The sequence below is a fragment of the Lentzea jiangxiensis genome, from assembly GCF_900104175.1.
GTDB lineage: Bacteria > Actinomycetota > Actinomycetes > Mycobacteriales > Pseudonocardiaceae > Lentzea > Lentzea jiangxiensis.
On the sequence record NZ_FNIX01000011.1, the window covers coordinates 54737 to 164591 of the forward strand.

The window sequence follows — 109855 nt, forward strand, 5'->3', positions numbered from 1 at the left end:
GGCCCGGCAGCGCGACCTGATCGCCGACCTCGTCACCCGCCTGCTGGAACGCCCGACGCTGCTCGACCCGGCGTTCCGCCCGCTGTTCGCGGCGGCGTCCTCCCCCGCGGCGAGGCTGCGCGTCGTGGTCGACCAGGTCGCGCTGCTCACCGACGCCCAGGCCGTGGCCTGGCACCGCGCATCGGCGTAGGTTCGAGGAGGTCGCCGACGACAGGAGCCCCCGTGACCGATCAGGCCGAGTTCGCCCTGGACCTGCACCGCGTCGCCGTCCCCGACCCGTCCTCGAACGCCTGCTGGTCACCGTTCTCCGTGGCCAGCGCGCTCGCCCTCGCGCAGGAGGCGGCCCGCGGCGAGACGCGCGCCGAACTCGACGGGCTGCTGCGCGGTTTCGACGCCTCGGACGCGCTCGACGTGCCGGAGCTGGCGGTCGCGAACACGCTGTGGGCCGACGACGACCTGACCCTCGATCCGGGTTTCCCGCTCGCCGGCTCGGTGCGGCGCACGGCGTTCTCCGATCCCTCGACCGTCCGCAAGCTCGTCAACACCGACGTCGCCGAGACCACCCGCGGCCTGATCCCCGAGCTGCTGGACAGCCCGCCGCCCGCGGACGCCGCGGCGATCATCGTCAACGCCCTGTACCTCAAGGTCGGGTGGCTGAACGCGTTCTCCGCGGGGGAGACGGCGCCGAAGCCGTTCCACGCGCCCGGTGGTGACGTGGACGTGCCGACGATGAAGGTCACCGAGAAGTTCCGCTACGCCCGGCACGACGGCTGGCAGACGATCGTGCTGCCCGCCGACTCCGGCGTCGAGGCCGTGGTCCTGCTGCCGGACGAGTCGCTGGAGCAGCCGCTGACCCCGGCCGTGTTCGAGGCGCGGGAGTTCACCCGGCTCGAGCTGTCACTGCCCAAAGTGGACGTGCGCGAGAAGCTCACGCTGAAAAGCGTGGTGGAGCGGCTCGGGATCCGGCGTATGTTCACGCGGAACGCGGACTTCAGCGGGCTCTCGCCGGACGAACGGCTGTTCGTCGACGACGTGGTCCACGAGGCGGTGCTGCGCCTGGACGAGGAGGGCCTCGAGGGCGCCGCGGCCACCGCCGTCACGTTCCGGACGGTGTCCTTCGAGATCCCGGCGGACCCGGTCGTGGTGGACGTCGACCGGCCGTTCCTGCTGGCGGTCCGGCACGCCCGCTCCGGCGCGATCTACTTCCTCGCGCAGGTCGCCCGTCCCTAGCCAGCTGGAGGTTCTTTGACCGATCAGGCCGACTTCGCCCTGGACCTGCACCGCGTCGCCGTCCCTGATCCGTCGCAGAACGCGTGCTGGTCACCGTTCTCGGTGGCCTGCGCGCTCGCCCTCGCGCGGGAGGGTGCCCGCGGCCGGACCCGTGCCGAGCTGGACGTCCTGCTCTCCGGCTTCGAACTCGGCGCCGCGCTGGAGGTGCCGGAACTCGCCCTCGCGGCCATGCTGTGGGCCGACGACGGCCTGGCCCTGAACCCCGGCTTCCCGCTCGCGTCGTCGGTCCGGCGCACGGCGTTCTCCGACCACCGGACCGCGCGCGAGCTGATCAACGCGGCCGTCGGGGAGGCGACGCGCGGCCTGGTCCCCGAGCTGCTCGGGCATGTCTCGCCGGCTACCGTCGCCGTCCTCGTCAACGCCCTGTACCTCAAGGTCTCCTGGCAGCGCCCGTTCAAGGCCAACGCCACGAAGCCACGGCTGTTCCACGCTCCCGGTGGTGACGTGGAGGTGCCGACGATGGAGGTCGCGGCCCGGCTCGGCCACGCCCACCGCAACGGCTGGCGGACGGTCGTGCTGCCCGCGAGGTCCGGTGTGGAGGTGCTCGTGCTGCTGCCCGACGAGTCGCTGGACCAGCCGCTCGGCGCGTCGGCGTTCGACGTCGACGACAGCGCCGGCATCACGCTGCTGCTGCCCAAAGTGGACGTCCGCGAGAAGTTCGAGCTCAGCGACGTGCTCGAACGGGTCGGCGTGGGCACGATGTTCTCGGCCGGCGCGGACTTCACCGGGCTCTCACCGGACCACCTGGTCGTGAGCGAGGTGGTCCACGAGGCCGTGCTGCGCGTGGACGAGCGAGGCTTGGAGGGCGCCGCCGCGACCGCGGTCGTGATGACCCGGGGCGCGCGTTCGCGGCCACCCGTCGACCCGGTGCTCGTGCACGTCGACCGGCCGTTCCTGCTCGTGGTCCGGCACGCCGAGTCGAAGGCCGTCTACTTCCTCGCGCAGGTCGCCCATCCGTGACGGCGTGCCGCTCTGATGGGCGAGCGTTTCGCACGGCGCGATCATGATCATGGGCTTACCGTTCTGCGCATGACCCAGCACGGTGCCGGCGAGCAGCTCGTCGTGCTCGCCGCGGCGGGCGCCACGAGTATCACCTGCTTCAGCGGCGTCACCATCCCCGTCCTGCTCAGGACCGAGTGCTACGCGAAGGCGCTGACCAGGGCGCTGGGCTTCGCGCCGACACCCGACCTGCGGCAGGACGGGGTGCTGCCCCGGTGCGTGTTCTTCATCCACGAGTACGCGCTGCAGACCGTGGTCGGCGGCAACCGGCTGATGGAGGACCAGGTTCTGCACCTGCTGTTCCACGCGTCGTCGATCCGGGTGGTGCCGGCCAGCGCGGGCGGGGCGGCGGCGGTCGGGCTCGACTACGCGCTCATCCAGTACGAGCACGAGCCGCCGCTGGTCTACCTCGCCAACTGGACGCTCGCCAGCGACGCGCCGACCGTGGAACGCGCCGTGCACATCTTCCAGCGCATGCACGCCGTGGCTCTCGACAACGAACGGTCGCGCGACGTGCTCATGGAATATGTGGCCGTGTACGACCGCTAAGGCGTGTTCCGCCGCAGGAACAGGCGCATCCCTTCCTCGCCCGGCAGCGCGCACAGCAGCAGTTTGACGTTCTGGTGTCGCACCGGCACCGCGCACGAATCGCCCGCCAGCAGTGTTCCCGCGAGGAGGCCGGCCGACTCGTGATCGATGTCCAGCACGAAGTCGTTGCTCATGCGTGGACCCTATGAGCAGACCGCCTCCCGACCCAGTCACCCAAAGGTGTCACGTTCCGGCGGGCTGCCCCGTCCACTGGTCATGACGAGGATCAACGGGGTCACCAAGAAGGACGCGGGCCTGCTCACGAAGGCCCTGTACTGGTTCGCGCGGCGCGAGTTCGGGGCGGTGCCGGAGCCCGTCACGGTCATGGCGCACCACCCGCGGCTGCTGATCGCGAGCGGGCGGCACGAGCTGGCGGTCAAGAAGGCCGTGCACGGGCCGTTGTTCGAGCTCTGCGTCTACCGCACGGCGGTGCGGCTCGGCTGCTCGTGGTGCGTCGACTTCGGCGCCATGCTGATGAAGCACGGCGGTCTGGACGTCGAGCGGCTCGAGCACATCGACGACTACGCCACCTCGCCGCTGTTCACCGACGTCGAGCGCAAGGCGCTCGCCTACGCCGACGCGATGACCGGCACGCCCGTCACCGTCACCGACGAGCAGGTCGCCGAGCTGGAGCGGCTGTTGGGGCGCAGGGAACTCGTCGCGCTGACCTACCAGATCGCCCTGGAGAACCAGCGCGCCCGGTTCAACAGCGCGTTCGACATCAGGGACCAGGGATTCACCAGTGGTGACGCCTGCCGCGTCCCGACACACTAGGAAGGTGGAGAAGATCACCCTGACGGGTGCGCAGGAGACCATGCTCGCCACGCTGTACGGACGGGCGCTCGACAGCGAGCGCCCCGCGTCCGTGCTGCACGACGACGAGGCGAAGCGCGCCGCGGACCGAATCGACTACGACTTCACGAAGACCGGGATGACCACGACGAGCGCCGTCGGCGTCGCCATCCGCGGGAGGGTGCTCGACGACTGGACGCGCGAGTTCCTCCGCCGCACCCCTTCCTGCACGGTGCTGCACCTGGCCTGCGGCCTCGACACCCGCGCGCACCGGATCGAGCGGCCCGCCACCGCGCGGTGGGTCGACGTCGACATGCCGGACGTCGTCGCGTTGCGGCACAAGCTGTTGCCGGCGCCGCCGGGCGACTACCGGCTGGTGGCGTCGTCGGTCACCGAGGACGCGTGGCTCGCCGAGGTGCCCGCCGACCGTCCGGTCGCCGGGGTGTTCGAGGGCCTGACGATGTACCTGACGCGGGAGGACGGCCACGCGCTGATCCGCCGGATCACCGAGCGGTTCCCCAGCGGTGAGCTGCTGTTCGACGTCTACGGGTCGTGGGGGATCAAGCTGCAGAAGCTCGTGCCGGCCGTGCGCAACGCGGGCGCGACCCTGCACTGGGGCGTCGACGACCCGCGCGAGATCGAGGCGCTGCACCCCGGACTGACCACAGTGGACGCCTGGCGCAGCGTGGACCTGCCGCACCTGGACGCGTTGCCCAGGTCCGGCAGGATCCAGATGAAGGTCGTCAGCGCGATCCCGAAGCTCCGCGACGTCGGGAAGCTGCTGCGCCTGCGGTGGTGATCACGTGTCGATGACGAAGTCGAACCTGGCGGTGTAGCGGTTGCCGACGAGCGGCCCGAGCGCGACCTCGCACTCGCGGTCGAGGTAGGCGTCGCGCCGGTTCAGCCAGGCCACGTTCATCCCGTACGCCCGCAGGGTGTCCGGGAAGAACAGCTGCGTGGTGAGGACGGGACCGCCCCGCGCCTGCACCTTGACGTGGATGTGCGGGGTCCGGCCGGGGTAGTCCTTCGGGATGATCGTCTCCAGCACGTACGCGCCGGAGGCGTTGGTGAACTGGTGCCCGCGCATCTTGTACGTCCGGTTGTCGTACACGCCGCGGTCGTCGGCCTGCCAGAAGTCCAGCAGGACGTTCGGGATCGGCTCGCACTTCATCGTGTACACGAACCCGGTCAGGCTGAGCACGACGCCGGTCACGCCGGGCGTGCGCAGGTTCGTGCGCTGCGGGGAGTCCCGCTTGAAGTAGGGACCCTCGATGTTCGACGGGGTGTCGTCGTCATCGACGCAGGTCGGGGTCAGGGGTAGGGGCGCACTGCGCGCCGTGGTGGTGCCGGCGGCGGTCAGCGCGACGACGGCGGCCGCGCCGGTCGCGAGGAACGCCCGGCGTGAGGGGACGTCTTGTTCGGGCATGGTCGAACTCCGGTGGTTGCAACCCGCGGCAGGGGGCTTGGGCTGGACCGACGGGCCGAACGTTAGTGCCGGAACGATTCGCGGCTCCAGTTACGGTCCAGACCAAAAGCCCGTCAGAACTCGACGTGGGTGAGCTTGTCCGGGTTCGCGATGTCGTAGACCGCGGCGACCTTGCCGTCGTGCACCGTGAACGCCGTCACACGGGCCGTCACCTCGCCATAGGCCGGCATGAGCACGCCCAAGTCGCCGTTGACCAGCACCGGCCGGTGCGCCTGCGGGTGGCCGTACTTGCGCACCAGGCCGAGGAAGAAGCGGGCGACCTTGTCCGCGCCCGAGACCGTGTGGACCGCCGTGCGCACCTTGCCGCCCCCGTCGCCGATCATGACGGCGTCCGGGTGGAGCAGCTCGAGCACGGCGTCGATGTCCCCGCTCGACATGGCCCGCAGGAACTTCTCCAGCACCTCCTGCTGCTCCGCCAGCGCCGCGCGGGGCGGTGGCTCGGCGTCCGCGACGGCCTTGCGGGCGCGGGACGCGTGCTGGCGGGCGGAGGCCTCCGAGACCTGCAGCACGCCGGCGATCTCGTTGAACGGCAAGGAGAACGCGTCGTGCAGCACGAACGCCACGCGCTGGTCGGGGGTGAGCCGGTCGAGCACCACCAGCGCCGCCATCCGCACGCCGTCCGAGCGGACCACGCTCGCCAGCGGGTCCTCGTCCTCGCCGGTGGTGAGCAACGGCTCCGGCAGCCACGAGCCAACGTACGTCTCGCGGCGCACGGCGGCGGAGCGCAGCCGGTCCAGGCAGATGCGGCTCACCACCGTCGTGAGCCAGGCGCGGGGGTCCTGCACGTGCTCCGCCTTCGCGAACCGCGGCCACGCCTCCTGCACCGCGTCCTCCGCGTCGGCGACGCTGCCGGTCAGGCGGTAGGCGACACCGATCAGGTGCGCTCGGTGGAGTCCGAAGACGTCAGCGGCGGTCACGGTTGGCAGTTTGCCAAAGGATTAGACTCGGACGCGTGGCAGGACGCATCAGGGAGAGCGACATCGCGTTGGTGCGTGAGCGCAGCCGGATCGACGAGGTCGTCGGTGACCACGTTTCGCTGAAGCGAGCCGGCGGAGGCGCGCTCAAGGGGTTGTGCCCCTTCCACGACGAGAAGACGCCGTCGTTCAACGTGCGCCCGTCGCACGGCACGTTCCACTGCTTCGGCTGCGGCGAGGGCGGCGACGTGATCGCCTTCGTGATGAAGGTCGAGCACCTGTCGTTCGTCGAGGCCGTCGAACGGCTCGCGGACCGCGCGGGCATCCAGCTCGTCTACGAGGGCGGCGGCGCGACGGTCCAGCGCGACCGGGGCACGCGCAGCAGGCTCATCGAGGCGCACAAGGCCGCCGCCGAGTACTACGCGGAGCAGCTCGCGACGCCGGACGCGCAGCCCGCGCGGGAGTTCCTGGCCGAGCGCGGGTTCGACGAGGCCGCGGCGCGCCAGTTCGGGTGCGGCTTCGCGCCGGGCGGCTGGGACAAGCTCACCAAGTACCTGCTCGGGCGGGGTTTCGAGCTGCAGGAGCTGATCAAGGCGCAGCTCACCAAGGAGGGCCGCCAGGGTCCGATCGACCGGTTCCACCGGCGGCTGCTGTGGCCGATCAAGGACATCGGCGGCGAAGTGGTCGGGTTCGGCGCGCGCCGGATCTTCGACGACGACCCGATCCAGGCCAAGTACCTGAACACCAGCGAGTCGATGATCTACAAGAAGTCGCACGTGCTGTTCGGGCTCGACCAGGCCAAGCGCGAGATCGCCAAGCGCAAGCAGGCGGTCATCGTCGAGGGCTACACCGACGTGATGGCGATGCACCTGGCGGGCGTGCCGACGGCGGTCGCGTCCTGCGGCACGGCGTTCGGCACGGACCACATGAACGTGCTGCGCAGGCTGCTGATCGACGACGACGTCAACGGCGAGGTCATCTTCACCTTCGACGGCGATGAGGCGGGGCAGAAGGCCGCGCTGAAGGCGTTCGAGGGCGAGCAGCAGTTCAGCGCGCAGACCTACATCGCGGTGGCGCCCGACGGCATGGACCCGTGCGAGCTGCGGCAGGCCAAGGGCGACGTGGCGGTGCGCGACCTGGTGGCGCGGCGCACGCCGTTGATCGAGTTCGCCATCAAGGCGCAGCTCAAGGCGTACGACCTCGACTCAGTGGACGGGCGCGTCGAGGCGCTCAAGAAGATGGTGCCGTTCGTCGCGCAGATCAAGGACCGCGCCAAGCGCGACGGCTACGCGACGCGGCTCGCGTGGTGGGTCGGCTGGGACGACGAGGCGATGGTCGTGCGCCGGGTGCGCCAGACCGCCGGCGGCAAGGCCCCGGTCGCGCCCGCGCAGCGCACCGACCCGAACCAGATGGCGCTCGGCGTCGAGGTCGACGGCCCGCCGCGGCCGAACCCGCGCGACCCGCGGCTGGTGCCCGAGCGCGAGGTCCTCAAGATCGCGCTGCGGCTGCCGGAGTACGCCGGGCCGCTGTACGACTCGCTGCCGGACGAGGCCTTCACCGACCCCGCGTACGTGGCGCTGCACCGCGCGATCCGCGACGCCGGTGGCGCGTCCAGCGGCCTCGCGGGCACGGCGTATCTGGACGCGATCTCGCAGGCGTGCCGGTACGCGTCGGTGCGGTCGGTGCTGACCGAGCTCGCCGTGGAACCGTTGACCGTCAAGCAGAACGACGAGTTCCGCTACGTGTCGATGGTGATCGCGCGCCTGCAGGAGGTGCAGGTCGGCAAGCAGGTCGAGGACGTGAAGTCGCGGCTGCGGCGGCTGTCGCCGATCAAGGACGCCGACGAGTACCGGGCGCTGTGGGGCGACCTGGTGGCGCTGGAGGAGTACCGCAAGGCGCTCCTGCAGCAGAGCGCTGGAGTGCTGTAGTGGGCTTGTTCAAGCGGTTGTTCGGCAACGGCGCGCCGGACGGGTTCACCGGCGCGCTGGACGAGGACGAGACCGTCATCGCGTCCGCGCCCGTGCAGGGCGGCGGCCACCTAGTCGTGACGTCGCTCGGCCTGTGGCTGCCGGGCGAGGAGCCACGCCGGATCGGCTGGCACCTCGTCAGCAAGGTGAAGTGGGAGGGCGCGCTGCGGGTCGTGGAGGCCACCGAGGCCTCCGTCGAAGGGCCTGTCGTGCTGCTGGAGGACCTTCCCGCACAACGGTTCGGCCTGGACGACCCCGGTCGCGTGCTGCGCGCGATCAGCCAGCGCGTCGAGGGGTCGATCCGGCACCGCGAACGCGTCGAGTCGCCGGGCGTGTGGATCCTGCAGCGCAAGATCCCCGGCCAGGACGGCGTGGTGTGGCAGGCGCGCGGCGACGCGGGTGTCGCCCTCGCCGACGTGCGCGAGGCCGTTTCGGCGTTCGCCGCGAAGCTCGCGGGATAGCAGTACGCGTGTACTGTTAGTCGTATGTGGGATCCGGCGCAGTACCTGGCCTTCGCCGATCACCGGGCGCGGCCGTTCTACGAACTCATGGCGCGCGTGCGGGCCTCGGAGCCTCGACGCGTGGTGGACGTGGGTTGCGGACCGGGCAACCTGACTGTCTCGCTGTCCGCGCGCTGGCCCGCGGCCGTGGTCGAGGCGTTCGACTCGTCGCCGGAGATGGTCGAGGCGGCCCGTGCCGCCGGCGTCGACGCGCGCGTGGACGACGTGACGACCTGGCGCCCGGCGCCCGACACCGACGTCCTGGTGTCCAACGCGGTGCTGCAGTGGATCCCCGAGCATCCCTCGATCGTGTCCGGGTGGGCTTCCTCGCTGCCTTCGGGCGCGTGGCTCGCGTTCCAGGTGCCGGGCAACTTCACGAGCCCGTCGCACAGGCTGGTCCGCGAGGTGGCGGGCGAGGCGCTGGCACACGTCTTCCGTGGCGAGAAGCCGGTTCTGAGCCCGGTGGAGTACGCCGGACTGCTGGGCGACTGCTCCACTGTGGACGTCTGGGAGACGACGTACGTGCAGCGGCTCTCCGGTCCCGACCCGGTGCTCGAATGGGTGACCGGAACGGCACTGCGACCCGTCCGGGCCGCACTGTCCTCAGCGGACTGGGGGGCTTACCTGGCGGAACTGGCGCCGCGGCTGCGCGAGGCGTACCCCGCGCGCGCCGACGGCACCACTTGGTTCCCTTTCAGGCGGATCTTCGCGGTGGCGCGAGTGTGAAGCTCGTCACGCCCGCGGCGTCGCCGGAGGCGTGAAGGCCTTGCCGTTCGACTCCGCCTGGTGCTTCCACGGAGCCTTCTCCGCGGCCTTCTCGGCGGCGTCGGCGGCGAGGTCCTTGGCCTGAACTGCGGCTTCGAACGCCTTGTCCTTCGCCTGGGTCGCCGTCTTGCGCACCGTCGGGTTCTCGGCGAAGCGGTGCCAAAGGCGCACGATCTGGTCGTAGCGCTCCCGTCCGGCCTTCGCGCCGAGCACGTAGCCGATGGCCGCACCGACCAAGATGCTCTTCATGTGGCGTCTCCTCTCGCATCGTGCCTGGTCAGGCCGTTTTTTGCCGCAAAGCGGGGGGGGGCTTGCAAAACCCCTTTCGGGGCTCATGTAGAGTTACCCACTGTCAGGAGGAACCAAGCCTGGCAGTGCAGAACAACAGAACATTCCCCCATAGCTCAATTGGCAGAGCATGCGACTGTTAATCGCAGGGTTACTGGTTCGAGTCCAGTTGGGGGAGCGTAGCAATGACGTGAGGCCCCGTCCGGTCGAGGACGGGGCCTCACGTCGTTCACGGCCTCTTCGTGAACTCAGCGGCGACCCTGCTCATCCGAGTGGGGTCTTCCGGTTTCGGCTTCCGTGCATGACGTTGGGGGCATGGCCCGCTTCGCGAACCTCCGCCACATCTCCGCCCTGGACCCCGTGACCGACCACCAGGAGATCATGCGGATCTCCGCCGGCCTCGAGTTCCCGTGGGACTACCAGAAGGCGCTGGAGATGGCGCTGTTCCGCACGTACTGCGTCCCGACGATCTCGGGGCTGCTGGAACGCACCGGCGAGTTCGAACGGCGGCCGCAGAAGCGCTACGACGACACCGCTGTCCTGATGGCCGAACTCGTGGAGCACGGCTACGACTCGCCGCGCGGTCGTGAGGCGCTGCGCGTGGTCAACCGGCAGCACGGCCGTTACGACATCTCGAACGCCGACATGCTCTACGTGCTGTCGACGTTCATCTACGACCCCATCGACTGGCTGCAGCGCTACGGCTGGCGGCCGTTGACGCACAACGAGCGGCTGGCCGCGTTCCACTTCTACCGCGCGGTCGGGGCCCGCATGGGGATCCGCGAGATCCCGGCCGCCTACGACGAGTTCCTGGCGTTCAAGGCGGCCTACGAGCAGGAACACTTCGTGTTCGCGCCGTCGAACCGCCGCATCGGCCAGTACACGCTCGACCTGTTCTGCTCGTGGTACCCGTCCGTCGCGCGCCCGGCGGTGTCACGTGCCGTGGTCGCGATGCTGGACGAGCAGATGGTGCGCGCGTTCGGCTTCACGGCGCCCCCGGCGTGGGTCGGCGCCGCGGGCCGACTGGCGCTGCGCCTGCGCGCCGCCGTGGTCCGCCGGATGCCGGTGCGCCGCGAACTGAAGCTGACCTCCACCCGCAACCGCACCTACCCCGGCTACCCGCGCGGCTACCGGCCGTCCGACCTCGGCGCCAGCTCCAGTACCGCCCCCTGACCGTTGGGCGTGAACCCCAGCGCCCTGAGGAACTCGGTGCCGGGCTCGAAGTCGTCCAGCTGGACGTGCGCGCGCGTGACGCCTGGGAACCGCTCGGCCAGCGCCCGCGCCATCTCCCGCCCGATGCCCCACCTCCGCAGGTCTTTGGGCACCAGGAAGAACCGGATGCTCGCGTGCCCCGGCGCCGGGTGGTCCAGCACGAGGTCGACGAACCCGATCAAACCTTCGGCCTGCGCGAGCAGCAGGTGCTTCTGCTCGAACGCCGTCCCCTCCGGCAAGGCGTAGAACAGGCTCTGCACGTCACCGGGCCCGGACGGATGACCCGTCGCGGCCTGGAACCAGTCGTCGCAGTCGGCGAACAACCGCAGCACCTCGGGCTCGTCCGCCGGGGTGAAGTCGCGGAGGGTCAAGCGCACGCGTGCAGCCTATGTGTCGCTCGCCACGGGGGCGCGCAAGGCCCGTCCGGCGTGATCGGTATCCTCCACCACGCAGCGTTAGCGGGGGAGCTTGTCGCTGCAGGGGGCAGTAGCTCAACCGGTCAGAGCAGCAGACTCATAATCTGTCAGGTTGTCGGTTCGAATCCGACCTGCCCCACGAACTAGCTGCTCAATGGGGGTGACCTCGTCGTCAACCAAGATCACCCCCACACTTTTCCCGCACTTTACGAGGTCGACCACTTAACCTCGTCCAGTGCGTCAGCCGCCCTGCGACTCGTCACCCGGCGCCCCATGTAGACGTCCTGGGTAGTCGACACCTTCGAGTGCCCGAGCTGCTCCGCGATCTGCCGAGCCGACAGACCCGCGTCGTCCAGGAGCGTGGCGACCGACCTCCTGAAGGTCCGGAACGTCACCCACGGGTATCCAGCGCGCTGCCGGAACTCTCGCCACCTGGCCAGCGTGTTGTTCTTGTCGCGGAGCGTGCCGAGCGAGTTCGGGAAGACCGGCCCCTGCAACTCGTCCTCCGCGACGTTGAACCGCTTAGCGAGCCGTGTACGCCGCTCTCGCAGCATCGTCACTAGCCACGACGGATTGCCAAAGCGCGCTTGGACACCTCGGTCTTGCCGTCGTTGATCCGCTGCCCCTGCCCCTTGACTCGGATGACGCTGCCTGCCCAGTCCACGGTCCCCGCGTCGAGGTCGAGGTGCGACCAGTGAACCGCGAGACCTTCACCGGTCCGTTCACCTGTGCCCGCGTACCACCGAGCAAGGTCAGGTAGATCGTGACGAACCGCGGCTTCGTCGGCGTCGAGCTTCGCCAGGAGGTCCGCCATCTCGTCCTCAGCCAGCGCTCGTGACGGCATCTTGCGCCCTTCCAACCGAGCAACGTCCCGCACCGGGTTGGCTCTCAGCGCACCATGCCGCACAGCCACCGCGCACACCCCGGATACGACAGTGCGCACGGTTTTGGCGGTCGCGGTGCTCTGTCGAGCCTGCACGGTCGTCATGAGCCTTCCGAGCCGTGCCACGGTCAACTCGCGCATCCGCAGTTCGCCGATGGCCGGCAGGACGATCCCGTTCAAGCGGCCTTCGTAGGTCTCCAGGGACGTGGGGGAACGAGTGCCGACCGCAACAGCCGTGCGGAACTCGGTAAGCCACACCTCAGCCGCATCACGAAACCGGCTCTCCGCAGTGATCATTCCTTCCTCTCCGGGTGCCATGCGGTCACGGAGTGCTTCCTTGAGCGCTCTCTCAGCGGCCGTCTTCGTCTTCCCTGAGCGTTCGACCGGGCGCGTGATCCCGTCGTAGTCGCGGAACTTCGTGGTGGCGCGCCAACCTGTCGAGGTCGAGTAGAAGCGGATCTTGCCGTAGGTACCGACATCCAGCGGCCTCCGTCCCATCAGCTGACCCCGTTCGGCTGGGCGTCGAACCAGGCCACGACCTCATCAGGGATGTACCGGACGTACTTTCCGATACGACGACCCGGAGGCCCGTACTTCCTTGTGCGCCACTGGTAAAGCGTTTGGACGGGGACGCCGAGGAAGTCAGCAACGTCCTTAATAGACCACAGCTTGCTCATTGATGTGTCTCCTGTTCGTACTTGCGTCGTCGGTTGTCGCGGATGCGGCCGGCCAATGCGGCGGCGAGTTCTCGTTCCGCGTCCGTGTCATAGCCGTTGCCCTGGTAGGCCCAGTCGTTGATCACGACGATCGAGTCGGCTTCGAGGCCGAGGCGTTCGAGGACTTCGGCCTGCCGGAAGGCACGGCGTTCGTCGCGAATGGACTTGAACGTCGTGGAGTAGTGCTTGGACTTTGTGAGGAAGTGGCCTCGGAAGCCGAGCATGTGCGCCCAACGGCGCAGCTTGAGATCCTCGTACTGCGGGAGGCCGCCGAGGTCCCATGCGGTTTGGATGATGCGTCGGTGGTGGTCGCTGACCTTGGCGTGATCGATGCAGAGCTGGGAGCGGATCGGCCGGTCGGTGCCGTCGGTCTTGCCGGTGGTCTTCGTCGCGTACTTGGCGACGTAGGCGGCCAGGCGGGTCTCGCTGATCGAGCCATCCGCGTTCTCGACCTCGTGGGCCTGGTTGGCGCGGATCGGGCGGACGTCGACCTGTGAGCCCCACCGCAGGTCGAGGGCGACGCCGTCCGGTCGGGGAACGGTGAGCCTCACCGAGGCCGCAGCAGCTTTCACGCAGGCGTCCAGCAGTTCGCTGGTGACCCATGATGGAGTGCGGTCGTGAGGACCGTCAGGGCCGTCCACGCGCACGACGGCGTGGAAGTGCACGAGCCCGCGTCGCTGGTACTCGGCAACCTTGGCGTAGGACAGCCGGGCGTGGTCGGTGAACTCGCGGACCTTGAGCCCTGCGGCGTTGGCCAGCTCGCGGTTGAGCGCGATACGGAAGCGGTGCCACAGAGCACCGGCGTTGGCCTGCCAGAGCACCGAGCCCTCGTAGTCGTAGCCGCCAGGGTCGACGGCGGTACCGATGCGCGGGTCGGCCTGGTGGTGGTATTCGCCGCAGCCCGTGCACGGCCTGGTCTTGCCGTTGCCTGCGGTGAAGCGGTTGTGCACCGCGCCGAACGAGGGGGCGGTGAGGGTGGCGAACGCCCGCGGCTTGTCGGTCACGGTGGTCGGGACGCCCTTGGAGCCACCGGCGAGTCCGGCGTGCATGAGGTGGTAGGCGTCGGCGGCGTAGCGGTCGGAGCAGGTCGGGCAGACGGCGGAGCGGCGGTTGCCGCAGGGTACGAAGATCTCGCCGCCGTGGTGCGCGAGCACCTTGCGGGTGGTGGCGTCGTGGAGTTGCCACGCGCCGAACAGGCGGACGGGGACGGCACAGCCGTTGGTGGCTGTGACCTTGGCTCGCCATTCGCGGTAGCCGGGCGAGGCGACCTTGCGGGCGATGCGGTCTTCCAGGGTGGTGTAAGGGTCTCCAGGCAGCATCAATAGGCCTCCTTTCGTGCGGACAGACGAAAGGGCGGGACACGATGAGGTCTGTCGTGCCCCGCCCTCATGAGGAGCAGGCGAGGGGTCCTGCTCGTGGCTCAGGCGGCGAGCTGGTCAGCGACGCGAGCGGCGAAGTCCGCAGGCAGCCGCAGTAGCTCGGAGACCTCGGGAGCGGTGAGAGGCCGGCCGAGTTCGTCCATGCGAGCGGTGAGCGTGGCGCGCATCGGCGGAGGAAGCCGCAGGCCCGCGAGCGGATCAGGGCTGACGCTGCTCACGGTCGGAGCGGGGGCTGTGGTTACAGGCGGTGAGTCAGGAGCATCGTCGCGGCGGACCGGGTCACGTCGAGCGGCCTCGCGCAGGGCTGCGTCCCGGACGGCGACGCAGCGTTGCTGAACGATCGGCATGACCTCAGCGAGGAGGAACACCACGACGGGGATGACGACGTGGAGGAACACGTTGCCCGCGCTCACCGGGCCTTTCGACGGTGAGACGGCGGACCAGACGTTGGTGATCAGCGTCGCGGCGAGGAGCAGCCGCTTGAGCTTGACCACCGGATCGTCGTCAACGCGCTGGCCGCGTGCGAGCATCTCGGACTCCCACCGCAGCACGGTGATGAGGATTCCGGCCAGCGCGGGTTCGACCAGCCAAGCACCCCACCACAGTGGATCGGTGGGAGTGAGGTGCCCGGCGAGGAAGTCGTGCACGCCGGTGGTGGTGAACCCGAGACCGATCGCGAGGAACCACCACAGCGAACGGCTGATCGAGACACGCAGCCGGTCGGCGTTGACCACGGCCAGCAGCGGATCGTCGGCCAGCGCATGCACGTCGTGTGCTTCATCGAGCTGATGCCGCAGACGGCGCACGGCGCGGGTGGGTTCCGGCCGATCACCGGTCATGTTCTTGTTGCGCTGGAACAACTTCACGGGTTCACCTCCCTTGGCGGATCCGGTGCGGACACGGCTAACGACCGTGCGCGGCGTTCAGGAGCAGCCTGCCGAGCAAGAACAGCTCGACAGCCAAGACCACGGTTCCGAGCCAGCCGACGAGCAACCACATGACGACGAGGCCGGCCAGGACGGTCAGGCCAAGACCGATCGCGCGGGCGGGGGTCTTGCGGGTGACGGGGATGACGAGTTGGACGTTCATGATCAGGCGACTTCCTTCCGGGTGGTGGTGCGCGGGTAGTAGGTCTGGTTGCGTTCGGATCCGGTGGTGCCGGCGACGACGCCAGAGGCGTAGAAGCGGCGCGAGCGGGTGCGGCTCTCCCACTCCAAGTGGTCGGCGCGGCACTGGTCGATGACCGGACAACCGGCGCACACGTCCAGGGCCTGTGCCGTGGTGTCGGTGGTGAAGAACAGTTCGGCGTCCTCTCCCGTGCACGCGGCGTCAGCGCGCCAGGCGGGCGGAGTACCGGACGGGCCGAACAGCGCGAGCATCAGAGCGCGGATCCCGACGTAGCCGGGGTGGTCGTAGGGGTTCACGCCGCCACTCCCGCGACAGCCGGAGTAACGGTGCGGGCCGACGCCACCAAGCGGGCGAGTTCGTCGTACGAGGCGAAGTTGGTACGGGCTTCGGCGAGGGTGGGCAGGCCGGGCAGGGTGGCGAACCGGTGAGTCCAGCCGTTGAGGCCGTCGTGTTCCTCGACGGTGCCGCCCAGCTCGAACACCGAGCCTGAGCACGTCAGGCCAAGCCCGATGCCCGTGCTGGTCTGGCCGGTGGCGGCGAGGCGGATCTCGTCACGAGCGCCATAGGTCAGGCCGAACTCGGTGCCGTGCAGGGTGGCCGTCCACAGCAGCACAGCGGCGAACCGGTCAACCGCCGTGCCCGCAGTGAACTCTGCGTGCACCGAGCGGGATGGGGTGGAGATGACCAGGCGGTCCGGCCGGGGCAAGTTGTAGGTGCGGATGTGTCCGCGCACCGTCCGCAAGATGCGATCCAGTGAGCGGTTGTCGTTGGCGGGCATGGCAAACAGACCTCCTGTGAGGTTCGAAGTAGGCAGAGGAGCGGAGCAGATCAGGAGACGGCGCGGAGCGTGGTCGGCTCTCGCAGGTACGACACCAGCTCGGAGCACTGGGCGTCGTTGGTGTAGGCGACGCGGATGCGGCGAGGCTGACGAGTCCGCGGTGCGCGGGCGAACCCGATGCCGGCGAACTCCTCACCCTGCGGCAGTTCGTCGGCGATCGCACCGCGTGCCCGCATCTCGTCACCGAGGACCATGTCCGGGTGGCCGGAGCTGGAGACCCGCAGGCAGACGCGGTGCGGCAGTAGCTCACGAACCGGCACAGTGTCCTTCGTGGGCTCCTGCACCAACGCCTCGATCACGTCATGCGTGGTACGGCCGGTGGAAGCGACGATCGCGGTCTGACCGCAGATGGAGTGCGCGTAGTCGGACTGGTAGGCCATCGCGTAGCCGATCTCATCGAAGATCAGCCAGTCGATCGGGAACTCTTCGGAGACCGGGGCTTTGCGGAGCTTGGCGCGTTGCATGCGCTTCTGCTTGCGCTCCATGTTCGACACGAAGTCGTTGAGCAGCTCCAGGCCGTCACCGGGGTTGTCGGCGTAGCGGCCGGCCAAGACGGGCTTGAGCCAACCCCACTCCATCATCTTCGGGTCGATCACCCACGGCCGGACCAAGCCAGCGCGGATCAGCGGAGCAGCGGCCCGCAGACGTTGCGCCGGGAGCGAGTTCTTACCCGAACCGGTCTCACCAGCGCGCAGGAAGTGCGTGCCGTACAGCGGTTCGCGGTACTCGCGCCCGAACTCGTCCTCACCCATGTACAGCGACATCGGATCGACGTCGGCCACGTCCTCCGCCAGGTCCGGCGAGGGAATGATGTGCGCGAACGGCTCATCACGCTGGACGATCAGCACCACCTCACCAGGAGCCGACCGCTCGACCGCGACCCGTTCGGCCTTGAGCGTGTCCGCCAGATCGTCAGTCGCGTCCACGAACGCCTTGAACGACATCCCGTGCACCAGTCGCACCCGCACCGTGTCCACCGAGGCCGACCACGACCGCACCCGGACTACCCGAGGAACCAGGACCTGCCCGGTACGCGGATGTGTTCGCGTCAGCCCGCACGAGCCCATCAGGTCCGACCAGCGGCGACCGGTATACGCACCCGCCCAGCGACGACGCCACGCCCGCAGCCTCGGAGCCGCGTAGGTGTCAAAGGTGTCCGGGTGAGCCCGGTACCAGGCACTCATACCCGCAGCCGTGCCACCGAGCACCATGCCGGTCGTGGTGGGGCCGAGGTGGGACAGCGAGGCCACCAGCGCCGAAGGACCGACGATCGAGCCGGGGTGGCGTACTGCCCACACCACCGCCGCGAACTCGACACCCTGCGAACGAGCAGACTTACCGCGGGAGCGCTTGGACATTGCAACCTCCGAAAGTGTTGGGAGAGAACAACAACGGCCGACCACGGGTGAGTGATCGGCCGTTGCCGGAGAACAGGTGACGGACTGAACTTCACTTGCGACGCCGGCGCTTGCGGCGTTCCGCGGCTTCCTCATCGAGCAGTACGCGGGCGTAGGACATGTGCGTGGTCAACGTGGCCACCGACCGCGCGAACTGGTCGTGCAGGCCCTTGAACCCCTCCCGGCGGATCGGAATCCCCTTGATCGAGATCCGGAGCTGGGACATGGCCTTGCCCACGTCCTCCAGGGCGTTGTTGAGCTGCTGGGACATCAGACCCTCCACTCGCGAGACTTCAGCTCGATCTCGTACTTGACCGCGTGCGCCTTGAGGTCCTCCAAGTCCTTGCGGGCCTTGGCCAACTCCTTGCGCAAGTCGTCGGGCTTGGGCACCCGCCAGTCACCAGGCAGCGCGTTACCGGGCTTCATCCGGTTGATCAGCGCCTCCAACGGGGCGAGCTGCTCCGTCGCGAAGTTGATTGCGCCCACGAACTCGGCGTACTTCTTGATCGCGAGGTCGTTCAACACCTGAACCACCATGTGTCATGCCCCCTTCTTCTCGGACGACTTCGAATTACCGAGCGGCTTGAGCGCGTTCCACCGCGACAACATCAACCGCGTGGACTTCGGCACGAGCACTGACCGAACCGACTGACGCACCGCGCCACAGCGCAGCAGGTGAGTACCGCCGATCACGAGCTTGCCGTTGTCGACCAACTGCACAACCGCGCTTGCTTCCCAAGCGGGAATCCGAGAGATCTTTTCTTTGTCGACACGACGAAAAACGGTGCGTGCCGTACTGGCGACCACGTAGCCGCAGTCGCTCACGGCGCGATTGAGCACCTCGGTAACCACCCGGAGGTCATTGGTCACAGACCGGGCAGCAGCCGCCGGTGCGGTCGTGGGCTCGACCTCGTTGCCGAACAGATCAGCGGACATACTTCTGCGGCCCCTTCTCGTGAGTCTGCGTACCGGGCTTCACCTGCACGTCCGCGCGGCTGGGGGCCTCGATCCGTACGACCTTGCGCGTGTGCTCACCGCATCGCAGGTTCTGGACTTGAGAACCCCGCTGAAGCTCGCCACTGCTGAGAAGGTCGAAGACCATCTGCTGCTCCCAGTACGGCAACCCTTCCATTTCCGCAGTAGAGATCTGTCGGTAGGCGCGAGGGAGATCGACCGTGATTACGTACGGTTGACCGCCGCGCGCACGATCGATCACCAACACAACTCCATCGATCTTTGCCACTATCCAATCCTTTCGCTCGCGGAATGCACGGCAGGCGCCAGGAACGTTCTGCACGGGCCTGACACCGCCGAACAAACCGGCGCGTTTTTGGCATGGCTCAACACACTGTGGAATTCTCAAAGGACGCAATCACGCGTTTCCATGCCCGACTCGAACGGGCAGCAGGCCAATCCCCTGGCAAAACGTGGATCTCCGAACCCTGGCCCGACTCGAAACGGGCGACCGGCCTAACCGGGCAGGGCAACCGAGCACAGTGGACGATCAGGCAGCCACACTGACCTGACCCTGCGGAGCGAGACCCGCAGCCTTGAACGACAGACCCGAACCGGCGTCGTTGGACCAGAACGACACCGTCGGCGAGACCAGCGACACGTACATGCCCTCCTCGAACCCGTCACCGGGGTCCGCCGACAGCGTCACGCGGATCTCTTCACCCTTGCCCTGGTAACCGTCAGCGTTCGGCCGCGGCTTCGCGAACAGCGCCACCACGAACTGCTGCACGCCCTGGTAGTCGGTCGCGGGCACCATCTCGCCGGACTTGTCGTCCTTGCGCATCTTCATCACCGGGGCCTCGGTGATCATCAGGCGGTACGACTCCAGAACGACGGGGATGTTGCGCAGTGCCATCGGAAGCTCCTTGTGTAGGGGGTCTAAACCCTCTGCTTGTTCGCAGACCTGGAGTTGAGGGGGTCTAAACACAAGCTACGCCTAACGACGGGAGGCGTCAAGGGGGTCTAAACTACGGTCATGACGACGTCGGATGCCGATGAGTTCGACGCTGTACGCGCAGACCCTGATCCCATCAGGCGAGGTCAGCGCGCAGGCGAGCTGATCACGCTCTACCAGCAGCGAGCCACCGAACTCGCGCGTCTGCGTCGAGCCGCCATCGAGGAGGCTCACCGACGTCTGGACATGAGCTACACGGACATCGCGGCCAGGCTGGGCATCACCAAGGGGCGCGTCACTCAGATCCGCAGCTCTGCACCTGGGCCGGAACGCGCGTTCTTCGGAGTCGGTCCGATCTCCATCGCCCTACCTGGACGAATCATCCGCGAGCGCGACGATCTTGTGATCGCTGGACCGGATGACGCAACAGGCGCGCACTTCAGCAGTGAGCTGGAGAAGCTTTCATTCGTGATCAACGAGCGCCTAGTGATCGATCCGCGCGAGGAGTGGGAGCCTGCGGGCGATGCGGTCGTCATCTGCGGACCCGCGTCCGCTCACATCGGCCACAAGCTCATGGCAGCCGACCCCGTTCTGCGCATGACGATCGGCGACAACGTCCAGTGGTACATCTCGGACGAGGTGACGGGGGAGAGGTTCCTGTCGCCTATGGACGAGGCCAATCCTCGCAAGGCCGATCACGCATACATAGCCCGACGTAAGCTGGGTAGCCACGTCATCGTGCATATCGCTGGCCTTCACGCTGCTGGCTCGGTTGGAGCGGCGCACTACGTGACCAGGAACCTTGCTGACCTGTTCGCCCAGTTCGGGGACAGCGAGTTCAGCATGGCTGTCACCACTGAGTTCGACGGACTCAAGCCGACGAACATCAACATCCTTGTGCCGCCAAGGAAGTGGAGCTGATGCCGTTCCATGGAGCGATGCTTCCAGGAGGGGCCGGCCGAGGACAGGATCGTTGGACCACGACGAGAACCGCGGCAATCGTCCTGGACGGCGCTTCGAGCTTCGCACCGGACACAGCTGACGCGTCGGAGTACGTCGACCTCCTGTTGAGCGAGACAGCCTCTCGAATCGATGAGGACGAAGAGCTTCAGGCCGTTCTCGAGACAGCGATCCGAGCGACCTCAGAGGCGCTCAAGCTCCAGGCCGGGGTCGGACCATCGTCCACTGTGTTGCTTGCGCGCTTGAAAGCGGAACGACTGGAGGTTCTTGCACTTGGCGACAGCACCGCAGTCGTGAAGACGAGCGATGGCACGGTGCATCGCATCTCGGACGATAGGCTCTCACGTACGGCCGCAGAGCTTCGTCACCGCTATCGGCAGCGGTTGATGAACGGCTCCGGGTATGACGACGAGCATCGTTCATTGCTTGGACAGCTACAGCAGCACGAGCGGCGCGAGCGGAACGTTCCTTACGGGTACTGGATCGCGGAGGCGGACCCGCAGGCAGCGAAAGAAGCCGTCTGCCGTCAGTTCGACATGGGCAACGTCGAGTGGTGCGTTCTCGCAACAGACGGAGCCCAGCGAGTCGTCGACCATCTAGGCGTGCACTGGGAATCCGTTGCCCTCATGGCGAATCACGAGCTTGTGGCGCTCCTCCGACGGCTTCATGACTGGGAACAGTTCGAGGACCCTACGGCCAAGTTCCTGCCCCGCGCCAAGCAGCATGACGACAAGGTTCTTGTGACCTGGACCCAGTAGCAGGCTCATGACCGGCGTGTTCAGAGTTTCTTTTCTTCATCAAGGCGGCCCCCTGTGGGGGCCGCTGGCCGTTGGTGCCTATCCGACAACGGCAGACCTACGCGCCTCTCTTTCCGCCGCGCCCAAGGCCGCCTCCGGCGTCCGAGCGCGGCGGGCGAGGCATGCGCGCAGGTCGACCGTTGTCGGACCGGAACGGCCAGCGGCCCCCACAGGGAACCGCGGAGGCTTCAAGACATGTCCTCGCCGGACGGGCAGGTCTCCAAAATGGTGCGGGGGAGTGCCGGCACATTGCGTTCCAGCGGGGGCCGGGGCACGCACCATCCCGTATGACCTCCCCGAGGGCAACCACACGCGTCAAGGGGGCCGTTCCAGCGCATGATCACGTTAGGACGGCATGTGCCCCCTTGGCACGTGCGGTTGGGACGAGCCAGGTCATACGGGATGGTGCGAGGTCCCTCAGTTGAGTGAACGCGAGCAAGTGACGATCTTGCTGTGTGCGGCGATAGAGATTGGAGATCGTGGTCACAACTGGACGTAGGCGCAGCGAAGGGGTCAAGATGAATAACGATCGACTTCTCTTGCTCATGCAGGCCATGAGCACCGGGTTCGAGAGGCCGGAGCCTGACGTGGTCAGACGCGTTGAGATCCTTCTCGGCTCAGAGGAATTTGTTTACGTAGACGTTCGACACACGAACAGTAACAACATGCTCTCAGGAGAGGCTGTAATCCTCACTCCGAGTCGCGTCGTAAAAGCTGAATGGTCTACGCCAAGAGTAGAACGTGACAATCAGAAGGCTACGGCCTCAGTCGAAACGTGGCCTCGTAGATCCCTGACTTCCGCAGCCATCGAGTCGAATATCGCTGACGACATGAACTCGGACGCCTGTTGGATGGGGGACTGGGGCGCAGAGTGGCCTCGCTACTGTGTACTCACTCTTTGGTTCGAAGGACGTCCGCAATCGCTCATGCTTCCCTTGAGTCAGGCGTCGGAGTCGCGGAAACAGCTGCGTGCGGCCCTGCCTGAGCTTTTGGCGGATCTCGATCGGTAGTCCGCGCTGCAAAACCCGTTGGCAACCAGACGCTGCTGGGACGAGCGCCGAGGGGTAACTTCTGCACGTGGGCGGGGCGCTCGGCTGCCGCACCTGTGGACAGCTCGATGCCTTGGAGGCATCGACCAGCCCACAGGCTTGCCCTCGATGTACGTGGTTGCGAGGGCACGATCATCTCCACACTTTTCCCTCACATAATGACGGAAAACGTCCACTGCCAGCGGTTTGGAACGGCAACCATGACACGGGATCGCCGCAGGTAAACCTAGGTATGAGCAGGGGATGGCAGGCGTAGACAGAGGCTGCGTCTTACCTGTCAGGTTGTCGGTTCGAATCCGACCTGCCCCACCACAACGCCAGGTAGAAGCCTGTTCACTTGATCTCGCAACCGGCCTGACATGATCGAAGTCGACGTTTTGCCGACGGCATGCGCCGACATGGGGTTCAGCGGCAGGAGTGGACCGAGGTGCAGGCTGTGGCTCGCTGCCGACGGCAACGATCGTGAGCAGAAGTCCGAGAACGGTCAGCGGCACGATGATCAACGTCCAGATCAGCGTGCGGCGGATGGAGCGCAGCAGGATCACGGCTTCGGTCGTCGCCTGAACGCCGGCTTCCTCCACTGTCGCGGACGCGCGGACCCGCCATAGTGACGCCTCTGGCAGGCCGTTGTTCCACATCGGCCCGGCTCGGGACGTCCACCGGGCGGCGCCGGAGAAGTTCGGCGAGGTGCGGACGCTGGATCCCGACGCCATCGCGGACGTCGCGTGGCAGATGTTCGTGTAGCGGGACCGCGCGGAGGAGGTGTTCTCGGTCTTCTAGAGGTACGAACCGGGGGTGTGGCCGAGCGAGCGCCGGAAGACGTCGATGAACGCGCTGGCGGTGGCGAAACCGCACCGCAGGGCCACGGCGGTGACGGGCTGGCCTTCGGCGAGCAGGCGCAGGGCGTGGTAGAGCCGCAGCTGCGTGCGCCACTGGGGGAACGTCATGCCCATCTCGTCGCGGAACAGCCGGGTCAGCGTTCTGCCGCTCACGCCGGCCGAACGGCCCAGGGCGTCGAGACCGCGGTTGTCCGAGGGGTCGGTCTCGAGCGCGGCGCAGACCGCCGCGAGCCTGGGGTCGCGGGCGGCGGGAACGCGCACCGGTCGTTCGGACGCGGCGGCGAGCTGGTCGAGCAGGACCATGTGCATTCGTTTGCCCGCAGGGGTTTCTCGGTCTTCGAGCTCCGTATAAGCGATCAGCAGTTCGCGGAGCAGAGGGGAGACGGCGAGCGCTGTCGGTTCGTGGAGTTGCAACGGGTTCTGGGTCAGCCCGAGCAGATGCAGCCGTGTGACGCCGTACGCGCGGTGTGAATGCACTGCGCCAGAAGGAATCCACAACGCACGATGTGCGGGCGCGATCCACCTCGACGTCTCGGTGTGCACGGCCACGACGCCGCGGCTGGCGTAGACGATCTGGTTCTCGTCGTGCCAGTGCGCCGTGATGCCACTGGTGGCCGCCAGGTCGCGGCTCGTGGTCGGCGCCGCCGGCAGATGGCGAGAATGCGACATGCACCGGCAGAATATCGGAATCGCGAACGCTGTCGCGGGGCCAGGATCGGTGCGTGAGCAACTCCCGCCGGCGGATGTCGGTCCTGGTCGCCGGGCACGCGGTGAACGACCTCTACCAGGGCGCGGTTCCCGCCGTGGTGCCGTTCCTCGTCGCCGAACGCCACTACAGCTACGTCGCGGCGGCCGGGATCACGGTCGCCGCGACGCTGCTGTCGTCGGTCGTGCAGCCGCTGTTCGGCCACCTGACCGACCGGCGCGCGATGCCGTGGCTGGTCCCTGTCGGCATGGCGGTGGCCGGCGCGGGCATCGGGCTGTCGGGGTTGAGCGAGTCGTACCTGTTCACCTGGCTGGCGATCGCGCTGTCGGGTCTGGGGGTCGCCGCGTACCACCCGGAGGCGGCCCGCCTGGCGCGCCGGGTCGCGCAGGACAACCACGTCGGCATGAGCTGGTTCTCGGTCGGCGGCAACGCCGGGTTCGCGCTCGGGCCGGTGCTCGTCACGCCGGTCCTGGCGTTCGGCGGGCTGGCCTGGACCCCGTTGCTGGCCGTTCCGGCGGTGGTGGGAGGCACGCTCACGGCGTTGGCGCTGCGCGGCGTGCACGGTGCGGCGGCCTCGGTGGCGGACCGCCCCGGCCGGGACGACTGGGGCCAGTTCAGCAGGCTGACCGTGGTGATCGTCGCGAGGTCGATGGTGACGTTCGGGCTGGGCACGTTCCTCGCGATCTGGGTGACCCACCGCGTTGGAGGTGGTCCTGTAGCGGGAGCCGCGGCGTTGGTGGTGTTGTTCGGTGCGGGCGCGGCGAGCACCTTGCTCGGTGGCGTGCTCGCCGGTCGGTGGGGACGCGTGCGCGTATTGCAGGTGTCCTATGCCGTGGCGGTGCCTGCCGTCGCGGGGATCGCGTTGGTGCCGGGGCCTCTCGTGTACCTGATGGTGGCATTGACGGCCGTGGCGCTGTATGTGCCGTTCTCGCTGCACGTCACCCTCGGCCAGGACTACCTGCCGAACCGCGTCGGCACCGCCAGCGGCGTCACGCTGGGCCTTGCGGTGAGCGTCGGAGGTCTGGGTTCACCGGTGGTCGGCGCGATCGCGGGTAAGTGGGACCTGCAGTGGGGACTGCTGTCGCTCGTGGTGCTGCCGGTGGTCGCGTGGGCGGCGGCACGCGGCCTGAGGTCGCCTCGTTCGATGCGGGTTTGAGCGAGGATGGTTACGGTTGCAGGTGTGCGAGTGGCGACCTGGAACGTGAACTCCGTCAAGCAACGCGTGCCCCGCCTGCTGCCGTGGCTCGACCAGCGGCAGCCCGACGTCGTGTGCCTGCAGGAGACGAAGCTGGCCGACGACGCCTTCACGGCGCTGCTCGGTGACTCCTTGAAGGAACGCGGCTACGAGTTCGCGCTGTTCGGCGAAACACAGTGGAACGGCGTCGCGCTGCTCTCGCGCGTCGGTCTGGACGACGTGGCCGTGGGTGTGGCCGGCGCACCGGGCTTCCCGCACGTCGAGGCCCGTGCCGTGGCGGCGACGTGCGGCGGCGTGCGCGTGCACTCGCTGTACGTGCCGAACGGCCGTGAGCCCGAATCGGACCACTACAAGTACAAGCTCGAATGGCTCGCCGCCCTGCGCGACGTGCTGGAGGCGGGTCCCGCCGACGCGCTGGTGTGCGGCGACATCAACATCGCCCCCGCCGACGCCGACGTGTTCGACCCCGACGCCTTCGCGAGCTCGACCCACGTCACCGAACCCGAACGCGCCGCCTTGGAAGCCATCAAGGCGTTGGGGTTCCACGACGTCGTGCGCGACCGCTGGCCCACCGAGCGGGTCTTCAGCTACTGGGACTACCGGGCCGGGATGTTCCACCGCGACCTGGGCATGCGGATCGACCTGATCCTCGCGTCCGACTCGGTGGCGCCGCGGGCCAAGGCGGCGTGGATCGACCGGCATGCGCGCAAGGGCACCGGACCGAGCGACCACGCACCGGTGATCGTCGATCTGGACGAGGCCCCGGACGGGGACATCGGGCCGGTGGTGCCACCGCCGTCGGCGCCGGGAGCGAAGAAGAAGGTCAAGCTCCCGCAGTCGAAGTGACCGGCCGCCGAGGTCCGGGCGGCGGCAGCGCCACGGTGAAGGCCGCCCCGCCCTCCGCTGCCGGTCCGGCCACGATCGTCCCGCCCATCCGCGTCACCAGCCCGTGCGCCAGCGCGAGCCCCACGCCGGTCCCGACCGGCCGCGACCCCTGGTACCGCGCGTGCAGCACACCGCGGTCGAACGCCACGGGGTAGTCCTCGGCGGCCAGTCCCGGTCCGCCGTCGCGCACCTGGAGCACCGACGACAGCGCGAGCACCACCGGGCGGCCGGCGGGGGTGACGCGCAGGGCGTTCTCCAGCAGGCCGTCGATGACCTGGCGGAGGCGGCGCGCGTCCGCCCGCACCACCGGCGAGGCCGTGACCTGCAGGGAGAACTCCACCCCGCGGGCGTGGCAGCGGGCGTGCCACACCTCGGCGGCCGAGCGGACGACCGGGTCCAGGTCCACGGCGGCCAGGTCCAGGCGGAAGTCGTCGGCGCCCAGGCGGGCCAGGTCGAGCAGGTCGGTCACCAGGCGGTCGAGGCGGCGGGCCTCGTCCAGGATCACGGTGCCGACAGGGGCCACCCGGTCACCGGAGACGACGCCGTCGGCCAGGGACTCGGCGAAGCCCGTCACGGCGGTCAGCGGGGTGCGGAGCTCGTGGGAGACGGAGAGCAGGAAGTCGCGCTGGCGGGACTCGCTGCGCTGCAACGCCTCCGCGAGCGAGTTCACGGACGCGGCGACCTCGGCCACCTCGGCGGCGCCCGCCACCGGGGCGCGGAGGTCGCGCCGGCCCGCGCTCATCGCGTGGGCCACGCCGGCCACCCGGCGCAGCGGCCGGGCCAGGTACGCGCCCAGGGCGAGGCCCGCCAGGGCCGCCACCAGCAGGCCGACGCCCAGGGCGAACACGACGTTGCGCACCAGTTTGCGGTAGGTGCCGCCGGTCTCGGTCTCCTGGACCAGGGCGAAGCCGCCCGCCCCCGACGGACGGGCCTCCACGTTCAGGCGGCCGCTCACCCCCGACACCGGAGAACCCGACAGCACCTCGCGCACGCCGACGTCCCGGGCCGCGCGGACGGCGGCGCGGTCGGACCCCGTCACCTCGCCGGTGGCGGAGATCCGGACGATCGCGATGCCCTGGCCCTCCAGAACCCGCTCGACGCGGTCGTTCGAGATCTGGCCGGCCACCACGTCGGCCTGCGAGCGCAGGATCTCGCGGCTCACCTGCTGCGACGTCGACAGGACGAGACGGGCCGAGACGAAGCCCGCGACGACGACGGCCACGACCACGACTCCCAGGCACACCAACGCGATCCGGGTTGCCAGGGTCATGACGCGTCCGCCGAGTAGCCGACGCCGCGCACCGTCCGGATCGGACTGGAGGCACCGAACTTGGCGCGCAACTGGGCGATGTGCACGTCTACGGTTCGTGTGCCGGCCACGGACGAATAACCCCACACGGCGCTGAGGAGCTGCTCGCGCGAGAACACCTGACGTGGGTTCTTCATCAAGTGGGCGAGCAGCCCGAACTCCGTGGAGGTCAACGACACCTCGTCATCACCGGCGAACGCACGCCGTTCGCCGACATCGAGCCGTACTGCACCCACCTGCAGAACGTCGGAAACAGGCCCGGAAGCGCGACGGAGGACCGTCCGGACGCGCAGGGCCAGCTCGCGCGGGCTGAACGGCTTGGTGATGTAGTCGTCCGCACCCAGCTCCAGGCCGAGCAGGCGGTCCACCTCGTCGTCGCGCGCCGTCACGAACAGCACCGGCGTCCAGTCACCGGCCGCGCGCATCGCCCGGCAGACCTCGATGCCGTTCAGCACGGGCAGGCCGATGTCCAGCACCACCGCCACCGGCGACAGCGACCGGACCGCGGCCAGTGCCGCGTCCCCGGAGGACTCCAGGTGCACGCCGAACCCGTCGCGCCGCAGGTACAGCGCGACCAGCTCCGCGATCGCCGGTTCGTCCTCCACGACGAGCACCAGGCCACGATCCACGCGTTCACCCCGGCTGGTTGATGTCCGACTCGATGCTGTTCAGCGTTGATTCCACATCATCGAGGTCCGGGGGCGGCTCCTCGGCCCGGCACGCCGTCAGCGAGACCAGCAGCGCCAGGGCGGCGACCCACCTCACTTCGCCCCGCAGTGCCGGGACTTGAACCCGGCGACCCGCTCGGCGGCCTTGCCCAGCTTCACGAGTTGCGCGTCGCGCAGCTTGAGCCGTGCGTCCAGCACGTCCGCGCGGGCGGTGTTGCCGGCCTTGCGGGCGTCGGCGGCCTTCTGCTCGATCCACTTCTTCGAGCCGAGCGTCTCCGGGCCGCCGTTGATCCTGTCCGTCAGCGCCTTCACGCGGGACTCCACCCGCGGCACCCGCTCGGAACAGATCTTCTGCACCTTCTCCGGGCTGATCGTGATCGCTTCCCGCGCCGACGCGGTGCCCGCGCCCAGCAGCAGCAGTCCCAGCACGAGCCCGCCGATTCGTGAAGTGTTCATGGCGCACAACGATGGCCGCCCACGATCAGAGCCGGGTGCGCCGAATGTTCGGGTTCTGCAAAGATCAGCGCAGCGCCACCCCGCGCACCGCCGCGGCCTGCTCCAGCGGGCGCATCCGGTCCCACACCCGCTCCGACCGCAGCTCCTGCGCCGCGCTCACCGCCCGCACGGCCACGGCCTGGCCCTGGTCGAGGTCGCCGTCGAGGAAGTGGCAGCAGGCCAGCGCGATCAGGCAGAACGTCCGGCTGCGCGTCATCGCCGGCCCGAACCGCTCGATCGCCTCGGACAGCGCCGGGATCGCGAGCCGGGTGTCGCCGAGCTCGGCGTGGATCACGCCTGCCATCGCGGTCAGGTCGGTCTCGTCGTGGAACCGCGCCCAGTCCGGCACGTGCGCCGAGTCGGCGGCCGCGAACGAGTCCTGCGCCTTGCCCAACGCCCGCAAGGCCTCCGCGGAACGGCCTTGGCGTGCGTACGCCCACGCCTCGTTCACGTACATGATGCTCGCCGCCAACGGTGCGGTAGCGCCCCTCTGGAAATACGCCAGCGCGTCACCTGTTGCGCCGTGGTGCAGATGCACGCGCCCACGCCGATAAACGATGTTGGTCGTCAGCTCTTCGTCATGGCGCGCGTAGTCCAGCGCGCGGTCGAAATGGTGATAGGCCGCCCCGACCTGGCCGCTGTCGAACGACGTCCACCCGGCGAGGTTGTGCAGGTCCGCGACGGCGGACAGCAGGCGTGCCCGCACCGCGTCCGACGCTTCGGCCGCGAGCAGTTGCTGGGCCCAGTAGATGCGGACGACGACGGCGTCCCGGCACGCCCCTCCTCCGTACCGGTAGTCCACGGAACGCAGTGAGCGCGTCTGCGACTCCAGCTGCTCGACGTCACTCGCGCCGATCCGGCTGGAGTGCGGGGGAGGGAAGTACGCAGGATTCGCCATGTAGTACACCTCTGCGCCGCCGTTGCACCCGAGAGTAGGACGCCTGCCTGCCGCTGGAAAGAGGGTGCCGTGCGAAGTGGAATTCGGCGCCGGTGAGGTTGAACAGGTATAAATCCGGGTGCAACGGCGCTCTTGAACAAGGGCATTGTTCTCGTCATGAGGCGACGCGGGCACCTGCGACAGGTGACCTCCTCCGAGACCGGCCACGCGACTCTCACAGCGGTGCTGAGCGCGGAAGACCTGGCGCAGGAGCTCGGCCTCGACCCCCACGCCCGGGTGACGTGCGGGCGGCACCGCTGCTGGCTGCACCAGTGCGTTGCCCTCCCCGAGCACGTCGTGCCCTTCACCGGGCAGCGCTGGTGCCGTCCGTGCCGCCGTGCGCTCGACGTGCACGTCGACGGGACGACCGCGGTCCTGTTCTGCCCGAGGTGCGGCTACGGCACTCCCGACACGGCGGCGAACCGCCAGGTCGTCCAGGCCTGCCGCACCAGCATCGCGGCGATGCACGCCCGGTAGGAACGCACGCCGGTGAAACGGCCCCGCCGGAATGACCCGGAAGCGTTAACCCTGGTGGGTGAAGGCGGCGATCTCCAGGAGGTAGCTCGGGGGCCGCCGGCTGTCCTCCGGCACGTCGAGCATCGCCCAGACGATGTGCCGGCCACCTCCGGCGGGCGTCTCGCCCATGGTGAAGTTGCAGACGGCGATGGATGCGATGTTGCGCCGCATGATGTGCCACTGCCTGAGGTCGAACCGCGCGGTCGTGCGCACGGCAACGGACAACTTGTCACCACGCATGCGCAGCAGCAGCGCCAGCGGGCTGTCGTCCTCGATGTGCGACACGAGCTCGACGGCGATCTGCGGGGCGACGTCGAGCAGCGACTGGACGCCCCACCGCTCGCAGGCGCGTTCGGTGATCCGCTCGGCCACGTGCGGCAGGCAGCGGCACGTCGGCAGCGCCGCGTCCACCCTGTCCTCGTGCTTGAGCCGCACGACCGCGGCCACCGCGGCCGCCGTCGACGAGTGCAGCGGGATGTGCCGGGGGAGCCCGCGGGACTCGAGCGTCGACCGCAGTTCGTGGTCGCTCACCACGAGGCTCAGCGAGATCCCGGGCCAGCGCGCCGCGGACAGCCAGACGACGTCGAACAGCACGAGCAGCGCGGGGGACTCGGCGACCAGTTCGTCCAGCTCCACGACGACGCCGACGAGCTCCTTGGTGGCGTGGTCGAGCAGCACGTCCTGCGCCCGCATGTACGTCACCCAGTCGAGCCGCCCGCTGAAGCGGACGACGAGGACACCGCTCTGCTCCCGGACGTCCACCACGAGACCGTCAGCGGTCATGATCGGATCCCCTCCCAGGCGCGTCCCAAGCCTTCAAGACTGACAAGGTCACCGCATGCGTCCTAGGGGGTAACTACCCGTGTTTCGCCGTTGGTACCTCCGGGGGACCGCGTTGCGACGGGAGATCGAGCCGACCTAGGGTGCCGCTGTGGGCAGTTCGCTTTCGGCAGGCCGCAAAGGCAATTTGCCTGCTGACACAACTACTTTCGTCGGCCGCAGGCAGGACGTGGCCGAGGTCAGGAGGCTGCTGTCCGAGTCCCGCCTCGTCACGCTCACGGGCGTCGGTGGCGTGGGCAAGACGAGGCTCGCGCTGCGCGTCGGCGGCGAGACCAGCCGGGCGTTCCGCGACGGGGTGTGGTTCGTCGACCTGGGCGGCGTCACCGAGCCGGACCTGGTCGTGCACTCGGTGCTCGAGCAGCTGGGCGTCCACGACGACACCGTCCGCCGGCACCGCACCGTCCTGGTGGAACACCTGCGCGACCGCCAGATGCTGATGGTCCTGGACAACTGCGAGCACGTCGTCGAGGCCACCGCCGACCTGGTGAGCGCGTTGCTGCGCGGTGTTCCCGGCCTGCGGGGGCTCGTCACCAGCCGCGAACGCCTCGGCGTCGACGGCGAACACCTCTGGCAGGTCACGCCGCTGCCGCGGGAACCGGCGCTGGAGCTGTTCGCCGACCGGGCCACCGCCGTCGAACCCGGATTCGTGCTCGACGCGCGCAACCGCGCCCGGGTGGAGCAGATCTGCGCTCTCCTGGGTGGAATCCCGCTGGCGGTCGAACTGGCCGCCGTCCGGCTGCGCGTGCTGTCCCTCGACCACCTGCTGTCCCGATTGGACGACACGTTCCGGGTGCTCGCGGACGGCAAGCGCGGCGGAGACCCGCGCCACCACACGCTGCACGCCGCCGTGGACTGGAGCTTCCACCTCTGCACGCGGGCCGAGCAGGTCCTGTGGGCGCGGGCGTCGGTGTTCGCCGGCACGTTCGACCTCCAGGCCGCCGAACGGGTCTGCTCCGGCGACAGCGTGGCGCCCGAGGACGTCCTGCGGTCGTTGATGGGCCTGGTCGACAAGTCGGTCGTCGTCTCCGAGCAGCACGCGTCCGGCACCCGCTTCCGGCTGCTGGAACCGTTGCGCCAGTACGGTCTCGAGAAACTGCGCGCCGCCGGCCGGGAGCAGGTCGTGCGGGAACGGCACCGCGACCACTTCACCGAGTGGGCCGAACGGCGCGAGCAGGAGTGGTTCGGCCCGGCCCAGCCGCAGATCTTCGCGCTCACCCGGCTGGAGCACGCGAACCTGCGCTGCGCCCTCGACTTCTGCTTCGAGCAGGACGGCGACCAGTGCGTGCACCTGGCCGGCACGCTGTGGTTCTACTGGGCGGGCTGCGGCATGCTCGGCGAGGGCCGCCACTGGCTCGACCGCGCCGTGGCGAGCGCGAAACCAGGCCCGTCGCGGGCGAAGGCGTTGTGGGTCAACGGGTACGTCGCGACGTTGCAGGGCGACATCCCCGCCTCGACGAGGATGCTCGACGAGTGCCGGGAGTACGCCCTCGCGTCCGGGGACGTGTCCGCGCTCGCCTACTCGACGCACCGCCTCGCCTGCACGCACCTCGTCGGCGACGACCTCGATCTCGCGGAGAGCCTGTTCGAGGAGGCGATGCGCCTCTACCGCGCTCAGGGCACGGTCAACAGCCACACCATGCTCGCCGGCGTCGAACGGGCGATCTCGGCGACGTTCCGGCACGACTTCGTCTCGGCGGAACGGCTCTGCACCGAGGCCAGGGCGGTCGGCGAGGAGCACGGCGAGCTGTGGGCGCAGGCCTACGCGATCTGGGTGCTGGCGCTGTGCGCGTGGGTGAGCGGTGACCTCGCGCGCGCCGACCGGCTCGGCAGGGAGTGCCTGCGGATCAAGCGCTCGTTCCACGACCTGCTGGGCATCGTGCTCGCGATCGAGGTGCTGGCCTGGATCTCGGCGTCGCAGGGCGACGCGGTGCGCGCGACGACGTTGCTGGGCGCCACCAACGAGATCTGGCAGTCGGTCGGCTACCCGATGTTCGGTTCGCGCTACTTCGGCGCCCCGCACGGCGACTGCGAGTCGGTGTCGGTGTCCGCGCTGGGGGAGCAGGAGTTCCGCGCGGTCTTCCGCAAGGGCATGGACCTCGAACTGGAGGACGCCATCGCGTTCGCCATCGGCGAGGAGCAGGCGCAGGACCCCGCCCCGGCCGCCTCCCCCACGCCGTTGACGCGGCGCGAGCAGCAGGTGGCCGACCTGATCGCCGGGGGCATGTCGAACAAGGAGATCGCGGCCAGGCTCGTGATCGCCCGCAGGACCGCCGAGGGGCACGTCGAGCGGATCCTGCAGAAGCTCGGGTTCACCTCCCGCGCCCAGATCGCGACCTGGGTGACCGAACGCCGCAACTGAGACACGTCGGCACCGATGAGTTCCGCGCGTCGCGCCTGTCCCACTTCCAGGACGACGGGCGGAAGGATCGAGCCATGCGGAAACTGGTCTACGGCATGAACCAGAGCCTCGACGGCCACATCGCCGACGCGAGCGGCGACATCGGCTGGGGCGCGTCGAGCGACGAGCTGTTCGAGTGGTGGCTCGAGCGGGAGCAGGCGATCGAGGTGTTCCTGTACGGACGCGGGCTGTGGGAGACGATGAGCTCCCACTGGCCGACGGCCGACCAGCGGCCGGACGCCACCGCGGCGCAGGCCGCGTTCGCCCGGAACTGGCGGGACACGCCGAAGGTGCTGTTCTCGTCCACGACGACCGGTGAGGCCGGGTGGAACACCCGCGTGGTGACCGGTGACGCGATCGCCGAGATCACCCGCCTCAAGGCCGGGGACGGCGGTCCGATGAGGGTCGGCGGTGCGGCGCTGGCCGCGGCGGCCATGAGGGCCGGGCTGGTCGACGAGTTCGAGGTCGTCACCCACCCGGTCCTCCTCGGCGGTGGCACGCCGTTCTTCCCCGCGCTGGACAGCCGGGTGGAGCTGGACCTGGTGCAGACGCGGACGTTCCCCGGCGGGGCGGTCCTGGCCAGGTACGAGAGGCGTTGAGCGGCTAGTCGACGCAGGGGACGCCGTCGTTCGGCGGCGGGGGAGGCGGGGCGCTCGCCAGCTCCGCCACCTTCGCCCGCACCTCCTCCTGGTCGACCTTGTTCACGTCGAGCCCGCCGAGGTGCGCGCCGCCCTCGATCGGCAGCGTGTCGAACCGCACCTCCGCCGGGATGTTCCGCGCGAACTCCACGAGGTCGAACCGGGCGTCCAGCACGACGTCCTGCTTCGCCATGTCGACCATCGCCTGCACCGCCGTCACGTCCGCGCCCTCGAGCCGCTTCGCCACGGCGGACAGGAACGCCTGCTGCCGCCGGGTGCGGTCGAGGTCGCCGTTCGGCAGGCCGTGCCGCTGCCGCACGAACGACAGCGCCTGGCCGGCGTCGAGGTGCTGCGGGCCGGCGGGGAAGTCCGCGCCGGACAACGGGTCCTTCGCCGGCCTGCGCAGGCACACGTCCACGCCGCCGAGCCCTTCGGCGATGTGGAAGAACCCGATCAGCGAGATCTCGACGAGGTGGTCGACGGGCTGGTCGAGGAACGCCGACACCGTCCGCACCTGCGCGCGGCGCCCGGCTTCCCGGCCCGCGCGTTCCAGCGCCCGCCTGTCGTGCGTCCCGGCGGCGCGCAGCCGGTCCTCCTCGACGATCTTGGCCCGGCCGTAGGCCTCCTTGATCTTGCCCTCGCCTCCCGACGACAGCGGCACGAGGTTGTCGCGCGGCACCGACATCGCGATGGCGGGGCCGGAATCGGGGATGCGCAGGAGGATCAGCGTGTTCGCGTTGTAGCCGCCGCGGTCGCTCTCGCCCGCCTGCATGCGGCGCAGCACGTCGTCGGGCAGCGGGTCGCCGTGCAGGTCGAGGCGGGTCGTGAGACCCATGATCAGGATGTTGCGGCCGGACTCCGAGCGGGGCGCGTCGTCCGGGATCGCGTACGACCGCTCGACCCCGGTCGAGATCGTGGACACCGTCGACCACGCGACTCCCGAGACCACGAGCACGACCGCGCACGCGGCCGACCACGCCGTGCGCAGCAGGAGCAGGACCGTGGTGCGGTGATAGCCGCCACGTGGTTGCATGAACAAGACACCCCCTCGACTATTCTAGGTGGTCATGGGGGTTGAGCTGCCCAGTCTCGCGGCGCTCGCGGTGCTGGCGGTGTTCGCGCAGACGGGGGTCTGGGTCGACGGTGACGAGCTCGGCTGGGCGTTCGGCGCCTGGCTGGTCGCGGGCGCGGTGGTGTCCTCGGCGCTCGTCCGCCGGGTGGGGTTGTGGACGGTGGCACCGGCGCCACCGGTCGTCTTCGTGGTCGTCGCGGTCGGCAACGCGGCTTGGCGGCGTCAGTCGCTCAGGCAGTCGCCGTGGGACAGCGGCAGGGAGTTCGTCGCGGACGCGGTCCCTTGGCTCGTCACCGGGTTCCCGTGGCTCGCCGCATCGGCCGGCGCGGCCCTCGTGGTCGCGGCTGTCCGCATCGTTCTGGGGGAAGAGGAAAATGCAGGTCTTCGTCGACGGCAACGGCGGTAGACGGGTAGCGGCGCGGCTGATCAGCCTGACCGTCGCGAGTGGACTGATCGTGTTCGCCGCGGTCGTCGGTGGCACCCTGCTGGGAGCGTGGTGAGGCGGCCGCCGCGGCTGCACTGGCTCTCCATCCTGCTCGGCCTGCTCGTGCTGATGGGCGTGATGACCTTCCACGCTCACACCGCGACCAGGCCCGAGCCGGTGCGGCACGCCGGTGAACGCCGTGATCTCCCGGAAGGCACCGTCGCGCTGGCGTTCCACGGCGGACCCGATCCGAAGTGGACACCGCGCGTGCTGGACGTGTTGCGCGAGGCGGACATCAGGGCGACCTTCTTCGTCGTCGGCGCACAGGTCACCCGCAACCCGGAGCTGACCCGCCGCATCGCCGCGGAGGGGCACCAGATCGGCATCGACGGCTTCCGCGCCGAGGGCGACCACACCGGTCCGCTGAACCTCGCGTTCGCCCAGGCGGCGCTCGCCGACGCGCTGGGCGTCCACGTGCCGCTCGTCGGCGCCCCCGCCGAGGTCGACAGCGGTGACCGCGACTTCCAGGACATGGGCACGCTGGTGCGGATGTCGTTGCGGGACAGGGGAGGCGTCGTCCGCCTGCACGACGACGGCAGCATCGGCGCGGACATCGCCCGCGAGCTCGCGCGGACGCCGGGGTACCGGTTCGTCACGGTCACCGACGACCGGCCGGTCCCCGCCGGCGCCCGCGAACGGTTCACCGGCGCCGTCACCGCGTGGTCGCAGCGCAACGGCGGCGTCGTGCTCCTCGTCTTCGGCACGGCCATCGCGATCGCCGCCCTGCTGGGCATCCTGCGCACGCTCTTGCAGCTCGGCCTCGCGCACACCGACCGCAGGCTGCGGCGCGAGAGCGAGGTGGAGCCACCGCCGTGGTTCGCGCCGCCGGTCTCGGTGGTCGTCCCCGCGTACAACGAGGCGTTGAACATCGCCGCCACGGTGCGGTCCATCGCCGCGAACGACCACCTCGCCGACGTCGAGGTGGTCGTGGTCGACGACGGCTCGACCGACGGCACCGCGGACCGTGCGCGGGAGCTGGACCTGCCCGGCGTCACGGTCGTCCGGCAGAGCAACCAGGGCAAGCCGGCGGCGCTCAACGCGGGGGTGCGCGAGGCGAAGCACGACCTGCTGGTGCTCGTGGACGGCGACACGATCTTCGAACCGGGCACGATCGGCCAGCTCGTGCAGCCGTTCGCGGACAGCGGTGTCGGCGCGGTCTCCGGCAACGCCAAGGTCGGCAACCGGCGTGGCCTGCTCGGGCGCTGGCAGCACCTGGAGTACTGCGCGGGGTCCAACCTGGACCGGCAGATCCTGCACGCGCTGCGGTGCATCCCGACGGTGCCGGGCGCGGTCGGGGCGTTCCGCAGGTCCGCGCTCACCGACGTCGGCGGCGTCAGCGACCACACGCTGGCCGAGGACACCGACCTCACGATGGCGGTCACCCGTGCGGGCTGGCGGGTCGCCTACCGCCCGCAAGCCAGGGCGTGGACCGAGGCGCCGGAAACCGTCCGCGGCCTGTTCCGCCAGCGCTACCGCTGGTCGTACGGCACTTTTCAGTCGATGTGGAAACACCGCGGGGCTTTGGTCGAGAAGGGGCCGATGGGGCGGTTCGGGCTTCTCTACCTGCTGGCGTTCCACCTGCTGCTGCCACTGCTCGCTCCGGTGATGGACCTCTTTGTGCTGTACGGGTTCCTCATCGCGGACGCGCCTCTCGCGTTGCTCGTGTGGACGGTGTTCCTGTTGATCCAGACCGCGAGCGCGGGCTACGCGCTGAGGCTCGACGGCGAGCCGCTCCGCCCGTTGTGGGCGTATCCCCTGCAGCAGTTCGTCTACCGGCAGCTGATGTACGCGGTCGTGATCCAGTCGTTGGTCACGGCGCTGCACGGCACCCAGTTGCGGTGGATGTCGGTGCGGCGCACGGGTCGGCTCGCCGACGCCCCCGGCGGTACGGTGCACGTCACCTGAGCCGAGGAGGGGGAGGCGTTGGGTCGCATGCCGCTGGACGCGCCTGCGCGTCAGCAGGAGGTCTTCGCCGCCGTGCTCCACGTCCTGGCCGAGGTCGGCTACGCCCGGTTCAACATGGACCTCGTCGCGAGCAGGGCCCGCGCGTCCAAGGCGAGCCTCTACCAGCGCTGGCCGTCCAAGGCGCGGCTGATCACCGACGCCCTGAAGGCGAACCTGCCCGAGCTGTCGCAGCCGGACGAGGGCACGTTCGCCGAGGACGTCCGCCGGATCCTCGTCGCGTGGGGCGATCCGATGCCGTTCGACACCGCGGGGATCTTCTTGGGGCTGCTCGAAGGCAGCCGCCAGGACGCCGATCTCGCGTACCTGCGCGAGGAGCACATCGACCGCGCGTACACGCTGCACCTGCAGGTCGCGGTGGATCGGGCGAAGGCGCGTGGTGAGCTGCCGGACGACCTCGACGCCGGGATCCTCATCACCGCGCTGATCTCGACGTTCGTGCTGCGCTCGGAGGAGCAGGACGTGGTCGGCGGCATCGTGGACGGCCTGTTGAGACCGCTCATCGGGACCTTCAGGACCAAATGACTCGTCAGATCGTAGTCGCTGCGCTACGTTCGGTCATGGTTTCAAAAGAACAGTTCTGTTCTGTTGAAGGGGGCTCCCGTGACTGAAGCTGCTGTCTGCCCGGTCCACCACGAACGCGACCACCCGCTCCACCCGCCGACCGGTTTCGCCGAGGCCGTCAGCGGCGGGCCGGTGAAGATGGTCTGGCCCAACGGTGTCGAGGCGTGGGTGGTGTCGAGCTACGCCGGGGTCCGGCAGGTGCTCTCCGACCCGCGGTTCAGCACGCGCAAGGGCGGCCAGCCGGAGATGCGCACGGACGAGGGCGAGGCGGTGCTCGACCCCGACCAGCCCGGCAACATCAACGGCATCGACGGCGCCGAGCACATGCGGTTGCGCCGTCCTCTCTCGCGCGGCTTCATGGTCAAGCGCATGAACGAGCTGCGTCCCCGCATCCAGCAGATCGTCGACGAGCACCTCGACGCGATGGAGGCCAAGGGCGCTCCCGCCGACCTGGTCAGCTCCCTGTGCCTGCCGCTGCCGTCGCTCGTGATCGCGGAACTGCTGGGCGTGCCACCGGAGCACCAGGAGCTGTTCCAGGCCACGGCCGGCGACCTGTTCGGCAAGAACGGCTCGAAGGACGAGTACCTCGCGCACGCCACCAAGCTCGCGGAGGTGCTCACGCCGATCGTCGCGGAGAAGAAGGCCGCGGGCACCACCGACGACATGATCGGCCTGATGGCCAACGACACGGACTTCAGCATGGACGAGCTGATCTTCCTGTGCATCGGGCTGCTCGCCGCCGGCCACGAGACGACGTCGAACTTCCTCGGCCTGTTCACGTTGCACCTGTTCGAGAAGCCCGACCAGCTGGAGGTCCTGCGGCGCGATCCCGGCCGTGCGGACGTGGTGGTCGAGGAGCTGATGCGCTACACCGTCGGACAGCTCGGCGGGCCGGGTCTCACCCGCAGGGCGACGGAGGACGTCGAGGTCGACGGCGTGCTCATCAAGGCGGGCGACTGGGTGAGCGTGTCGCTCATGGCGAACCTCGACGAGGCGCTGTGCCCGCGTGCCGAGGAGCTCGACCTGGAACGGGATGCCGTGTCGCACCTGGGTTTCGGGTTCGGCCCGCACCAGTGCCTCGGCGCCAACCTGGCCCGCGCCGAGCTGCAGATCGGGCTGCGGACGCTGTTCGAGCGGTTCCCGAACCTGCGCCCGGCGGTCCCCGTGACCGAGATGCGCTACCGCAACGACATGATCACCTACGGCGCCGCCGAGATCCCGGTGGTGTGGTGACGTGCGGCAGAACGCGACCGTCCGGATAGACCAGGCGAGGTGCATCGGATCGGGCCAGTGCGTGCTCGCCGCGCCCGACGTGTTCGACCAGTCGGACGACGACGGGCTCGGCCTCGTGCTCATCGCCGAGCCTCCCGCGGAGCTGCTGCCGGCGGTTCGTGACGCGGTGGACAGGTGCCCCGCTCAGGTGGTGACCCTGGAAGAGTGAACTGAGCGGCCGTTCCGGTGAGGTGCCATCACGGGAAACGGAGTCAGTTCCCCTTCGCCGACACCTCTATGGCCCTTTCCGGTCACCACGACCGTCCGAAATCGTAGGCGCGGCCACCACGGCGTTGTGGCGGTCGCGCCGACACGTCCGAGAGAGTCGGAAGACCCTTCCCGACCAGGCCGGACAACGGGACGGCGTCGGCGGCGCGGTGAGTACCGGCGGTGTGCGACGGACAGCTCTGCGGAGGTGTCCGGCGCACGTCAGGAGGGCCGACCATGTTCAACGGCGACGCATTTCCAGATCGCGTGGACAGAACCGACGTGCGGCATGTCGAGACGTTGACGAGTGCGCTCAGAGCGCTGGACCGCGAATACGGCGGAGGTGCCTGCCGGGACGCCTGCGTCGCGGTGCTGAACTGGGCGACCCCGCTGCTCGACGCCGGCTCGGTGGGCAGGGCGCCGCACCGGCTGCAGGTCGCGATCGCGGACCTGCACAACCTCGCCGGCTGGGCGTCGTTCGACATGGGACTGCTGGAGTCGGCGCACCTGCACTTCGGCCGTGCGATGGGCCTCGCGCGCGCATCGGGCAACTGCGCGCTGGAGGCGAACATCCACTACCGGATGGGCCGCGTGCACCTGCACCACGAGCTGGCGGAGGACGCTTTGGCCTCGTTCCGCCGAGGACTGCCCATCGCACGGGACAGCGGCTCCACCTTGGCCATGTCCATCCTGCACGCGAACGAGGCGTGGGCGCTGGCGAAGCTGGGCGCCGAAAGGCAGGCGCTGCGCCAGTTCGCCTGCGCCGAGGACGAGTTCGCCCGTGCCCGCACGGAGGACGCGCCGCCGTGGGCGCGGTTCTTCGACCTGGCCGACCTGGTGTCGATCGGCGGCATGGTGCACACGGAGCTCGCGCGCACCTGCGACGTGAGGTACGCGCGATCGGCGATCCCGTTGCTCACCAAGGCGATCTCCTCCGGGGGCGAGGACACCTCGCGCAGCCAGTCGTTCCGGCTCGCCGCGCTGGCGATGAACCACCTGGTGCGGAACGAACCCGAGCAGGCGCTGGAGGTCGGGGAGCAGGCGATCGCGGTGTCCGGCCCCATCCGCTCGGCGCGCACCCGCGACCGCATGCGGCCGTTGGAGCAGGAGGCGGTGCGCTTGCGGGGCAACGAGGCCGCGGACCAGCTGGCGTCGAGCCTGGGGAGGTTCATGACGAGCTCGCAGGGTGCCGCATAGGGCGTGCTCGCGCTGTTCGTCGTGGAGGCGTCACCGGGGCCCGAGGAGAGGTTGGGCTTTCGAGCCCCGGCGACACCGTCGGGGTGGAGCGGCGCCCCGCTGGGGGGCCAAAGCGCCGCTCCGGTCCGCGCGTCGGCCGCGGCACCGGTGCTGCCCGGTTTCCGGGCGTCGTCCCCCATGAACAACGCCGATGCCGCGGCCGGGGTTGTCCTCCCCCTGGGCGAGAATCATCACGCGGCCCGCTGACATTTCGCTGACACGTCAGGGTTACCGGCTGGTTAGGATCGGCGTCATGCAACGGCGTTGGGGGTTCAGGGTTCTCGGATCGTTGCAGGTCGTCGACGACGGCCGGGTCGTGGAACTGCGCTCGGCCAAGCAGCGTGTCCTGCTCGCCGCGTTGTTGATGAAAGCCAACGCGCCCGTGTCGACGTATGAGCTGATGGAACACCTTTGGGGCGAAGAGCCTTCGGGTGCGGCGCGCGCGACCCTGCAGACGTACGTCATGCGGTTGAGGCAGTCGCTGGACGACTTGGCGGACCGCAAACTGGTGCGCACGTGGCCCACCGGCTACTCGATCCACGTCGACGACGACCAGCTCGACCTGCTGACCTTCCAGCGCCTGCGCGCCGAGGCCCGGCGCGCGCCCGACCTCGAGACCGAGGCCCGGCTCCTGGGCGAGGCCGCGGCGCTGTGGCGCGGACCGGCGCTCGACCAGGTGTCGTCGCTGCGGATGGAGCAGACCGACGTGCAGCGGCTCAACGAGCAGCGCTGGGAGGTGCTGGAACGCCGCAACGACGCCGAACTGCAGCTCGGCCGGCACGACCAGGTCGTCGACGAGCTGCGCTCGCTCGTCGCGGAACACCCGCTGCGCGAACGGTTCTGGTACCAGCTCATGCTCGCCCTGCACCGCACCGGTCAGCAGGCGCAGGCGCTCGACGTCTACCGCCGCGCCAGCGAGGTGCTCGCCGACGAGCTCGGCATCGACCCGAACGCCGAGCTCCGCGCCCTGCACATGGAGGTCCTCGCCGGTTCGTCGGCACCGGTCGCCGTCCAGGCGGGACCGTCGTGGCTGCCGCCCGCGGTGGGTGACTTCTCCGGACGTGCCGACGAGGTCGCGCGCCTCACCGCCGGGCTGCGCTCCGGCGGGACGTGGACGATCACCGGACCCGGCGGTGTCGGCAAGACCTCGCTGGCCGTGCACTGCGCCCACGCCGTGCGCGACGCCTTCCCGGACGGCCAGCTGTACCTGAACCTGCGCGGCGGCGAGCAGAAGCCCGTCGAGCCGGCCGCGGCCCTCGACCGGTTGCTGCGCGGCCTCGGCGTGTCGGGCGGTGCGATCCCGTCCACTGTGGACGACCGCGTCGACCTGTACCGCGACCTGCTGTCGGACCGGCGGGTCCTGGTCGTGCTGGACAACGCGGTGAACGAGGCCCAGGTCCGGCCGCTGCTGCCGGGCACCACGGCCGGGGCCGCGCTGGTGACCTCCCGCGCCGCCCTCGCGGGGCTGGAGGCGGCGCACGTCGTGCCGCTGGACGTCCTGCCCCCGTCCGACGCCCTGGCGCTGCTGCGGGCGGCCGTCGGCGAAGCCCGCTGCGCCGCCGAACCCGCCGCGGCACAGGAGATCGTGACCTACTGCGGCAACCTGCCGCTGGCGCTGCGCGTGGCGGCGGCTCGCCTGGTGGCACGCCCGCACTGGCAGCTCGCGAAGCTCGCCGCCCGGCTGTCCGACGAGCGCCGCCGCTTCGACGAGCTCTCGCTGGGCGACCTCGACGTGCGCGCCTCGCTGGCGATGTCCTACGACGGCCTCGACGAGTCGCACCGGATCGCGTTCCGGTTGCTGTCGCTGGTGGACACCCCGGACTTCCCGGCCTGGGTCGCGTCCCCGCTGCTCGGCCTCGACCCCGACGACGCCGAGGACCACGTCGAGGCCCTGGTCGACGCCAGGCTGGTCGACTACGCGGGACGCGACGCGCTGGGACAGGTGCGGTACCGCCTGCACGACCTGCTGCGCGCCTTCGGCCGCGAGGCCGCCACCGAGGACCCGGCGGTGGCGCTGAGGCCGTTGTTCGAGCAGTGGCTGGACCTCGCGATGCGCGCGGACGCGGAGCTGCCGCACCAGGGCGTCCGGCTCGATCCCGTGGCGCTGGAACCGTTCGACCTCGGCGACGCGGCGGAGTGGTTCGACGCGGAGTGGCAGAACGTCCACGCCGTGATCAACCAGGCCGCGGCGCTCGGGCTGGGCGACCTCGCCGCGGAGCTCGCGATCCGGTCGATGGCGTTCTGCGACCTGCGGGCGCGCTTCGACGACTGGGAGCAGATCAACTGCCAGGGCCTGTCGTGCGCACCGGCCGACCGCAGGCCGATGCTGTTCCAGCAGCGCGGAATCCTGCGCGCGCGAATGCACGACTACGCCGCCGCCTCGGAGAACTTCCAGGCGGCGCAAGAGGGTTTCGCCGCCGCCGGGGACGTGTGGGGCGAGGCGTACGCCTGGTACGGCATGGGCTGGATGCACGAGTGGAGCGGCCGGTCCGCCGAGGCCCGCTCGGCCCACCGCGAGGCCATGACCCGGTTCGCCGCCTCCGCGAACCGGCACGGCGAGATCGAGGTGCTGTGCTCACTGGGCGCCATCGAACGGCGCGCCGGCGGGCTGAGCGCCGCGTCGGAGTACCTGCAGAGGGCCCGGCTGATCGCCCGCGAGATGGGCGACGAGCAGAGCGAACTGATGGCGACGCTCGAACTGGGGCGGTTGCACCAGTTCACCGGTGAGCTGGAGCTCTCGGTCTCGTTGCTCCGGTCCTCGCTGGCCGCCGCGCAGGAGCTCGGCGACCCGGACCTGGCGGCGAACGTCCGGTTGTTCCTCGCGGACACGCTGGTGCGGTCGGGGTCGGCCGCCGCCGCGGAGGAGCAGCTGGAGCAGGCCTGGGAGTTCTTCGAGGCGCACGACGACCGGCAGGGCCGGATCTGGGTGTGGCGGCTGCGGTCCGGGATGGCCCACTCGGCCGACGAGGCGCTGAGGTTGGCGTCGCTCGCGTTGGAGTCGGCTCGCGGGATGGGGTCGCCGCCGGAGTTCGGGCGCTCCCTGCGGGTGTTCGGGAACGCCCTGGAGCGGGCCGGGCGGGCGCGGGAGGCTCGGGAGCAGTGGCGGCTGGCCGAGGAGACGCTGACTGCTGCCGGGTTCCAGGCCGAGGTGGAGGAGCTGCGGATGGCCACTTCGTGAGGTGGTCGCCTTCGAAGTGACGTCGGCTTCGTGGAGTCGGCGCTTTCGGAGTGGAGTCGCCTTGGGGCGGTGGTTGCTCCGGGGCCGATGTCGCGCGTGGTTGCGTCGCCGCTTCCCATGCGGCGCAGGGGTTCGTCCACTGGTTGCCGTCCCACCAGCGCACGTAGCGCGGGCCGGCGTTGTCCGGGTACCAGCCGGGCGCGGTGTTCACGGCCCGAGCCCAGGGCGGAGCGGTCGCCGGTGCCGGGCGACGGGGCACTGGTGTCGCCCGGCACCGACGGCGGTCAGCTGATCGTGATCGCCCCGGCGGGGCAGAGGCCGGCCGCTTCCTCCGCGGTGGCCTCGTGTGCTTCGTCCGGGTGTTCCTGCAGGAGCACGACGGTGCCGTCGTCCTCGTTCTGGTCGAAGAGGTCCGGGTCGGTCAGGACGCACATCCCCGATCCGCAGCACTTCGACTGGTCGACCGAAATCTTCATGACGACCACGCTACTGGCAGCGAGTGCACCCCGTAGATGCCCATGTCGGTGCGCAGCGGGACGTCCTGCGGTGCCACGTCGAGGCGGAGGTCGGGGAACTCCTGGAACAGCTTGGAGAACCCGATCCGCATCTCGATGCGGGCCAGCTGCTGGCCGAGGCACTGGTGGATGCCGTGGCCGAACGCGACGTGGCCGTTCGCCGGGCGGCGCAGGTCCAGCTCCTCCGGGTTGCCGGGGAACTTCTCCGGGTCCCGGTTCGCCGCCGGCACGTGCATCAGGACGGTGTCGCCCGCCTTGATGAGGTGGCCGTCGATCTCCACGTCGTCGGTCGCGGTGCGCACCGGTCCGAAGTGGATGATCGACAGGTAGCGCATCAGCTCCTCGACGGCGTTGTCGACGATCTCGGGCTCGTCGCGCAGGACCTTCAGCTGCTCCGGGTGCTGCAGGAGCGTGAAGGTGCCGATGCCCAGCATGTTCGCCGTGGTCTCGTGACCCGCCAGCAGGAGGAGCAGCGCCATGTTCGCCGCCTCCTCGTCGGTCGGCTCACCCGTGGCGATCAGGTCGCTGATCATGTCGTCGCCGGGGGTCTCCTTCTTGCGGGCGACGAGCTCCCGCATGAAGGCCTGGATGCGCCCCATCGCGTCCATGGCCTCCTGGAACGTCGACTCCAGGCTCAGCAGCTTCGCCGTGTCCTCCTGGAACCGGTGCCGCTCTTCGTAGTCCACGCCCAGCATCGCGCAGATGACCAGCGACGGCACGGGAAGGGCGAACTCCTTCACGAGGTCCGCCCTGCCGTCGAACGACCGCAGGTGCTTGAGCTGGTCGTCGACGATCGTGCCGATCCACTCGGACAGCTGGTTCATCCGCCGGACGGTGAACTGGCCCTGCAGCATCTTGCGCAGCCGGGTGTGGTCCGGCGGGTCCTGGCTCAGGAACATGCCGGGCTCGACCTTGCGCCGCTCGGGCGGCGCCTCGCCCTGGAACCGGACGTCGAGCATGTGGTGCTTCGACGGGTCGTTCGTGAACTTCGGGCTTCCCAGCACCTCGCGCACCTGGTGGTGGCCGGTGACCAGCCAGCCGAGGTGACCGTCGGCGAACTTCAGCCTGCTGATGCGGGCCTTCTCGCGGATCTCGGTGACCTCGGCGGGCGGGTCGAACGGGGTTTGGCGCTTCGTGGGCAGTTCGTCGGAGATCAGTTCGGTCATCTCGCACACCTCCCAGTGCTCGGCAGAGGACCTATTCCGAAGCTACAGAAAATTCATGACTCCGTGAAGGAGATTTCAGGCTGACGGAACGCCACGACCCGAAATCCGTCCGCATCCGGCGGTCGTGGGTCGCGACGGCCACGGCGGCCGGTGTCCGCTGGAGCGCCTCCGTCAGTTCGTCGACCAGGGCTATCGACAGGTGGTTGGTCGGTTCGTCGAGCAGCAGCACGTGCGGGTCGCCGCTCAGCAGGATCGCGAGCTCCAGGCGCCTGCGCTGCCCGGTGGAGAGCCGGTTGACCGGCCGCGTGACGTCCTCGCCCCGCAGCAGGCCGAGTTCCTCCACCCGCGGGCACAGCCGCGCCGCGGTGGCGTCCTCGTCCTCGAACGACGACTCCTGCGCCAGCAACGCGACCCTGCCGGCGTGGCGGACGGTGCCGCTCGACGGCTGGAGCCGGCCGGCGAGCACGGTGAGCAGCGTCGACTTGCCGGCCCCGTTCGGGCCGGTGACCAGGAGCTTGTCGCCCGCGCCGAGGGAGATCGGCTCGGTGAGCTCCAGCCTTCCCGGCACCGTGAGCGGGGTGGCGTGCAGCAGGTCGCCGCTCGCCTCCAGCTCGGGTGGTGTGAAGCGCAACGGCGGCGGGGGAGCGCCGACCCGCTGGCCGTCCAGCTCCTCGAGCCTGCGGGCGACGTTGCGCATCTTGTTCGCGGCACGCGTGCCGCGCTTGTGCTTGAACGCCCCCTTGGGTGGCCGCCACGCGTCCTTCAGCCGCGTCTGGGCGCGATCGACCTTCTCGGCCAGTTCGTCGTGTTCGGCCTCCTCCTGGGCGAACCGCTGCTCCCACCGACGGCGTTCGGCGCGCTTGGCCTCCTTGAATGCCCGGTAGCCGCCGCCGTGCAGGTGCACCTCGCCGTCCGGGCTCGGGTCGAGGTCGAGCAGCTGTGTGCAGACCTCGTCGAGCAACGTGCGGTCGTGGCTCACCAGCACCACGACGCCGTGGTGCTGCTGCAGGCGTTCGGTGAGGAACGCCAGCGCGGCCGCGTCGAGGTGGTTGGTCGGTTCGTCGAGCAGCAGGACGTCCGCGCGTTCGGCGAGCAGGCAGGCCAGCCGGACGCGGTAGCGCTGGCCCACGCTGAGCCGGGCCAGCCCCGCGGACCTGTCGTGGTCCGCGTCGAGTGCCTTGAGCGCGATGTCGGCGCGGCGTTCGGCGTCCCACGCCTCGATGTCCTCGGCGTGCGCCAAGGCGGCGGAGTAGCGCTGCTCGTCGAAAGGCTCCGCCGCACTGTCCAGTTCGGACAGTGCTCGACGGCTCTCGCGCAGCGCTTCGGACAGCAGGTCCCCCACCGTTTCGCCTTCGTTGAACGGCATTTCCTGTTGCACGAGGCTCAACGAACCGTGGCGCGTCACGGTTCCCTGGTCCGGCACGAGGTCTTCGGCCAGCAGGCGGAGGAGGGTGGTCTTGCCGCGGCCGTTCTCGCCGATGATGCCGAGACGCTGGCCTGCGGAGACCGTCAGCGAGATGCCGTCGACGACGGGTCCGGCCCCATAGCCCTTGGTGAGATCTTGGGTCGTGAGATGAACATGCGAATGCACGGGAATCCTCTTCCGGGTACGCGAAATCAGGACGTGGTGCGCGGTGGCACACGTCCGTGATCAGAGGTAGAAGACCCCGTACCCGAATCCCATGAAACCCACGGTACTTACGGCCGCAACGCCTTTTCGACGGCGTCGCGCAGGTCGGCCACGCTCTCCTCGGTGCCCGGCGCCGGACCGGTCGTGCTGCCGCCGCCGACGAGCCGGTAGAAGAGCAGGCCCTCCAGGAACGCCGTGAAGTGCGCGCCGGAGCGTTCGGGATTCTCGTGCCCCAACGCCTTCGCGAGTGCCGTGGCCTGCTCGCGCGGCGAGTGGACCAGGATCGACCGCAGCTCGGGGTGGTGCGTGGCCTCGAGCATCGCCGCGTACCGGGCGAGCGTCCGGTTCCGCTCGACGAGCCAGCTGTCGAGCGTCCTCGCGATGCTGCCCACGACGTCGGCCGGGTCGAGGGCGGTGTCGATCCGCTCCTGGGCGGCGAGCCGTTCCACGAACCCCTCGACCAGCGCCTTGCGGGTGCGGAAGTACGCGCTGGTGGAGCCCTCCGGCAGGCCCGCCCGGCGGTCGACCGCCCGGTGGGTGAGGCCCCGCATGCCCTGCTCCGCCACGAGCTGGATCGCGGTGTCGGTGATGAGGTCTTTGCGCATTGTGGTCCCGATCTCGTCCTGGACGGCACTCTACAGGTGTAGATTCCTCTACACCTGTAGAGGAGGATGCGATGAAGGCGATCGTGGTGGGTGGCGGCATCGGCGGGCTGGCGGCGGCGGTGTCGTTGCGGCGCGTCGGCTGGGAGGTCGTCGTCTACGAGCGTGCGGCGTCCTTCGGTGAGATCGGCGCTGGCGTGGGGGTGATGCCCAACGCGTTGCGCGCGTTGGAGTGGATGGGCGTCGCCGACGAGGTCCGGCGGCTGGGCACCCCGCGGGTGTCCGGCGGCGTGCGGTCCTCCGACGGGCGCTGGCTCGTGCACCTGCCCGACGTCGGCCAGGACAAGGTCGTCGCGATGCACCGCGCCGACCTGCACGGCGTCCTGCTGCGCGCCCTGCCGTCCGAGATCCTCGTCAACGACGTCGAGGTCACCAGCGCCGACGAGCTGGACGCGGACCTCGTGGTGGCGGCGGACGGCATCCACAGCCGGCTGCGCGCGGAACTGCTGCCCGGTGCGCCGGAACCGGTGTACGCGGGGGCGACGGCGTGGCGCGGGGTGGCGCCGGGGCCGTACGACCTGCCGATCTCGCAGACGCTCGGTCCCGGCCGCGAGGCGGGGATCCTGCCGCTGGGAGACGGCCGGGTCTGCTGGTACATGGCCGCCGTGGCGCCCCCTCAGGCCTCGTTGGACCCGCTTGAGCTGTTCGGCGGCTGGCACGACCCGTTGCCCCACCTCGTGGCGTCGACCCCTGACGTGATCAGGCACGACATCTACGAGCTGCCGCTGCTGCCGACGTTCGTGCGGGGACGGGTGGCGCTGCTCGGCGACGCGGCGCACGCGATGACGCCCTACCTGGGGCAGGGGGCGTGCATGGCGCTGGAGGACGCGGTGACGCTGGCGGCCGTCGGCGGCGATCTCGCCCGCTACGACGCGTTGCGGAGGCCCCGCGCGCAGGCGGTGTGGAAAGGATCGCGGATGGCGGGCAGGTTCGGCATCGAAGTGCGGTCGCCGGTCGCCCTGGCGTTGCGGAACTCCGCCTTCCGCCTCTTGCCGCATTCGGTGGCCGTCACAGGGATGACGCGGTTCACCGGTTGGCGGATACCCGCCGAAGTTCACTCGAACGGGTCGAGTCCCTCACCGACCTAGATCACCGGTCACTGTGTGATGACGGCGAGATAACGGTCCAAGACCACCCTTTGTCGCGCCCATTGTCACCCAGTTGCGGTATCAAGCACTTGCTGAGCGTGTCGGACGCGCTCCAGTGATCCAGTCGGCGTAGCGCTACAGGCGGTTTCCGCTGCACGAAAGCGCAACTACGGTGCCTCGCCATGACCCCCGTCCCGACTGATGTGCTGCCCCGTTCCCTCACGGCGCTTCCCCCGGCGCAGGTCGAGAACACCGGTGAGATCGACATCGCCGAAGCCGAGGACTTCGTCCGGCAGCACCACGCCGAACACCCGGACCTCGGACCGGTCGAGGCCAGGCTGGCCGAGGTGCACGCCGAGATCGCCGCGACCGGCACCTACCGCCACACCACCGCCGAACTGACCTTCGGCGCCCGCGTGGCCTGGCGCAACAGCTCCCGCTGCATCGGCCGCCTGTACTGGCGGAGCTTGAAGGTGCGCGACCTCCGGGAGACGTCGGCCCCCGCCGACGTCGCGAAGGAGTGCGTGCGGCACCTGCGCGTCGCCACCGGCATGGGCAAGATCCGCCCCGTCATCACGGTCTTCGCCCCCGCCGAACCCGGCACGCACGCCCCGCGGATCCTCAACGAGCAGATCATCCGCTACGCCGCCTACCGCGGTTCCGACGGCGGCGTCCTCGGTGACGCGCGGAACCTGGAGCTCACCGAGCTCGCGGTGCAGCGGGGCTGGCAGCCGCCGTCCACACGTAGCCCGTTCGACGTGCTGCCGCTGATGGTCTCCTGCGAGGGCCATGACCCCGCGCTGGTCGAGATCCCGGCCGACGCGGTGCTCGAAGTCCCGCTGTCGCACCCCGACCTCCCGTGGCTGGAGGCGCTCGGCGTGAAGTGGCACGCCGTCCCGGCCATCAGCGACATGCGCCTGCGCGTCGGAGGCGTCGACTACCCGTCGGCGCCGTTCAACGGCTGGTACATGGGCACCGAGATCGGCGCCCGCAACCTGGCCGACCACGACCGCTACGACCTGCTGCCCTACCTCGCCAAGCGGATGGGCCTGGACATGTCGTCGGAGGCGACGTTGTGGCGCGATCGGGCCCTGGTGGAGCTCAACCGCGCCGTCCTGCACTCGTTCGCGGAGGCCGGGGTCACGATCACGGACCACCACACCGAGTCGAAGAGGTTCCTGGCGCACCTGGAGAAGGAGGAGGCCGCCGGACGGTCCTGCCCCGCCGACTGGTCCTGGATCGTGCCACCCGTGTCGGGCGGGCTGACGCCGGTCTACCACCGCTACTACGACTCGGGTGAACTGCTGCCGAACTTCTTCCCCGCCGCCAAGCCCTCCGGCTGCCCTGTTCCACACTGACGGGGTGCAGCTCACCCGAAGTCTCACCCTCACCGACGCCGTCTTCGTGGGGCTCGGCTCGATGATCGGCGCGGGCGTGTTCGCGGTGTTCGCCCCGGCCGCGGCGGCGGCCGGGTCCGCGTTGCTCGTCAGCCTCGTCGTGGCGGGCGTGGTCGCCTGCTGCAACGCGTTGTCGAGCGCCTGGCTCGCGGCCCGCTACCCGCAGTCCGGCGGCACGTACGTCTACGGCCGGGAACGCCTCGGGCGCGTGTGGGGCGACTTGGCCGGGTGGGCGTTCGTGCTCGGCAAGACGGCGTCGTGCGCGGCCATGGCGCTGACGGTCGGCGTGTACGTCGGCGCACCCAAAACCGTTGCGGTGGCGGCCATCGTGGCGCTGACCGTGCTGAACCTGTCCGGCGTCCAGAAGTCGGCGGTGGTCACCCGCGTGATCGTGATCGCTGTTCTGCTCGTCCTGGTGCTGACCGCTGTGACGGCACGAGATGCCGTGCAGCCGGCGGAGTTCCTGCCCTCAGGAATCCTTCCCGCCGCCGCGCTGCTCTTCTTCGCGTTCGCCGGCTACGCGCGCATTGCCACTCTCGGAGAGGAGGTTCGAGAACCAGAACGCACGATCCCCCGTGCCGTGGTCATCGCGTTGGCCATCACCTTGGTCGTTTACGCCGTGGTGGCTGTCGTGGCGTTGAACGCGCTGGGCAGTCGCCTGGCCGTGTCGACCCTGGCTGACGTGTCGCCTTCTCTCGCGCCTGTCATCCGCGTCGCCGCTTGCCTGGCCGCCCTCGGTTCGTTGCTGTCGTTGCAACTGGGCGTCAGCCGGACCGCGCTGGCGATGGCCCGCGACCGCAGGCTGCCCGGGTTCCTGGCCGACCTGCGCTGGGCGGAGATCGCGACCGGACTGGTCGCGATCGGGCTGGTGCTCACCGTCGACGTCACACGGGCGATCGTGTTCAGCTCGTTCTGCGTGCTGCTCTACTACGCGATCGCCAACGCCAGCGCGTGGACGCTCGGTAAGCGGGTCGTGCCCGCCGTTGGGCTGGCAGGGTGCCTGACCCTCGCCGGTGCGGTGCTCTGGCAACTGTGATGTGGCCCAGGTCACCTTTGATCGCGTAACGTGCGTACGGTGAAAGTGGGAACCCCCGCAGAGTCGCGGCCCGCCGAGCGCCGAGTCGCCTGCGTACCGGAAACGGTGTCGTCGCTGGTCGACGCTGGTCTGACCGTGCAAGTCCAGGAGGGCGCCGGGCGACACGCCCACGCCCCCGACGCCGCCTACCGGGCGGCGGGCGCGACCGTGACGCCCGAGGACCCGGCACCCGAGTCCGACGTCGTCGTGTCCGTGCAACCGCTGACGCTCGACCAGGCCTCCCGGTTGAAACCGGGCGCCGTCACGATCAGCTTCCTGCAGCCGGGTGCCGAACGGGACCTGCTCGAGGTCTACCGCGAACGCCGGGTCACGTCGTTCAGCTTCGACCTCCTGCCCCGCGTCACCCGAGCCCAGAGCGCGGACGCCCTGTCCTCGCAGGCACTCGTGGCGGGCTACCGGGCCGTGCTGGTCGCCGCCGAACGACTGCCGCGCTTCCTCCCGATGTTCACCACGGCGGCCGGCACGGTGCCCCCGGCGAAGGTGCTGGTGCTGGGCGCGGGCGTCGCGGGTCTGCAGGCCATCGCGACCGCCCGTCGTCTGGGCGCTGTCGTCGAGGCGTACGACGTGCGCAAGGCGGCGGGCGAGGAGGTCCGCAGCCTGGGAGCGAAGTTCCTGGAGCTCGACCTGGAGACCCAGTCGGGCGTCTACGCGTCCGTGCAGTCCGAGGAGTTCCTGGAACGCCAACGAGAGCTCATCGGCGAGCACGTCGCCGCCTCCGACGTCGTGATCACCACTGCCGCCGTCCCCGGCCGCAAGGCCCCGGTCCTCGTCACGACCGACATGCTCAAGGCGATGGCTCCCGGCTCCGTGCTCGTCGACCTGGCCGCGGAGTCCGGCGGCAACTACGCGGGCTCCGTCGCGGGCTCGGAGGTCTGGGTCGGCGACGTGCTGGTGCACGGCGTGCAGAACCTCCCGTCGTCGATGCCCGTGCACGCGAGCCGCCTGTACTCGCGCAACGTCGTGAGCCTGCTCAAGCTGATGATCGCGGACGGGACGGTGTCGCCGGACCTCACCGACGAGGTGCTCGACGGCTGCTGCCTCACCCACGACGGCCAGATCCGCAAGGAGTTGCCGTGATCGACCTGCTGACGATCTTCGTGCTCGCCGTCTTCGTGGGCTTCGAGGTGGTCTCGAAGGTGTCCACGATCCTGCACACGCCCCTGATGTCCGGCGCGAACGCCATCCACGGCGTGATCCTGGTCGGCGCGATCCTGATCACCGGGTCCGCCGAGAGCACCCTGCAGCTGGTTCTCGGCCTGCTCGCGGTGTTCCTGGCCACGGTGAACGTCGTGGGCGGGTTCGTGGTGACCGACCGGATGCTGGAGATGTTCAAGAGATGATCGTCCAGCTGATGTACCTCGTCGCGGCGCTGTGCTTCATCCTGGCGCTGAAAGGCCTGAGCTCGCCCAAGCACGCGCGCTACGGCAACTTCATCGGCGCGTTCGGCATGCTGGTCGGAGTGGTCACCGCTTACGTCCACGGCGTCGTCCACAACGGACTGTGGATCCTGGTGGCCGTCGCGCTCGGCGTGGCCGTGGGCATCCCGGCCGCGCGCTCCGTGAAGATGACCGCCATCCCGCAGATGGTCGCGCTGTTCAACGGCGTCGGTGGTGCCGCGGCGGCCCTGGTCGCACTCGCGGAGTTCTTCGCCGTACGGGACACCACGGTGCTGTTCCGGCTCGCGACCGTGCTGACGGTCCTGATCGGCTCGGTCAGCTTCTCCGGCTCGGTGGTCACGTTCCTCAAGCTCCAGGAGCTGATGACCACCCGCCCGGTGCTCCTGCCGGCCGGGCAGCAGCTCGCGATCGCCGCCGGTGTGTCGTCGGTCGCCCTGTGCGCCCTGACGATGGCGGTGCCGAACGGTTTCCTGCTGTGGTCGCTGGCGGCGGTGGGACTCGCGCTCGGCGTGCTGTTCGTGCTGCCGGTGGGCGGGGCGGACGTGCCGATCGCGATCTCGTTGCTCAACGCGTTCACCGGTCTGGCCGTGGCGGCGTCCGGGTACGTGCTGACGAACACGCTGCTGATCGTCGCCGGCACGCTCGTCGGCGCGTCCGGCACCATCCTGACCCGGTTGATGGCGCAGGCGATGGGGCGCTCGCTCACGAACATCCTGTTCGGTGCGTTCAAGGCGACAACCGCCACGGCGCACCAGGAAGAGCAGCGCACGGTCAAGTCCGGCACGGTCGAGGACGTCGCGATCCTGTTGGGGTACGCGAACAACGTCGTCGTGGTGCCGGGGTACGGCCTCGCCGTCGCGCAGGCGCAGCACGCGGTGCGGGAGCTCGTGTCGCAGCTGGAGAAGCGCGGAGTCGCTGTGTCGTACGGCATCCACCCCGTCGCGGGGCGCATGCCGGGGCACATGAACGTGCTGCTCGCGGAGGCGGACGTGCCCTACGAGCAGCTCAAGGAGCTCGACGACGTCAATCCCGGCATCACGTCGGTCGACGTGGCCGTGGTGGTCGGCGCGAACGACGTGGTGAACCCCGGCGCGCGGGACGAGCCGGCCAGTCCGATCTACGGCATGCCGATCTTCGACGTCGACCGCGCGAAGTCGGTGGTGTTCATGAAGAGGTCGATGCGGCCGGGTTTCGCCGGCGTGGACAACGAGCTGCTCTACAACCCGAAGACGACGCTGCTGTTCGGGGACGCGAAGGACTCGCTCACGAAGCTCCTGGCGGCGGTGAAGCAGCTCTAGCCAGCAGGGCCGTCACCTCGGCGGCGGACAGGGCGGGCAGCAGGCCGATCACGCCGTCCGCGCCGGCGGACCTCCAGTGCTCGGCGTCGTCGGGGGTGTGGACCTCGTCGACGCCGAACCGCACGCCGAAGCTGTGCACCGTCGCGATCAGGTCGCGCATCGCCCGCCGCAGCCGGGAACCCGGGGCGGGGGCGGGGGCCCGGGTGATCACCGAGCGAACGGGCACCTCGGTCAGCACGGCGAGCTCGTCGTGCCCGCCGCGGAACCCGTCCAGCGCCGTCACGATGCCGCTGTCGTGCAGCACCAACGCGTTGTCGTCGCCGGCGAGCACCGAGGAGATGTCCAGGGCGATGCGCAGGCGTTCGGCGGGCAGGCCCGTCTCGTCGAGCGCTCCCTTGACGTCGGCGACCAGGTCCTCGTCGCGGGACTGCAGGGCACCCAGGGCGATGTGCAGCGCGGGTGCCCTGTCGCCGAACTCCCCGGCCCAGCGCGCGGCCTGGGCGCACGCCTCCCGCAGCAGCCACCGGCCGATCGGCAGCGACAGGCCCGTCGAGTCCGCCAGCGCCATCAGGTCGTTGTGGCTCAGGTGGTCCCAGTGCAGGCGGGCGACGGCGCCGAGGACCTCGCCGGTCTCCAGGTCGTGCACCGGCGCGTAGACGATCTCGATCTCGCCGTGCTCCCAGGCGCCCGGCATGGACGAGGCCAGCGCGTACTTGCCGCGACGGCGTGCGTCGTCGTGCGGGTCGTGCAGTGCCCATTGCCGCTTGCCGCGCGCTTTCGCCTGGCGCAGTGCGGCGTTGGCGCACCGCATCAGTTCGGCGGCCGTGACGAACGCCGGTGGCCGGTCGACGACGCCGATGCTGGCGGACAGCGCGATGCCGTGGTCGTCCACGAACGTCGCCTCGCCGAGGGCGTCCTGGATCTCCACGATGGTCGAGGTGACGTTGTCCGCCACCGCGACCAACGCGAACTCGTCGCCGCCGATCCGCGCCAGCACCGCCTTCTTGTCGTGGGCGAGCTTGGTCAGGCGGCGCGCGACGATCTTGAGCAGCTTGTCGCCGGTCTCGTGGCCGAGGCCGTTGTTGACGACCGAGAACGCGTCGAGCCCCAGGTGGTACAGGGTGATCGGCGTGCCGTCGAGCTGCCGTTCGAGCTGGGAGACGAAGTGCTGGCGGTTCGACAGCCCGGTGAGCGAGTCGTGCAGCAGCTGGTGGTCCAGGTTGCGCTGCAACAGGTGCAGCTCGCTGATGTCCTCGACCATCGTCACGTGGTGCGTCGGGTCGCCGTCCGCGTCGCGCAGCACCGAGACCACGAGGTGCACCCACACCGGCTCGCCGTCCGCGCGGACCAGCTTGCGCTGGTCGCGGAACCTGTCGAGGTGGCCCTCGCTCACCTTCCGGTACGAGGCGCCCAAGGCGGCCATGTCCTCGGGGTGGTAGAAGTCGCGCAGGTCGCGGTCGGTGAGGTCGGCGCCGGACCTCAGGCCCACGATCTCGGCGAGCGTGTCGTTCGCCTCGACGCACCGGCCGGTGAGGTCGGTGATCACGATGCCGAGCGCGGCGGAGTCGAAGACCTCGCGGAACCGCGCCTGGCTGACCTTGAGCGTGCGCTCGACCCGTTGCTTGGCGCGCACGATCGCGACCTTGATCTGCTCCTGCTGGTCGAACGCGTCCATCCGCATGGCCTGTGCGTACGCGGAGCTCAACCGGGCGAGCGGCGCTAGGCCGAAGGTGGGGGAGAGGACCTCGATCGTGGCGCGCAACGAGTCCGGACCGGTTGCGTGCAGTGACACCAATCGATCGGCTACCGATTCAGGTGACTCCGGGAGTCGCGCCAGCGCGTCGAGCAGGGCCTGCTCGATCTCGGCGTAGGACAGCGGGATGTACGCGGTCGACGTCAGCGCGTGCATCCAGCGGGCGGCGAGTTCCGGAAGTTCCATCTGTGTGCAGAGCGTACGGATTCCCGGTCCGGTGGCCAACAACGACAGGCGTTCTACGGCTTGCGCCCCACGGCCCCGTAGATGCCCGCCTTGTCCGGATCGTCGGTGTTCGTGCCTTCCGGCCGCCACAGCGGCAGCGGCACGATGCCCGGCTCGGTCAGCTCGAACCCGCTGAAGAACCCCTCGACCTCGGTCCTGGTGCGGGGGAAGATCGGGTTCTGGCTCTTCTTCATCACCTCGACGATCCCGGCCATCTCCTCGGGCTGCAGGTCCTGCGTGAAGTGGGAGAACGCCAGGTAACTGCCCGCCGGTACGGCGTCCCGGTACGCCGCCACGACCGACGCGGGGTCCGCCTTCTCCGGCACGAAGTGGAAGACGCCCACGGTCAGGACCCCGACCGGCTGCGCGAAGTCGATCAGACCGCTCGCCTCCGCCGCCTTCAGCACGGCTTCGGGCCTCGTCATGTCCTCCTGGATGATCGCCGCGCGCGGGTCGTTCTCCAGGATGAGCTGGCTGTGTGCGACCGCGACCTCCTCGAAGTCCACGTACACGACGCGGGACCCGGGGTCGGACTTCTGCGCGATCTCGTGCACGTTCCCGACCGTCGGGATGCCCGAGCCGAGGTCGAGGAACTGGCGGATGCCGTTGTCCATCATGAAGAGCACGGCGCGGCGCAGGAACGCCCTGTTCAGCCGCGCGATCGTCCGCGCGTTCGGCTGGGCGCGCAGGAACTTCTCCGCCAGCGCCCTGTCCGCGGCGAAGTTGTGCCCGCCCCCGAGCAGGTAGTCGTACAGGCGAGCCGCACTCGGCTTGCCGGTGTCGACGCCCTCCGGAACCCGGCTCACCCGTTCAGACATGGGGAGCAGCGTACTGAGAGGCGAGTCGGGGGCGGCAGTCGAGGAGCCCGTTCGGAGCAGCGGAACCGCTGCTCTCATCGGCTCTCATGGGAGAGCGTGGACCAGCAGTGTCGCCACCGCGACACCCAGTGCGGTGCCGAGTCCGCGCGCGACGTTGACGAGCCCGCTGCCGACGCCGGCCGACCCTTCCGGCAGCGCGCCCATGACGCGCTTGGTGCACGCCGGCGCGATGATCCCGAGCCCGATGCCCGCCACGACGAGCTGGACCACCTGCGGCACGGGCAGAAGCAGTGCGACGGCCGCGATCAGCGCCCCGATCCGGATGCCCGGCTTGCTGAGCAACGTCGCGGCCAGCGCGAACCCGAGTGGCAGCGCGGCGACCGTGAGTCCTATCTGTGCCAACGGTCGTTGCATGGTGAACGGCAGCAACGTCATCGGTGCGAACAGGGCCGCATAGGTGAGCAGGACGCCCACCAGTCCCGGCACGACCTTCCAGCTCGGCTTCCCCTTGTCCCGCACCGTTTTCGTGCGAGGCAACAGGTAGTGGCCCGCGATCACGGCGACGACCCCGATCGGCACGTTGATCGCGAACACCGCCTGCCAGCCGTGGTGCTCCGTCAGGTACCCGCCGAGCAACGGCCCCGCAGCCAGCCCCGCCGCCTGCGCCGCGGCCTGGACGCCGAGCGCCTTCCGCCGCTGCTCGGGCGCGACCGCCGTGGTGACGAGCGCGACGCTGTTCGCCTGCAGCATCGCCGCCCCCACGGCCTGCGCGACCCGTGCCGCGATGAGCGCGTCGAACCCCGGCGCGTAGACGCACGCGATCGACGCCCCCGTGAACAACGCGAAGCCGTAGATGTAGACGATCTTGCGTCCCACGCGGTCCGCGATCCTGCCCATTGGGACGAGCAGCGCCACGAGCGTGATCAGGAAGCTGAGCGAGATCCACTCGGGATCGGCGTGGAAGTGGGCGGCCATCGCGGGGAACGCCAGCGTGACGATCGAGGCGTCGAGCTGCCCCATGAAAGCCCCGAAGCACACGGTCGCGATGACCAGCCAGGGCGCGTACGACCGGCGTGCGATCCACGCCGGTCTGGGGGACTCCGTGACGAACCAGTTCATCGTGTCCAGATTATATCTGACACCGAGGTATATCCGGCGGTTCAGTAGGATTTCCGCATGTCAGACGAAGCCCGCACGCTCACCGACGTCGTCACCCGCCTGCGCCGGGCGTTGCGGACGAGCATCCGGGCCGACTGGCCGTGGGAATCCCTGCCGATGGCGCAGGTAGAGCTGCTGCAGACCCTCGCGGAACGTCCCCCGATGAAGGTCGGCGACCTCGCCGCGGCCCTCCGCCTCGCCCCCAACACGGTCTCGGGCCTGGTGTCCCAACTGATCGACTCTGGCCTCGTCGTGCGCGGCGGAGACCCCAGGGACAGGCGGGTAGCACGGCTATCCGTCTCACCCCGTGGACATGAGCAGCTGCTCGTCTGGCAGCGCGAGCACGAGAAGCGGATCGGTGCCGCGCTGGGCAAGCTGGAGTCCTCGGAGAGGGAGGACGTGGTGCGCGCCCTGAAGGCCTTGGACCACCTGGTGGAGCACCTTGCCGAACCCACCGCCTGACCGGTCTCCCGCGTTCGTCTCGCTGGTGTCGCTGGGCGGTGGACTCGGCGGCGCGGCGCGCTACGGCTTGTCCGTCCTGGTGCCCGGGGCCTGGGGGCTGTTCCTGATCAACGTGCTGGGGTCGTTCCTGATCGGCGTGTTGATGGGGCTGGTGCCTCGGCCGTTGGTGCGTGCGTTCTTCGGGGTGGGGCTGCTGGGCGGGTTCACGACGTTCTCGTCGTACGCCGTCTCGTGTTCGTGGGCGCTTCTGGCCACGCCGGTTTGTGCTGTGGTGGCGGCGTTCCTCGGGTTGCGGGTGACCAGGTGACCTTGCTGGCCGTGTTCCTGGGAGCTGCTCTGGGGGCTCCTGTGCGGTACCTGGTGGACCGGTTCGTGTCGGGGCGGCACTCGTCGGACTTCCCCTGGGGGACGTTGACGGTGAACGTCCTCGGGTGCTTCCTGATCGGGTTCTTCGTCGGGACGGCTTGGATGCCGTTGCTCGGGATCGGGTTCTGCGGTGGGCTCACCACGTATTCGACGTTCAGCTACGAGACGGTGAAGTTGCTGGAGGCCGGGAAGTACCGGCCGGCGCTGCTGAACGTGGTGGTCAGCGTTGCTCTGGGAGTGGGTGCCGCATCCCTGGGATGGGCTCTCCCACGCTGAACTCCCGCGCTGCCAACGCGAGGAACTCGCGGACGTCGGTTCCACGTAGAGCTGGTCGCTCACGTCGACGACGACCCGGATGACCGCGGACTCGACGCCGCCATCCGGGACTCCGTTCGCTAGGAAACGTCTTTCAGCCGGGCCAGCACATCCGGCAGCGTTCCGGTGTGCACTACGCCGAGTCGTTGCGTGGCGCGGGTGAGCGCGACGTAGAGGTCCGACGCGCCCCGGGGCGACTCGGCGAGGATGCCCTCCGGGTCGACCACGACCACCGAGTCGAACTCCAGGCCCTTCGCGTCGGTCACGCCGAGCACGACGACCTGCGCCTCCTCCAGCTCGTTGCCCACCGAGGAGGCGGGCACCGCGTCGACGACGGCGGCACCGACGGACGGGAGCAGGGCGGCCGGCACGATCACCGCGATCTTGCCGTCGCCGACGGCGGTGGCCTCGCCGGAGATCAGGGCCGGCAGTTCGGCGGTGAACGACGAGACCCGGGAGACCCAAGGCGCCACACCGGTTTCCCGCACCGACGCCGGTGGCACGAGGGACGCGTCCACGGAGGCGAGCACGTCCGCGGCCACCTCCATGATCTCGGCCGGCGTGCGGTAGTTGACCGTCAGCTCCGTCAGGCGCCAGCGGTTCTGCACGTACGGCGACAGCACGGTGCCCCACGAGGTGGCGCCGCCGATGTCGCCGGTCTGCGCGATGTCGCCGACGACCGTCATGGACTTGCTGGGGCAGCGGCGCATCAGCGTGCGCCACGCCATCGCCGAGAGCTCCTGCGCCTCGTCCACGATGATGTGGCCGAACGTCCAGGTGCGGTCGGCGGCGGCGCGTTCCGCCGCGGTCTCGTAGCGGTCGACGCCGTGGCGCTGGGCGAGGCTGTACGCGTCCATCAGGTCCGAGGCCATCAGGAGGTCCGGGTCCGCGTCGTCCTCCAGGTCGAGGATGTCGAGGACGCCCTGCGCGTACTCGATGGCTTGGCGGCGCTGGCGTTCGGCGCGGGCCTTGGCCTCCGTGTCGTCCTCGCCGAGGAGCTCCGCGGCCTCGTCGAGCAGCGGGACGTCCGCGGGAGTCCAGTCGTCCGACGAGCGCTGCAGCAGGTCGCGTTCCTCGCGGGTGAACTTCGACATCGCGCGGTTGCGGCGCTTCGGGTTCCGGTAGAGCTCCGAGAGCAGCGAGAACGGCGTCAGCACCGGCCACAGCGACGAGATCGCGGCCTGCACCTCGTCGGACTCGCGCAGCTCGCGGCGGATGTCGTCCACGTCCGCCTTGTCGAGCAGGTGGCCGCCGAGGCGTGAGACGACCATGCCGGCCAGCGTCGAGATGATCTCGCGGGCGAACGTGCGGCGGGCCTCGTTGTGCGGGCGGCGGGTACGGCGCGCCCTGCCCCGCGCGTCGGAGATCGCGCGCCGGTCCAGGCGCAGCACGTCGTTGTCGAAGCGGACCTCGACGAACGGCGGCGCTTCCTGGCGGTCGCGCACGGCCGCGGCGATCACGTCGGCCATCTGGACGCGGCCCTTGATCGCGGCCACCTCGGCGGACTCGCGGCCGGTGGCGGTCAGTCCCGGGTACAGCTCGCCGACCGTGGACAGCAGCACGCCCGTCTCACCCAGCGAGGGGAGCACCTGGCTGATGTAGCGCAGGAACGTCGTGTTCGGGCCGACGACGAGCACGCCGCGCTTCGCGAGCTGGCGGCGGTGCGTGTAGAGCAGGTACGCGGCGCGGTGCAGGGCCACCGCGGTCTTGCCGGTGCCCGGTCCGCCCTGCACGACGACGACGCCGTTGAGCTCCGAACGGATGATGATGTCCTGCTCGGCCTGGATCGTCGCGACGATGTCGCTCATCTGGCCGGTGCGGGAGGCGTTCAGCGCGGCCAGCAGCGTCGCCTCGCCGGTCAGGCCGTCGTTGCGCGACGGCTCGACCGAGTTGATGTCGAGCACCTCGTCGTCGAGGCCGATGACCTTGCGCGAGCGGGTCCGCAGGTGCCTGCGCCGCCGGACGCCGTCGGGGGAGGCCGCCGTGGCGAGGTAGAACGGCCGGGCCGCGGGCGCCCGCCAGTCCATCAGCAGCGGCTCGTATTCCTTGTCCTCGTCGAAGAGACCGATTCGGCCGATGTAGAAGCGGTCTTCGTTGTGGAAATCGAGCCTGCCGAACGCGAGGCCGTTCTCGACCGCGCTGTACTGGGCCAATTGATCGGTGTACATCGCGACGGACGTGTCGCGCTCGGACCGCATCTGGTGCGTGCCGCCGGTTTGTCGCAACGATTGTGCGAGTCGTTTCGACGTCTGTTCGCGGAGGTCGTCGAGCCGGCCGTACAACATGGCCACGTATTCCTGCTCCGGCTCCATTTCGGCGAGCCGGAGGTCATCGGAGGGGCTTGACAACTTGCCTCATTTCTCGATATCATGCGTTGTCGGATTTTATTCCGATTCGCATTGTCCTGCCCGCGCCGGGTTCGCGTGAGCGCAGACTGTCTAATCTACACGCATATCAGCGTGGTGCAGGTACGCCTTCCGCAGCAGTGTGGCCAACGTATCGCGCTCGTGCGGTGTCAACGGCGCCAGCAGCTCGTCCTCGTGCGCCCGCGCCGCCTCCAGGCGTTCGCGCAGGGCCCGCCTGCCCCCGTCGGTGATCGACACGGCGAACCGCCGCCGGTCCTTCTCGTCCCGCCTGCGCCGGGCGAACCCGAGGCCCTCCAGGTCGTCGAGCACGGACACGAGGTCGCTCGGGTCCATCCGCACGCGGTCGCTGATCCGCTTCTGCGCCACGGCTTCCTGCTCCGACAGATACGCGAGCACGGTCAGGTGGGGCCCGCGGAGGTCCGCGCGCCCGATCCGGCGTGCTTCCCGCACCAGTCCGAGCATCAGGTAGCTGGGAAGACGCAGGAGCTGATCAAGGCTCATGCCGTCCAGTCTAAAAAAGATCCATACCCCTTTCGGGGATAGCGCTGCGTGAGGAACGCGCCCGGACGAGGGCCGACAGGGTGAGCGAAGGGGTGACGTTTCTCCGCGGACCACCGGGGAGCGGCAAGGTGGGGGTATGACGCGTGCGGAGATCGTCCGGCTCGCCCGCTGCGTGGTGCGCCGGCCCAGGTGGCAGCTCGTCGTCGCGGTGCTGCTCTCCGCGTGGACACTCGCGTGGGTCCTCGGCCAGCTCGCCGACGAACCCCTGCGCCCGCTCGACGTGCTCGCATGGACCGGCATCCCCCTCGATTCGGCTTCCCTATGGGCTCGCGAACGCGCCGACGTCCTCGTCTGGCTCGCGACGCTCGGTGGGCTGAGCTGGGCGGCCACCACCGAGCAGGGTCAACTGCCCGCACTCATCGGGTGGTTCGCGGTCCTGGTGGCGGGCGAGGCGGCGGGGTACGAGCCCGCGGTCCAGCGGGCGATGCTCAGCATGGTCGTCTTCCTGGTCGTCCTCGGGGCCGTCTCCTGCACGGGCCGGCGGGCCTTCGTTGTCGACCGCGTCGCCGTCATGCCGAAGGACGTGGCCCGGGCCGGGATCACGGCCGCGGTGCTGACCGCGGTGGTCCCGCTCATCGCCCCTGGCCTGGCCATCACGCGTCTGGTCAGCCCCTACGTGACGAAACCGCCGCGCCGGCTGAGGCCGGTTGACGCCCCGCTGCTGAGGGAAACCGGATGAGGTGAGCGACTACCTGCCCCCACCCGCACCCCCGCGCAGCGCGCTGACCTTGCGGTTGTGGCTGGCCGGGTTCGGTCTCGTCTTCAACTCGGTGGCCGGGTGGCTGGCGCTGCGAGCTGACCTCGTCTGGCTCGCCGTGGTGCTTTTGCTACTCGCGGTCGTTTGCGTCGCGGACTTCTTCTGGGTCCTCCACCGCAAACGCCGCGGGGATCCGGGCTGAAAGTCGTCGCCAAGCTGTGCTTGGGCTTTCGAGTGCGCATGGACAAAGATGTCCGTGTGCATGAGAACCCGGCCAGAGGCAGGTTAGCCAGGGTGATGCGCCGGCAGCCGGTGCAACAACGCGGCGCGGCGACTGTCTCCGCGATCCTCGACGCTTGCGCGAGCCTGCTGAACGAATACGATTACGACGACATCACCACGGCGCGCATCGTCGATGTGGCCGGAGTGCCCATTGGTTCTTTCTATCAGTACTTCCCGGACAAACGATCTGTTGTGCACGCCTTGGCGCTTCGCGGTATGGAGACCTACCTCCGCGAGGTCGAGGAGTTGTTCGCCGCGGACCTGATCGCGGACACGTGGCACGAGGCCATGAAGCAGGTCGTCACCGTCTACATGCGGATGCTCGTCGAGGTGCCGGGCTTCGGGCGGGTGCGGTTCAGCGACCTGCTCGACAGCCACCGCCTCGACTCGAGCGTCGACCAGTACGAGCTGATGGCCGAACGGCTGGCGGACATGTTCGTCTCCCGGTTCGGCGCGCACGGCGACGCCCCGGTGGTGCTGACGTTCCGGATCGCCGTGCAGACCGCGGACGCGCTGTTCAAGCTCGCCGAACGGGTCGACGAGAAGGACCGCGCGCACGTGGTCGGCACGGCGAACGAGCTGCTCACCGGCATGCTCGGGTCCGTGCTGGAACCTCAGAGCCCGTAGGCCTCGAGCATCCGCAGCCAGACCTCGCTGATCGTCGGGTACGAGGGCACCGCGTGCCACAACCGGTCCACGGTGACCTCGCCGACGATCGCGACCGTCGCCGAGTGCAGCAGCTCGGCGACGTCCTGGCCGACGAACGTGACACCGACCAGCGTCCGCGTCCGCTCGTCCACGACCATCCGCGTCCTGCCCCGGTAGCCGTCGGCGTGCAGCGACGACCCGGCGACCGCGATGTCGAGGTCGACCACCTTCACGTCCCGCCCGGCCGCCCGCGCCTGCTCGGCGGTGTGCCCGACGAACGCCACCTCGGGGTCGGTGAACACGACCTGCGGCACCGCCACGTGGTCCGCCCACGCCTGACCCGCCGACCACTGCTTCGGCTCGAACCCGCGCGAGCGCTCCAGGATCGCCGTGCCGACCGCGCGGGCCTGGTACTTGCCCTGGTGCGTCAGCAACGCGCGCCCGGTGACGTCCCCCGCCGCGTACAGCCACCGTCCGTCCACACCGGACACCAGACCGGAGTCGTCGATGGTCAGAGGCTTGCCGTCCTTGGTGGCCGGCACCCGGCCGGTCGCGACGAGGATCTCCCGGCCCTGCACCACCCTGCCGTCCTGCAAGGTCACCCGGCCCGGCTCGACCGCCGACGCCCGCGCGTTCAGCAGCACCTCGACGCCGTCCGCCCGCAGGCCCTCGACGACGAGCGGCCCGACGAACTCCTCCATCCTCGGCAGCGGCCGGTCACCGGAGACGACCAGCTTCACCTTCGACCCGAGCCGCGCCCACGCCTGCGCCATCTCGACGCCGACGACGCCACCGCCGAGCACGACCAGCGACTCCGGCACCTCGCGCGCCGACGTGGCCTCCCGCGACGTCCACACGGGAGTGTCGGCGAGACCGTCCAGCGGCGGCATCTTCGGCACGCTGCCGGTGCACACCACGACGGCCAGCCGCGCCCGGTGGACCTCGCCGCCGACCGTGACCTCGCGCTCGCCGGTGACCTCGCCCTCGCCGCGCAGGACGTGGATGTTCTCCGACTCGGCCCACCGGACCTGGCCGCTGTCGTCCCAGTCCGACGTGAACCCGGTGCGGCGCTCGAGCACCGCGGCCGGGTCGAGCGACCCGCCGACCACGCCCTTCACCCGCTGGGCGGCCGCGAGCGCGTGACCGGAGCGCAGCAACGCCTTCGAAGGCATGCACGCCCAGTACGAGCACTCGCCGCCGACCAGCTCCTTCTCGACCATGGCGGTGGACAGGCCTCCCGCGGCCGTCCGCCAGGCCACGTTCTCACCCACGGGGCCACCACCGATGACGATGACGTCGAAATCCATGGCGCCCACAGTAGGCCTGGGTCAGGGAAGCCACATGAGGCAGAACGTGTGCCCGACCGGGTCCGCGTAGACCCGGAAGTCGTCGTCGGTGTCCTTCTGCACCAACCGGGCACCGAGCGCCAGCGCCTTCGGTTCGGCCTCCTCGACGTCCTCGACCAGCACGTCGAGGTGGAACTGCTGCGACCCGTGCGGGTCCGGGAACACCGGCGGCCGGTAGTCGGGACAGCGCTGGAACGCGATGCGCGTGCCGGAGGCGACGATCACGACCCAGCTGTCGTCGTCGCCGGGGAGTCTTTCGGCGCCGAGCAGCTTCTCGTAGAACGACGCCAGTTCGGAGGGATTGGGACAGTCGAGCACGACTGAGCGGAGTTGTCCGACCATGCCCTCCACCCTCTACCGGGTGGTGGGCAGCCGCAACGCCTGCTTGGCGACCGGCTCGAGCGACGGGTCGCCCGCACCGCCCGTCCACACCGCGAACGCCAGCGTCACGTGGCTGCCCTTGGTGCTGTTCGCGAACGCGGCGCTCTCCAGCGGCTTGCCGTCGAGGCCGTTCACGCCGCCGGACCCGGGCAGCACGACGACCGCGTGCAACGACTTGGCGCTGGGCGCGTCCAGCAGGTCCATGTCCGCCACCATCACGGTCACCTGCCTGCCCTGCACGGTCGCCTCGTACGTGGCGCGCAGCAGCACTCCGCAGTCGTTCGCGGTCAGCCACGCCTTCACGTCGCCGAACGCCTGCGCCTGGCACTCCTTGTCCTTCTTCATGTCCTTCGGCACGAACGTCGTGCCGTCCACGACCACCGTCGTGGGCTGGGCCGACGTCGGCGCGGGCGTCGCGTCGGCCGGGCCGTCGCCACCGGGCAGCGCCACGACCAGCCACACGACGAGCAGCAACGCCACCAGTGCGCCGGCCGCCACGTACGTCCAGGTCAGCTTGCTCGGCAAACGCTTGCGGCCGAGCGCCGCCCGCAACTGCGCCTTGGGGATCAGCATCGTGTTCGCGGACGCGAGGTCGGAGACGGCGTCGCTGAAGCCCTCGGACAGCAGCGACCGCGCGTCCGGTGGCGTGCCGGTGGTCTGCAGGATCGCGAGGAGCTTCACCGCGTGCTCGGCCGTGCACGGCACCGACGACGTCGCGAGCTCCCGGGCCGCGCTGAGCACAGTGGACGGTTTGGGGTGCAGCACCCGCACGCCCCGGTTGAGGTCGACGGTCGGCTGGACGACCTGGCTCACGAACGGGCCGACCGCGACGACCGTGCTCACCGGGAGCGGCTCCGCGCGCATCGCCTGGATCCGCTGCGCCACCGCCGTCGCCGCCGCCACGGCCTCGGTCGCCGGGTTCGGCGAGCCGTCCTGGGACACCAGCGGCCAGCCGTCGATCTTCCACTGACCGCCGAGCGGCGCCTCGAGCTTCACCGCGGGGTCGGGCAGGTCGACGCCGACGATCACCATCACGCCCTTGGGCAGCACGACGATCGCGTCGAGGGGGACGGGGCAGTCCGGCGGCTGCACGCCGACCAGCGCCACGCCACCCAACACCCCGGTACCCGCGCCGCAGGCCGTGAGGGCGGCACGGACGTCCGCCCCGATGGCCGAAGGTTCAGCGCCCAGACGGATCAGCCGCACGAGTCCCCACCTTTCCGCACGGGGGGACACCGTAGCGCTCCGGGGTCGTTTCACCGCAGTTGGTGGAGACCTTGCGTGATGGCCGTCACCAGTAAGTGGATCACTCGTTGGAGTGATTGCCTGCCAATGCTCACGGAGGGTCCATGTACGCACGCGCTGCACTGCTCGCCGTACTGCTGGTGGCCGCCGCATCCCCTGTCGCGACGGCCGCTCCGACCTCCACGGTCTACGTCCACGGCACCGACATCGCCGCCGCCGAAGCCGCGGTCGAGTCGGCCGGTCTGGAGAAGCTCACGAGCTTCCGCAAGATCGGTGTGGTCGCCGCGAGGGGTGATGACGCGCGGATCTCCTCCGCGAGGGCCAGGACGGGCGTGACCCGCGTCGAGGTCCAGAAGCCGATCAGGTTCCTCGGGTCGACCTCGCACACCGCCACGCGCGGTCTCGACGCCCGCAACAGCCTCGGCCTGACCGGCGCCGGAGTGTCGGTCGCGGTGATCGACTCCGGTGTCGACCCGACGCACCCGTCGTTCGGCGGCCGGATCGTGCGCAACCTCAAGAGCCTCTGCCTCGACGGGTCCGCGCAGACGAACTGCGTCGTGCCGGTGCCGGACTTCCTCGACACGGACACGACGTCGCTGGGCGGGCACGGCACCCACGTCACCGGCATCGCGATCGGCGGTGACGTGCAGACCACCGGTGGCCCCGTGATCCGCGGCGCCGCTCCCGGCGCCAAGGGCGTCGTGATCTCCACCGGCGCGGCGGTCCTCATCCTCGGCGCGGACGCCGCGCTGAACTGGGTGCTGGAGAACCACCGGGCACCGTGCGGCGCGGACGTGCCCGCGTCCACCTGTCCGCCGATCAAGGTGGTCAACAACTCCTACGGCCCGTCCGGCGGCGGCGCGTTCGACCCCGGGTCCGTGACGGTGAAGCTGCAGCGCCAGCTCGTGGCCGAGGGCGTCGTCGTGGTGTGGGCGAACGGCAACGACGGTGGTGACGGCTCCGCGAACCTGTCCAACCCGCCCGGCGTCGACCCGACCCCCGGCGTGATCTCGGTCGCCTCCTACGACGACCAGGGGACCGGCACCCGCGACGGCGCCGTGTCGGACTTCTCCTCGCGCGGTCTCGCCGCGGACTCCGCGACCTGGCCGGACATCTCCGCGCCCGGTGAGAACATCACCTCGTCGTGCCGGCTCCACCTGCCGATCTGCGCGACCGGCCTGCAGCCGCTGAACGGTCCGGGACTGCTCGACCTCGGCACGTTCAACACGATCAGCGGCACGTCGATGGCGGCCCCGCACGTCGCCGGGATCGTCGCACAGCTGTTCCAGTCGAAACCGTCCGCGACGCCCGCCGACATCGAGCGCGCGCTGAAGTCGACGGCGTACAGGTACGGCACCGGCTACCAGCCCGCCGGGCCGTACACCTCGTCTTTTGACAAGGGAACGGGTCTTGTCGACGTGATCGCCGCGGTAAACGCGTTGTAGATCACGATCGCGCATCGCTCGGCCGGGGAGATCGGGACTTAAGACCTGTATCTGCCCCGGTCGGGTGATGATCGAGCTGGTTCTTATGGCGGACATGCCTCAAGTCGGGGCAGAATGCAGCGAACGGGTTCCACGGTGATCACCTCACTCGGCAAAGGCGTAGGGGAAGACGTCCCTCGTCGAGTAGCGGAGGTCAGCAGTGAGCACCCGTGGCAGCACCAGTGGCGTGGTTTACGTCCACTCGTCGCCGTCTGCGGTCTGTCCGCACGTCGAGTGGGCGATCTCGGGCACCCTCGGTGCCCGGGTAGACCTCAGGTGGGCAGCGCAACCAGCGGCACCAGGCCAGTTGCGCGCTGAATGCGCGTGGACCGGAGACGCCGGCACCGGCGCCAAGCTCGTCGCCGCGCTGCGCGCGTGGCCGATGCTCCGGTTCGAGGTGACCGAGGAACCCTCCTCGGGCCAGGACGGGGAGCGCTTCTGCTTCGCGCCCGTTCTCGGGCTGTGGCACGCCCGCACCTCGGCCAACGGCGACATCGTCGTGAACGAGGACCAGTTGCGTTCTCTCGCGGCACGGGTCAGAGGTGGTGAATCCTTCGCGCACGGAGTGGACGAACTCCTCGGTGCCGCCTGGGACGACGCGCTGGAACCGTTCCGCCGCGCGGGTGACGGAGCACCGGTGACCTGGCTGCACCGCGTCGGCTGACCGGGTCGTCCAGTCCGGAGTGGACCCCGCTCACCGTTTGGGCAGCGGGGTCTCTTCTCGGTGCGTGGGGTCCCAGGCCAGCATCAGCTGCCCGTAGAGCGCGGACGTCTTGAGCAGGTGCTCGTGGGTGCCGAGCAACGGCCTGCCGCCGTCCATGACCAGCACCCGGTTCGCCCGCAGCGCCGAGCTCAGCCGGTGCGCGATCACGACGAGAACCCCGCCCCGCTGCGCGAAGACCCGTTCGACGCGCGCCTCGGCGGCGGGGTCCAGGTGTGAGGTCGCCTCGTCGAGGACGACGACGCTCGCCGACGTCACGTAGACCCGCGCGAGCGCCAGGAGCTGGGCCTCACCGGCGGAAAGTCCCTCACCGCCGTGGCCGAGCGCGGCGTCCAGGCCGCCCAGGCGGTCCAGGAGCGGTGTGGCGCCGATCTTGTTCACCGCCTCGACGAGGTCCTCGTCGGTCGCCCGCGGGGCGAGGAGCGCGAGGTTCTCCCGCACCGTGCCCGTGAACAGGTACGTCTCCTGGGGGATCAGCGCGATCGCGTGGTGCCGGACGGCCGGCGCCACGCGGTGGACGGGGACGCCGCCGAACAGGACGTGGCCGTGGTCCGGGGGCATGAGGCCGGTCAGCAGACCGGCCATTGTGGACTTGCCGATGCCCGACGGACCCACGACGGCCAGGTGGTCGCCGGGCCGCAGGTCGAGCGACAGGTCGCGCACCACCGGAACCGCTTCCGGGCTCCATCCGAACGTGACGTCCCGCAGTGCGAAGTCGCCGCCGGACGGGATCTCGTCGCCGATCTCCACGCCGGTGCGCGGTGCGGCTTCCTGCAGTCGTTTGAGCGCGACCATCAGCCGCATCACGACGGTGCCGGTGGTGCGGGCCAGACCGTGCAGCGCGGGGTTCACGCTGTTGGTGAGGTAGACGACGGCCGCCAGGACCGCGCCGGTCGTGAGCTGACCCGACGAGACGAGCGGGGGAGCGAACGCCACCAGCAGCGCGATGGGCGCGAAGCCGCCGATCGCGATCACCGTGGCGCGCAACGAGTTCGCCCACGCGACCGTGATCGTGGCCTTGGCCTGCCGGTCGACCTGCCTCGCGATGTCCTCGTAGGCCTCGGTGGCCGCGTCGCAGGCGGCGACGTCGCGCAGGCCGGTCAGCACCGCGCCGGACGCCTCCGCGGTGCTCTCGTCGGCCATGACGGCGTGGCGCTGCCGTTTGGCCAGGGAGGGGAGCATGAACCCGAAGAGCACCAGCGCGGCCACGATCGGGAGCACGACCAGCCAGATCAGCGCGGCGGCCGTGGTGGCGAGACCGACGAGCGCGGCGATCGTGGTGACCAGAAGGGCGCGGGCCTGCACCAGCACGCCCGCGGTGGCGTCGCGCACCACCTCGACGTGCCGGGTGATCATGGCGACGGCGCTGGCGTCCGGGGTGCGGCGGTGCGTCGGATCGCTCAGCACGCCCCGCACGACCCGCGCGACCAGGGCGTCGCGCATCGGTTCGACGACCGAGCCGAGCCGGGCGAAGACCTGTCGCTGACCCAGCGCGCCGACCACCGCGAGCGTGGCGAACGCGAGCAGCCACAGCACGCCGGCCAGCGGCCGTCCCGCCGCGAAGCCCCGGTCGACGGCGCTGCCGACCAGCTTGCCGCCGAAGAACGCCGGAATGCCCTCGAGCAGTGACCAGGCCAGCAGGACGAGAACGCCCTTGCGGTGTCCTGCCAGCGTGGAGAGGTAGAAATGCATCACTGGCCCCCGGTGAACACGGCTCGGTAGTCCTCGTCGTTCCACAGTTCGCGATGGGTGCCGGTGCCGCGGACCCGGCCGCCTTCCAGCCACACGACCAGGTCCGCTCTCGCGGCCGTCGCCGGGCGGTGGGTCACGACCACCCGCGTCCGCCCGGGCAGTGTCGTGGTGAGCGCCTCGTCCACCTTGGCCTCGGTCACGGTGTCCAGGCTCGCGGTGGCGTCGTCGAGGACGAGCACCTCCGGATCGCGGATGATCGCGCGCGCCAGTCCCACCCGTTGCGCCTCACCACCGGACAGCGGCGCGTCGGCCAGCGGGGTGTCGTAGCCGTGGGGCAGCCGGACCAGCACGTCGTGCACCTGGGCGGCGATGGCGGCGTCGCGGACCTGCACCTCGTCCGCGTCCGTCCCGTAACCGATCGAACGGCCGATCGTGCTGCCCAGCAGGGCGGGACGCTCGAAGGCGTACCCGACGGAGTCGTGGCCGGCCACCTCACCGGAGTCCACTGAGGACAGCCCGCCGAGCACCGCCGCGAGCGTCGACTTGCCCGCGCCGGAGGCGCCGACGACGGCGGTGAACGTGCCGGCCGGGATCTGGAGGCTCACGTCGTGCAACGCGCCGTCGACGCTGACGTCGCGCAGTTCGATGACGCCGTCGGAGGGCTTGGGCGCGGGACGCCGCGGTACCGGGGTGTCGAGGACCTCGGCGATCCTGGCGGCGCTGGCGCGGGTCCGTTCGAGCACGGTCAGCTGGGTCATCTGGCCGACGATGCCCATGCCGAGCGCCGCGTAGCCGAGGGCGGCGAGCACGTCACCGGTGCTCAGCCTGCCCTCCATCACACCGAACCCGGCGGCGGTGAGCACCGCCACCTCGACGGCGGGCAGCAGCAACCCGGCCCGCCACATCATCCTCGCCTGGGTGCGCCACATGCCCGCGCCGGCCGCGGCGAGCCGGGGCAGCGGCTCCAGCACGCGGTTCGTCTCGCGGCCGGCGATACCGGCGGACGCGATCGTGCGCAGCCCGGACACCGAGTCGAGCAGCCGGGCCGAGACCTCGCCGGACACCTCCTGGTAGGTCAGCACGTCGTCGGCGGTCATGCGCATGTGCGTGCGGATCAGCAGGCCCGCCAGCGGAACGCTCACCACGAACACGGCCGCGAGCCGCCAGTCCAGCAACGCGAGCGCGACGACCGCGCCCGCCGAGGACACGGCGGTGACGAGCAACGTGATCAGCGTGACGGCGATGCCGCCCGCGTTGCCGCAGTCGCCCGTCACGCGGCTGACCGCGTCACCGGCGGCGAACGGGGAGGGGTGGCCGAGCGCGAGGAGCTTGCGGGAGAGCTCGCGGCGCAACCAGGCCGTGGCGCGGCTCGTGGCGCTCGCGGCGAGCACGATGCCGATCGCGTCCCCGACGATCTCCGTGGCCGCCAGCAGGAGCAGCCACACCACCGTGAACAGCACGAACGTGCCGCTCAGGGCCATGTCCACGGCGCTCGCGAGAGCCGTGGGGAGCAGCAGGCCCCCGGTCGTGGCGACCGCGGCGTTGAGCATCAGCAGCCACGGGCGGTGGTCGCGGCGGACGACCGAGAACAGCAGGGCATCCCCTGGTTTGGCCATCGGCTGTTCCTCCGGAGATCACGAGGGCGCATCATGAGCGAGGGCCCGACAGCTGGCCGGCTGCCGGGCCCTGCAGTCGGAGGTGAGCGGCATACTTCGCCTATGCCGCTCACCCACCGCGGTGTTTCAGTTGAGGCGCAGGTCAGCAGGCCAGCAGGCTGACGGTGCTGTGCGAGCAGGGGAGCAGCAGCGACGCGTTGGACGCGGTCGTGGAGCCGCCACCGCCGCCGTGACCCGACGCCATCGCGTTGCTCGGCGCCTCGGGGGTCTCGAGCTCCTGCATGTCGAGGATGAAGCCCATGACATTCTCCTAGTTTCGAGGGATCGATTTTCCTGCTACCGGTCCGCGAGGGCCGGGGCCTGTGCCCTTCCGAGGAAGGGGAGTGGTGGACGTCCGTCCACTGTGGAGGCGATGGCGAGCAGGACGCCCGCGCCGCCGGTGTTGAGGTCCATGGAGAGCCGGCGCAGCTGCACGCCGGGGAAGGCGAGCCCGCCGCCGTAGCGCACGGCGTGCCAGCCGAGAGCCCTGAGGTGCTGCCGGACGGAGCGTTCGAGCCGCTCGTCCGGCCGGTGCCTGGTCGCGTGGGCCAGCGTGGCCATCAGTCCCGCCCTGCCCAGCGTGAACGCCGGCTGGATGACGAACTCGCCGGTGCAGCCGCCGAGCAGCTCCGGGAGCTTTGCCGCACAGGCGCGTTCCGGTGCCGCCTTCACGAACTCCGTGAGCACCAGGGCGATTCCGGCGCCGCCGATGCCCACGTAGGGCAGCGACCGGAACGTGCCGTCGCGCACCTGCAGGGACCCGTCCAGTGCGACCATCGTTTCCGCCAGGTCGCGTTCCAGGGCCTGCTCGGCCAGGTCGAGCCAGCGCCGTTCGCCGGTGTGCTCCGACAGGCGCAGGAAGAACAGCGCGGGACCCGACCAGCCGTGCAGCAGTCCCGCCCTGGCCTTCGGGCCCGGCGGCGGCACCTGCTCCAGCTGCGCCGCGAGCCGGTGCGCCAGCTCCTCCGCCTGCGAGGTGTAACCGCTGTCGTGGCGGGAGTCCGCGAAGTGCAGGAGGTTGAGGCCGATGCCGGACAGGCCGGCGCTGAGCCCGTGGTCCTGCGTGGTGCGGACGAGCGGGGCGTAGCTCTCGACGAGCTGCGCGGCGAGGTCGTGGTGGCCGAAGTTCTCCAGCACGTGTGCGATGCCGTGCGCGCCGACGAAGAAACCGGGCTGCTTCGGCGGGTCGTTCCTGACCGCCTCGACGAGCCACTGCTCGTGCTCGGGGTAGCGGCCCTCACCGCTGTCCGCCAGCGCGTGCAGCACGCCCGCGGCGCCGTGACCGAAGCCGAGGCCGCCGGTCTCGAACTGCTCGATGTCACCGGGGAACAGCCGGTCCTTGCGGTGCGGCGTCGCGCTGTGCAGGATCGCCGCGGCGATCTCCTTGCGCACCACCGCCCAGTCGGGGTTCTCGTCGTCGAACGCGGTGAACGCGGGATCGGCCGGCGGGTCGACGCGCGGCGTGAGCACGTCGAGGATCTGCCGCCGGTAGTCCTCGGAGAGCCCGAACCGCTCCGCGACGACGTGCACGTGCTGGCGCAGCTTGGCCGGCGCGAGCTCCAGCACCGCGTTGAGTGGCAGGAAGATCCACAGCTTGAGCGCGGCCAGCGGGTAGGCGTCGACGTCGAAGCCCTCGCGGTCCTGCGGCGCCTGGAACCCCGGCGCGCCGAGCGTGGGCCGGTGCGGGTCCTCGATCGTCGACGACAGCTCGAAGTCGATGAGCGAGACGTCGTCGTTGTCGTCGACCAGGATGTTCATCGTGTGCAGGTCGCCGAAGACGACACCGCGCTCGTGCACCGCGGCCACCAGGGCCTCGACCTTGGCGATGAGCGCCTCGGCGCGGACGCGGTAGTCCCGCAGCAGCTCGTCGGTGGTGTCCCGGTGCGTCAGCGGGTAGTTGTGGCCGAGCCACTGCCCGAGCGAACGCCCCGGCATGAACTCCATGGCGACGAACAGGTGCTCCCACTCCGTGAAGCGGTCGTACACCTCGGGAACGCCGTTGATGCCGTGCAGCCTCGTGAGGATCTCGTGCTCGAGCTCCAGCCGTGCCACGGCGTCGCGGCCCTCGCGGTCGAGCCCGGCGTGCGGCCGAGCTTCCTTGAGGACGACCTCCTTGCCGTCGCTCTTGCGCGTCGCCAGGTAGACACCGCCGCCGTTGGAGAAGTGCAGCGACCTCTTGATCTCGTAGGGGAACTTCGCCGGGTCACCGGCGTTGCGCTCGGCGAGGTGCGGCTCCAGGAACGCCGGCAGCTCGACCCACCCGGGCACGCTGAACACCGGCTTGCGCTTGTCCGCCACCAGTTCGCCGTCCGGGCCCTCGATCGCGAGCACCTGCTGCCCGTCGACCTCCAGCCACTGTTCGGAGAACCCGCCGTAGCGCACGTACAGCGGTCCCTTGCCGATCCGCAGGTCGCTCAGGACGTAGGCGCCGTGCTCGCCGTCGAGGACCTGCGCGAGCTCGGTGCAGATCGTCTCGAGCTGCTCGGCGTCCACCGGGTAGATCGTGACGAGCTTGCCGCTGCCCTCACGGGGCGCGTACTTCGAGTTGCGCGCCAGCACGATCGAGATCGTCTGCAGGTACTTGAAGGGAATCCGCCGGTCGACGCAGTAGTCGAAAGCCGCTTTCAGCACCCGGCCGGCGTTGTCGAGACCGGCGGAGACGTGGATCTTCCACCCCTGGTTCGGCAGCCGCACCCCCGTGGGGTGGTGGTGCCGCCACACGTTGCGCTCCACCGTCACCCAGTCGGGCGGGAGCGCGGGGAGCTCGGTGGAAAAGTCGTCCGCGGGAGTGCTTTCGGTGCTGCTCTGCAGATCGTAGAACTGCCGATCGGCGAAGCAGTACGCCTCGTATCTGAGGTCCACCGAAATCCCCTCCCCGGCTCGTTTGCGTTTTCTTTGATGCGGCATATTCCCGCACAAACTCGCAGCTATGGCCAATCCGCCGTCTGGGTCATATGAGTCACCTGGTCGTGACCAAAAGAGCCATCGCTACCGGTGGGTATGTCACGTCAGGTGATGAGGTTTGGATCCATCTCACCCGGTTGGGATGTTTGACGAGCGATGGTATGACGGCAGTTCGGCGTGTCGCCGCTAAACGAGACCGAGTCGTCTAGGAAATCACGCGTCCCTGACCTGCGCTATTCCAGCTGAAGCTCGACGTATAGTTGGGTGGAGGCAAACGTCGTGCACGCGCCGTATTCGCTGCTCTTTCCGGGTGAAGGCCAAAATGGCTGCACCTGCGTGTTTGGTGCCGCTGTTCGGGGGTAAGACGTGCTCCGAACGGACCCATTCGTAGTAGGGGATTGTCCATTGGAAATTTATGTAGCAAATATTGTCTTGCTACATGCACCTCGTTAATTTGCTGCCTAATGTGTTCTTTCGGGTGAAATCGGTGTCCGGGGCGTAACGCGGCACGTTCTGCCTGCGGCGCTCCGCTGCCCGGCAGGCGTGCGGCTAGGCTGCGAGCGTGGGGAGCGTGGCGAGCCGCTGGCTGGTGCCGGCCGTGGTGGTGATCACCGGAGCCGCGGTGGCGGCCGGGATGGTGGGCCGTGCCGTGTACTCGCGCCCGGCTGAGGCCCAGGGAGCACCCGCGGTGCCGTCGTCGTCCGTGGCCGGGCCCGTGCCGGGGACGTCCGAGGTGCGGCTGAGTCCCGACTCGTTCACCCACCCCGACCGGACGTCGGTGCAGCAGGTGCTGCAGTCCTACTTCGACTCGATCAACACCCTGGACTTCGCCGCGTGGCGGTCGGTGGTGTCCGCCCGGCGGGGGACGTCGACCGTGGAGTCGGCCTGGGTCGCCGCCTACGAGACGACTCGGGACGGGTCGGTGGTGGTGCAGCGGGTCGAGTCCGACGTGGTGGGCCGGCGGCTGCGGGTGCTGATCTCCTTCGTGTCCACTCAGGACGTTTCCAAGGCTCCGCCCGCGTTGCCCGAGCCGTGCATCCGGTGGCGGGTCGTGTACGTCCTGGTGTGGGAGGGCGGGGAGCTGAAGGTGGATGAGGCTCCTGAGAACCGGAACCCGCAGATGGAGAAGTGCTGAGGCGCGCGCCGGTGGGGTGGGTCGTCCCCCTGGTGGGTGGGCGGCTTCCGGTGTGACCGGTCGGCGCCGCGCACAGGCTGATGGCGCCTCTGTCGCGCCAGGCGGCCCGCGCCACTCGTGCTTCCTCCACCGCGCCCCCACGCACACCGAAAGCGCGAAGCCCCGGTCCGATGGTGCGGACCGGGGCTTCGCGGTGGTGCGGGTGTGACCTAGGCCTGGGTGAAGGCCAGGGCCACGTTGTGGCCGCCGAAGCCGAACGAGTCGTTCACGGCGGCTTCCAACTTGATCTTGCGCGGTTCGCCCGCCACCACGTCCAGCGTGACGGCCGGGTCGAGGTTCTCCAGGTTGAGGGTCTGGGGAACGATGCCGTCGCGGATCGAGAGGACGGTGACGATCGCCTCCACCGCTCCCGCTGCGCCCAGCAGGTGGCCCAGGGCGCCCTTCGGGGCGGTGAGGACCGGGTGGTCGCCGATCGCCTTGCGGATCGCCACGGTCTCCGCGACGTCGCCCACCTGGGTGGAGGTGGCGTGGCAGTTCACGTGGCCCACGTCGGACGGGTCGATGCCGCCGGACCGCAGGGATGCGGCGATGGCACGCGACTGGCCCACGCCCTCGGGGTCCGGGGCGGTGATGTGGTAGCCGTCGGCGGAGGTGCCGATGCCCGCGAGGCGGCCGTAGATCTTGGCACCCCTGGCTTCGGCGAACTCGCGGCGTTCCAGGACCATGACGCCCGCGCCCTCGCCGAGGACGAAGCCGTCGCGGGCCGTGTCGAACGGGCGCGAGGCCTTCTCCGGCTCGTCGTTGCGGGTGCTCATGGTGCGGGCCTGCGAGAAGCCCGCGACCGGGATCGCCGTGATGCACGCTTCCGCGCCGCCCGCGACGACCACGTCGGCTTCGCCGGACATGATCATGCGGTAGGCCCACGCGATGGCCTCGGCGCCCGACGCGCAGGCGGAGACCGGGGCGTGCACGCCCGCCTGTGCCTTCAGTTCCAGGCCCACGTGCGCGGCCGGGCCGTTCGGCATCAGCATCGGGACGGTCAGCGGCGACACCTTCCGCAGGCCCTGCTGCTCCAGGAGGTCGTCCTGGGTCAGGAGGGTGATCGCGCCGCCGATGCCCGTGCCGATGATCACGGCGAGGCGCTGGCGGTCGACGGTGTCGTCGTCGTGGCCCGCGTCGGCCCACGCCTGGCGGGACGCCACGATGGCGACCTGCTCGGAGCGGTCCAGGCGGCGTGCCTCGACTCGGGGGAGCACCTCGGTCGGGTCCACCACGAGCTGCGACGCGATCTTGACCGGCAGGTCGTACTTCTCGACCCAGTCGTGGGTCATGGGGCGGACCCCGCTCTTGCCGGCCAGCAGCGCGTCCCAGGTGGACGTGACATCACCACCGAGCGGGGTGGTGGCACCCAGCCCGGTGATGACGACCTCGATGCCCGAACTCACTTGTTGCTGGTGATGTAGTTCACCGCGTCACCAACGGTCTTGAGGTTGGCCAGCTCGTCGTCGGGGATCTTCACGCCGAACTTGTCCTCCGCCTGGACGGCGATCTCGACCATCGACAGCGAGTCGATGTCGAGGTCGTCCACGAAGGACTTCTCAGCGGTGACGTCGTCGGCGGCAACGCCGGCGACCTCTTCGACGATCTCGGCAAGACCGGACAGGACGTTGTCGCTCACTGAAGTTCCCTTTCGATTGAAACGGTGGAAAAACTCATGGGCACCGGACCACCTGTCCCGCGTAGGACAGGCCCGCGCCGAACCCGACCATCAGCACCACGTCTCCGGAGGAGATCTCGCCCGCCGACCTCATGTGGTCCAGCGCCATGGGGATCGAGGCCGAGGAGGTGTTGCCGGATTCGACGATGTCTCGAGCGATCTTCAGGTCCTCGCGAGCACCATTCTTGTGCAGGCGCTTCGCGATCGCCTCGATGATCCTGAGGTTGGCCTGGTGCGGGGCGAACACGTCCACGTCGGACAGTTCGACGCCCGCGAGCTCGGCGGCGCGCAGCGCCACCGGTGCGATCTGGGTCGTCGCCCACCGGAAGACCGCCTGGCCCTCCTGGTGGATGAACGAGTCGCGGTCGTCGATCCTGATGACCTCGGACATCGAGCCGTCCGATCCCCAGGCGACGGGGCCGATCTCGTTCGTGTCGCTGGCGCCGACCACGACGGCACCCGCGCCGTCCGCGAAGATGATCGCGGTCGAGCGGTCGTCCTGGTGGGTCCAGTCGGTCAGCTTCTCCGCGCCGACGACGAGGATGTTCTTCACCGTGCCCGCGCGGACGATGTCCGCGGCGGTCGCGACGGCGTAGCAGAAGCCCGCGCACGCGGCGTTCAGGTCGAACGCGGCCGCGGCCTGGACGCCGAGCCGGGTGGCGACCTGCGCGGCGGCGTTCGGGATCGTCGACGGCATGGTGCACGTCGCCACGATCACGCCACCGATGTCCTCGGGCGTCAGGCCCGCGTCCTCGATCGCCTTCGCGCCCGCGAGGACGGACATGTCGACGACGCCCTCGTCCTTCGCCGCCACGCGCCGGTTGGCGATGCCGACCCGCTCGCGGATCCACTCGTCCGAGGTGTCCATGCGCTCGGCCAGGTCGTGGTTGCTCACCACGGTCTCGGGCTGGTAGCTGCCGAGGCCGAGGATGCGGCTACCCGCGGCTGCCTGCGGGGCCTGGAAGGTCGTCACTTGGTGGCTCCAACGGTGTCGAAGAGCTCCGCGACCTTCTCGAGCTGGTCAGGGGTCTTCAGGGCGAGGGTGGCGGTGCCCTTCATCGCACGCTTGGCGAGACCGGTGAGCACGCCGGCGGGCGGCAGTTCGACCGAGCCGCCGACGCCCCTCTCGACGAACGCGGCCTGGCACAGGTCCCAGCGGACGGGGCTCGTGACCTGGGAGACCAGGCGCCGCAGCACCTCGGCGCCCTCGGCGACGAACTGACCGTCCTTGTTGGACACCAGCGGCAGCGACGGGTCCTGCGTGGCGACTTCGGCGGCACGCGCGCGCACGGCGTCTTCGGCCGATGCCATGTACTTGGTGTGGAACGCGCCCGCGACGGCCAGCTTGCGGATCTTCGCCGGGCCGGGCGGGTTCTCCACCAGCGCGTCGAGCGCGGCGTGCGGTCCGGCCGCGACGATCTGACCGGCACCGTTGCGGTTCGCGGGCACGAGGCCGAGCTCGTCCAGGCGCGCCAGCACCTCCGGCTCGTCACCGCCGAGCACCGCGGCCATGCCGGTCGGCTCCAGGGCGCAGGCCTGCGCCATCGCCGCACCGCGCACGGCGGCCAGGGCGACGGCGTCGTCGGCGCTGATGACGCCCGCGACCGCGGCGGCGGCGAGCTCGCCGACCGAGTGTCCGCCGACCACCACCTGGGACGGCAGTGCGACGCGCTTGCGCAGCTCGCCGAACGCGAGCACGGCGAGCGCCACGACGAGAGGCTGGGTGATCGCGGTGTCGACGATCTCGTCGGCCTCCGCGGTGGTGCCGAGGCGCACCAGGTCGAGGCCCGTGATCTCCGACCACGTGCGCACCTGCTTCTCGGCCCCCTCCAGTTCGAGCCAGGGGGCGAGCATGCCGGGCGTCTGGGACCCTTGTCCGGGCGCGAGGAGTGCGATCACGCCGATTACTAAAGCTGGTGGAGCCACCGGTACCCCATGTCGTGAACAACTAAGTACGGCGATCGTATTTGTAGAAACCCTACAAAAATGTCAGCCGGACGAACGCGTCACGACGTAAGCCCAGCTCAGGGTGTCGACGGTTCGTTTGGTCCTCACTCCAACGGATGGGTGCGAACTCCGTCACAACCAGTTCACTACCACAGGCCCCGGGAGCGGGCAAGGCGTCCTACAGACAAAGCGACGCGAAGCACAAGTGCGTCTCGAGCGTCGTGTGCATTTCTTCCCGTCATTTCCTGAACGCGCCGAAGGCGATATCTGACCGTGTTCGGGTGCACGAACAGTCTTTTCGCGCACGTCTCCAGCACGCCCCCGACTTCCAGGAACGCGTCCACGGTCTCCAGCAACGCGCCACCCGCGTCCTCCAGGGGCCTCGCGACCCTGTCGACCAACTGCCACTCGGCCTCCGGGTCGCCCGCGAGCGCCCGTTCCGGCAGCAGGTCGAGGGACCGGACGGGCCGGGGGGCGGCGGGCCAGCCCACGACGGCCCGCAGCCCGCTCAGCGCGTCGCTCGCGCTGCGGTGCGCCTCCGCGAGGCTCGCCACGGTCGGCCCGGCGACCACGGGACCCTCGCCGAAGCCCTCGGCGATGCGACCCAGCACGTCCTCACCGGTCTCCGTCGGTCCGCCGAGCACGACGACCAGCCGGGAGCCCTGCACGGACAGCAGCACGGGCCGGCCGGCGCGGGCCGCCTTGCTGCGCACCGAGTAGATGATCGCGGGCGGGTCCTCGCCGCCGGGGTTGCCGACCAGCGCGGTCGCCTCGAGCGCCGGGTCCCAGCCGAGCGCGGCGGCGCGGGAGAGCAGCGACTCCTCGGGGTCGCCGCGCACGATGCCGTCGACGACCAGCGCCTCCAGCCGGGCGTCCCACGCACCGCGCGCCTCGGCGGCCGCCGCGTAGGAGGTGGCGGCGGAGAAGGCGATCTCCCGCCCGTACCGCAGCACGCCTTCCATCAGCAGCGCGCGCTCGGCCTCGTTCGCCGCCATCAGCGGCATCTGCTCCTCGAACAGCTCCAGAGCTATCCGCACCAGCTCGACGGTCTGGCGCAGGCTCACCCAGCGCGAGATGTCCTTCGGCGCGCTGCGGAACGCCTCCGCGGTCAGCCGGATCGCCTGCTGCCGGTCGTGCAGCCACTCGACGAACCCGGCCACGCCGTTCTGGATCAGCAGCAGCACGCTCGCCCGCTGGTCCGCGGGCATCCTGGCGAACCAGGACAGCCGCCGCTCCATCTCCGACACGCTGGCGGTCGCGAGCGAACCCGACGCGCGTTCGATCTTGCGCATCGTGCGGGCGGAGAGCGCGGGCGGGTGCTCCTCCTTCGCCTTGCTGCTGGTCATGCCCGCAGCCTAAGGCAGGGAAGGGGCATCACTGGGACGGGTGACACAACCCATGTGATCGTTTTCCCGGCCATACCTTCGGGCAGCAGAGGTCTTTCGTGCGGCGTGGAGGTTCGTCATGCATAGGTTCCCGGCCCTTGCCCTGAGCGCGGTGGTGCTGCTGACGACGAGCGCCGCCGCCACAGCCGGCCCTCCCGACCCGCTGGCCGGGTTCTACGCGCAACCGGTCAGGTGGGCGCAGTGCGGCGGGAAGCTGGCCGACCTGGAGTGCGCCACGCTCGTGGCGCCGCTCGACTACACCGAACCGGCCGGGGACCGGATCAACCTGACGATCAGCCGCAGGAAGGCCACCGCGCCCGACCGCAGGCGCGGCGTGCTGTTCACCAATCCGGGTGGACCTGGCGGGTCGGGGCTCGGCCTGCCGCTGTTCCTCGCGAAGTCCGAGCTCGTGAAGGTCTACGACGTGATCGGCATCGACCCGCGCGGCGTCGGCGGCTCCACGGCGCTGAACTGCCGCACCGCGCCCGCGATCGCCGCACCGGAGTCGCGGCCCCCGGACGGCGAGTTCGGCAAGTGGGCGGCCGAGGCGCGCGAGGCCGAGGAGGCCTGCCAGAGGTCCGCCGGCGGCATCCGGCAGTTCATCAGCACGCCCAACACCGCACGGGACATGGACGTCGTGCGCGGCGCCCTGGGCGAGCACAAGATCAACTACTTGGGCTACTCCTACGGCACGTACCTGGGCGCGGTGTACGGGACGTTGTTCCCGAACAGGCTCGACCGCAGCGTGCTCGACTCGGCCGTGCACCCGGAGTGGATCTGGCACGAGCAGTTCCGCCAGCAGGCCGTGGCGTACCGGATGGACGTCGAGGCGTGGGCCGAGTGGGTGGGGCAGCGCCACGAGAAGTTCGGCCTGGGCAGGTCGCGCGACGAGGTGCTGGCCGAGGTCGAGGAGGTCGCCGCGAAGCTGCACGCGGCACCCGTCGGCGAGTACGACCGCTCCGCCTTCGACGGCGCGCTGGGCGTGGGCGCCCGCTACCGGCCGCTGTGGTCGGACCTGGCGTCGATCGTGGTCCAGCTGCGGTCGGGGGAGCAGACGCAGAACGCCGAGGGTGCCCAAGCCGGTCAGGTGCTCGCGAACACCGGCCTGGAGGAACTGCGCTCCGGTGTGTTCGACACGGTCACCTGCGAGTCGGACTGGCCGACCGACCTGCACGTCTACTACGAGAACATGCGGATGTTCCGCGACCGCTACCCGTACGGCTTCGGCATCGTGCGGGCGGCGCCGATGACGTGCACCTTCCGCTCGTTCACGCCGCCGGAGCCGCCGGTGAGGATCAGCCGCAAGGGCTACCCGGTCGGTGTCGTCGTGCAGTCCGAGGGCGACACGCAGACCCAGTACGCGGGCGGCCCGGCGATGGCGCAGCGGCTCGGGCACAACCTGGTCACCGTCGTCGACGAGGGCAAGCACGGCCTCTACGGCGGCGGCAACGCGTGCGTCGACGCCAAGGTCGACCGGTACCTGGTCGACGGGGCGCTGCCCGGCAGCAGCTCCGAGTGCGCCGGGGACCCGCGGCCCGAGGTGCCGCAGGACGGCCAGGGCGGTGCGGCTCCCGCGCTGTCCCCCGGCCGGATCCAGACCTACCTCGACGGGCGCGGGCTGAGCGCGGTGCGGCCGTAGAAACGTGGAAGCGCCCGACACGGAGCGTGTCGGGCGCTTCCCTCTCCCCGGTCCCCACCGGTGGTTCCACTCTGAACTGTATTGAGACAAAAATCCACGTCAGCCACCCTTTCGTGTCACGGTGTCGAAGTTGTGGGGCGGTGCGGTCCGCGAAACGATCAAGCGGTCGGATCTTCACCCACCGCGACTTCTCGTTCCAGGAACGCCGGTGAGCTGGCAGATCACGAGGGCCTGGGTCAGGCGTGGACGGTGGTGGCCACGTTCGTGCCGAAGCTGCTGGGCAACATCACGTACGGCGTCGTCATCATCGGCGTGGGCGGCGGCCTGGTCCGCCCGATGCGGCAGCGCTGGGAGGGCTGCCTGACCCGCGTGCAGGACGAGGCGCGGTCGCGGTCCCCGGTGCCGCGCGCGTCGCAGGAGATGCCGCAGACCGCCGGTGGCCGCACGGGCGACGCCCCGACGGCACGCCGACGACCGACGGGTGGTTCCCACCTGCCGGAAGGGGTTTCGCGCAAACATCACGCGCAGGGCCCCTTCTTCGTGTTCTGGGAGTTCTCCAGTTCCGGTCCAGGGTGCGCACGGAACCTCGTAGCCACCCGAACTGTTCCATCGCGGTGGAGGACCAATGAAAGCCCTTGTGCTGTCCGCGGGCGTGCGCCCGACCGGGTACTCGCTGCCCAGGCAGATCGTCCCCATCGCGAACAAGCCGGTGCTCGAGTACGTGGTCGAGAACCTGAGGGACGTCGGGATCACCGAGATCGGCCTCGTCGTCGGTGACCACGGCCAGGAGATCTCCGAGCTGTTCGGCGACGGCTCCTACCTGGGCGTCTCGATCACCTACATCAGGCAGGACCTGCCGCTCGGGCTCGCGCACTGCGTCCGGATCGCCCGGCCGTTCCTCGGTGACGACGACTTCGTGCTCTACCTCGGCGACAACGTGCTGGTGGAGGGCATCGGCCAGATCGCCGACGAGTTCGCGAGGCTGCGCCCGTCCGCCCAGGTGCTCGTCGACAAGGTGGAGGACCCGCGCCTGTACGGCGTCGCGGAGGTCGACGAGAACTCGCGCGTGACGCGGCTGGTCGAGCACCCGCAGGAGCCGCGCAGCGACCTCGCGATGATCGGCGTCTACTTCTTCACGCCCGCCATCCACGCCGCCGTCGACGCGATCGAGCCGTCGTGGCGCGGCGAGTTCGAGATCACCGACGCGCTGCAGTGGCTCGTGACGCACGAACGCGACGTGCGGGCGCGGATGTACTCCGGGTTCTGGAAGGACACCGGCAGGGTCGAGGACGTGCTGGAGTGCAACCGCGAGCTGCTGATGGGGTTGCGAACCGACATCCAGGGCGTCGTCGACGACGAGTCGCGACTGATCGGCGACGTCGTGGTCGAGGAGGGCGCGCGCGTCGTGCGGTCGTGCATCGTCGGCCCCGTGATCATCGGCGCCGGGACGCTCGTCGAGGAGTCGATCATCGGGCCGTACACGTCGATCGGCGCGGACTGCCGGATCACCGAGGCCGGGCTGGCCGGCTCGATCGTGCTGAACGAGGCCTCCGTGCACAACGTGTCGGGCATCGAGACGTCGCTGATCGGCCGCCGGGCCCGCGTCGGGTCGGCGCGCCAGCACCGGCTCGTGGTCGGTGACGGCGCGCACGTCGAGGTCGCCGCCTAGCCGCGGATCCAGTCCTGGAGGCGGTCGCACTCCTCGGCGACCGCCTTCTTCCTGCTCGGCGGCAGCTCGTCGATGTGGTCGACGGTGATCGTGCGGTCCTCGGTGACCGCCCACGTGGCGGCGACGTAGCCGTCGACGAGGACCGTGGGCTTGCCGCCGATGACGACGCCGAGCCGGTCGTCGGCGATGACCCGGCGGCGGTCGGCGTGGGCGAGCAGGATGTTGTCGAACTCGGGCAGCAGCCGGACCGGCAGCGGGGTGCCCGCGTCGGGACGCGGGGCGTCGGGGAGGTCGAACAGCTCCTTGCCGCCCTCGGTGCGGAAGGTGACGAGCTCCGGCCTGAGCTCCTCGAACGTCGCGGTGAGCTTCGTGAGGCCGGACCACTGCTGGGCGTCCATGACGGTGGCGGGGCCGAAGGCCTTCAGGTAGCGCAGCACCAGTTCGCGCTTGTCCATCGCCTGCTGCGGCCGCCCGAGCCAGTTCTCCAGCGTCGTGCAGACGGCACGGCCGCTGCGGTGCCACAGCCCGCGCGGCGGGAGCTGGACCAGGGCGAGCTTGTTGCGCAGGGCGTTGCCGAGGACGGTGTGCTCGCGGTCGGGCCAGCGCTCCTGCAGCTGCCGGCCGGCGTCCGCGGTGCCCTGCGGGGTGTCGTCGAGGATCTCGCGGCCGGCCGCGGCGACCTCGTCGAAGTCGAGACCCCTCAGGCGGGCGGCGAACGGGCCGCTCCGCAGCTCGCGGTCGAGCCGGAGCTGGGTGTGGGGCCTCAGCCCGAGCGCGTCCCGTGCGCTGACCAGGTGGATCGTGCCGCGCATCAGCAGGATGCGGACGGCTTCGCGGCGGGTCAGCAGGTCTTCCAGCTCCTGCGGCCGGAAGTCGTGGATGCGCGTCCACAGACCGACGTAGGGCGACTTCGGTTCCTGGGCCTGGATGCCGACGAGGTGCTCGATGGTGGCGAGCGCGCTCTTGCCGGCGCGCTCGCGCAGCATCTGGCGTTCGATCAGCGCTCTGTTGAGCTGGTCCTGGCTGAGCGTCCCCATCGGGACAGACTAGAACCTGATGAACGCGAAACCGGTGCCGTTCGGGCGTTCTCCGTCGTGGACGACGAACAGGTTGAGCTTGCCGAGGACGATGTCGGCACCGTCGGAGTGCTCGACGTCCTTCACGCGGAAGTCCCGGAGCGGCACCATGTCGGCCTTGCGGTAGGCGACGAACCGCGAGTCGCCCTGGCTGGAGGCGAGCAGCACGTCGTCCGCGATCGTGAGGCCCTCGGCGTCGGCTTCGAGCCACTTCCCGCCGAAACCGGGGTTCGGGCCGTCCGGTTCGCACTCCTCGGTCTCGGGGTCGTACTTCTGCGGCGCGCCGAACGTGCGGACCTTGTCCACAAGCTGCGGCTTGCCAAAGCCGTTGGCGCGCAAAGGGATTCGCCAGATGCCGACGTCCTCCTGCGCGGCGTACAGGGTGTTCGTCCGCTCGTCGATCACCATTCCCTCGACCTGCGGGCCCTCGCCGGGCTCGCCGCACACGGTCCAACTCCTGCCGTCCGGCAGCGTGAAGGTGCTCGGCAGGTCCAGGGTGGACACCTTCCTGGTGTCGTACGTCCTGCCCTTCTGCACCTGCAGCAACGCGATGCTCGTCTCGTTGCGCCGGCTCGTCACGACGACGTCCTTGCCCTGGACGCGCCCGGCGGCCAGGCCGTAGACGGTGTGCTGGCCGTCGACCTCGGCCTCGGTCCGGCTGAACACGGGCTTCGTCGCGGGGTTCGTGACGTCCCGCGCACCGCGTTCGTCCACTTGGAACACCCGGATGCGGTCACGGCCGCGGTCGCTGACGAACGCCAGGTCGCCGAGGACGTCGACGTTGTTGTAGCGGCCGGGTTTGGCATCGGGCGTCGGCGGCTGCGGCGCCGGGTGGATGCCGATCGTGCGGCCGTTGAGGTCGAACGCCGCCAGGCCACCTTCCTTGAGCGTGCCCAGGACCACACTGCGCTCGGTGTCGCGCGGGTTCACCCAGATGGCCGGGTCGTCGGCGTCCGCGGGCTCCTCGAACGTCTGCGTGACCACCGTCGGTGTGATGACGGGCGGCACGGGGGTGGTGAGGAACAAAGGCACGAGCGCCAGTGCTAAGGGAGATGACATGGTGGGACCGTAGGGAACACCGGTATACGGCGACTGAACCCCGGGGGAACAAGTCGTGTGGTACGAGATGGGATTGACGATCTTCGGACAGAAGATCGCTTACACCGAGCTGGTCGGGCAGGTGCTGGCGCTCGCGGTGGTGTTCCTCGCGCAGCGGCGGTCACTGCTGACCTGGCCCGTGCAGCTGGTCTCCGTCGCTTTGCTGTTCACCGTCTACATGTCGAGCCACCTGGGCGGCCTCGCGACGCGGCAGATCGTGGTCGGTGCGATCGCCGTCTACGGCTGGTACGCGTGGGTGCGTCGGCGCGACCCGGTGTTCGGCGTGGTGGTGCGCAAGGGCTCCTGGCGTGAGCGGGTCGCCGTCGTCGGCGCCTTCGTCGTCGGCACGGTCGCGTTCGCGCTGGTCCTGGACGCGCTGGACGCCTCGTGGGCGCCGTGGCCGGACGCCGCCATCTTCGTCGGCACGATCCTCGCGTTCGCGTTGCAGGGCCTCGGCCTCGTCGAGTTCTGGCTGGTGTGGCTCGTGGTCGACGCTGTCGGCGTGCCGCTGCAGATCCAGTCGGGCCTGTACTTCAGCGCACTCGTCTACGTGATCTTCGCGGGCCTGGTGGTCCACGGTTTCATCGACTGGAACCGCACCGCCCGCCGGTTGACACAGGCGGCAAAGTCTCCCCTATGAGGGGACTGTTGATCGCTCTGCTGACCGCCGTCTCGTCGCTGGTAGCCCTTCCCGCCGCCCAGGCCGCTCCGCAGCCTCGCACCGGGTTCGAGCTCACCGGTGAGTGGACCACCGAGGCCGGGGAACAGGCCTACCTGCGCGCCACCGGCCTCCCGGTCTCGGAGATCGGGACGACCGCGCAGGGCCGCCCGATCCAGCTCGTGCGCGTGGGCTCCCGCACCGCGCGCACGGTGGTTCTCTTCATCTGTTCCCAGCACGGCGACGAACCCGCCGGCCGCGAGGCGTGCCTGATCCGCATGCGCTCGCTGCCGCGCACGTCGTCCGTGACGTACCTGTTCGTCCCGAACGCCAACCCCGACGGCCGCGCCGCCGACACCCGCGGCAACTCCGACGGCATCGACGTCAACCGCGACCACCTGCTGCTGCGCACCGCCGAGGCCCGCGCGATGGCCTCCGTGATCCGCGACTGGAAGCCCGACGTCATCCACGACCTGCACGAGTTCGGCCCCTCCGCGCCGTACTACGTGAAGGACGTCCTCTGGCTGTGGCCCCGCAACCTCAACGTCGCCGACGGCGTGCACGACCTGTCGGAGACGTTGTCGCGCTCGTACGTCCGGCCCTCGGTGGAGGCCGCCGGTCGCACCTCCGGCGTCTACGGCATCCACGTCGACCCGGTGACCGGCGAGCCGGTCCGGCAGGTCGCGGGCGACGGCCAGGAGCGCATCCTGCGCAACACCGGCGGCTTGAAGCACGGCATGGGCCTGCTGGTCGAGACCAACGCCGACAACACGCCCGCGTTCCGCGTCGAGTCGCACCTCAAGGCCCTCGACGGCACCCAGTCGTTCGTCGCCGGGAACGGCTCGGCGATCGAGGCCGCGAACGCCGCCTCCCGCGCCGTGCGGACCGGCCCGGTGTACTTCGGCGGCGCGGACAACCAGCCCCCGGCACCCGAGGACGTCGTCTCACCCCAGCCGTGCGGCTACGTGCTGACCGCCGCCGAGTTCCTGACCGTGCGCGACCGGCTCGCCCTGCACGGCGTCACGTCGCAGTACCTGAGGGGCGGCGACCGCATCGTGCCGGTGCGCCAGGAGGCCCGCCCGATCATCCCGCTGCTGCTCGACCCGCGTGCCGACGAACCGCTGTTCAAGGCGCGTGTCGTCGCACAGTGCTAAAGGCTCTAACTGATATATCGCCTGCCAGCTGATATATCGGTTGCCCGAACTGGGCCTTGGCAACGAGACTTTTGACTTCGTCCGCAAAACACTCGTTGCCAAGGCCTTGCACATCGATGGACACCGACCTGGCTGAGCGCATGGAGCGCAATCTCGCCGCGCACGCCTGCCACCTCCACCGGCACCTGCCGGGCGGCACCGTCACGGACACCGGTGACCTGCTGGTCGCGGACAGCGGCCTGGCCGACGACACGTTCAACATCGTCACCTCGGCGCGCTTCGCCGACGCGGTGCGCGTGGCGGAGACCGTGAACGCGGTGAAGGCCACCGGCCGTCCGTTCTCGTGGTGGGTCGGGCCGGCCTCGCCCGGACTGGGCGAGCTGCTCACCGACGCGGGGCTCAGCGCGTCCGAGACCGAAACGGGCATGTGGCTCGGCCTCGACAACCCGCTGCCCGACGTGCACGCCGACGGCCTCGACGTCCGGCGGGTGTCCACCGCCGGCGGGCTGGCCGACTACGCCGCCGTGCTCGCCGCCAACTGGGACCCGCCCGCGGAGACCGTCCGCCGCTTCTACGCCGAGGTGGCCGAGCCCGCGTTGCGCAGCCGGGCCCGCTACCTCGTCGGGTACGTGGGGGACCGGCCCGTGTGCACGGCCGAGGTGTTCCTGCACGCGGGTGTCGCGGGCATCTACAACATCGCGACGCTCGCCGGTGACCGCCGCCGCGGGTACGGCGGCGCGATCACGGCCGCCGCCCTGCACGTCGCCCGTGACGAAGGTCTCCCGATCGCCGTGCTGCAGGCGTCCGCCGACGGCGAGCCCGTGTACCGCCGGCTCGGCTTCACGCCGTGCGGTCACTTCACCGAGTACGCCCTCAACGGCTGAGGGGCCGCTCCGCAGCAGCGGAACGGCCCCTCAGATCGTTTCTGAGCCCTCGGGAGGGCTCCGGTGACTACGCCAGGCCCGCGTCGGACGTGGACGGCCCAGCGGCCTGCACGTCGTCGATGCGGTACTTGCGGGCCGCCTCGACGACCTTCGACTGCTCGACCTCGCCGCGCTTGGCCAGAGCGGCCAGCGTGGCGACGACGACCGACTCCGCGTCCACCAGGAAGTGGCGGCGGGCGGCCGGGCGGGTGTCGGAGAAGCCGAAGCCGTCCGTGCCCAGGGTCGTCATGTCGGTCGGGACGTACGGGCGGATCAGGTCCGGGATCGCCGACGCCCAGTCCGAGACGGCGACGACCGGGCCCTGCGCGTCCTTCAGCACCTGCGTCACGTACGGCACGCGCGGTTCGGCGTCGACGTGCAGCAGGTTGTGGCGGTCGGTCTCGACGGCGTCGCGGCGCAGCTCCGAGTACGACGTGGCGGACCACACGTCCGCGGAGACGCCCCACTCGTCGGCCAGCATCTGCTGGGCCTTGAGCGCCCACGGCAGGCCCACGCCCGAGCCGAGGATCTGCACGCGCGGACCGCCGGTCTGCGGGCCCTCCTGATACCTGTAGAGGCCCCGCAGCAGGCCTTCGACGTCCAGGTTCTCCGGCTCGGCCGGCTGCACGTACGGCTCGTTGTAGACCGTCATGTAGTAGAAGATGTTCTCGGCGTTCTCGCCGTACATCCTGCGCAGACCGTCCCTGACGATGTGCGCCACCTCGAACGACCACGCCGGGTCGTACGCGATCACGGCCGGGTTCGTGTGCGCCAGCAGCAGCGAGTGGCCGTCGGCGTGCTGCAGGCCCTCACCGGTCAGCGTGGTGCGGCCCGCGGTGGCACCGAGCACGAAGCCCCGCGCCATCTGGTCCGCCGCCGCCCACAGGCCGTCGCCCGTGCGCTGGAAGCCGAACATCGAGTAGAAGATGTAGATCGGGATCATCGGCTCGCCCTGCGTGGCGTAGGACGTGCCGACCGCCGTGAACGACGCCGTGGAACCCGCCTCGTTGATGCCCTCGTGCAGGATCTGGCCCTGCTCGGACTCCTTGTAGGCGAGCATCAGGTTGGCGTCCACCGAGGTGTACGCCTGGCCGTTCGGGTTGTAGATCTTCTGCGTCGGGAACATGGAGTCCATGCCGAACGTCCGTGCCTCGTCCGGGATGATCGGCACGATGCGCGGGCCGATCTCCGGGTCCTTCGCGAGGTCGCGGACGAGCCGGACGAACGCCATCGTCGTGGCGACCTCCTGCTTGCCCGAACCGCGGCGGACGCCCTCGTAGACCTTGTCGCCCGGCAGCACCAGCGCCTTGGACTTCGTGCGGCGCTCCGGCACGAACCCGCCCAGCTGGCGGCGGCGTTCCTGCATGTACTGGATCTCCGGCGAGTCCTGCCCGGGGTGGTAGTACGGCGGCAGGTACGGGTCGGCCTCGAGCTGCGCGTCCGAGATCGGGATGCGCAGGCTGTCCCGGAAGCCCTTGAGGTCGTCCAGGGTCATCTTCTTCATCTGGTGCGTCGCGTTGCGGGCCGCGAAGTGCGGGCCGAGCGAGTAGCCCTTGATGGTCTTGGCGAGGATGACGGTGGGCTGGCCGACGGTCTCGGTCGCCGCCTTGTAGGCCGCGTAAACCTTGCGGTAGTCGTGGCCACCGCGCTTGAGGTTCCACACCTCGTCGTCGCTCATCGCGTCGACGAGAGCCTTCGTGCGCGGGTCACGGCCGAAGAAGTGCTCCTTGACGTACGCGCCGTCGTTGGCCTTGTAGGTCTGGTAGTCGCCGTCCGGCGTGGTGTTCATCAGGTTGACGAGCGCGCCGTCGCGGTCCGCGTGCAGCAGCGCGTCCCACTCACGGCCCCAGACGACCTTGATGACGTTCCAGCCGGCGCCGCGGAAGAACGACTCCAGCTCCTGGATGATCTTGCCGTTGCCGCGCACCGGGCCGTCGAGGCGCTGCAGGTTGCAGTTCACGACGAACGTCAGGTTGTCGAGCTGCTCGTTGGCCGCGAGCTGCAGCAGGCCGCGCGACTCCGGCTCGTCCATCTCGCCGTCGCCGAGGAACGCCCACACGTGCTGGTCGGACGTGTCCTTGATGCCGCGGTCGCGCAGGTAGCGGTTGAACCGCGCCTGGTAGATCGCGTTCATCGGGCCGATGCCCATGGAGACCGTGGGGAACTCCCAGAAGTCCGGCATGAGGCGCGGGTGCGGGTACGACGGCAGGCCGCCTCCCGGGCCGGCGTGCGAGTACTCCTGGCGGAAGCCGTCGAGCTGGTGCTCGGACAGGCGGCCCTCGAGGAACGCGCGGGCGTAGACACCGGGGGAGGCGTGGCCCTGGATGAAGACCTGGTCGCCGCCGCCGGGGTGGTTCTTGCCGCGGAAGAAGTGGTTGAAGCCGACCTCGTAGAGCGACGCGCTGGACGCGTACGTCGAAATGTGTCCACCGACACCCACGCCCGGGCGCTGCGCGCGGTGCACCGTCATCGCGGCGTTCCAGCGGATCCACGCGCGGTAACGGCGCTCCACCTCCTCATCACCGGGGAACCACGGCTCCCGCTCGGTGGGGATGGTGTTGACGTAGTCCGTGCTGATCAGCGACGGCATGCCGACCTGGTTCTCGCCCGCGCGCTCCAGCAAACGCAGCATCAGGTAACGCGCCCGCTGCTGGCCACCGCCCTTGAGCACCTCGTCGAACGACTCGAGCCACTCGGCCGTCTCTTCGGGGTCGATGTCCGGCAGGTGCGCTGCCAGACCGTCGCGAATGACACGTACCCGCTCGGGGCCGGTGTTCTGCGGGCTCAAGGTGTCTCCTCGGCTTCGTTGGCGGTACACGCGGGGCCCGGAAAACCGTGCCACGCGCCCCTATCGTTGTCCTTGCGCGACGACTTCGTCACCGCTACTGATCGGTAGTTCTGGATCGTGTCACTCACGCGCGCGCGATAAGAGGTATGTAGAGCGTGCCTCATGCCAGTGTAGGTGCTTCGAGAGGGGTGCCTGTTACGGCGTGTCACGTGGTCAACAGTTGCGCCGGAGGTAGCTGACAGTGTTCGCTAGCCGGAGTAACGGACTTCAGCGGCAGTCTTAGGGCTGTCGCTCTTGCGTAGTTGGAGGAGTGAAAACCGTGGTCGCCGCGGAAGACGCCGGCAGGATCGGCGTCGCCGAGAAGCTCGGGATCGAACCGGGCATGGTCGTCCAAGAACTCGGCTGGGACGAGGATGTCGACGACAACCTCCGTGCCGCCGTCGAGGAGCAGATCGGGGGCGACCTCCTCGACGAGGAGGCGGACGAGACGGTGAGCGTCGTCCTGCTCTGGTGGCGAGAGGACGACGGCGACCTGGTGGACGCTCTCCTCGAGGCCACCGGAGTGCTCGCCGAGGACGGCGTGATCTGGGTTCTCACCCCGAAGACCGGCCGTCCCGGGCACGTGGAGCCGGCCGACGTGGCCGAAGCGGTCCCGACCGCAGGTCTCTCGCAGACCTCGAACATCAGCGTGGCCGAGGACTGGGCGGGCATCCGCCTGGTGTGGCCGAAGTCGGCCAAGGCGAAGCGGTGATCCCCAGCTGACATAGGGTTGGTCCACGGGCGTAGGTCCGCCCGTGGTCCTGTGCCCGGCTTGAGGGGTCGTCTCATGGCTGTCGAGGTCGGTTCGGAAGCCCTGGACTTCACGCTCAACGACTACAACAAGCAGCGCGTGACGCTGTCGTCGTTCCGCGGCTCGAAGAGCGTGCTCCTGGTCTTCTACCCGTTCGCGTTCAGCGGCACCTGCCGCAGCGAGCTCTGCAGGCTGCGCGACGAGATCTCGACCTACGAGGACTCGGCCGTGCAGGTGCTGGGCGTGTCCGTGGACTCCCCGTTCGCCCTGAAGGTGTGGGCGAACCAGGAGGGCTACCGGTTCCCGCTGCTGTCGGACTTCTGGCCGCACGGGGCCGTCGCGCAGTCCTACGGCGTGTTCAACGAGGCCGCGGGCACGGCGCTGCGGGGGACGTTCCTGGTCGACGTGTCGGGTGTGGTGCGGTTCACCGAGGTGAACTCGCCGGGTGAGGCCCGCGATCAGGATGTCTGGAAGAAGGCCGTAGCCTCGTTGGGGGCATGATGTAGCTGTACCTCCCCGGTGGTCGTCGCTACCGGGGGTGGGGCGTGTAGCTCAGCGGAAGAGCACTCGGTTTACACCCGAGCGGTCGCAGGTTCGAACCCTGTCGCGCCCACTCGTCTCAGGCGGCGTGTGTCTGCGGAAAGCGCAGACCGCGTCGCCTCGGTGTTTTCCGGGTATCGTGTGCGGGTTTTGTCGGGGACGTTTGGGCCGCCACCTCCGAAGGACGACGAAGACCCGTGAAGCGCTTGAGGCGCAAGACCAAGGCCGCCGAGCCCGTCAGCACCGAGATCACCCGGCAGCAGATCAAGCTGCTGGCCCTCGTCGAGCAGGGCGGGGTGCACCGCGGCGCCACGAGCTGGTACCTCGAGCACCGGCCCGCCAAGCAGTGGGACGCGGACGACCTCGAGGTGCTCGAGCGGAGGAACTGGATCGCGTGGGTCAGGCCTGCGCGGGAGGTGGAGCACGGGATGGCGGCGCCGGTCGACGTCACGCCCGAGGGGCGGCTGGCGTTGCAGCACCACCTGCCGGAGTGGGTTCTCGGGCGCAGGGCCATCGCCTCCGCGCCGCCCCGGCTGCCCTCGGTCGAGTCGATTCTGGCGTTGGACTCGTTCCGCTGAGCCGGTAGAACGGTCCTCAGCCGTATCTCAACGGAGGGGCCATGTCCCATTTGCTCATCGGCGGTGAGCTGCGCGCGCGGGAGCACCACCGGATCGAGGACGACGCACGAGCCGAAGGGCCGCTGCACGCTGTGACGTTGCCCAACGGTGTCGAGATGCAGGTCGTCACCGTTGGGCTGGAGCTCACCCGTCAGCTGCTCGCCGATCAACGGCTCTCCAAGGACAGCGCGAAGCTGCAACGCGAGATCAAGCGGCAGCTCACGGCCAGGGGGAGCACTCAGGAGAACCTGGCCGGGTTGTTCGGGCCGAGCATGCTCAACAGCGACAACCCGCAGCACGCCCGGCTCAGGGCGCTGGCGGTGAAGGCGTTCAACGGCCGGGCGGTGCAGCGGCTGGCGCCGCGCGTCGAGGAGATCACCGCGGAGCTGGTCGACGGGCTGCCGGAGGGGCGGGAGGTCGATCTCGTCGAACGGGTGGCCGTGCCGGTGCCGCTGCACGTCATCGGTGAGGTCCTCGGGGTGCCGGAGGACGATCGGGGCCGTGTCCGGACGTTGATCGAGACGATGATGTCGATGGTGCCCGAGGTGTCGCAGCCCGCCAGCGACGAGTTGGGCGGCTACTTCCACGCGTTGCTGACGAGCAAATCTCTCGACGAGAAGTCATTGTTCGGTGCGTTGGCGGTAGCCGACGACGGAGGTGACCGTCTGAGCCATGACGAACTCATGGCGATGGCGTTCCTCTTGGTCGTTGCTGGTCATGAGACGTCGGCCGGCCTCATCGCGAATGTTGCGCACGACGCGTTGGACAACGATCTGTGGGCGAAGGCCGCGGCAGACCCCGGGCTCGTCCCGGTGCTCGTCGAGGAGACGCTGCGGCACAACCCTCCGGTGCGCAGCGCCACGCACCGCATCGCCACCGAGCGCCTCGAGATCGGCGGTGTCCCCGTCGAGGCCGGCACGGTGCTGCTGATCAACCTCGGCGCTGCCGGGAGGTGCCCGGAGGCGCACGACCGAGCCGACCGGTACCGGATCGACCGGAAGACGACCGGCCACGTGGCGTTCGGGTACGGGCCGCACTTCTGCCTCGGCTCGGGGCTCGCCCGCCTGGAGGCGGAAACGGTGCTGCGCCACCTCACGTCACGGTTCCCGCGCGCCACCTGTTCGGCCGGGGAACCGCCAGAGGTGACGCACAGCGACATCATGGCGAGCCTCAAATCGCTTCCGGTCGTCCTGAGACGCTGAGACGCTGGAGCGCGTGGAGATCGTCACCGGGGGACCGGAGCACGTCGACGCGGCCGCGCTGATCTGGGCGCACGCGGTCGCCGGGAGGGACGGGTACGGGGTTCCGGCGCTGGCAGAGGCGCGGCCCGGCATCGAGAACGCCCTCGCGGGCGAGCGGTCGTTGTTCCTGCTCGCGGTGCGGGGCGGTGTGCCGGTCGGGTTCGTCGCCGGCGGTTCGCAGGAGACGAGGACGGCGTACGTCAACTACGTCGGGGTGCACCCCGACGCCTGGGGCACGGGAGTCGGAGAGGCTCTGCTGCGCGCGCTTCCCGACGCGTTGGCCGAGTGCGGTTACGAGAAGGCGGAGCTGATGGTCTTCATCGACAACGTGCGGGGCGTGCGGCTCTACGAACGCCTCGGATGGATCAAGGTCGGCGACCCCGTGCCGCATCCGCGTCACGGCCGTGTGGAGCAGCGCTACGCGTTCTCGCCCGCATAGCGGGATCCGACGGTCATGAGAAGGTTCGGCGGGGGATTGGGGGATCAACCCCAATGCGGCTGACCAGGGCTATCCCGAAGTCCACTTGAGACGTAACTTTTCCTCATGTCCGTGCGCACCTTCGCCGTGGTGGTGGGTCTCGCGTTCCTGCTCGGCGGAGGCGCGATCCTGTTCGTGGCGCTCGCCGTCGAGGCGCCGAGCGGGTCGCTGATCCCGTGCGGCAACGCCCTGGGGATCGGGTTCGACGAGCCGGCCGCCTCCGCGGTCAGTCCGGCCTTTGTGGACATCTGCGCCGATCTCCGGCACCGGCGGCTGCTCTGGGGCGCGCCGGTGGCCGGACTGGGGGCGTTGCTGCTGCTCGGCTCTTCGGTCGGTGCCCGCAGGGCTACTCGCCGGTAAGGTCGCGGCATGACGTGGATGGTCTACGGCGCCAACGGCTACACCGGCCGACTCATCGCGGAGCTCGCGGTCGCGCGCGGTGAACGGCCGGTCCTCGCCGGGCGCTCGCGGGAGAAGATCGAACCGCTCGCCGCGGCCCTCGGGCTGGAGCACCGGGCGTTCGGCCTGGACGAGGCGCGCCGGAACCTCGAGGACGTCGATGCCGTCGTGCACTGCGCGGGGCCGTTCTCGCAGACGTCCGAGGCGATGGTGGACGCCTGTCTGCAGAGCCGCACGCACTACCTCGACATCACCGGTGAGATCGACGTCTTCGAGTCCGTCAGCCTGAGGGACGCCGACGCGCGCGAGGCCGGCATCGTGCTGCTGCCCGGCGCCGGTTTCGACGTCGTCCCCACGGACTGCGTGGCCGCGATCCTGAAGAACGCGCTGCCGTCGGCGACGCACCTCGACCTGGCGTTCGTAGTCGGGGGAGGGGCGAGCGCGGGCACGACGAAGACCTCCGTCGAGGCCGCGGCCGTGGGCGGGCGGATCCGGGTGAACGGCGCGCTGAGGAGCGTGCGCATCGGGCACCGCCGGCGCACCGCCCGCTTCCGGTCGGGACCGCGCGAGGTCGGCAGCATCCCGTGGGGCGACGTGTCGACCGCCCACCGGTCGACCGGCATCCCGAACATCACCACGTTCACCCTCGTGCCGGGGGTGCTGGGGCAGTTGCAGCAGGTGTTCGCGCCGGTGCTGCAGACGTCGTTCGTGCAGAGCCTCGCCAAGACCGTCGCCGGGAAGGTGAAGGGACCTGACGAGCGCAAGCGCGCGAAGACGCGCGCGGAGGTGTTCGGCGAGGCGTGGGACGGGCGCACGAAGGTCGAGTGCGCGGTCACCACGCCGAACGCCTACAGCCTCACCGCGGACGCCGTGCTGCGCGCCGTCACCAGGATCGGCGACGTCGCTCCCGGCTCGCACACGCCGTCGAGCGCTTTCGGCGCGGACTTCGTGCGCGAGCTCGACGGCGTCGTCGTGGGCGAGGTCCGCTTCAGCTGATCCCGGGCGTCACTTCTTCAGGTGCTCGGCCACGCTGCCGGCGCCCTGGCCGCCGAGGCACGAGTCCGCTGATCACGGAAAAGCGGAAGCCCAGGTCGACCGACCTGGGCTTCCGCTCTGCCGCAGCGCGTTACCGCGGGGCGAGCAGGCTCGTGATCTCCTGCGACGCCGACACCGTCAGCAGGTGCTGGAGGTTCTCCGGGAGCTCCTCGCCCCGCGCCTGCTTCGCCTGCGCGTAGAGGCGGCCGGCGCGGTAGGACGAGCGGACCAGCGGGCCCGCCATCACGCCGAGGAAGCCGATCTCCTCGGCCGTCTCCTTGTGCGCGACGAACTCCTCGGGCTTCACCCAGCGCTCGACCGGGTGGTGCCGCGGCGACGGGCGCAGGTACTGGGTGATGGTGATGATGTCGCAGCCCGCGTCGTGGAGGTCGGCGAGCGCCTCCGTGACCTCCTCGGGGGTCTCGCCCATGCCGAGGATCAGGTTCGACTTGGTGACCAGGCCGAACTCGCGGGCCTTCGTGATGACCTCGAGGGAGCGCTCGTAGCGGAACGCCGGGCGGATGCGCTTGAAGATCCGCGGGACGGTCTCCAGGTTGTGCGCGAGCACCTCGGGGCGGGACTCGAAGACCTCGTCGAGCTGTTCGGGGACCGCGTTGAAGTCCGGGATCAGCAGCTCGACGCCGGTGCCGGGGTTGAGCTCGTGGATCTGGCGGACGGTCTCGGCGTACAGCCACGCGCCGCCGTCGGGCAGGTCGTCACGGGCGACGCCGGTGACGGTCGAGTAGCGCAGGCCCATCGCCTGGACCGACTCGGCGACGCGACGGGGCTCGTCGCGGTCGAGGTCGGCGGGCTTGCCCGTGTCGATCTGGCAGAAGTCGCAGCGCCGGGTGCACTGCTCCCCGCCGATCAGGAACGTGGCCTCGCGGTCTTCCCAGCACTCGTAGATGTTGGGACAGCCGGCCTCTTCGCAGACCGTGTGCAGGCCCTCGCGCTTGACCAGACTCTTGAGCTCCCGGTACTCGGGGCCCATCTTCGCCCGCGTCTTGATCCAGGACGGCTTCTTCTCGATCGGCGTCTGGCTGTTGCGGACCTCGAGCCGCAGCAGCTTCCGACCCTCTGGCACCACAGTCACCACCTCACACTACGCTCCGCGCCCGCGTGTCCGGCGTCACGCACTCCGGGGACGCTCACGGGAGGTCCGGGGTGATCCCGGTGAGCTTGACCGTGAGTTCCCAGAGGCGGTTCGCGGCCAGGTCGTCGCGCGCCGCGGCGGTCATCCGCGCGACGCCGGGGTGGCCGCGCAGGCCGTTGAAGCCGTCCGGGCCGTAGTACTGGCCGCCGCGCGCGTCCGGTGACGTCGCCGCGTAGAGCTGCGGAAGCGCGCCCATCTCGACCGACTGCGAGAACAGGTGGGAGATGCGGCCGCCGATCTTCATGACCGCGGACCGGTGCGCGTCGGCCATGTTGTTGGTCAGCTCGGTGGCCGTCATGCCCGGATGGGCCGCGATGGACGTCACGTCCGGCGAGCGGCGTTCGAGCTCGCGCGCGAACAGGATGTTGGCGAGCTTCGACTGCCCGTAGGAGCCCTGCAGGCTGTACGGCCGGCGTTCCCAGTTCGGGTCCTCGAAGTCGATCCGGCCGGCGCGGTGCATCAGCGACGACACGGTGACGACGCGTGCGCCGGGACGTTGCCTCAGCGCCGGGAGCAGCAGCCACGTCAGCGCGGCGTGGCCCAGGTGGTTGGTGCCGAACTGGCGCTCGAAGCCGTCGGCGGTCCGGCCGTTCGGGACGGCCATGATGCCCGCGTTGTTGACGAGGACGTCGAGCGCCTCGACCTTCTCCGCGGCGGCGCGCACGGAGCCGAGGTCGGCGAGGTCGAGCTCGAGGACCTCCGCCGACCCGCGCACCGTGCGCCGCGCGGCCTCACCGCGCTGGACCGAGCGACAGCCCATGAGCACATGGGCACCCTTCGCCGCGAGCACCTGGGCAGTGCGCAGACCGAGACCGGAGTTCGCACCCGTCACGAGGACGGTGCGGCCGGTCTGGTCGGGGATGTCGGCTTCGGTCCAACGGCTCATGGAGTCATTCCTACCGTCCGGTAACTGCCGAGCGAAAGGTGTGCGTCCAGCACCGCTCGCAACACCGGCTCGTCGGCGGTCAGTTCGGCGGCCACCCGGTCCTCGTCGACGGGGCCTTCCAGCGCCGCGGCCTCCATGCGCGCGGTCAGCTTGTTCTGCCAGCGGTGGTCGAGCGCCAGCAGCAGTTCGTGCAGTGAGCCGAAGACGTCCGGATCCACGATCAGCGGTGCGGACGGGTCGCGGTGAGCGTCGCGCAGCACGGCGTCGAGCGCGTCGCGACGGCGGTAGTGGTCTGCCCAGCCCATGTCTCGTACCCCCGGTTTCTCGCATACCCTCGGTATGTCATGACCATACCACCGGTACGTACCGCCGGTATGTGAGATACGTTGCGTCCGTGCGAACAAGGCGTGCCGAGTACTCGGAGTCGACCAGGCAGGCACTCGTCGACAGCGCGGTCGACCTCTTCACCGAACGCGGGTACGCCGGCACCTCGCTCGACGAGGTCGTCAAACGGGCCCGCGTGACGAAAGGCGCGCTGTACCACCACTTCAGCGGCAAGCAGGCGTTGTTCGAGGCGGCCTTCGCGCGAGTCGAGACCAAGGCGATCGAGTCGCTGACCGCGGTGGTCACCGGCGACGGTGAACCCTGGGACGCCGCCGTCGCGGCCCTGCGCGCGTACGTCCGCAAGTGCCTGGAACCGGAGTACCAGCGGATCATCGTCCACGAGGCGCCCGTGGTGATGGGCTGGGAGCGCTGGCGGGAGGCGGAGGAGCACTTCAGCTTCGGTCTGCTCCGCACCGCCGTGCAACTGCTCGTGGACGCGGGCGAGATCGAGGAGGCGCCGGTGGAGATCATGGCGCGGCTGCTGTTCGGGGCGCTGTCCGCGGGCGCCAGCACCATCGCGAGCTCGTCCGACCCGAAGCGCACCGGGCGCGAGGTGGAAGACGCGATCCTGCGCGTTCTCCAGGGGTTGCGCAAGAAGTAGTCGAGTCCGTCCCTAGCGGCCGGGCGGAACGTCGATCACCACGCGGACAACGAGGTGGTCACGATCATGATCGAACCAGTCAACACGCGCCTGGGACTCGACGGGAAGATCGCCCTGGTCACGTCGGGAACGCACGGGCTCGGCCTCGCCATCGCGAGCAAGCTCTGCGACAACGGTGCCCACGTCATCATCACCACCTCCGGCGACGACGTCGACCTGGAGCGGGCGAGGCTCGTGCTGACGGGCAGGCCGGGCTCGGTGACCGTCGCCCAGTTCGACGTCCAGGACGAGCTCTCGGTGCGCCGCCTGCTCGACCGGGTCAAGCAGGAGCGCGGCCAGCTGGACATGTTCGTGCACCACGCCGAATCGCCCGATCTCACGCCCTTGCTCAACATCGTGGAGCCGCTCGCCAAGTCGCTGCAGGACGGTGGCCGGGTGGTCATCGCCGCCTACACGGCGACTCCGGTGTACGGCGTGATCAGGACGCTCGCGCTGGAACTGGCCTGGTACCGGGTGGCCGTCAACGCCGTCGTCACCGCGGTCGTCGACAACGGCCCCATGAACATCGACCCCGGCCTGGTCGACCGGCTCGCGATCAAGAGCCCGTCCGGCCGCGTCACCCTGCCCGAGGACATCGCCGACGCCGTGTCGTTGCTCTGCACCGACGAGGCCGCTTGGATCCAGGGACAGGTCATCACCGTCGACGGCGGCCTCGGGCTGCTGGAGCGGTGGGGCGAGCCTCGCTGAGCCCCGCTGAGTCCTTCAGCGAGCCGTCGAATCGTCGAATCGCGTCCGCCGGTTCCGCCCGGACCGTGCCCGGATGTTCCGGTCGCCGATTCGGCTCTTGAACCACGTATGAGCGCGCGGTAACCCCAGGTCACTCGCCGATTACGAACCCGTATAACCCCGGCGCATTCGGAGTAACGCCCCGAACGGTCGACCGGGACGCTTGCCTGCATGGTCACCGAGTGTAAAACTCGAATTGGTGACCTGGGGGCAAGGGGGGTCGGATGATCCGAGTGCTACTCGCCGAGGACGTGCAAATGGTCCGCGGCGCGTTGGTCGCTTTGTTGAATCTAGAACCGGATATCGAGGTTGTCGCGTCCGTCGCGACGGGCGACGAAATCATCGCGGCGGTGGCGGAGAACAAACCCGACGTGGCGGTGCTGGACATCGATCTTCCCGGTATGGACGGTCTTTCCGCGGCCACCGTGATCCACGACACCGCCCCTGACACCCGCACGCTGATTCTCACGAGCCTGGGCCGGCCGGGCACCCTGCGCCGTGCGCTGAACGCCCGCGTCAACGGCTTCATCCTCAAGGACGCTCCCATCGGTGAGCTCGCGGACGCCATTCGCGGCGTCTCGGTCGGGCGCCGGGTGATCGACTCCCATCTCGCGCTGTCGGCGTGGGACACCGATGAGTGCCCTTTGACACCGCGCGAGCTGGAGGTGTTGAGGCTCGCCTCCGACGGCGCGGACGCGATGGAGATCGCGACGACGTTGTTCCTGTCCGTCGGGACGGTGCGCAACTACCTGACGTCCGCCACGGCCAAGCTCGACGCCCGCAACCGCGTCGACGCCGTCCGGATCGCCCGCAAGTCCGGCTGGTTCTGACCGGCCGGCGGTGCCGGTGAGCCGCCGTCACGTGGGCGGGAGCGCGGCTGGAACGGTGGCGTGGACGTGGAACGAGCCGTCGCCGACGTGACGGGCGGTGAAGGTGCCGCCGGCGGCGTGGACGCGTTCAGCCTGGTTGCGGACGCCGTTGCAGTCGGCGGAGACGGCGCGCTCGGCGGCGCCGTCGTTGATCACGTCGAGCAGGATCGTGGCGCCGCGCTGCCGCACGTCGATGGTGCAGGTGCTCGCGTCGCTGTGGCGCAGGACGTTGGTGACGGCCTCGCAGAGCACGGCCGCCAGGACCGTCTCGACGGTCTCCGGCAGCGGGTCGTGGTTGAGCTGGAGGCGGACGTCGATGTTCGAGGCGGCCAGCATCGCCTTGGCCGAGTCGGACGTGTCCGCCAGGGAGATCGGCCGGTAGGCGCGAGCCAGTGAGCGCACGTCGGCCAGGGCGTTGTGGGTGAGGTCCATGATCTCGACGATGTGCTCCCGCACGAAGTCCCAGTCCCGGTCGGGGTGGTCGTTGACGATCCGGTGCGCGAGCTCGCTCTTCAGCTTGATGGCGCTGAGGCTGTACCCGAGCAGGTCGTGGAGGTCCCTGGCCAAGCGGACGCGTTCGGCGGCGACGGCGGTGGCGGTGGCGTCCACGACGGCGACGGCCGGTGGGGCCTTCTGCTCCGACGAGGTCGGCCGATGGGTGGCGAAGCCGGTGGCCAGGCCCGCGAGCAGCAGGGCGGTGACGGCGACGGCCGCCATGGGGTCGTGGGTGGTCTGGGCGAGGCCGGTCGCCGCCACGGTGGTCACGAAGACCGTCCAGCCCGCGACGGGGCGCAGGACGAGGAGGGCGTTGCCGGCGACCAGGCCCGCGACGCCGGTCCAGGAATGGCCGTAGAGGACGAGGGGCAGGGCCAGCAGCACGGCTTGGGCGGCGAGGACGAGGTGCCGCCGAAGAGTGTTCAGCGGCCTGAAAAACGACAGTTGCAGCAGAACAAGTACCGCCAGGCCGACGATTGACACCGCCAATTCGGTGATTTCCCCGGCGAGGAGCAGCGCACGGGTCAGGTCGGTCAGGCAGACGGCGGTGAACACCGCGACGATGATCGCGCGGTAACTCGGCGTAGAAGTCGTCAAATTCACGTTTACCCCCAAGAGCAACTGCTCCAGAGCAAACGCGGCCCCAGGGCGCCCAGATCGAATGGTAGACAGGCGAGCGCGGTTCGGGGGACTGTTCTGCATCGGTTCAGAAGATGGGCGTGGCATTGACCGGCGAGTCAATGTCGAGCCGGGACGAGAATTTCCCGCTGTTGTCACCGACCGTGTCCGTCCGATCACCAGCCGGATCGGTTCGAGTTCGAGTTCGTTCGGGCATATGAGTTTTTCACCTCCGACTCGGTACTGCGCCATCCGAAGGTCGTGGTGGCGTCCGTGGCGGGAGATAGCCCGGCTCAGGTGAACTTGTGGCACGGCCAAGTCGACCGCTGCTGAGCTGGGGAGGCTCCAATGGAGATCAAGGTTCTCGGACCGCTGGAAGCACGGGAGAACGGCATCTCGATCGCGCCGAGCGCCGTGAAGCCCAGGCAGGTGCTCTCGCTGCTCGGGCTGCAGGCGGGCCACGTCGTCACGGTGCCGACGCTGATCGAAGAGCTATGGGGGATGACACCACCGCGCAGCGCGCTCACAACGCTGCAGACCTACGTGCTGCAGGTGCGCAGGCGCATCGAGGCGGCGATGCCGGGCGAGGCGCCCGGCATCGCGAAGAACGTCCTGGTGACCCGGTACGGGGGCTACATGCTCGCCGTTCCGCCGGAGAGCGTCGACGTCCGCAGCTACGAGCGGCTCGCGATCGCGGGTCAGCGGGCGTTCGAGATCGGCGACCTGGACTCCGCGAGCCGGCTGCTGCGCAGCGCGGCCGAGGTGTGGCGCGGCCCGGTCCTGGTGGACGTGCAGATCGGCGTCCGGCTCGGCATGGAGGTCACCCGGTTGCAGGAGAGCCGTCTGGGCGTGCTGGAGACCCGCATCGAGGCCGACCTCCAGCTCGGCAAGCACCAGTCGTTGCTGAGCGAGCTGTCCGTGCTCACCTCGCAGCACCCGATGCACGAGAACCTGTGCGCGCAGTACATGCTCGCGCTGTACCGGGCGGGCAGGCAGTGGAAGTCGCTGGAGTCCTACCAGTCGCTGCGGGACACGCTGATCGAGGAACTGGGGCTTGAGCCGTCCGAAAGGCTGCGTCAGTTGCAGCGGGCCATCCTGAGTTCCGAGCCGTCGCTCGACAAGCCGTTGTCCCCTCGCCAGCTGGAGCGCCAGCTAGCGGGCTGAACCCGTTCGGGAGAACCGTGGATACCACCGGTGCAGGTGCGTTGGTCAAGGCGCTCGAGGACGTCGGCTGCGAGGTGATCTTCGGAATGCCCGGAGGGGCGATCCTCCCCGCGTACGACCCGCTGCTCGACTCGGTGAAGATCCGGCACGTGCTGGTGCGCCACGAGCAGGGCGCCGGGCACGCCGCGCAGGGGTACGCGCAGGCCACCGGACGGGTGGGCGTGTGCATGGCGACGTCGGGGCCGGGTGCGACGAACCTCGTCACCCCGCTCGCGGACGCCTACATGGACTCGGTGCCCGTCGTCGCGGTGACCGGGCAGGTCGCCCGGTCGGTGATCGGCACCGACGCCTTCCAGGAAGCGGACATCCGCAGCATCACCCTGCCGATCACCAAGCACAGCTTCCAGGTGACCGATCCCGCGGACATCCCCGCGGTCATCGCGGAGGCGTTCGCCCTCGCGGCCTCCGGCAGGCCGGGCCCGGTGCTGGTCGACCTGCCCAAGGACGTGCAGGCGGCTCCGGTGACCTACACACCGGCACCGCCTGCGGACCGGCGCCGTCCCGCCGTGTCACCGGTGCAGGTCCGCAAGGCCGCCCAGCTCATCGCGACCGCGCGCCGGCCGGTGTTCTACGTCGGCGGCGGGGTGATCCGCTCCGGCGCGGCCCGGGCGCTGTTCCAGCTCGCCACCCGCACCGGGATCCCGGTGGTCACCACGCTCATGGCGCGTGGAGCGTTCCCCGACTCGCACCCGCAGCACCTGGGGATGCCCGGCATGCACGGCACGGTGCCCGCCGTCGCCGCGTTGCAGCGGTCCGACCTGCTGATCGCGCTGGGAACCCGGTTCGACGACCGGGTGACGGGATCGCTGCCCCACTTCGCGCCGGACGCCGCGGTGGTGCACGCCGACATCGACCCCGCGGAGATCTCCAAGAACCGCAGGGCCGACGTGCCGATCGTCGGCGACTGCCGGGACGTGATCGCCGCGTTGAACGCCGTGGTGACCGCAACCGCGGACCTCACCTCGTGGTGGGAGTACCTCAACGGCCTGCGGACGAGCTTCCCGCTCGGCTACGACTGGCCGGCCGACGGCGCGCTCGCCCCGCAACACGTGATCGAGAGGCTGAGCACGATCGCCGGACCGGAGGCGATCTACACCTCGGGCGTCGGCCAGCACCAGATGTGGGCCGCGCAGTACGTGAAGTACGAACGTCCCGCCTCGTTCATCAACTCCGGTGGCCTGGGCACCATGGGGTTCGCGGTTCCGGCCGCCATGGGCGCACAGGTCGGCGCACCGGACCGGGTGGTGTGGGCGATCGACGGCGACGGTTGCTTCCAGATGACCAACCAGGAGCTGACGACCTGTGCCATCGAGGGCATCCCGATCAAGGTCGCGATCATCAACAACGGCAACCTCGGCATGGTCCGGCAGTGGCAGAACCTGTTCTACGGTGGCCGTTACTCCCACACGCGGCTGAACACCCACAACCGTCTGCCGGACTTCGTGAAGCTCGCGGACGCGATGGGCTGCGCGGGTCTGCGGTGCTCGGACAGGTCCGAGGTGGACGCCGTGATCACCGAGGCGATGGCGGTGCGGGACCGCCCCGTGGTGGTCGACTTCGTGGTGGGGCAGGACGCGCAGGTGTGGCCGATGGTGGCCGCGGGAACCGGCAACGACGAGATCATGGCCGCGAGGGGCATCAGGCCCCTGTTCGACGAGGAAGATGAGTGATGACAACACATTCGCTCTCCATGTCGCTGCGCAACGAGCAGGGCGGTCTCGCGCGCGTCGTGGTGCTGTTCTCGAGCCGGGGAGTCGGCGTCGAACGACTCAGCCTGCGCCCGGCCGGTCCCGGTGGGCTCTTCCTGCTCGACGTCGAGGTTGCGCTCCCGCCAGGCCGTTCGCCCGCCCAGCTGGTCGAGCAGCTGCGCAGGCTCGTCGACGTCCGCGAGGTCCGCCACACCGACGAGGAGCTCGAACTCGGCGCCTGACCGGGCGGCGACGAACGCGGGTCGCCCGGGGGCAGGTGGCGTGGCCGGCCGGAGGTTCTCACCGTCGCGGGACGGTTCGGCAGCGATCCCGGTGAGCGTGCCGCCACGCGCCGTCGATCAGCACGTCCTCGCAGGAAATCTTTTGCGCACAAGAGAAGGCGCCGCCGAGGTGATCGGCGACGCCTTGTCCCGCGGCCGGTCGGGTCGCGGTTGCCGCACCGGCGTCCGCCAGTCCGGACGCGATCCGACGATCCTGCGGGTTCCGGTTGCGGCACCCGGCGCGCGAGCGCATGTCGCGTTCGCGCGCCGGGGGAGATCAGGCCGCCTTGGGGACGTGCTTGGTCACGACGGCCGCGTACTGCTCCAGCGTCTCGCCGGGTGAGGGACCGTTGAGCGCCTGGTGGATGGTCTCGGCGATGTCACCGTGGCGGTGCAGATCGGCGTGCGTCAGCGTGACGGTCGTCGTGAACGGGCCCGTGGCGACGAAGTCGACCTTGATGAACGAGGCCTTCTCGTCGTCGAAGATGGGCTGCCAGTGGGGGCCGACCCGCCACGTCATCACGAGCCGGTTCGGCGGGTCCCACTCGACGATGGTGCCCCACGCGATCTCCTCACCGTCCGCACCGCGCTCGAAGTAGCGACCGCCGACGAACGGCTCGATCGTGATCGCCGTCCGTTGCTTGACGAACACGTGCGATTCCGGCCACCACTCCAACGGCCGTTCCGCGAAGATCGCGAACGCCTGCTCGATGGTCGCCTCGACCGTCACCGACTTGGTGACGTCGGGAACTGAGGCCATAGTGGCCCTCCTCGCGGGTCGGTGGGGATGCTGTCGCCCCAGCCTGGCGGGCACCTCTCGACGCCGGATGGAAGCGGGGTCGAACGAGGACGGCTCGACCGGATGTCCAGCCGGGCCACGCATATTCGCCGTACGAAGCCGGCGGACGAGGAGTTGTCGTGTCCCGTGTCAGTGTTGAGGTCCACATCGAGGTCCAGACGTTCTACGCGCAGCAGATGCGGCTGCTCGACGCGTTGGACATCGAGGGCTACGCCCAGACGTTCACCGAGGACGGTGTCACCGACCACGCCCACCGCGGCGAGAAGGTCGAGGGCCGTGCCGCTCTGATCGCCGGCGCCAACGCCGCCCTGCCGCGGTACCGGGGCGTGGCCGTGCGGCACTGGAACGACCACTACCTGATCGACGAAGCCGACGAGAACACCCTGAACGTCACGTACTGCTCTCTCGTGACGCGGACCGACGCCGAAGGCAAGGTCACGTTCGAGCCGACGTTCTTCATCGAGGACGTCCTGGTGCGCGTCGACGGGCAGCTCCGCACCAAGTCGCGGACCGTCCACCGCGACGGGCAGGCGGAGCCGGCCGCACGGGCTTCTTGACCCGCGGGTGGCCTCGCTCCACCGCCGCTCTAGGGCGATGTTCGAGGCTGGTCTCCAAACCGGTTCCTAGTATGGAGGTCTCCCTCATGGCTACCACGGCGATTCCCGCCAAGACACGGGAAGTGCGTCTCGCCTCCCACGTGACGGACGTCGTGTCCGAGGCCAACTTCGACGTCGTCGAGGTCGATGTCCGCGCACCCGGTGACGGAGAGGTCGTCGTCCGGTACGACTACCTCCAGGTCACCGCGGTGATGCAGGACCTGATGCGCGAAGACGCGGACCTGCCGATGCCCACCTACAAGGTCGGCGAGGCGTTGTGGGGTTTCGCCGTCGGCGAGGTCGTGGCGTCGAACAGCCCCGACCTGGCGGTTGGGGACAACGTCCAGGGCATGAACGGCTGGCAGCAGTACGCCGTCGGACCCGCCCAGTCGTTCTGGAAGCTCGACCCCTCCCTGTTCCCGACGCCGGAGCACTACCTGACGCAGGGCCCGACCGCCTACCACGGCATCGTGGACATCGCGCAGGTGCGTGAGGGCGACACGGTGTTCGTCTCCGGTGCCGCCGGTGGTGTCGGCTCCCTCGCCGGGCAGATCGCGAAGTGCCTCGGCGCCAAGCGCGTCATCGGGTCCGCCGGCAGCCAGAAGAAGATCGACTACCTGGTGAACGAGCTCGGTTTCGACGCCGCCTTCAACTACAAGGAGGGCAAGGCCGTCGACAACCTGCGCAGGCTGGCGCCGGACGGCATCGACGTCTTCTTCGACGTCGTCGGTGGCGAGCAGTTCGAGGCGGCGGTCCAGGCGGCGGCGCAGGACGCGCGCTTCGCCCTGTGCGGCGCGTTGTCCGGCCAGGTCGGCGACAGCGACGGCGCGTTCCCGCGTCTCGACATCATGACCGCGATCGTGCGCCAGATCCAGATCCGGCCGTTCGCGACCTACCACACGCCCGAGCAGATCTGGTCGTGGCAGCAGAACTTCAGCACCTGGCTGAAGGAAGGCAAGTTCGTCTTCCCGCACACGATCGTCGACGGTGGCCTGGAGAAGGCGCCGCAGGCATTGATCGACCTGTTGCGGGGCAAGCACTTCGGCAACGTTCTGGTGAAGCTCACCTGACAGTCAAGGGGACTTAACGTGGCGACGTCCTTACCCGTGTGGTCGGCAGCAGACGAGGACGGTGTGCAGCACGCCGTCGTCGAGGTGCCGCTCGACTACTCCGATCCGGCCGGTGAGCGGATCTCGTTGAAGCTCACCCGCATCCCGGCGATCGATCCGGCACGCCGGCGCGGCGTGCTGGTGGCGATCAACGGCGGACCCGGCGGAGACGACGGTCTCGGTGCCCGCATGCCGGCCGAACTGCGGCGCACCACCTCGTTGAACGAGGTGTACGACCTCGTCGGGTTCGACCCGCGTGGTACGGGCGACTCCACGTTCCTCGGCGCCGAGGCGAGTCCGATCACCGCGACCTTCGACTCGCGGCCACCGGACGAGCAGTTCCCGCTGATCGCCGCCGACATGAAGGAGCGGGAGGAGGGCTGCAGCCGGGCAGGCGGCACCCTCCGCCGGCACGTCAGCACCCGCAACCTCGCGCGTGACATCGAGTCCATCCGCGCGCTGCTGGGCGAGGAGAAGATCAACTACCTCGGCTACGCGTACGGCACGATGGTCGGCGCGGTGTACGGCACGATGTTCCCGGATCGTCTGGACCGCAGCGTGCTGGACTCGTGCAAGCACCCCCGGTGGGACTGGCGCACGCAGTTCAAGGCGCAGGGTCCCGCGATCCGGAGCAGTGTCGACGCGTGGGCGGGGTGGGCCGGCGAACGCGTGAGCCGGTACGAGCTCGGTGCCGGCGCGGCGGAAGTGATCGGCTCCGTCGAGGAGGTCGCGGCCGGGCTCGACGCGCTGACGCCGAGCCCGCTGCTGCGCACGCTGTTCGACCAGCGGATCGGCGTGCTGGCACCGCGGCGGCAGGAGTGGGACCAGCTCGCCCGGCTCGTGGTGGATCTGCGCAAGGCGGTGTCGCACGGCGACTCCGCGGCGGCGGAGGCACTGCTCGCCGGCCAGAGCGCGTGGCGTCCCGGCTCCACGATGGGCGGTCTCCGGGAGGCGGTGCTCGAGGCGGTGACGCTGGAGAGCGAGTGGCCGACCGACCTCGAGGTCTACTACGCGGACATGCGCGAGTTCCGGGAGAAGTACCCCTACGGCTTCGGCGTGATGCGCGCGCAGCCGT

Annotated in this window: 118 protein-coding genes, 3 tRNA genes and 2 pseudogenes (2 of these 123 cut by a window edge); 65 read left to right on the plus strand and 58 right to left on the minus strand. The window is 69.8% G+C overall.

Annotated features, from left to right (window positions below; translation table 11 throughout):
- The 4 genes from BLQ91_RS25400 to BLQ91_RS25415 form a co-directional block, all read left to right on the plus strand.
- On the plus strand, positions 1-190 hold the 3' end of the coding sequence (locus BLQ91_RS25400) for a deoxyguanosinetriphosphate triphosphohydrolase (protein ID WP_090100503.1). 1049 nt of this gene lie to the left of the window's left edge; only the last 190 of its 1239 coding nucleotides appear in the window; its start codon lies beyond the left edge, outside the window; it ends in the stop codon at positions 188-190.
- Positions 191-222: 32 nt separating this feature from the next.
- Positions 223-1230, plus strand: coding sequence for a serpin family protein (locus tag BLQ91_RS25405; protein ID WP_090100505.1), 1008 nt, complete (start codon positions 223-225; stop codon positions 1228-1230).
- A gap of 15 nt (positions 1231-1245) precedes the next feature.
- The gene (locus BLQ91_RS25410) at positions 1246-2250 is read left to right on the plus strand and encodes a serpin family protein (protein ID WP_090100507.1); all 1005 of its coding nucleotides are present in this window, start codon (positions 1246-1248) and stop codon (positions 2248-2250) included.
- A 69-nt stretch (positions 2251-2319) separates the two neighbouring features.
- A complete protein-coding gene (locus BLQ91_RS25415) occupies positions 2320-2838 on the plus strand; it encodes a Scr1 family TA system antitoxin-like transcriptional regulator (RefSeq protein WP_090100509.1) in 519 nt (172 codons plus the stop codon).
- Here BLQ91_RS25415 and BLQ91_RS41620 read toward each other — a convergent pair.
- Positions 2835-3011, minus strand: coding sequence for a hypothetical protein (locus BLQ91_RS41620; protein WP_176959955.1), 177 nt, complete (start codon positions 3009-3011; stop codon positions 2835-2837). The two genes, BLQ91_RS25415 and BLQ91_RS41620, sit on opposite strands and share 4 nt — an antisense overlap.
- A gap of 82 nt (positions 3012-3093) precedes the next feature.
- Between BLQ91_RS41620 and BLQ91_RS25420 the strand changes: the two genes are divergently transcribed.
- Together BLQ91_RS25420 and BLQ91_RS25425 are read left to right on the plus strand one after the other, a co-directional pair.
- Positions 3094-3651, plus strand: coding sequence for a carboxymuconolactone decarboxylase family protein (locus BLQ91_RS25420; protein ID WP_090100511.1), 558 nt, complete (start codon positions 3094-3096; stop codon positions 3649-3651).
- 4 nt (positions 3652-3655) lie between these two features.
- A complete protein-coding gene (locus BLQ91_RS25425) occupies positions 3656-4468 on the plus strand; it encodes a class I SAM-dependent methyltransferase (protein WP_245733801.1) in 813 nt (270 codons plus the stop codon).
- On the opposite strand, the gene BLQ91_RS25430 is transcribed toward BLQ91_RS25425, so the two are convergent.
- Both BLQ91_RS25430 and BLQ91_RS25435 read right to left on the minus strand, forming a co-directional pair.
- A complete protein-coding gene (locus BLQ91_RS25430; RefSeq protein WP_090100513.1) occupies positions 4469-5095 on the minus strand; it encodes a dioxygenase family protein in 627 nt (208 codons plus the stop codon).
- A gap of 113 nt (positions 5096-5208) precedes the next feature.
- Entirely contained in the window at positions 5209-6072 is an 864-nt protein-coding gene (locus BLQ91_RS25435; protein ID WP_245733802.1) for a sigma-70 family RNA polymerase sigma factor, read from the minus strand.
- A gap of 35 nt (positions 6073-6107) precedes the next feature.
- On the opposite strand from BLQ91_RS25435, the gene dnaG reads away from it, so the two are divergent.
- From dnaG to BLQ91_RS25450, 3 genes are read left to right on the plus strand one after another with little or no spacing between them, the layout of a single operon-like run.
- On the plus strand, positions 6108-7997 hold the full coding sequence (dnaG, locus tag BLQ91_RS25440; RefSeq protein ID WP_090100517.1) for a DNA primase: 1890 nt from the start codon (positions 6108-6110) through the stop codon (positions 7995-7997).
- Entirely contained in the window at positions 7997-8497 is a 501-nt protein-coding gene (locus tag BLQ91_RS25445; protein ID WP_090100519.1) for a hypothetical protein, read from the plus strand. The genes dnaG and BLQ91_RS25445 overlap by 1 nt, the downstream gene beginning before the upstream one ends.
- A 24-nt stretch (positions 8498-8521) precedes the next feature.
- Entirely contained in the window at positions 8522-9262 is a 741-nt protein-coding gene (locus BLQ91_RS25450; protein ID WP_090100521.1) for a trans-aconitate 2-methyltransferase, read from the plus strand.
- Between the two features lie 6 nt (positions 9263-9268).
- Here the strand turns inward: BLQ91_RS25450 and BLQ91_RS25455 are convergent, their stop codons facing one another.
- Positions 9269-9550 (minus strand): hypothetical protein, encoded by a 282-nt coding sequence (locus BLQ91_RS25455; protein WP_090100523.1) that lies wholly within the window; start codon positions 9548-9550, stop codon positions 9269-9271.
- Between the two features lie 144 nt (positions 9551-9694).
- Here BLQ91_RS25455 and BLQ91_RS25460 point away from each other — a divergent pair.
- Positions 9695-9767: transfer RNA gene (locus BLQ91_RS25460), tRNA-Asn, on the plus strand.
- A 137-nt stretch (positions 9768-9904) separates the two neighbouring features.
- Complete coding sequence (locus tag BLQ91_RS25465) at positions 9905-10762, plus strand: oxygenase MpaB family protein (RefSeq protein WP_090100525.1); 858 nt, start codon at positions 9905-9907, stop codon at positions 10760-10762.
- On the opposite strand, the gene BLQ91_RS25470 is transcribed toward BLQ91_RS25465, so the two are convergent.
- Positions 10717-11178: a GNAT family N-acetyltransferase gene (locus BLQ91_RS25470; protein WP_090100527.1), complete on the minus strand. Its 462-nt coding sequence runs from the start codon at positions 11176-11178 to the stop codon at positions 10717-10719. The two genes, BLQ91_RS25465 and BLQ91_RS25470, sit on opposite strands and share 46 nt — an antisense overlap.
- Positions 11179-11281: 103 nt before the next feature.
- Between BLQ91_RS25470 and BLQ91_RS25475 the strand changes: the two genes are divergently transcribed.
- Positions 11282-11356: transfer RNA gene (locus tag BLQ91_RS25475), tRNA-Ile, on the plus strand.
- Between the two features lie 67 nt (positions 11357-11423).
- On the opposite strand, the gene BLQ91_RS42875 is transcribed toward BLQ91_RS25475, so the two are convergent.
- The 14 genes from BLQ91_RS42875 to BLQ91_RS25535 all read right to left on the minus strand — a co-directional run bounded on the left by BLQ91_RS42875 (position 11424) and on the right by BLQ91_RS25535 (position 19428).
- Positions 11424-11771 (minus strand): tyrosine-type recombinase/integrase, encoded by a 348-nt coding sequence (locus BLQ91_RS42875; protein ID WP_245733816.1) that lies wholly within the window; start codon positions 11769-11771, stop codon positions 11424-11426.
- 5 nt (positions 11772-11776) lie between these two features.
- Positions 11777-12598 (minus strand): tyrosine-type recombinase/integrase, encoded by an 822-nt coding sequence (locus BLQ91_RS25480; RefSeq protein WP_245733803.1) that lies wholly within the window; start codon positions 12596-12598, stop codon positions 11777-11779.
- Positions 12598-12777, minus strand: coding sequence for a helix-turn-helix transcriptional regulator (locus tag BLQ91_RS25485; RefSeq protein WP_090100529.1), 180 nt, complete (start codon positions 12775-12777; stop codon positions 12598-12600). The genes BLQ91_RS25480 and BLQ91_RS25485 overlap by 1 nt, the downstream gene beginning before the upstream one ends.
- Complete coding sequence (locus BLQ91_RS25490) at positions 12774-14135, minus strand: replication initiator (protein WP_090100531.1); 1362 nt, start codon at positions 14133-14135, stop codon at positions 12774-12776. The genes BLQ91_RS25485 and BLQ91_RS25490 overlap by 4 nt, the downstream gene beginning before the upstream one ends.
- A gap of 101 nt (positions 14136-14236) precedes the next feature.
- Positions 14237-15061: a hypothetical protein gene (locus BLQ91_RS25495; RefSeq protein ID WP_245733804.1), complete on the minus strand. Its 825-nt coding sequence runs from the start codon at positions 15059-15061 to the stop codon at positions 14237-14239.
- Positions 15062-15098: 37 nt separating this feature from the next.
- On the minus strand, positions 15099-15284 hold the full coding sequence (locus BLQ91_RS25500) for a hypothetical protein (protein WP_090100533.1): 186 nt from the start codon (positions 15282-15284) through the stop codon (positions 15099-15101).
- A 2-nt stretch (positions 15285-15286) separates the two neighbouring features.
- Entirely contained in the window at positions 15287-15619 is a 333-nt protein-coding gene (locus tag BLQ91_RS25505) for a WhiB family transcriptional regulator (RefSeq protein WP_090100535.1), read from the minus strand.
- On the minus strand, positions 15616-16056 hold the full coding sequence (locus BLQ91_RS25510; protein ID WP_143022803.1) for a hypothetical protein: 441 nt from the start codon (positions 16054-16056) through the stop codon (positions 15616-15618). Before BLQ91_RS25510 ends, BLQ91_RS25505 begins: the two co-directional genes overlap by 4 nt.
- Before the next feature lie 95 nt (positions 16057-16151).
- Complete coding sequence (locus tag BLQ91_RS25515; protein WP_090100539.1) at positions 16152-17519, minus strand: FtsK/SpoIIIE domain-containing protein; 1368 nt, start codon at positions 17517-17519, stop codon at positions 16152-16154.
- A gap of 91 nt (positions 17520-17610) precedes the next feature.
- On the minus strand, positions 17611-17829 hold the full coding sequence (locus BLQ91_RS25520; RefSeq protein ID WP_090100820.1) for a hypothetical protein: 219 nt from the start codon (positions 17827-17829) through the stop codon (positions 17611-17613).
- The gene (locus tag BLQ91_RS25525; protein WP_245733805.1) at positions 17829-18083 is read right to left on the minus strand and encodes a hypothetical protein; all 255 of its coding nucleotides are present in this window, start codon (positions 18081-18083) and stop codon (positions 17829-17831) included. The genes BLQ91_RS25520 and BLQ91_RS25525 overlap by 1 nt, the downstream gene beginning before the upstream one ends.
- A gap of 15 nt (positions 18084-18098) precedes the next feature.
- On the minus strand, positions 18099-18494 hold the full coding sequence (locus BLQ91_RS40480; RefSeq protein ID WP_143022804.1) for a hypothetical protein: 396 nt from the start codon (positions 18492-18494) through the stop codon (positions 18099-18101).
- The gene (locus BLQ91_RS25530) at positions 18484-18801 is read right to left on the minus strand and encodes a hypothetical protein (protein WP_143022805.1); all 318 of its coding nucleotides are present in this window, start codon (positions 18799-18801) and stop codon (positions 18484-18486) included. Before BLQ91_RS25530 ends, BLQ91_RS40480 begins: the two co-directional genes overlap by 11 nt.
- Before the next feature lie 261 nt (positions 18802-19062).
- Positions 19063-19428 carry a hypothetical protein gene (locus BLQ91_RS25535; RefSeq protein ID WP_090100545.1) on the minus strand — a complete coding sequence of 122 codons (366 nt, stop codon included), beginning with the start codon at positions 19426-19428 and terminating at the stop codon, positions 19063-19065.
- A 120-nt stretch (positions 19429-19548) separates the two neighbouring features.
- Here BLQ91_RS25535 and BLQ91_RS25540 point away from each other — a divergent pair, with 120 nt between their 5' ends.
- Both BLQ91_RS25540 and BLQ91_RS25545 read left to right on the plus strand, forming a co-directional pair.
- A complete protein-coding gene (locus BLQ91_RS25540) occupies positions 19549-20388 on the plus strand; it encodes a hypothetical protein (protein ID WP_090100547.1) in 840 nt (279 codons plus the stop codon).
- A complete protein-coding gene (locus BLQ91_RS25545) occupies positions 20388-21185 on the plus strand; it encodes a protein phosphatase 2C domain-containing protein (RefSeq protein WP_245733817.1) in 798 nt (265 codons plus the stop codon). The genes BLQ91_RS25540 and BLQ91_RS25545 overlap by 1 nt, the downstream gene beginning before the upstream one ends.
- Before the next feature lie 1864 nt (positions 21186-23049).
- Here BLQ91_RS25545 and BLQ91_RS25550 read toward each other — a convergent pair.
- Positions 23050-23781 carry an AraC family transcriptional regulator gene (locus tag BLQ91_RS25550; RefSeq protein ID WP_090100550.1) on the minus strand — a complete coding sequence of 244 codons (732 nt, stop codon included), beginning with the start codon at positions 23779-23781 and terminating at the stop codon, positions 23050-23052.
- 74 nt (positions 23782-23855) lie between these two features.
- Here BLQ91_RS25550 and BLQ91_RS25555 point away from each other — a divergent pair, with 74 nt between their 5' ends.
- Together BLQ91_RS25555 and BLQ91_RS25560 are read left to right on the plus strand one after the other, a co-directional pair.
- A complete protein-coding gene (locus tag BLQ91_RS25555; protein ID WP_090100552.1) occupies positions 23856-24974 on the plus strand; it encodes an MFS transporter in 1119 nt (372 codons plus the stop codon).
- Between the two features lie 24 nt (positions 24975-24998).
- A complete protein-coding gene (locus BLQ91_RS25560; RefSeq protein WP_245733807.1) occupies positions 24999-25859 on the plus strand; it encodes an exodeoxyribonuclease III in 861 nt (286 codons plus the stop codon).
- On the opposite strand, the gene BLQ91_RS25565 is transcribed toward BLQ91_RS25560, so the two are convergent.
- The 5 genes from BLQ91_RS25565 to BLQ91_RS25580 all read right to left on the minus strand — a co-directional run bounded on the left by BLQ91_RS25565 (position 25837) and on the right by BLQ91_RS25580 (position 29268).
- Entirely contained in the window at positions 25837-27168 is a 1332-nt protein-coding gene (locus BLQ91_RS25565; RefSeq protein WP_090100556.1) for a sensor histidine kinase, read from the minus strand. The genes BLQ91_RS25560 and BLQ91_RS25565 overlap by 23 nt on opposite strands.
- Entirely contained in the window at positions 27165-27836 is a 672-nt protein-coding gene (locus tag BLQ91_RS25570) for a response regulator transcription factor (protein ID WP_245733808.1), read from the minus strand. Before BLQ91_RS25570 ends, BLQ91_RS25565 begins: the two co-directional genes overlap by 4 nt.
- A gap of 4 nt (positions 27837-27840) precedes the next feature.
- Positions 27841-27972, minus strand: a complete 132-nt coding sequence (locus BLQ91_RS43420; RefSeq protein WP_275677198.1) for a hypothetical protein — start codon at positions 27970-27972, stop codon at positions 27841-27843.
- The gene (locus BLQ91_RS25575) at positions 27969-28331 is read right to left on the minus strand and encodes a hypothetical protein (RefSeq protein WP_143022806.1); all 363 of its coding nucleotides are present in this window, start codon (positions 28329-28331) and stop codon (positions 27969-27971) included. Before BLQ91_RS25575 ends, BLQ91_RS43420 begins: the two co-directional genes overlap by 4 nt.
- A gap of 64 nt (positions 28332-28395) precedes the next feature.
- Positions 28396-29268, minus strand: coding sequence for an NsdA family TPR-like regulatory protein (locus BLQ91_RS25580; protein ID WP_143022807.1), 873 nt, complete (start codon positions 29266-29268; stop codon positions 28396-28398).
- A 156-nt stretch (positions 29269-29424) separates the two neighbouring features.
- On the opposite strand from BLQ91_RS25580, the gene BLQ91_RS25585 reads away from it, so the two are divergent.
- The gene (locus BLQ91_RS25585; RefSeq protein WP_090100562.1) at positions 29425-29784 is read left to right on the plus strand and encodes a hypothetical protein; all 360 of its coding nucleotides are present in this window, start codon (positions 29425-29427) and stop codon (positions 29782-29784) included.
- A 45-nt stretch (positions 29785-29829) separates the two neighbouring features.
- Here the strand turns inward: BLQ91_RS25585 and BLQ91_RS25590 are convergent, their stop codons facing one another.
- Positions 29830-30606 (minus strand): STAS domain-containing protein, encoded by a 777-nt coding sequence (locus BLQ91_RS25590; RefSeq protein ID WP_090100564.1) that lies wholly within the window; start codon positions 30604-30606, stop codon positions 29830-29832.
- Positions 30607-30832: 226 nt separating this feature from the next.
- Between BLQ91_RS25590 and BLQ91_RS25595 the strand changes: the two genes are divergently transcribed.
- Positions 30833-33022, plus strand: a complete 2190-nt coding sequence (locus BLQ91_RS25595; RefSeq protein WP_176959956.1) for an ATP-binding protein — start codon at positions 30833-30835, stop codon at positions 33020-33022.
- 74 nt (positions 33023-33096) lie between these two features.
- Positions 33097-33660, plus strand: coding sequence for a dihydrofolate reductase family protein (locus BLQ91_RS25600; RefSeq protein WP_090100568.1), 564 nt, complete (start codon positions 33097-33099; stop codon positions 33658-33660).
- Between the two features lie 4 nt (positions 33661-33664).
- On the opposite strand, the gene BLQ91_RS25605 is transcribed toward BLQ91_RS25600, so the two are convergent.
- Positions 33665-34732 carry an LCP family protein gene (locus tag BLQ91_RS25605; protein WP_090100824.1) on the minus strand — a complete coding sequence of 356 codons (1068 nt, stop codon included), beginning with the start codon at positions 34730-34732 and terminating at the stop codon, positions 33665-33667.
- A 34-nt stretch (positions 34733-34766) separates the two neighbouring features.
- Here BLQ91_RS25605 and BLQ91_RS25610 point away from each other — a divergent pair, with 34 nt between their 5' ends.
- The 8 genes from BLQ91_RS25610 to BLQ91_RS25640 all read left to right on the plus strand — a co-directional run bounded on the left by BLQ91_RS25610 (position 34767) and on the right by BLQ91_RS25640 (position 43674).
- A complete protein-coding gene (locus BLQ91_RS25610; RefSeq protein ID WP_090100569.1) occupies positions 34767-35177 on the plus strand; it encodes a DUF6542 domain-containing protein in 411 nt (136 codons plus the stop codon).
- Positions 35146-35271 carry a hypothetical protein gene (locus tag BLQ91_RS43425; RefSeq protein WP_281199648.1) on the plus strand — a complete coding sequence of 42 codons (126 nt, stop codon included), beginning with the start codon at positions 35146-35148 and terminating at the stop codon, positions 35269-35271. Before BLQ91_RS25610 ends, BLQ91_RS43425 begins: the two co-directional genes overlap by 32 nt.
- Positions 35268-37160, plus strand: coding sequence for a bifunctional polysaccharide deacetylase/glycosyltransferase family 2 protein (locus BLQ91_RS25615; RefSeq protein ID WP_245733809.1), 1893 nt, complete (start codon positions 35268-35270; stop codon positions 37158-37160). The genes BLQ91_RS43425 and BLQ91_RS25615 overlap by 4 nt, the downstream gene beginning before the upstream one ends.
- Before the next feature lie 27 nt (positions 37161-37187).
- Positions 37188-37742: a TetR/AcrR family transcriptional regulator gene (locus BLQ91_RS25620; protein WP_090100571.1), complete on the plus strand. Its 555-nt coding sequence runs from the start codon at positions 37188-37190 to the stop codon at positions 37740-37742.
- 78 nt (positions 37743-37820) lie between these two features.
- Positions 37821-39014, plus strand: a complete 1194-nt coding sequence (locus tag BLQ91_RS25625; protein ID WP_090100573.1) for a cytochrome P450 — start codon at positions 37821-37823, stop codon at positions 39012-39014.
- 1 nt (position 39015) lies between these two features.
- Positions 39016-39222: a ferredoxin gene (locus BLQ91_RS25630; protein ID WP_090100575.1), complete on the plus strand. Its 207-nt coding sequence runs from the start codon at positions 39016-39018 to the stop codon at positions 39220-39222.
- A gap of 275 nt (positions 39223-39497) precedes the next feature.
- A complete protein-coding gene (locus BLQ91_RS25635) occupies positions 39498-40457 on the plus strand; it encodes an NsdA family TPR-like regulatory protein (RefSeq protein WP_483810892.1) in 960 nt (319 codons plus the stop codon).
- A gap of 292 nt (positions 40458-40749) precedes the next feature.
- Entirely contained in the window at positions 40750-43674 is a 2925-nt protein-coding gene (locus BLQ91_RS25640; protein ID WP_176959958.1) for an AfsR/SARP family transcriptional regulator, read from the plus strand.
- 124 nt (positions 43675-43798) lie between these two features.
- On the opposite strand, the pseudogene BLQ91_RS43830 reads toward BLQ91_RS25640, so the two are convergent.
- The 5 genes and pseudogenes from BLQ91_RS43830 to BLQ91_RS25665 form a co-directional block, all read right to left on the minus strand.
- Positions 43799-43933, minus strand: a pseudogene (locus tag BLQ91_RS43830) (DUF2510 domain-containing protein); the annotation flags it as partial.
- Between the two features lie 25 nt (positions 43934-43958).
- Positions 43959-44150 (minus strand): ferredoxin, encoded by a 192-nt coding sequence (locus tag BLQ91_RS25650; protein WP_090100831.1) that lies wholly within the window; start codon positions 44148-44150, stop codon positions 43959-43961.
- On the minus strand, positions 44147-45355 hold the full coding sequence (locus BLQ91_RS25655; protein WP_090100833.1) for a cytochrome P450: 1209 nt from the start codon (positions 45353-45355) through the stop codon (positions 44147-44149). Before BLQ91_RS25655 ends, BLQ91_RS25650 begins: the two co-directional genes overlap by 4 nt.
- A gap of 31 nt (positions 45356-45386) precedes the next feature.
- Positions 45387-46946, minus strand: a complete 1560-nt coding sequence (locus BLQ91_RS25660) for an ABC-F family ATP-binding cassette domain-containing protein (RefSeq protein WP_245733810.1) — start codon at positions 46944-46946, stop codon at positions 45387-45389.
- Between the two features lie 107 nt (positions 46947-47053).
- Positions 47054-47590 (minus strand): TetR/AcrR family transcriptional regulator, encoded by a 537-nt coding sequence (locus BLQ91_RS25665; protein ID WP_090100583.1) that lies wholly within the window; start codon positions 47588-47590, stop codon positions 47054-47056.
- 71 nt (positions 47591-47661) lie between these two features.
- On the opposite strand from BLQ91_RS25665, the gene BLQ91_RS25670 reads away from it, so the two are divergent.
- The 6 genes from BLQ91_RS25670 (at position 47662) to BLQ91_RS25695 (ending at position 53923) form a co-directional block, all read left to right on the plus strand.
- Positions 47662-48735: an FAD-dependent monooxygenase gene (locus BLQ91_RS25670; protein ID WP_090100585.1), complete on the plus strand. Its 1074-nt coding sequence runs from the start codon at positions 47662-47664 to the stop codon at positions 48733-48735.
- Between the two features lie 182 nt (positions 48736-48917).
- Complete coding sequence (locus BLQ91_RS25675; protein ID WP_090100587.1) at positions 48918-50093, plus strand: nitric oxide synthase oxygenase; 1176 nt, start codon at positions 48918-48920, stop codon at positions 50091-50093.
- A 4-nt stretch (positions 50094-50097) separates the two neighbouring features.
- Positions 50098-51168, plus strand: coding sequence for an APC family permease (locus BLQ91_RS25680; protein WP_281199649.1), 1071 nt, complete (start codon positions 50098-50100; stop codon positions 51166-51168).
- 39 nt (positions 51169-51207) lie between these two features.
- Positions 51208-52305 (plus strand): NAD(P) transhydrogenase subunit alpha, encoded by a 1098-nt coding sequence (locus BLQ91_RS25685; RefSeq protein ID WP_090100589.1) that lies wholly within the window; start codon positions 51208-51210, stop codon positions 52303-52305.
- Positions 52302-52568 (plus strand): NAD(P) transhydrogenase subunit alpha part 2, encoded by a 267-nt coding sequence (locus BLQ91_RS25690; protein WP_218130407.1) that lies wholly within the window; start codon positions 52302-52304, stop codon positions 52566-52568. The genes BLQ91_RS25685 and BLQ91_RS25690 overlap by 4 nt, the downstream gene beginning before the upstream one ends.
- Positions 52565-53923 carry an NAD(P)(+) transhydrogenase (Re/Si-specific) subunit beta gene (locus BLQ91_RS25695; protein ID WP_090100594.1) on the plus strand — a complete coding sequence of 453 codons (1359 nt, stop codon included), beginning with the start codon at positions 52565-52567 and terminating at the stop codon, positions 53921-53923. The genes BLQ91_RS25690 and BLQ91_RS25695 overlap by 4 nt, the downstream gene beginning before the upstream one ends.
- Here BLQ91_RS25695 and BLQ91_RS25700 read toward each other — a convergent pair.
- The 3 genes from BLQ91_RS25700 to BLQ91_RS25710 form a co-directional block, all read right to left on the minus strand.
- A complete protein-coding gene (locus BLQ91_RS25700; protein WP_090100595.1) occupies positions 53889-55862 on the minus strand; it encodes a diguanylate cyclase domain-containing protein in 1974 nt (657 codons plus the stop codon). The genes BLQ91_RS25695 and BLQ91_RS25700 overlap by 35 nt on opposite strands.
- A 53-nt stretch (positions 55863-55915) precedes the next feature.
- Positions 55916-56719, minus strand: coding sequence for an SAM-dependent methyltransferase (locus BLQ91_RS25705; protein WP_090100597.1), 804 nt, complete (start codon positions 56717-56719; stop codon positions 55916-55918).
- An 84-nt stretch (positions 56720-56803) separates the two neighbouring features.
- Positions 56804-57838 carry an MFS transporter gene (locus BLQ91_RS25710; protein ID WP_090100599.1) on the minus strand — a complete coding sequence of 345 codons (1035 nt, stop codon included), beginning with the start codon at positions 57836-57838 and terminating at the stop codon, positions 56804-56806.
- 57 nt (positions 57839-57895) lie between these two features.
- On the opposite strand from BLQ91_RS25710, the gene BLQ91_RS25715 reads away from it, so the two are divergent.
- The 3 genes from BLQ91_RS25715 to crcB are packed head-to-tail and all read left to right on the plus strand — an operon-like array spanning position 57896 to position 58981.
- Positions 57896-58339, plus strand: coding sequence for a MarR family winged helix-turn-helix transcriptional regulator (locus tag BLQ91_RS25715; protein ID WP_090100601.1), 444 nt, complete (start codon positions 57896-57898; stop codon positions 58337-58339).
- Complete coding sequence (locus BLQ91_RS25720; RefSeq protein ID WP_245733811.1) at positions 58320-58646, plus strand: fluoride efflux transporter FluC; 327 nt, start codon at positions 58320-58322, stop codon at positions 58644-58646. Before BLQ91_RS25715 ends, BLQ91_RS25720 begins: the two co-directional genes overlap by 20 nt.
- On the plus strand, positions 58643-58981 hold the full coding sequence (gene crcB / locus BLQ91_RS25725) for a fluoride efflux transporter CrcB (RefSeq protein WP_090100604.1): 339 nt from the start codon (positions 58643-58645) through the stop codon (positions 58979-58981). Before BLQ91_RS25720 ends, crcB begins: the two co-directional genes overlap by 4 nt.
- 119 nt (positions 58982-59100) lie before the next feature.
- Here crcB and BLQ91_RS25730 read toward each other — a convergent pair whose 3' ends face one another.
- Both BLQ91_RS25730 and BLQ91_RS25735 read right to left on the minus strand, forming a co-directional pair.
- Entirely contained in the window at positions 59101-61332 is a 2232-nt protein-coding gene (locus BLQ91_RS25730; protein ID WP_090100606.1) for a HelD family protein, read from the minus strand.
- A 126-nt stretch (positions 61333-61458) separates the two neighbouring features.
- Positions 61459-61887 (minus strand): MarR family winged helix-turn-helix transcriptional regulator, encoded by a 429-nt coding sequence (locus tag BLQ91_RS25735; protein ID WP_090100608.1) that lies wholly within the window; start codon positions 61885-61887, stop codon positions 61459-61461.
- Between the two features lie 136 nt (positions 61888-62023).
- Here BLQ91_RS25735 and BLQ91_RS25740 point away from each other — a divergent pair, with 136 nt between their 5' ends.
- The 4 genes and pseudogenes from BLQ91_RS25740 to BLQ91_RS25750 all read left to right on the plus strand — a co-directional run bounded on the left by BLQ91_RS25740 (position 62024) and on the right by BLQ91_RS25750 (position 63553).
- Positions 62024-62626 (plus strand): hypothetical protein, encoded by a 603-nt coding sequence (locus tag BLQ91_RS25740; protein WP_090100610.1) that lies wholly within the window; start codon positions 62024-62026, stop codon positions 62624-62626.
- A 1-nt stretch (position 62627) separates the two neighbouring features.
- Positions 62628-62846, plus strand: a complete 219-nt coding sequence (locus BLQ91_RS25745; RefSeq protein WP_090100612.1) for a DUF6343 family protein — start codon at positions 62628-62630, stop codon at positions 62844-62846.
- Positions 62847-62941: 95 nt separating this feature from the next.
- A pseudogene (locus tag BLQ91_RS42880) lies at positions 62942-63118 on the plus strand (TetR/AcrR family transcriptional regulator); the annotation flags it as partial.
- Positions 63119-63142: 24 nt separating this feature from the next.
- Positions 63143-63553, plus strand: a complete 411-nt coding sequence (locus BLQ91_RS25750; RefSeq protein ID WP_245733818.1) for a hypothetical protein — start codon at positions 63143-63145, stop codon at positions 63551-63553.
- Here BLQ91_RS25750 and BLQ91_RS25755 read toward each other — a convergent pair.
- Genes BLQ91_RS25755 through BLQ91_RS25765 form a run of 3 tightly spaced genes read right to left on the minus strand, consistent with a single transcriptional unit; the run spans position 63541 to position 66507 of the window.
- On the minus strand, positions 63541-64881 hold the full coding sequence (locus BLQ91_RS25755; protein ID WP_090100617.1) for a dihydrolipoyl dehydrogenase family protein: 1341 nt from the start codon (positions 64879-64881) through the stop codon (positions 63541-63543). The genes BLQ91_RS25750 and BLQ91_RS25755 overlap by 13 nt on opposite strands.
- A 21-nt stretch (positions 64882-64902) precedes the next feature.
- Positions 64903-65262 (minus strand): VOC family protein, encoded by a 360-nt coding sequence (locus BLQ91_RS25760; protein WP_090100838.1) that lies wholly within the window; start codon positions 65260-65262, stop codon positions 64903-64905.
- A 12-nt stretch (positions 65263-65274) separates the two neighbouring features.
- Positions 65275-66507, minus strand: coding sequence for a hypothetical protein (locus BLQ91_RS25765; RefSeq protein WP_090100619.1), 1233 nt, complete (start codon positions 66505-66507; stop codon positions 65275-65277).
- Positions 66508-66650: 143 nt separating this feature from the next.
- On the opposite strand from BLQ91_RS25765, the gene BLQ91_RS25770 reads away from it, so the two are divergent.
- Both BLQ91_RS25770 and BLQ91_RS25775 read left to right on the plus strand, forming a co-directional pair.
- Entirely contained in the window at positions 66651-67991 is a 1341-nt protein-coding gene (locus BLQ91_RS25770; protein ID WP_090100621.1) for a S8 family serine peptidase, read from the plus strand.
- Positions 67992-68190: 199 nt separating this feature from the next.
- Complete coding sequence (locus tag BLQ91_RS25775) at positions 68191-68694, plus strand: DUF3145 domain-containing protein (RefSeq protein WP_090100623.1); 504 nt, start codon at positions 68191-68193, stop codon at positions 68692-68694.
- A gap of 30 nt (positions 68695-68724) precedes the next feature.
- On the opposite strand, the gene BLQ91_RS25780 is transcribed toward BLQ91_RS25775, so the two are convergent.
- The 4 genes from BLQ91_RS25780 to lanKC all read right to left on the minus strand — a co-directional run bounded on the left by BLQ91_RS25780 (position 68725) and on the right by lanKC (position 74960).
- The gene (locus BLQ91_RS25780; protein ID WP_090100841.1) at positions 68725-70443 is read right to left on the minus strand and encodes an ABC transporter ATP-binding protein; all 1719 of its coding nucleotides are present in this window, start codon (positions 70441-70443) and stop codon (positions 68725-68727) included.
- A complete protein-coding gene (locus BLQ91_RS25785) occupies positions 70443-72059 on the minus strand; it encodes an ABC transporter ATP-binding protein (protein WP_090100625.1) in 1617 nt (538 codons plus the stop codon). Before BLQ91_RS25785 ends, BLQ91_RS25780 begins: the two co-directional genes overlap by 1 nt.
- Positions 72060-72201: 142 nt before the next feature.
- Entirely contained in the window at positions 72202-72360 is a 159-nt protein-coding gene (locus BLQ91_RS25790) for a SapB/AmfS family lanthipeptide (RefSeq protein ID WP_090100627.1), read from the minus strand.
- A 35-nt stretch (positions 72361-72395) separates the two neighbouring features.
- Complete coding sequence (gene lanKC / locus BLQ91_RS25795; RefSeq protein WP_090100629.1) at positions 72396-74960, minus strand: class III lanthionine synthetase LanKC; 2565 nt, start codon at positions 74958-74960, stop codon at positions 72396-72398.
- 604 nt (positions 74961-75564) lie between these two features.
- On the opposite strand from lanKC, the gene BLQ91_RS25800 reads away from it, so the two are divergent.
- Positions 75565-76137, plus strand: a complete 573-nt coding sequence (locus tag BLQ91_RS25800) for a hypothetical protein (protein ID WP_143022808.1) — start codon at positions 75565-75567, stop codon at positions 76135-76137.
- Positions 76138-76346: 209 nt separating this feature from the next.
- On the opposite strand, the gene BLQ91_RS25805 is transcribed toward BLQ91_RS25800, so the two are convergent.
- The 5 genes from BLQ91_RS25805 to BLQ91_RS25825 form a co-directional block, all read right to left on the minus strand.
- On the minus strand, positions 76347-77582 hold the full coding sequence (locus BLQ91_RS25805; RefSeq protein WP_090100633.1) for a beta-ketoacyl-[acyl-carrier-protein] synthase family protein: 1236 nt from the start codon (positions 77580-77582) through the stop codon (positions 76347-76349).
- Entirely contained in the window at positions 77579-77815 is a 237-nt protein-coding gene (locus tag BLQ91_RS25810) for an acyl carrier protein (RefSeq protein ID WP_030465146.1), read from the minus strand. The genes BLQ91_RS25805 and BLQ91_RS25810 overlap by 4 nt, the downstream gene beginning before the upstream one ends.
- Before the next feature lie 34 nt (positions 77816-77849).
- Positions 77850-78827, minus strand: coding sequence for a beta-ketoacyl-ACP synthase III (locus BLQ91_RS25815; RefSeq protein WP_090100635.1), 978 nt, complete (start codon positions 78825-78827; stop codon positions 77850-77852).
- Positions 78824-79753: an ACP S-malonyltransferase gene (locus BLQ91_RS25820; RefSeq protein WP_090100638.1), complete on the minus strand. Its 930-nt coding sequence runs from the start codon at positions 79751-79753 to the stop codon at positions 78824-78826. The genes BLQ91_RS25815 and BLQ91_RS25820 overlap by 4 nt, the downstream gene beginning before the upstream one ends.
- Before the next feature lie 194 nt (positions 79754-79947).
- Entirely contained in the window at positions 79948-81147 is a 1200-nt protein-coding gene (locus BLQ91_RS25825; RefSeq protein WP_090100640.1) for a PucR family transcriptional regulator, read from the minus strand.
- A 118-nt stretch (positions 81148-81265) separates the two neighbouring features.
- Here BLQ91_RS25825 and BLQ91_RS25830 point away from each other — a divergent pair, with 118 nt between their 5' ends.
- Positions 81266-82825, plus strand: a complete 1560-nt coding sequence (locus BLQ91_RS25830; RefSeq protein WP_090100642.1) for an alpha/beta hydrolase — start codon at positions 81266-81268, stop codon at positions 82823-82825.
- Between the two features lie 236 nt (positions 82826-83061).
- Here BLQ91_RS25830 and BLQ91_RS25835 read toward each other — a convergent pair whose 3' ends face one another.
- Positions 83062-83271 carry a hypothetical protein gene (locus tag BLQ91_RS25835; RefSeq protein ID WP_090100644.1) on the minus strand — a complete coding sequence of 70 codons (210 nt, stop codon included), beginning with the start codon at positions 83269-83271 and terminating at the stop codon, positions 83062-83064.
- 179 nt (positions 83272-83450) lie between these two features.
- Here BLQ91_RS25835 and BLQ91_RS25840 point away from each other — a divergent pair, with 179 nt between their 5' ends.
- Entirely contained in the window at positions 83451-84494 is a 1044-nt protein-coding gene (locus BLQ91_RS25840; RefSeq protein WP_090100646.1) for a glucose-1-phosphate thymidylyltransferase, read from the plus strand.
- On the opposite strand, the gene BLQ91_RS25845 is transcribed toward BLQ91_RS25840, so the two are convergent.
- Both BLQ91_RS25845 and BLQ91_RS25850 read right to left on the minus strand, forming a co-directional pair.
- Positions 84491-85531, minus strand: coding sequence for a winged helix DNA-binding domain-containing protein (locus BLQ91_RS25845; RefSeq protein WP_090100649.1), 1041 nt, complete (start codon positions 85529-85531; stop codon positions 84491-84493). The genes BLQ91_RS25840 and BLQ91_RS25845 overlap by 4 nt on opposite strands.
- 9 nt (positions 85532-85540) lie before the next feature.
- The gene (locus BLQ91_RS25850) at positions 85541-86629 is read right to left on the minus strand and encodes a phytase (RefSeq protein ID WP_090100651.1); all 1089 of its coding nucleotides are present in this window, start codon (positions 86627-86629) and stop codon (positions 85541-85543) included.
- A 67-nt stretch (positions 86630-86696) separates the two neighbouring features.
- Between BLQ91_RS25850 and pnuC the strand changes: the two genes are divergently transcribed.
- The 3 genes from pnuC (at position 86697) to BLQ91_RS25865 (ending at position 89364) form a co-directional block, all read left to right on the plus strand.
- The gene (pnuC, locus tag BLQ91_RS25855; RefSeq protein WP_090100843.1) at positions 86697-87308 is read left to right on the plus strand and encodes a nicotinamide riboside transporter PnuC; all 612 of its coding nucleotides are present in this window, start codon (positions 86697-86699) and stop codon (positions 87306-87308) included.
- The gene (locus tag BLQ91_RS25860) at positions 87305-88480 is read left to right on the plus strand and encodes a M14 family zinc carboxypeptidase (RefSeq protein ID WP_090100653.1); all 1176 of its coding nucleotides are present in this window, start codon (positions 87305-87307) and stop codon (positions 88478-88480) included. The genes pnuC and BLQ91_RS25860 overlap by 4 nt, the downstream gene beginning before the upstream one ends.
- A gap of 116 nt (positions 88481-88596) precedes the next feature.
- Positions 88597-89364, plus strand: coding sequence for a GNAT family N-acetyltransferase (locus BLQ91_RS25865; RefSeq protein ID WP_218130408.1), 768 nt, complete (start codon positions 88597-88599; stop codon positions 89362-89364).
- A gap of 67 nt (positions 89365-89431) precedes the next feature.
- On the opposite strand, the gene aceE is transcribed toward BLQ91_RS25865, so the two are convergent.
- The gene (aceE, locus tag BLQ91_RS25870; RefSeq protein ID WP_090100655.1) at positions 89432-92191 is read right to left on the minus strand and encodes a pyruvate dehydrogenase (acetyl-transferring), homodimeric type; all 2760 of its coding nucleotides are present in this window, start codon (positions 92189-92191) and stop codon (positions 89432-89434) included.
- Positions 92192-92510: 319 nt separating this feature from the next.
- Here aceE and BLQ91_RS25875 point away from each other — a divergent pair, with 319 nt between their 5' ends.
- The 8 genes from BLQ91_RS25875 to BLQ91_RS25910 all read left to right on the plus strand — a co-directional run bounded on the left by BLQ91_RS25875 (position 92511) and on the right by BLQ91_RS25910 (position 97252).
- The gene (locus BLQ91_RS25875) at positions 92511-92942 is read left to right on the plus strand and encodes a DUF3052 domain-containing protein (RefSeq protein ID WP_090100657.1); all 432 of its coding nucleotides are present in this window, start codon (positions 92511-92513) and stop codon (positions 92940-92942) included.
- A gap of 75 nt (positions 92943-93017) precedes the next feature.
- A complete protein-coding gene (locus tag BLQ91_RS25880) occupies positions 93018-93482 on the plus strand; it encodes a peroxiredoxin (RefSeq protein ID WP_090100659.1) in 465 nt (154 codons plus the stop codon).
- Between the two features lie 40 nt (positions 93483-93522).
- Positions 93523-93594, plus strand: a tRNA-Val gene (locus BLQ91_RS25885).
- 124 nt (positions 93595-93718) lie between these two features.
- The gene (locus tag BLQ91_RS25890; RefSeq protein ID WP_090100661.1) at positions 93719-94099 is read left to right on the plus strand and encodes a hypothetical protein; all 381 of its coding nucleotides are present in this window, start codon (positions 93719-93721) and stop codon (positions 94097-94099) included.
- A 41-nt stretch (positions 94100-94140) separates the two neighbouring features.
- A complete protein-coding gene (locus BLQ91_RS25895) occupies positions 94141-95340 on the plus strand; it encodes a cytochrome P450 (RefSeq protein ID WP_090100663.1) in 1200 nt (399 codons plus the stop codon).
- Between the two features lie 13 nt (positions 95341-95353).
- A complete protein-coding gene (locus tag BLQ91_RS25900; RefSeq protein WP_176959959.1) occupies positions 95354-95818 on the plus strand; it encodes a GNAT family N-acetyltransferase in 465 nt (154 codons plus the stop codon).
- Between the two features lie 105 nt (positions 95819-95923).
- Positions 95924-96217: a hypothetical protein gene (locus tag BLQ91_RS25905; RefSeq protein WP_090100667.1), complete on the plus strand. Its 294-nt coding sequence runs from the start codon at positions 95924-95926 to the stop codon at positions 96215-96217.
- Between the two features lie 9 nt (positions 96218-96226).
- The gene (locus tag BLQ91_RS25910) at positions 96227-97252 is read left to right on the plus strand and encodes a saccharopine dehydrogenase family protein (protein ID WP_090100669.1); all 1026 of its coding nucleotides are present in this window, start codon (positions 96227-96229) and stop codon (positions 97250-97252) included.
- 130 nt (positions 97253-97382) lie between these two features.
- Here the strand turns inward: BLQ91_RS25910 and lipA are convergent, their stop codons facing one another.
- Genes lipA through BLQ91_RS25925 form a run of 3 tightly spaced genes read right to left on the minus strand, consistent with a single transcriptional unit; the run spans position 97383 to position 99635 of the window.
- Positions 97383-98384 (minus strand): lipoyl synthase, encoded by a 1002-nt coding sequence (lipA, locus tag BLQ91_RS25915; protein WP_090100845.1) that lies wholly within the window; start codon positions 98382-98384, stop codon positions 97383-97385.
- A gap of 55 nt (positions 98385-98439) precedes the next feature.
- A complete protein-coding gene (locus BLQ91_RS25920) occupies positions 98440-99330 on the minus strand; it encodes an oxidoreductase (protein WP_090100671.1) in 891 nt (296 codons plus the stop codon).
- Positions 99327-99635 carry a hypothetical protein gene (locus tag BLQ91_RS25925; RefSeq protein WP_090100673.1) on the minus strand — a complete coding sequence of 103 codons (309 nt, stop codon included), beginning with the start codon at positions 99633-99635 and terminating at the stop codon, positions 99327-99329. The genes BLQ91_RS25920 and BLQ91_RS25925 overlap by 4 nt, the downstream gene beginning before the upstream one ends.
- A gap of 89 nt (positions 99636-99724) precedes the next feature.
- Between BLQ91_RS25925 and BLQ91_RS25930 the strand changes: the two genes are divergently transcribed.
- From BLQ91_RS25930 to BLQ91_RS25940, 3 genes are all read left to right on the plus strand, one after another.
- Complete coding sequence (locus tag BLQ91_RS25930; protein ID WP_090100675.1) at positions 99725-100315, plus strand: TetR/AcrR family transcriptional regulator; 591 nt, start codon at positions 99725-99727, stop codon at positions 100313-100315.
- A 66-nt stretch (positions 100316-100381) separates the two neighbouring features.
- Positions 100382-101062, plus strand: coding sequence for an SDR family NAD(P)-dependent oxidoreductase (locus tag BLQ91_RS25935; RefSeq protein WP_143022809.1), 681 nt, complete (start codon positions 100382-100384; stop codon positions 101060-101062).
- Between the two features lie 263 nt (positions 101063-101325).
- Positions 101326-101931, plus strand: a complete 606-nt coding sequence (locus BLQ91_RS25940; protein WP_090100679.1) for a response regulator transcription factor — start codon at positions 101326-101328, stop codon at positions 101929-101931.
- Positions 101932-101958: 27 nt separating this feature from the next.
- Here BLQ91_RS25940 and BLQ91_RS25945 read toward each other — a convergent pair whose 3' ends face one another.
- Positions 101959-103020 (minus strand): sensor histidine kinase, encoded by a 1062-nt coding sequence (locus BLQ91_RS25945; RefSeq protein ID WP_143022810.1) that lies wholly within the window; start codon positions 103018-103020, stop codon positions 101959-101961.
- A gap of 411 nt (positions 103021-103431) precedes the next feature.
- Here BLQ91_RS25945 and BLQ91_RS25950 point away from each other — a divergent pair, with 411 nt between their 5' ends.
- From BLQ91_RS25950 to BLQ91_RS25960, 3 genes are read left to right on the plus strand one after another with little or no spacing between them, the layout of a single operon-like run.
- The gene (locus tag BLQ91_RS25950; RefSeq protein ID WP_090100683.1) at positions 103432-104247 is read left to right on the plus strand and encodes an AfsR/SARP family transcriptional regulator; all 816 of its coding nucleotides are present in this window, start codon (positions 103432-103434) and stop codon (positions 104245-104247) included.
- Between the two features lie 17 nt (positions 104248-104264).
- A complete protein-coding gene (locus BLQ91_RS25955; RefSeq protein ID WP_090100685.1) occupies positions 104265-105977 on the plus strand; it encodes an acetolactate synthase large subunit in 1713 nt (570 codons plus the stop codon).
- A complete protein-coding gene (locus BLQ91_RS25960; protein ID WP_090100688.1) occupies positions 105977-106237 on the plus strand; it encodes an ACT domain-containing protein in 261 nt (86 codons plus the stop codon). The genes BLQ91_RS25955 and BLQ91_RS25960 overlap by 1 nt, the downstream gene beginning before the upstream one ends.
- 316 nt (positions 106238-106553) lie before the next feature.
- Here the strand turns inward: BLQ91_RS25960 and BLQ91_RS25965 are convergent, their stop codons facing one another.
- Positions 106554-107036: an SRPBCC domain-containing protein gene (locus BLQ91_RS25965; RefSeq protein WP_176959960.1), complete on the minus strand. Its 483-nt coding sequence runs from the start codon at positions 107034-107036 to the stop codon at positions 106554-106556.
- A gap of 158 nt (positions 107037-107194) precedes the next feature.
- Between BLQ91_RS25965 and BLQ91_RS25970 the strand changes: the two genes are divergently transcribed.
- The 3 genes from BLQ91_RS25970 to BLQ91_RS25980 form a co-directional block, all read left to right on the plus strand.
- Positions 107195-107632: a nuclear transport factor 2 family protein gene (locus BLQ91_RS25970; protein WP_218130409.1), complete on the plus strand. Its 438-nt coding sequence runs from the start codon at positions 107195-107197 to the stop codon at positions 107630-107632.
- 86 nt (positions 107633-107718) lie between these two features.
- The gene (locus BLQ91_RS25975; protein WP_090100847.1) at positions 107719-108741 is read left to right on the plus strand and encodes an MDR family NADP-dependent oxidoreductase; all 1023 of its coding nucleotides are present in this window, start codon (positions 107719-107721) and stop codon (positions 108739-108741) included.
- 18 nt (positions 108742-108759) lie between these two features.
- Positions 108760-109855: the 5' portion of an alpha/beta fold hydrolase gene (locus BLQ91_RS25980; RefSeq protein WP_090100692.1), read on the plus strand. 323 nt of this gene lie beyond the right edge of the window; 1096 of the gene's 1419 nt are visible here — the first part of the coding sequence; it begins with the start codon at positions 108760-108762; its stop codon lies off the right edge, out of view.

Coding starts and splice junctions, on each gene's coding strand:
- BLQ91_RS25750 (WP_245733818.1), top strand. CDS start 63,143: ATGGAGACCTACCTCCGCGAGGTCGAGGAGTTGTTCGCCGCGGACCTG.
- BLQ91_RS25485 (WP_090100529.1), bottom strand. CDS start 12,777: ATGAGCAAGCTGTGGTCTATTAAGGACGTTGCTGACTTCCTCGGCGTC.
- BLQ91_RS25665 (WP_090100583.1), bottom strand. CDS start 47,590: ATGCGCAAAGACCTCATCACCGACACCGCGATCCAGCTCGTGGCGGAG.
- BLQ91_RS25650 (WP_090100831.1), bottom strand. CDS start 44,150: ATGAAGATTTCGGTCGACCAGTCGAAGTGCTGCGGATCGGGGATGTGC.
- BLQ91_RS25730 (WP_090100606.1), bottom strand. CDS start 61,332: ATGGAGCCGGAGCAGGAATACGTGGCCATGTTGTACGGCCGGCTCGAC.
- BLQ91_RS25535 (WP_090100545.1), bottom strand. CDS start 19,428: ATGGCACTGCGCAACATCCCCGTCGTTCTGGAGTCGTACCGCCTGATG.
- BLQ91_RS25415 (WP_090100509.1), top strand. CDS start 2,320: ATGACCCAGCACGGTGCCGGCGAGCAGCTCGTCGTGCTCGCCGCGGCG.
- BLQ91_RS25555 (WP_090100552.1), top strand. CDS start 23,856: ATGTCGGTCCTGGTCGCCGGGCACGCGGTGAACGACCTCTACCAGGGC.
- BLQ91_RS25910 (WP_090100669.1), top strand. CDS start 96,227: ATGACGTGGATGGTCTACGGCGCCAACGGCTACACCGGCCGACTCATC.
- BLQ91_RS25430 (WP_090100513.1), bottom strand. CDS start 5,095: ATGCCCGAACAAGACGTCCCCTCACGCCGGGCGTTCCTCGCGACCGGC.
- BLQ91_RS25940 (WP_090100679.1), top strand. CDS start 101,326: ATGATCCGAGTGCTACTCGCCGAGGACGTGCAAATGGTCCGCGGCGCG.
- BLQ91_RS41620 (WP_176959955.1), bottom strand. CDS start 3,011: ATGAGCAACGACTTCGTGCTGGACATCGATCACGAGTCGGCCGGCCTC.
- BLQ91_RS25540 (WP_090100547.1), top strand. CDS start 19,549: ATGACGACGTCGGATGCCGATGAGTTCGACGCTGTACGCGCAGACCCT.
- BLQ91_RS25695 (WP_090100594.1), top strand. CDS start 52,565: ATGATCGTCCAGCTGATGTACCTCGTCGCGGCGCTGTGCTTCATCCTG.
- BLQ91_RS25705 (WP_090100597.1), bottom strand. CDS start 56,719: ATGTCTGAACGGGTGAGCCGGGTTCCGGAGGGCGTCGACACCGGCAAG.
- BLQ91_RS25735 (WP_090100608.1), bottom strand. CDS start 61,887: ATGAGCCTTGATCAGCTCCTGCGTCTTCCCAGCTACCTGATGCTCGGA.
- BLQ91_RS25850 (WP_090100651.1), bottom strand. CDS start 86,629: ATGTCATCTCCCTTAGCACTGGCGCTCGTGCCTTTGTTCCTCACCACC.
- BLQ91_RS25740 (WP_090100610.1), top strand. CDS start 62,024: ATGACGCGTGCGGAGATCGTCCGGCTCGCCCGCTGCGTGGTGCGCCGG.
- BLQ91_RS25640 (WP_176959958.1), top strand. CDS start 40,750: ATGCAACGGCGTTGGGGGTTCAGGGTTCTCGGATCGTTGCAGGTCGTC.
- BLQ91_RS25710 (WP_090100599.1), bottom strand. CDS start 57,838: ATGAACTGGTTCGTCACGGAGTCCCCCAGACCGGCGTGGATCGCACGC.
- BLQ91_RS25575 (WP_143022806.1), bottom strand. CDS start 28,331: ATGAACACTTCACGAATCGGCGGGCTCGTGCTGGGACTGCTGCTGCTG.
- BLQ91_RS25715 (WP_090100601.1), top strand. CDS start 57,896: ATGTCAGACGAAGCCCGCACGCTCACCGACGTCGTCACCCGCCTGCGC.
- BLQ91_RS25960 (WP_090100688.1), top strand. CDS start 105,977: ATGACAACACATTCGCTCTCCATGTCGCTGCGCAACGAGCAGGGCGGT.
- BLQ91_RS25785 (WP_090100625.1), bottom strand. CDS start 72,059: ATGGCCAAACCAGGGGATGCCCTGCTGTTCTCGGTCGTCCGCCGCGAC.
- BLQ91_RS25420 (WP_090100511.1), top strand. CDS start 3,094: ATGACGAGGATCAACGGGGTCACCAAGAAGGACGCGGGCCTGCTCACG.
- BLQ91_RS25620 (WP_090100571.1), top strand. CDS start 37,188: ATGCCGCTGGACGCGCCTGCGCGTCAGCAGGAGGTCTTCGCCGCCGTG.
- BLQ91_RS25605 (WP_090100824.1), bottom strand. CDS start 34,732: ATGCAACCACGTGGCGGCTATCACCGCACCACGGTCCTGCTCCTGCTG.
- BLQ91_RS25585 (WP_090100562.1), top strand. CDS start 29,425: ATGAGGCGACGCGGGCACCTGCGACAGGTGACCTCCTCCGAGACCGGC.
- BLQ91_RS25865 (WP_218130408.1), top strand. CDS start 88,597: ATGGACACCGACCTGGCTGAGCGCATGGAGCGCAATCTCGCCGCGCAC.
- BLQ91_RS25455 (WP_090100523.1), bottom strand. CDS start 9,550: ATGAAGAGCATCTTGGTCGGTGCGGCCATCGGCTACGTGCTCGGCGCG.
- BLQ91_RS25950 (WP_090100683.1), top strand. CDS start 103,432: ATGGAGATCAAGGTTCTCGGACCGCTGGAAGCACGGGAGAACGGCATC.
- BLQ91_RS25550 (WP_090100550.1), bottom strand. CDS start 23,781: ATGTCGCATTCTCGCCATCTGCCGGCGGCGCCGACCACGAGCCGCGAC.
- BLQ91_RS25905 (WP_090100667.1), top strand. CDS start 95,924: ATGTCCGTGCGCACCTTCGCCGTGGTGGTGGGTCTCGCGTTCCTGCTC.
- BLQ91_RS25480 (WP_245733803.1), bottom strand. CDS start 12,598: ATGGGACGGAGGCCGCTGGATGTCGGTACCTACGGCAAGATCCGCTTC.
- BLQ91_RS25500 (WP_090100533.1), bottom strand. CDS start 15,284: ATGAACGTCCAACTCGTCATCCCCGTCACCCGCAAGACCCCCGCCCGC.
- BLQ91_RS25790 (WP_090100627.1), bottom strand. CDS start 72,360: ATGGGCTTCATCCTCGACATGCAGGAGCTCGAGACCCCCGAGGCGCCG.
- BLQ91_RS25490 (WP_090100531.1), bottom strand. CDS start 14,135: ATGCTGCCTGGAGACCCTTACACCACCCTGGAAGACCGCATCGCCCGC.
- BLQ91_RS25845 (WP_090100649.1), bottom strand. CDS start 85,531: ATGGGGACGCTCAGCCAGGACCAGCTCAACAGAGCGCTGATCGAACGC.
- BLQ91_RS25545 (WP_245733817.1), top strand. CDS start 20,388: ATGCCGTTCCATGGAGCGATGCTTCCAGGAGGGGCCGGCCGAGGACAG.
- BLQ91_RS25520 (WP_090100820.1), bottom strand. CDS start 17,829: ATGTCCCAGCAGCTCAACAACGCCCTGGAGGACGTGGGCAAGGCCATG.
- BLQ91_RS25515 (WP_090100539.1), bottom strand. CDS start 17,519: ATGTCCAAGCGCTCCCGCGGTAAGTCTGCTCGTTCGCAGGGTGTCGAG.
- BLQ91_RS25755 (WP_090100617.1), bottom strand. CDS start 64,881: ATGGATTTCGACGTCATCGTCATCGGTGGTGGCCCCGTGGGTGAGAAC.
- BLQ91_RS25610 (WP_090100569.1), top strand. CDS start 34,767: ATGGGGGTTGAGCTGCCCAGTCTCGCGGCGCTCGCGGTGCTGGCGGTG.
- BLQ91_RS25760 (WP_090100838.1), bottom strand. CDS start 65,262: ATGGTCGGACAACTCCGCTCAGTCGTGCTCGACTGTCCCAATCCCTCC.
- BLQ91_RS25825 (WP_090100640.1), bottom strand. CDS start 81,147: ATGACCAGCAGCAAGGCGAAGGAGGAGCACCCGCCCGCGCTCTCCGCC.
- BLQ91_RS25830 (WP_090100642.1), top strand. CDS start 81,266: ATGCATAGGTTCCCGGCCCTTGCCCTGAGCGCGGTGGTGCTGCTGACG.
- BLQ91_RS25635 (WP_483810892.1), top strand. CDS start 39,498: ATGTTCAACGGCGACGCATTTCCAGATCGCGTGGACAGAACCGACGTG.
- BLQ91_RS25780 (WP_090100841.1), bottom strand. CDS start 70,443: ATGCATTTCTACCTCTCCACGCTGGCAGGACACCGCAAGGGCGTTCTC.
- BLQ91_RS25580 (WP_143022807.1), bottom strand. CDS start 29,268: ATGGCGAATCCTGCGTACTTCCCTCCCCCGCACTCCAGCCGGATCGGC.
- BLQ91_RS40480 (WP_143022804.1), bottom strand. CDS start 18,494: ATGTCCGCTGATCTGTTCGGCAACGAGGTCGAGCCCACGACCGCACCG.
- BLQ91_RS25975 (WP_090100847.1), top strand. CDS start 107,719: ATGGCTACCACGGCGATTCCCGCCAAGACACGGGAAGTGCGTCTCGCC.
- BLQ91_RS25565 (WP_090100556.1), bottom strand. CDS start 27,168: ATGACCCTGGCAACCCGGATCGCGTTGGTGTGCCTGGGAGTCGTGGTC.
- BLQ91_RS25590 (WP_090100564.1), bottom strand. CDS start 30,606: ATGACCGCTGACGGTCTCGTGGTGGACGTCCGGGAGCAGAGCGGTGTC.
- BLQ91_RS25655 (WP_090100833.1), bottom strand. CDS start 45,355: ATGACCGAACTGATCTCCGACGAACTGCCCACGAAGCGCCAAACCCCG.
- BLQ91_RS25675 (WP_090100587.1), top strand. CDS start 48,918: ATGACCCCCGTCCCGACTGATGTGCTGCCCCGTTCCCTCACGGCGCTT.
- BLQ91_RS25670 (WP_090100585.1), top strand. CDS start 47,662: ATGAAGGCGATCGTGGTGGGTGGCGGCATCGGCGGGCTGGCGGCGGCG.
- BLQ91_RS25600 (WP_090100568.1), top strand. CDS start 33,097: ATGCGGAAACTGGTCTACGGCATGAACCAGAGCCTCGACGGCCACATC.
- BLQ91_RS25840 (WP_090100646.1), top strand. CDS start 83,451: ATGAAAGCCCTTGTGCTGTCCGCGGGCGTGCGCCCGACCGGGTACTCG.
- BLQ91_RS25880 (WP_090100659.1), top strand. CDS start 93,018: ATGGCTGTCGAGGTCGGTTCGGAAGCCCTGGACTTCACGCTCAACGAC.
- BLQ91_RS43425 (WP_281199648.1), top strand. CDS start 35,146: ATGCAGGTCTTCGTCGACGGCAACGGCGGTAGACGGGTAGCGGCGCGG.
- BLQ91_RS25860 (WP_090100653.1), top strand. CDS start 87,305: ATGAGGGGACTGTTGATCGCTCTGCTGACCGCCGTCTCGTCGCTGGTA.
- BLQ91_RS25965 (WP_176959960.1), bottom strand. CDS start 107,036: ATGGCCTCAGTTCCCGACGTCACCAAGTCGGTGACGGTCGAGGCGACC.
- BLQ91_RS25935 (WP_143022809.1), top strand. CDS start 100,382: ATGATCGAACCAGTCAACACGCGCCTGGGACTCGACGGGAAGATCGCC.
- BLQ91_RS25920 (WP_090100671.1), bottom strand. CDS start 99,330: ATGAGCCGTTGGACCGAAGCCGACATCCCCGACCAGACCGGCCGCACC.
- BLQ91_RS25700 (WP_090100595.1), bottom strand. CDS start 55,862: ATGGAACTTCCGGAACTCGCCGCCCGCTGGATGCACGCGCTGACGTCG.
- pnuC (WP_090100843.1), top strand. CDS start 86,697: ATGGGATTGACGATCTTCGGACAGAAGATCGCTTACACCGAGCTGGTC.
- BLQ91_RS25925 (WP_090100673.1), bottom strand. CDS start 99,635: ATGGGCTGGGCAGACCACTACCGCCGTCGCGACGCGCTCGACGCCGTG.
- BLQ91_RS25450 (WP_090100521.1), top strand. CDS start 8,522: ATGTGGGATCCGGCGCAGTACCTGGCCTTCGCCGATCACCGGGCGCGG.
- BLQ91_RS25465 (WP_090100525.1), top strand. CDS start 9,905: ATGGCCCGCTTCGCGAACCTCCGCCACATCTCCGCCCTGGACCCCGTG.
- BLQ91_RS25895 (WP_090100663.1), top strand. CDS start 94,141: ATGTCCCATTTGCTCATCGGCGGTGAGCTGCGCGCGCGGGAGCACCAC.
- BLQ91_RS42875 (WP_245733816.1), bottom strand. CDS start 11,771: ATGCTGCGAGAGCGGCGTACACGGCTCGCTAAGCGGTTCAACGTCGCG.
- BLQ91_RS25770 (WP_090100621.1), top strand. CDS start 66,651: ATGTACGCACGCGCTGCACTGCTCGCCGTACTGCTGGTGGCCGCCGCA.